Annotated in this window: 104 protein-coding genes, 7 tRNA genes and 1 riboswitch (2 of these 112 running past the window's edge); of the genes, 89 read left to right on the top strand and 22 right to left on the bottom strand. The window is 48.8% G+C overall.

Going from position 1 to position 115,343, the window contains the following annotated elements:
- The 5 genes from AC0YN4_RS16665 to AC0YN4_RS16645 all read left to right on the top strand — a co-directional run.
- Positions 1 to 1,084 carry the 3' portion of an ABC-F family ATP-binding cassette domain-containing protein gene (locus AC0YN4_RS16665; protein ID WP_475782212.1) on the top strand. The gene continues 539 nt to the left of window position 1, outside the view, so the window shows 1,084 of its 1,623 coding nt (coding positions 540-1,623); the start codon falls outside the window, past its left edge; its stop codon occupies positions 1,082 to 1,084.
- A gap of 238 nt (positions 1,085 to 1,322) precedes the next feature.
- Complete coding sequence (locus tag AC0YN4_RS16660) at positions 1,323 to 1,805, top strand: double zinc ribbon domain-containing protein (RefSeq protein ID WP_475836207.1); 483 nt, start codon at positions 1,323 to 1,325, stop codon at positions 1,803 to 1,805.
- Between the two features lie 143 nt (positions 1,806 to 1,948).
- Positions 1,949 to 2,527 (top strand): class I SAM-dependent methyltransferase, encoded by a 579-nt coding sequence (locus tag AC0YN4_RS16655; protein WP_475782210.1) that lies wholly within the window; start codon positions 1,949 to 1,951, stop codon positions 2,525 to 2,527.
- 105 nt (positions 2,528 to 2,632) lie between these two features.
- A complete protein-coding gene (locus AC0YN4_RS16650) occupies positions 2,633 to 2,869 on the top strand; it encodes a KTSC domain-containing protein (protein WP_475782209.1) in 237 nt (78 codons plus the stop codon).
- Positions 2,870 to 3,183: 314 nt separating this feature from the next.
- Positions 3,184 to 4,173: a C40 family peptidase gene (locus tag AC0YN4_RS16645; RefSeq protein ID WP_475782208.1), complete on the top strand. Its 990-nt coding sequence runs from the start codon at positions 3,184 to 3,186 to the stop codon at positions 4,171 to 4,173.
- Positions 4,174 to 4,249: 76 nt separating this feature from the next.
- On the opposite strand, the gene AC0YN4_RS16640 is transcribed toward AC0YN4_RS16645, so the two are convergent.
- Positions 4,250 to 5,365 carry an MGDG synthase family glycosyltransferase gene (locus AC0YN4_RS16640; protein WP_090984508.1) on the bottom strand — a complete coding sequence of 372 codons (1,116 nt, stop codon included), beginning with the start codon at positions 5,363 to 5,365 and terminating at the stop codon, positions 4,250 to 4,252.
- Between the two features lie 185 nt (positions 5,366 to 5,550).
- On the opposite strand from AC0YN4_RS16640, the gene kapB reads away from it, so the two are divergent.
- From kapB to AC0YN4_RS16620, 4 genes are all read left to right on the top strand, one after another.
- Entirely contained in the window at positions 5,551 to 5,943 is a 393-nt protein-coding gene (gene kapB, locus AC0YN4_RS16635; RefSeq protein WP_475782206.1) for a sporulation phosphorelay system protein KapB, read from the top strand.
- 43 nt (positions 5,944 to 5,986) lie between these two features.
- Positions 5,987 to 6,553, top strand: coding sequence for an orotate phosphoribosyltransferase (pyrE, locus tag AC0YN4_RS16630; RefSeq protein ID WP_475782205.1), 567 nt, complete (start codon positions 5,987 to 5,989; stop codon positions 6,551 to 6,553).
- A 104-nt stretch (positions 6,554 to 6,657) separates the two neighbouring features.
- Positions 6,658 to 7,242, top strand: a complete 585-nt coding sequence (locus tag AC0YN4_RS16625; RefSeq protein ID WP_475782204.1) for a TetR/AcrR family transcriptional regulator — start codon at positions 6,658 to 6,660, stop codon at positions 7,240 to 7,242.
- Between the two features lie 217 nt (positions 7,243 to 7,459).
- Complete coding sequence (locus AC0YN4_RS16620; protein ID WP_475836206.1) at positions 7,460 to 9,481, top strand: YhgE/Pip family protein; 2,022 nt, start codon at positions 7,460 to 7,462, stop codon at positions 9,479 to 9,481.
- A gap of 551 nt (positions 9,482 to 10,032) precedes the next feature.
- Here the strand turns inward: AC0YN4_RS16620 and AC0YN4_RS16615 are convergent.
- Complete coding sequence (locus AC0YN4_RS16615; RefSeq protein WP_475782202.1) at positions 10,033 to 10,236, bottom strand: hypothetical protein; 204 nt, start codon at positions 10,234 to 10,236, stop codon at positions 10,033 to 10,035.
- 242 nt (positions 10,237 to 10,478) lie between these two features.
- On the bottom strand, positions 10,479 to 11,819 hold the full coding sequence (locus AC0YN4_RS16610; protein WP_475836205.1) for an SGNH/GDSL hydrolase family protein: 1,341 nt from the start codon (positions 11,817 to 11,819) through the stop codon (positions 10,479 to 10,481).
- 321 nt (positions 11,820 to 12,140) lie between these two features.
- Here AC0YN4_RS16610 and gltB point away from each other — a divergent pair, with 321 nt between their 5' ends.
- Together gltB and AC0YN4_RS16600 are read left to right on the top strand one after the other, a co-directional pair.
- A complete protein-coding gene (gene gltB, locus AC0YN4_RS16605; protein WP_475836204.1) occupies positions 12,141 to 16,745 on the top strand; it encodes a glutamate synthase large subunit in 4,605 nt (1,534 codons plus the stop codon).
- A 197-nt stretch (positions 16,746 to 16,942) separates the two neighbouring features.
- Positions 16,943 to 19,774, top strand: coding sequence for a right-handed parallel beta-helix repeat-containing protein (locus tag AC0YN4_RS16600; RefSeq protein WP_475836203.1), 2,832 nt, complete (start codon positions 16,943 to 16,945; stop codon positions 19,772 to 19,774).
- A 541-nt stretch (positions 19,775 to 20,315) separates the two neighbouring features.
- Here the strand turns inward: AC0YN4_RS16600 and AC0YN4_RS16595 are convergent.
- On the bottom strand, positions 20,316 to 20,684 hold the full coding sequence (locus tag AC0YN4_RS16595; protein WP_475782198.1) for a helix-turn-helix domain-containing protein: 369 nt from the start codon (positions 20,682 to 20,684) through the stop codon (positions 20,316 to 20,318).
- A gap of 283 nt (positions 20,685 to 20,967) precedes the next feature.
- On the opposite strand from AC0YN4_RS16595, the gene AC0YN4_RS16590 reads away from it, so the two are divergent.
- The 27 genes from AC0YN4_RS16590 (at position 20,968) to AC0YN4_RS16460 (ending at position 47,881) form a co-directional block, all read left to right on the top strand.
- Positions 20,968 to 21,717 (top strand): YveK family protein, encoded by a 750-nt coding sequence (locus AC0YN4_RS16590; RefSeq protein ID WP_475782197.1) that lies wholly within the window; start codon positions 20,968 to 20,970, stop codon positions 21,715 to 21,717.
- Positions 21,698 to 22,387: a CpsD/CapB family tyrosine-protein kinase gene (locus tag AC0YN4_RS16585; RefSeq protein WP_475782196.1), complete on the top strand. Its 690-nt coding sequence runs from the start codon at positions 21,698 to 21,700 to the stop codon at positions 22,385 to 22,387. Before AC0YN4_RS16590 ends, AC0YN4_RS16585 begins: the two co-directional genes overlap by 20 nt.
- A gap of 265 nt (positions 22,388 to 22,652) precedes the next feature.
- Positions 22,653 to 23,543: a UTP--glucose-1-phosphate uridylyltransferase GalU gene (gene galU, locus AC0YN4_RS16580; protein ID WP_475782195.1), complete on the top strand. Its 891-nt coding sequence runs from the start codon at positions 22,653 to 22,655 to the stop codon at positions 23,541 to 23,543.
- A 14-nt stretch (positions 23,544 to 23,557) separates the two neighbouring features.
- The gene (locus AC0YN4_RS16575; protein ID WP_475782194.1) at positions 23,558 to 24,256 is read left to right on the top strand and encodes a sugar transferase; all 699 of its coding nucleotides are present in this window, start codon (positions 23,558 to 23,560) and stop codon (positions 24,254 to 24,256) included.
- Positions 24,257 to 24,275: 19 nt separating this feature from the next.
- Positions 24,276 to 25,214 carry a GDP-L-fucose synthase family protein gene (locus tag AC0YN4_RS16570; RefSeq protein ID WP_475836202.1) on the top strand — a complete coding sequence of 313 codons (939 nt, stop codon included), beginning with the start codon at positions 24,276 to 24,278 and terminating at the stop codon, positions 25,212 to 25,214.
- 24 nt (positions 25,215 to 25,238) lie between these two features.
- Complete coding sequence (gene gmd / locus AC0YN4_RS16565) at positions 25,239 to 26,234, top strand: GDP-mannose 4,6-dehydratase (RefSeq protein WP_475782192.1); 996 nt, start codon at positions 25,239 to 25,241, stop codon at positions 26,232 to 26,234.
- 83 nt (positions 26,235 to 26,317) lie between these two features.
- A complete protein-coding gene (locus AC0YN4_RS16560; RefSeq protein WP_475836201.1) occupies positions 26,318 to 27,076 on the top strand; it encodes a WecB/TagA/CpsF family glycosyltransferase in 759 nt (252 codons plus the stop codon).
- Positions 27,077 to 27,080: 4 nt separating this feature from the next.
- Positions 27,081 to 28,190 carry a glycosyltransferase family 4 protein gene (locus tag AC0YN4_RS16555; RefSeq protein ID WP_475782190.1) on the top strand — a complete coding sequence of 370 codons (1,110 nt, stop codon included), beginning with the start codon at positions 27,081 to 27,083 and terminating at the stop codon, positions 28,188 to 28,190.
- Positions 28,187 to 29,392: a glycosyltransferase gene (locus AC0YN4_RS16550; RefSeq protein ID WP_475782189.1), complete on the top strand. Its 1,206-nt coding sequence runs from the start codon at positions 28,187 to 28,189 to the stop codon at positions 29,390 to 29,392. The genes AC0YN4_RS16555 and AC0YN4_RS16550 overlap by 4 nt, the downstream gene beginning before the upstream one ends.
- Before the next feature lie 41 nt (positions 29,393 to 29,433).
- On the top strand, positions 29,434 to 30,528 hold the full coding sequence (locus AC0YN4_RS16545) for a glycosyltransferase (protein ID WP_475836200.1): 1,095 nt from the start codon (positions 29,434 to 29,436) through the stop codon (positions 30,526 to 30,528).
- Between the two features lie 2 nt (positions 30,529 to 30,530).
- Entirely contained in the window at positions 30,531 to 31,835 is a 1,305-nt protein-coding gene (locus AC0YN4_RS16540) for a hypothetical protein (protein ID WP_475782187.1), read from the top strand.
- 50 nt (positions 31,836 to 31,885) lie between these two features.
- Positions 31,886 to 33,049 (top strand): glycosyltransferase, encoded by a 1,164-nt coding sequence (locus AC0YN4_RS16535; protein ID WP_475836199.1) that lies wholly within the window; start codon positions 31,886 to 31,888, stop codon positions 33,047 to 33,049.
- An 81-nt stretch (positions 33,050 to 33,130) separates the two neighbouring features.
- Entirely contained in the window at positions 33,131 to 34,084 is a 954-nt protein-coding gene (locus AC0YN4_RS16530; protein WP_475782185.1) for an ATP-grasp fold amidoligase family protein, read from the top strand.
- A 69-nt stretch (positions 34,085 to 34,153) separates the two neighbouring features.
- Positions 34,154 to 35,647: a lipopolysaccharide biosynthesis protein gene (locus tag AC0YN4_RS16525; RefSeq protein WP_475836198.1), complete on the top strand. Its 1,494-nt coding sequence runs from the start codon at positions 34,154 to 34,156 to the stop codon at positions 35,645 to 35,647.
- 41 nt (positions 35,648 to 35,688) lie between these two features.
- Positions 35,689 to 36,807 (top strand): CapA family protein, encoded by a 1,119-nt coding sequence (locus AC0YN4_RS16520; RefSeq protein ID WP_475836197.1) that lies wholly within the window; start codon positions 35,689 to 35,691, stop codon positions 36,805 to 36,807.
- Positions 36,808 to 36,837: 30 nt separating this feature from the next.
- Positions 36,838 to 38,208: a UDP-glucose dehydrogenase family protein gene (locus AC0YN4_RS16515; RefSeq protein WP_475782182.1), complete on the top strand. Its 1,371-nt coding sequence runs from the start codon at positions 36,838 to 36,840 to the stop codon at positions 38,206 to 38,208.
- Positions 38,189 to 39,220, top strand: a complete 1,032-nt coding sequence (locus AC0YN4_RS16510) for a GDP-mannose 4,6-dehydratase (RefSeq protein ID WP_475782181.1) — start codon at positions 38,189 to 38,191, stop codon at positions 39,218 to 39,220. The genes AC0YN4_RS16515 and AC0YN4_RS16510 overlap by 20 nt, the downstream gene beginning before the upstream one ends.
- An 87-nt stretch (positions 39,221 to 39,307) precedes the next feature.
- A complete protein-coding gene (locus tag AC0YN4_RS16505; protein WP_475782470.1) occupies positions 39,308 to 40,681 on the top strand; it encodes a sugar phosphate nucleotidyltransferase in 1,374 nt (457 codons plus the stop codon).
- Between the two features lie 121 nt (positions 40,682 to 40,802).
- The gene (locus tag AC0YN4_RS16500; RefSeq protein ID WP_475836196.1) at positions 40,803 to 41,759 is read left to right on the top strand and encodes an LCP family glycopolymer transferase; all 957 of its coding nucleotides are present in this window, start codon (positions 40,803 to 40,805) and stop codon (positions 41,757 to 41,759) included.
- Positions 41,749 to 42,258, top strand: coding sequence for a VanZ family protein (locus tag AC0YN4_RS16495; protein ID WP_475836195.1), 510 nt, complete (start codon positions 41,749 to 41,751; stop codon positions 42,256 to 42,258). Before AC0YN4_RS16500 ends, AC0YN4_RS16495 begins: the two co-directional genes overlap by 11 nt.
- Positions 42,259 to 42,519, top strand: a complete 261-nt coding sequence (locus tag AC0YN4_RS16490) for a hypothetical protein (protein WP_475782178.1) — start codon at positions 42,259 to 42,261, stop codon at positions 42,517 to 42,519. It abuts the gene before it with no gap.
- A 34-nt stretch (positions 42,520 to 42,553) separates the two neighbouring features.
- A complete protein-coding gene (locus tag AC0YN4_RS16485; RefSeq protein ID WP_475836194.1) occupies positions 42,554 to 44,419 on the top strand; it encodes a stalk domain-containing protein in 1,866 nt (621 codons plus the stop codon).
- Positions 44,420 to 44,565: 146 nt separating this feature from the next.
- Positions 44,566 to 45,078 (top strand): DUF1854 domain-containing protein, encoded by a 513-nt coding sequence (locus AC0YN4_RS16480; protein ID WP_475782176.1) that lies wholly within the window; start codon positions 44,566 to 44,568, stop codon positions 45,076 to 45,078.
- Between the two features lie 24 nt (positions 45,079 to 45,102).
- The gene (locus AC0YN4_RS16475; RefSeq protein WP_475836193.1) at positions 45,103 to 45,579 is read left to right on the top strand and encodes a hypothetical protein; all 477 of its coding nucleotides are present in this window, start codon (positions 45,103 to 45,105) and stop codon (positions 45,577 to 45,579) included.
- A 234-nt stretch (positions 45,580 to 45,813) separates the two neighbouring features.
- Positions 45,814 to 46,038 carry a hypothetical protein gene (locus AC0YN4_RS16470; protein WP_475836192.1) on the top strand — a complete coding sequence of 75 codons (225 nt, stop codon included), beginning with the start codon at positions 45,814 to 45,816 and terminating at the stop codon, positions 46,036 to 46,038.
- A gap of 111 nt (positions 46,039 to 46,149) precedes the next feature.
- On the top strand, positions 46,150 to 47,088 hold the full coding sequence (locus AC0YN4_RS16465) for an ABC transporter ATP-binding protein (protein ID WP_475782173.1): 939 nt from the start codon (positions 46,150 to 46,152) through the stop codon (positions 47,086 to 47,088).
- The gene (locus tag AC0YN4_RS16460; RefSeq protein ID WP_475782172.1) at positions 47,081 to 47,881 is read left to right on the top strand and encodes an ABC transporter permease; all 801 of its coding nucleotides are present in this window, start codon (positions 47,081 to 47,083) and stop codon (positions 47,879 to 47,881) included. The genes AC0YN4_RS16465 and AC0YN4_RS16460 overlap by 8 nt, the downstream gene beginning before the upstream one ends.
- 316 nt (positions 47,882 to 48,197) lie before the next feature.
- Here the strand turns inward: AC0YN4_RS16460 and AC0YN4_RS16455 are convergent, their stop codons facing one another.
- Positions 48,198 to 48,671, bottom strand: coding sequence for a bactofilin family protein (locus AC0YN4_RS16455; protein WP_475836191.1), 474 nt, complete (start codon positions 48,669 to 48,671; stop codon positions 48,198 to 48,200).
- A 144-nt stretch (positions 48,672 to 48,815) separates the two neighbouring features.
- Here AC0YN4_RS16455 and cls point away from each other — a divergent pair, with 144 nt between their 5' ends.
- On the top strand, positions 48,816 to 50,243 hold the full coding sequence (cls, locus tag AC0YN4_RS16450; protein WP_475836190.1) for a cardiolipin synthase: 1,428 nt from the start codon (positions 48,816 to 48,818) through the stop codon (positions 50,241 to 50,243).
- Between the two features lie 5 nt (positions 50,244 to 50,248).
- Here cls and AC0YN4_RS16445 read toward each other — a convergent pair whose 3' ends face one another.
- Together AC0YN4_RS16445 and AC0YN4_RS16440 are read right to left on the bottom strand one after the other, a co-directional pair.
- Positions 50,249 to 51,481, bottom strand: coding sequence for an NAD(P)/FAD-dependent oxidoreductase (locus tag AC0YN4_RS16445; RefSeq protein WP_475836189.1), 1,233 nt, complete (start codon positions 51,479 to 51,481; stop codon positions 50,249 to 50,251).
- Between the two features lie 96 nt (positions 51,482 to 51,577).
- Positions 51,578 to 51,757 carry a hypothetical protein gene (locus tag AC0YN4_RS16440; RefSeq protein WP_475782168.1) on the bottom strand — a complete coding sequence of 60 codons (180 nt, stop codon included), beginning with the start codon at positions 51,755 to 51,757 and terminating at the stop codon, positions 51,578 to 51,580.
- A gap of 282 nt (positions 51,758 to 52,039) precedes the next feature.
- On the opposite strand from AC0YN4_RS16440, the gene AC0YN4_RS16435 reads away from it, so the two are divergent.
- Both AC0YN4_RS16435 and AC0YN4_RS16430 read left to right on the top strand, forming a co-directional pair.
- The gene (locus AC0YN4_RS16435) at positions 52,040 to 53,251 is read left to right on the top strand and encodes an asparaginase (RefSeq protein WP_475782167.1); all 1,212 of its coding nucleotides are present in this window, start codon (positions 52,040 to 52,042) and stop codon (positions 53,249 to 53,251) included.
- A gap of 465 nt (positions 53,252 to 53,716) precedes the next feature.
- Positions 53,717 to 53,881 (top strand): DUF1328 domain-containing protein, encoded by a 165-nt coding sequence (locus tag AC0YN4_RS16430; protein WP_475782166.1) that lies wholly within the window; start codon positions 53,717 to 53,719, stop codon positions 53,879 to 53,881.
- A 113-nt stretch (positions 53,882 to 53,994) separates the two neighbouring features.
- Here AC0YN4_RS16430 and AC0YN4_RS16425 read toward each other — a convergent pair whose 3' ends face one another.
- Positions 53,995 to 54,852, bottom strand: coding sequence for an AraC family transcriptional regulator (locus tag AC0YN4_RS16425; RefSeq protein WP_475782165.1), 858 nt, complete (start codon positions 54,850 to 54,852; stop codon positions 53,995 to 53,997).
- 202 nt (positions 54,853 to 55,054) lie between these two features.
- Between AC0YN4_RS16425 and AC0YN4_RS16420 the strand changes: the two genes are divergently transcribed.
- The 4 genes from AC0YN4_RS16420 (at position 55,055) to AC0YN4_RS16405 (ending at position 59,542) form a co-directional block, all read left to right on the top strand.
- On the top strand, positions 55,055 to 56,230 hold the full coding sequence (locus AC0YN4_RS16420; protein ID WP_475782164.1) for a galactokinase: 1,176 nt from the start codon (positions 55,055 to 55,057) through the stop codon (positions 56,228 to 56,230).
- Between the two features lie 43 nt (positions 56,231 to 56,273).
- Entirely contained in the window at positions 56,274 to 57,263 is a 990-nt protein-coding gene (galE, locus tag AC0YN4_RS16415) for a UDP-glucose 4-epimerase GalE (RefSeq protein ID WP_475782163.1), read from the top strand.
- A 38-nt stretch (positions 57,264 to 57,301) separates the two neighbouring features.
- Positions 57,302 to 58,900, top strand: a complete 1,599-nt coding sequence (locus AC0YN4_RS16410; RefSeq protein ID WP_475836188.1) for a UDP-glucose--hexose-1-phosphate uridylyltransferase — start codon at positions 57,302 to 57,304, stop codon at positions 58,898 to 58,900.
- Between the two features lie 183 nt (positions 58,901 to 59,083).
- Positions 59,084 to 59,542 (top strand): hypothetical protein, encoded by a 459-nt coding sequence (locus AC0YN4_RS16405; protein WP_475782161.1) that lies wholly within the window; start codon positions 59,084 to 59,086, stop codon positions 59,540 to 59,542.
- Positions 59,543 to 59,607: 65 nt separating this feature from the next.
- Here AC0YN4_RS16405 and AC0YN4_RS16400 read toward each other — a convergent pair whose 3' ends face one another.
- Positions 59,608 to 59,835 (bottom strand): DUF1128 domain-containing protein, encoded by a 228-nt coding sequence (locus AC0YN4_RS16400; protein WP_475782160.1) that lies wholly within the window; start codon positions 59,833 to 59,835, stop codon positions 59,608 to 59,610.
- Positions 59,836 to 59,939: 104 nt separating this feature from the next.
- Here AC0YN4_RS16400 and AC0YN4_RS16395 point away from each other — a divergent pair, with 104 nt between their 5' ends.
- The 15 genes from AC0YN4_RS16395 to AC0YN4_RS16325 all read left to right on the top strand — a co-directional run bounded on the left by AC0YN4_RS16395 (position 59,940) and on the right by AC0YN4_RS16325 (position 74,424).
- Complete coding sequence (locus tag AC0YN4_RS16395; protein WP_475782159.1) at positions 59,940 to 60,569, top strand: hypothetical protein; 630 nt, start codon at positions 59,940 to 59,942, stop codon at positions 60,567 to 60,569.
- Positions 60,570 to 60,660: 91 nt separating this feature from the next.
- Positions 60,661 to 61,419, top strand: a complete 759-nt coding sequence (locus AC0YN4_RS16390) for a sugar phosphate isomerase/epimerase family protein (protein ID WP_475782158.1) — start codon at positions 60,661 to 60,663, stop codon at positions 61,417 to 61,419.
- Positions 61,420 to 61,500: 81 nt separating this feature from the next.
- On the top strand, positions 61,501 to 62,649 hold the full coding sequence (locus AC0YN4_RS16385) for a Gfo/Idh/MocA family protein (RefSeq protein ID WP_475782157.1): 1,149 nt from the start codon (positions 61,501 to 61,503) through the stop codon (positions 62,647 to 62,649).
- Positions 62,650 to 62,666: 17 nt separating this feature from the next.
- Positions 62,667 to 63,251 carry a GNAT family N-acetyltransferase gene (locus AC0YN4_RS16380; RefSeq protein WP_475836187.1) on the top strand — a complete coding sequence of 195 codons (585 nt, stop codon included), beginning with the start codon at positions 62,667 to 62,669 and terminating at the stop codon, positions 63,249 to 63,251.
- Positions 63,252 to 63,347: 96 nt separating this feature from the next.
- Positions 63,348 to 63,893, top strand: a complete 546-nt coding sequence (gene yyaC, locus AC0YN4_RS16375; RefSeq protein ID WP_475836186.1) for a spore protease YyaC — start codon at positions 63,348 to 63,350, stop codon at positions 63,891 to 63,893.
- Between the two features lie 27 nt (positions 63,894 to 63,920).
- Positions 63,921 to 64,760, top strand: a complete 840-nt coding sequence (locus tag AC0YN4_RS16370; protein WP_475836185.1) for an alpha/beta fold hydrolase — start codon at positions 63,921 to 63,923, stop codon at positions 64,758 to 64,760.
- A gap of 34 nt (positions 64,761 to 64,794) precedes the next feature.
- Positions 64,795 to 65,451: a DUF6483 family protein gene (locus AC0YN4_RS16365; protein ID WP_475782153.1), complete on the top strand. Its 657-nt coding sequence runs from the start codon at positions 64,795 to 64,797 to the stop codon at positions 65,449 to 65,451.
- Between the two features lie 17 nt (positions 65,452 to 65,468).
- Positions 65,469 to 66,662, top strand: coding sequence for a class I SAM-dependent methyltransferase (locus AC0YN4_RS16360; RefSeq protein WP_475836184.1), 1,194 nt, complete (start codon positions 65,469 to 65,471; stop codon positions 66,660 to 66,662).
- A gap of 85 nt (positions 66,663 to 66,747) precedes the next feature.
- Complete coding sequence (locus AC0YN4_RS16355; protein ID WP_475836183.1) at positions 66,748 to 68,472, top strand: histidine kinase N-terminal 7TM domain-containing diguanylate cyclase; 1,725 nt, start codon at positions 66,748 to 66,750, stop codon at positions 68,470 to 68,472.
- A 12-nt stretch (positions 68,473 to 68,484) separates the two neighbouring features.
- Positions 68,485 to 69,171 (top strand): GGDEF domain-containing protein, encoded by a 687-nt coding sequence (locus tag AC0YN4_RS16350; protein ID WP_475782150.1) that lies wholly within the window; start codon positions 68,485 to 68,487, stop codon positions 69,169 to 69,171.
- A gap of 36 nt (positions 69,172 to 69,207) precedes the next feature.
- Positions 69,208 to 70,290 carry an HD-GYP domain-containing protein gene (locus AC0YN4_RS16345; protein WP_475782149.1) on the top strand — a complete coding sequence of 361 codons (1,083 nt, stop codon included), beginning with the start codon at positions 69,208 to 69,210 and terminating at the stop codon, positions 70,288 to 70,290.
- A 31-nt stretch (positions 70,291 to 70,321) separates the two neighbouring features.
- A riboswitch (cyclic di-GMP riboswitch) is annotated at positions 70,322 to 70,425 on the top strand.
- Positions 70,426 to 70,554: 129 nt separating this feature from the next.
- Positions 70,555 to 71,268, top strand: coding sequence for a PilZ domain-containing protein (locus AC0YN4_RS16340; RefSeq protein ID WP_475782148.1), 714 nt, complete (start codon positions 70,555 to 70,557; stop codon positions 71,266 to 71,268).
- A gap of 151 nt (positions 71,269 to 71,419) precedes the next feature.
- A complete protein-coding gene (locus AC0YN4_RS16335; RefSeq protein WP_475836182.1) occupies positions 71,420 to 73,516 on the top strand; it encodes an O-antigen ligase family protein in 2,097 nt (698 codons plus the stop codon).
- 160 nt (positions 73,517 to 73,676) lie between these two features.
- The gene (locus tag AC0YN4_RS16330; protein WP_475836181.1) at positions 73,677 to 73,967 is read left to right on the top strand and encodes a MazG nucleotide pyrophosphohydrolase domain-containing protein; all 291 of its coding nucleotides are present in this window, start codon (positions 73,677 to 73,679) and stop codon (positions 73,965 to 73,967) included.
- A 94-nt stretch (positions 73,968 to 74,061) separates the two neighbouring features.
- Complete coding sequence (locus AC0YN4_RS16325; protein WP_475782145.1) at positions 74,062 to 74,424, top strand: hypothetical protein; 363 nt, start codon at positions 74,062 to 74,064, stop codon at positions 74,422 to 74,424.
- A gap of 109 nt (positions 74,425 to 74,533) precedes the next feature.
- Here AC0YN4_RS16325 and AC0YN4_RS16320 read toward each other — a convergent pair whose 3' ends face one another.
- The gene (locus tag AC0YN4_RS16320) at positions 74,534 to 74,845 is read right to left on the bottom strand and encodes a dehydrogenase (RefSeq protein WP_090984627.1); all 312 of its coding nucleotides are present in this window, start codon (positions 74,843 to 74,845) and stop codon (positions 74,534 to 74,536) included.
- A gap of 103 nt (positions 74,846 to 74,948) precedes the next feature.
- Positions 74,949 to 75,395 carry a cupredoxin domain-containing protein gene (locus AC0YN4_RS16315; protein ID WP_475782144.1) on the bottom strand — a complete coding sequence of 149 codons (447 nt, stop codon included), beginning with the start codon at positions 75,393 to 75,395 and terminating at the stop codon, positions 74,949 to 74,951.
- Between the two features lie 173 nt (positions 75,396 to 75,568).
- Here AC0YN4_RS16315 and uptA point away from each other — a divergent pair, with 173 nt between their 5' ends.
- The 4 genes from uptA (at position 75,569) to AC0YN4_RS16295 (ending at position 79,782) form a co-directional block, all read left to right on the top strand.
- Positions 75,569 to 76,177 carry an undecaprenyl phosphate transporter UptA gene (gene uptA, locus AC0YN4_RS16310; RefSeq protein WP_475782143.1) on the top strand — a complete coding sequence of 203 codons (609 nt, stop codon included), beginning with the start codon at positions 75,569 to 75,571 and terminating at the stop codon, positions 76,175 to 76,177.
- A gap of 87 nt (positions 76,178 to 76,264) precedes the next feature.
- Entirely contained in the window at positions 76,265 to 76,831 is a 567-nt protein-coding gene (locus AC0YN4_RS16305) for a thioredoxin family protein (protein ID WP_475782142.1), read from the top strand.
- Position 76,832: 1 nt separating this feature from the next.
- A complete protein-coding gene (locus AC0YN4_RS16300) occupies positions 76,833 to 77,468 on the top strand; it encodes an MBL fold metallo-hydrolase (RefSeq protein ID WP_475782141.1) in 636 nt (211 codons plus the stop codon).
- A 70-nt stretch (positions 77,469 to 77,538) separates the two neighbouring features.
- Positions 77,539 to 79,782 carry a Tex family protein gene (locus AC0YN4_RS16295; RefSeq protein ID WP_475782469.1) on the top strand — a complete coding sequence of 748 codons (2,244 nt, stop codon included), beginning with the start codon at positions 77,539 to 77,541 and terminating at the stop codon, positions 79,780 to 79,782.
- Between the two features lie 101 nt (positions 79,783 to 79,883).
- Here the strand turns inward: AC0YN4_RS16295 and cmpA are convergent, their stop codons facing one another.
- Complete coding sequence (gene cmpA, locus AC0YN4_RS16290; RefSeq protein ID WP_090984639.1) at positions 79,884 to 80,018, bottom strand: cortex morphogenetic protein CmpA; 135 nt, start codon at positions 80,016 to 80,018, stop codon at positions 79,884 to 79,886.
- Positions 80,019 to 80,141: 123 nt separating this feature from the next.
- Positions 80,142 to 80,495, bottom strand: coding sequence for a hydrolase/acyltransferase (locus AC0YN4_RS16285; RefSeq protein ID WP_090984641.1), 354 nt, complete (start codon positions 80,493 to 80,495; stop codon positions 80,142 to 80,144).
- Positions 80,496 to 80,621: 126 nt separating this feature from the next.
- Between AC0YN4_RS16285 and AC0YN4_RS16280 the strand changes: the two genes are divergently transcribed.
- The 6 genes from AC0YN4_RS16280 (at position 80,622) to AC0YN4_RS16255 (ending at position 81,997) form a co-directional block, all read left to right on the top strand.
- On the top strand, positions 80,622 to 81,101 hold the full coding sequence (locus AC0YN4_RS16280; protein ID WP_475782140.1) for a SprT family protein: 480 nt from the start codon (positions 80,622 to 80,624) through the stop codon (positions 81,099 to 81,101).
- A 28-nt stretch (positions 81,102 to 81,129) separates the two neighbouring features.
- A tRNA-Asn gene (locus AC0YN4_RS16275) sits at positions 81,130 to 81,205 on the top strand.
- An 8-nt stretch (positions 81,206 to 81,213) separates the two neighbouring features.
- Positions 81,214 to 81,304: transfer RNA gene (locus AC0YN4_RS16270), tRNA-Ser, on the top strand.
- A gap of 80 nt (positions 81,305 to 81,384) precedes the next feature.
- Positions 81,385 to 81,459 (top strand) — tRNA-Glu (locus AC0YN4_RS16265).
- A gap of 36 nt (positions 81,460 to 81,495) precedes the next feature.
- Positions 81,496 to 81,577 (top strand) — tRNA-Leu (locus AC0YN4_RS16260).
- A 72-nt stretch (positions 81,578 to 81,649) separates the two neighbouring features.
- Positions 81,650 to 81,997 carry a DUF952 domain-containing protein gene (locus tag AC0YN4_RS16255; RefSeq protein ID WP_475836180.1) on the top strand — a complete coding sequence of 116 codons (348 nt, stop codon included), beginning with the start codon at positions 81,650 to 81,652 and terminating at the stop codon, positions 81,995 to 81,997.
- Positions 81,998 to 82,050: 53 nt separating this feature from the next.
- Here AC0YN4_RS16255 and AC0YN4_RS16250 read toward each other — a convergent pair whose 3' ends face one another.
- Positions 82,051 to 83,097 (bottom strand): LLM class flavin-dependent oxidoreductase, encoded by a 1,047-nt coding sequence (locus tag AC0YN4_RS16250; protein WP_475782468.1) that lies wholly within the window; start codon positions 83,095 to 83,097, stop codon positions 82,051 to 82,053.
- A 269-nt stretch (positions 83,098 to 83,366) separates the two neighbouring features.
- Between AC0YN4_RS16250 and AC0YN4_RS16245 the strand changes: the two genes are divergently transcribed.
- The 9 genes from AC0YN4_RS16245 to pyrB all read left to right on the top strand — a co-directional run bounded on the left by AC0YN4_RS16245 (position 83,367) and on the right by pyrB (position 93,127).
- Positions 83,367 to 83,441 (top strand) — tRNA-Glu (locus AC0YN4_RS16245).
- Between the two features lie 5 nt (positions 83,442 to 83,446).
- Positions 83,447 to 83,519 (top strand) — tRNA-Lys (locus tag AC0YN4_RS16240).
- A 39-nt stretch (positions 83,520 to 83,558) separates the two neighbouring features.
- A tRNA-Leu gene (locus tag AC0YN4_RS16235) sits at positions 83,559 to 83,640 on the top strand.
- A 124-nt stretch (positions 83,641 to 83,764) separates the two neighbouring features.
- A complete protein-coding gene (locus tag AC0YN4_RS16230; protein ID WP_475836179.1) occupies positions 83,765 to 84,418 on the top strand; it encodes an HAD family hydrolase in 654 nt (217 codons plus the stop codon).
- Positions 84,419 to 84,578: 160 nt separating this feature from the next.
- Complete coding sequence (locus tag AC0YN4_RS16225) at positions 84,579 to 87,950, top strand: GH36-type glycosyl hydrolase domain-containing protein (protein WP_475836178.1); 3,372 nt, start codon at positions 84,579 to 84,581, stop codon at positions 87,948 to 87,950.
- Positions 87,951 to 88,123: 173 nt separating this feature from the next.
- Positions 88,124 to 88,489, top strand: coding sequence for a hypothetical protein (locus tag AC0YN4_RS16220; protein WP_475782136.1), 366 nt, complete (start codon positions 88,124 to 88,126; stop codon positions 88,487 to 88,489).
- Between the two features lie 152 nt (positions 88,490 to 88,641).
- Positions 88,642 to 90,612, top strand: coding sequence for a glycoside hydrolase family 127 protein (locus tag AC0YN4_RS16215; RefSeq protein WP_475782135.1), 1,971 nt, complete (start codon positions 88,642 to 88,644; stop codon positions 90,610 to 90,612).
- A 159-nt stretch (positions 90,613 to 90,771) separates the two neighbouring features.
- Positions 90,772 to 92,124: a TrkH family potassium uptake protein gene (locus AC0YN4_RS16210; protein ID WP_475782134.1), complete on the top strand. Its 1,353-nt coding sequence runs from the start codon at positions 90,772 to 90,774 to the stop codon at positions 92,122 to 92,124.
- 82 nt (positions 92,125 to 92,206) lie between these two features.
- Entirely contained in the window at positions 92,207 to 93,127 is a 921-nt protein-coding gene (gene pyrB / locus AC0YN4_RS16205; RefSeq protein ID WP_475782133.1) for an aspartate carbamoyltransferase, read from the top strand.
- 70 nt (positions 93,128 to 93,197) lie between these two features.
- Here the strand turns inward: pyrB and map are convergent, their stop codons facing one another.
- The gene (map, locus tag AC0YN4_RS16200) at positions 93,198 to 93,944 is read right to left on the bottom strand and encodes a type I methionyl aminopeptidase (RefSeq protein ID WP_475782132.1); all 747 of its coding nucleotides are present in this window, start codon (positions 93,942 to 93,944) and stop codon (positions 93,198 to 93,200) included.
- Between the two features lie 153 nt (positions 93,945 to 94,097).
- Between map and AC0YN4_RS16195 the strand changes: the two genes are divergently transcribed.
- The 6 genes from AC0YN4_RS16195 to AC0YN4_RS16170 all read left to right on the top strand — a co-directional run bounded on the left by AC0YN4_RS16195 (position 94,098) and on the right by AC0YN4_RS16170 (position 103,432).
- Positions 94,098 to 96,479 (top strand): helix-turn-helix domain-containing protein, encoded by a 2,382-nt coding sequence (locus AC0YN4_RS16195; protein WP_475782131.1) that lies wholly within the window; start codon positions 94,098 to 94,100, stop codon positions 96,477 to 96,479.
- 198 nt (positions 96,480 to 96,677) lie between these two features.
- Positions 96,678 to 97,625 (top strand): ABC transporter permease subunit, encoded by a 948-nt coding sequence (locus tag AC0YN4_RS16190; RefSeq protein ID WP_475782130.1) that lies wholly within the window; start codon positions 96,678 to 96,680, stop codon positions 97,623 to 97,625.
- A 14-nt stretch (positions 97,626 to 97,639) separates the two neighbouring features.
- The gene (locus AC0YN4_RS16185) at positions 97,640 to 98,536 is read left to right on the top strand and encodes a carbohydrate ABC transporter permease (protein WP_475782129.1); all 897 of its coding nucleotides are present in this window, start codon (positions 97,640 to 97,642) and stop codon (positions 98,534 to 98,536) included.
- A gap of 105 nt (positions 98,537 to 98,641) precedes the next feature.
- Positions 98,642 to 100,216, top strand: a complete 1,575-nt coding sequence (locus tag AC0YN4_RS16180) for an ABC transporter substrate-binding protein (RefSeq protein WP_475782467.1) — start codon at positions 98,642 to 98,644, stop codon at positions 100,214 to 100,216.
- A gap of 98 nt (positions 100,217 to 100,314) precedes the next feature.
- A complete protein-coding gene (locus AC0YN4_RS16175) occupies positions 100,315 to 102,411 on the top strand; it encodes a right-handed parallel beta-helix repeat-containing protein (RefSeq protein WP_475782128.1) in 2,097 nt (698 codons plus the stop codon).
- A 313-nt stretch (positions 102,412 to 102,724) separates the two neighbouring features.
- Positions 102,725 to 103,432, top strand: coding sequence for a DUF554 domain-containing protein (locus tag AC0YN4_RS16170; RefSeq protein ID WP_475782127.1), 708 nt, complete (start codon positions 102,725 to 102,727; stop codon positions 103,430 to 103,432).
- Between the two features lie 55 nt (positions 103,433 to 103,487).
- On the opposite strand, the gene AC0YN4_RS16165 is transcribed toward AC0YN4_RS16170, so the two are convergent.
- The 4 genes from AC0YN4_RS16165 to AC0YN4_RS16150 form a co-directional block, all read right to left on the bottom strand.
- Entirely contained in the window at positions 103,488 to 103,718 is a 231-nt protein-coding gene (locus tag AC0YN4_RS16165) for a hypothetical protein (RefSeq protein ID WP_475836177.1), read from the bottom strand.
- A 19-nt stretch (positions 103,719 to 103,737) separates the two neighbouring features.
- Positions 103,738 to 104,634 (bottom strand): L-serine ammonia-lyase, iron-sulfur-dependent, subunit alpha, encoded by an 897-nt coding sequence (gene sdaAA / locus AC0YN4_RS16160; protein WP_475782126.1) that lies wholly within the window; start codon positions 104,632 to 104,634, stop codon positions 103,738 to 103,740.
- Positions 104,634 to 105,329 carry an L-serine ammonia-lyase, iron-sulfur-dependent subunit beta gene (gene sdaAB, locus AC0YN4_RS16155; RefSeq protein ID WP_475782125.1) on the bottom strand — a complete coding sequence of 232 codons (696 nt, stop codon included), beginning with the start codon at positions 105,327 to 105,329 and terminating at the stop codon, positions 104,634 to 104,636. The genes sdaAA and sdaAB overlap by 1 nt, the downstream gene beginning before the upstream one ends.
- Positions 105,330 to 105,436: 107 nt before the next feature.
- Positions 105,437 to 106,237, bottom strand: coding sequence for an AraC family transcriptional regulator (locus AC0YN4_RS16150; RefSeq protein ID WP_475782124.1), 801 nt, complete (start codon positions 106,235 to 106,237; stop codon positions 105,437 to 105,439).
- 140 nt (positions 106,238 to 106,377) lie between these two features.
- Between AC0YN4_RS16150 and AC0YN4_RS16145 the strand changes: the two genes are divergently transcribed.
- The 3 genes from AC0YN4_RS16145 to AC0YN4_RS16135 all read left to right on the top strand — a co-directional run bounded on the left by AC0YN4_RS16145 (position 106,378) and on the right by AC0YN4_RS16135 (position 111,260).
- Positions 106,378 to 107,163 (top strand): sugar phosphate isomerase/epimerase family protein, encoded by a 786-nt coding sequence (locus AC0YN4_RS16145; protein WP_475782123.1) that lies wholly within the window; start codon positions 106,378 to 106,380, stop codon positions 107,161 to 107,163.
- A gap of 28 nt (positions 107,164 to 107,191) precedes the next feature.
- The gene (locus tag AC0YN4_RS16140; protein ID WP_475782122.1) at positions 107,192 to 108,211 is read left to right on the top strand and encodes a Gfo/Idh/MocA family protein; all 1,020 of its coding nucleotides are present in this window, start codon (positions 107,192 to 107,194) and stop codon (positions 108,209 to 108,211) included.
- Between the two features lie 211 nt (positions 108,212 to 108,422).
- Complete coding sequence (locus AC0YN4_RS16135; protein ID WP_475836176.1) at positions 108,423 to 111,260, top strand: alpha-mannosidase; 2,838 nt, start codon at positions 108,423 to 108,425, stop codon at positions 111,258 to 111,260.
- Positions 111,261 to 111,634: 374 nt separating this feature from the next.
- On the opposite strand, the gene AC0YN4_RS16130 is transcribed toward AC0YN4_RS16135, so the two are convergent.
- Positions 111,635 to 112,477 (bottom strand): phytanoyl-CoA dioxygenase family protein, encoded by an 843-nt coding sequence (locus AC0YN4_RS16130; RefSeq protein ID WP_475782120.1) that lies wholly within the window; start codon positions 112,475 to 112,477, stop codon positions 111,635 to 111,637.
- 161 nt (positions 112,478 to 112,638) lie between these two features.
- Between AC0YN4_RS16130 and AC0YN4_RS16125 the strand changes: the two genes are divergently transcribed.
- The gene (locus AC0YN4_RS16125) at positions 112,639 to 113,517 is read left to right on the top strand and encodes a helix-turn-helix domain-containing protein (RefSeq protein ID WP_475782119.1); all 879 of its coding nucleotides are present in this window, start codon (positions 112,639 to 112,641) and stop codon (positions 113,515 to 113,517) included.
- 200 nt (positions 113,518 to 113,717) lie between these two features.
- Here the strand turns inward: AC0YN4_RS16125 and AC0YN4_RS16120 are convergent, their stop codons facing one another.
- Together AC0YN4_RS16120 and AC0YN4_RS16115 are read right to left on the bottom strand one after the other, a co-directional pair.
- Positions 113,718 to 114,590, bottom strand: a complete 873-nt coding sequence (locus AC0YN4_RS16120) for a CAP domain-containing protein (RefSeq protein WP_475782118.1) — start codon at positions 114,588 to 114,590, stop codon at positions 113,718 to 113,720.
- A 78-nt stretch (positions 114,591 to 114,668) separates the two neighbouring features.
- A protein-coding gene (locus AC0YN4_RS16115; RefSeq protein WP_475782117.1) for a beta-galactosidase crosses the window boundary here: on the bottom strand, positions 114,669 to 115,343 show its 3' end. It continues 1,356 nt past the right edge of the window; 675 of the gene's 2,031 nt are visible here — the last part of the coding sequence; its start codon lies beyond the right edge, outside the window; the stop codon is at positions 114,669 to 114,671.

Raw genomic sequence — 115,343 nt, 5'->3', positions numbered from 1 at the left:
TGAGCCTACCAACCATCTTGACATGCAATCCATCGGCTGGCTTGAGGATTTCCTCTCCCGCTATGAAGGCACTGTCATCGTAGTATCCCATGACCGTCACTTCTTGAACCAAGTATGTACGCACATTGCGGATATCGATTTCGGCAAAATCCAGATGTATGTCGGTAACTACGACTTCTGGTACGAGTCCAGCCAATTGGCGCTGACGCTCATGCGCGATAACAACAAGAAGAAGGAAGACAAAGTCAAGGAGCTGCAAGCGTTCATTCAACGTTTCAGCGCGAACAAATCCAAATCCAAGCAAGCGACTTCCCGTAAGAAGCTTCTTGACAAAATCACGCTTGATGACATTCGTCCATCAAGCCGTAAATATCCGTTTATCAACTTCAAGCCGGAGCGTGAGGCAGGCAAACAATTGCTGCTGACGGAAGGCTTAACGAAGGCCGTTGACGGTGTGAATCTGATCGACAACCTGACGATCTCAATCAACAAAGGCGACAAAATCGCACTTGTTGGACCGAACACGTTGCCGAAAACGATCCTATTTCAATTGCTTACAGGCGAGTTGGAGCCGGATGCAGGTACGTTCCAATGGGGGATTACAACGACACAAGCGTATTTCCCTAAAGAAAACTCAGCATATTTCGACGGTGTAGATACGAACCTGGTCGACTGGCTGCGCCAGTATTCGAAGGATCAAGATGAGAGCTTCATCCGCGGCTTCCTTGGCCGTATGCTCTTCTCCGGTGATGAGGCGCTTAAGAAAGCAAGCGTACTATCCGGGGGCGAGAAGGTTCGCTGCATGCTGTCCAAGATGATGCTGTCCAGCTCGAACGTTCTTCTTATGGATGAACCGACGAACCATTTGGATCTCGAATCCATTACGGCGCTTAACAATGGCTTGATCGACTTCGATGGCACGCTGATCTTCACATCGCATGACCATCAGTTCGTTCAAACGATTGCGAACCGCATTATCGAAATTACGCCTAACGGTATAATCGATCGTATGATGTCCTACGATGAGTACCTCGAGAGCGCTGAAGTTAAAGCGATTCGCGAGCGTATGTACCCAGCCGAATAGTCTATATCCATTACATCGCGCATATATGACGAAAGGACTGACCGAGATGCTTCTCGGCAGTCCTTTTTTGCTATGTGATGCGATATATGTTCTTGCGCACTTGTCCGGCACATAAACTATAGCAATAGCCTATTGTAGGGTTCTGTCGTTTATTAGGACTTTGGATGTGCATGACCAGTTAGGGCGGTTTATGTTAAAATGACAATAGTAGATGAATAGTTGAAGGAGTCGATCGTAAATGTCCTTTTTCGATAAAGTCAAACAAGGTGCATCGGAAGCGGCGAAGAAAGCACAGCAAACCGTTGAAATCACGAAACTGAAAGCGCAGATTTCCGGTAAAGAAAGAGAAATCGACAAAGTGTATGCAACAATCGGAGCAGCGGTTTACCGTGCGCATCAAGCGCATGACTTGGCTTCTGCCGAGCATGAAGTGTCAAATTGCTGCTTACAGGTAGATGAGCTGCATGTAGAAGTCGGTCAGCTTGAGGAGCGAATCAAGATGATCCGTTTCGAGAAAACTTGCAGCTGCGGCAAAGTCGTAGCGCTCGATACGAAGTTCTGCCCGGATTGCGGATCTGCACTGGGTGATGAACCGAAGAGTGAAACGACTGTCGGCGAAATTGTCGTCATCTGCAACACCTGCAAAACCGAGAACGAGCTGAATGCCAAGTTTTGCGTGTCCTGCGGCTCGGGCTTATCCGCTTCCGGTTCCGGATACTAGCACCTCAATCCTGTTACACAGCAGTCCCTATGCGCCTATTGGTGTACGGGGACTGTTTTTTTATTCTTGTACATGTGCCGTTACATTGCAAGGACATGCTCATAAACTAACAGAAGAGCTGTCAGGCGAAGGAGGTAGCAGAAGTGGCATACGAAACAACGGATCGAGATTTCAATGCAATGCTTCATCAGAAGCTTACGAATAGGGAGAGCTTGCTCGATATCGGGAGTGGGCCTTGTGTCCTGCTGGACACTTTTCCCTATGCACATATTGTCGCGCTTGAGATTCATCGGCCTTATCTGGTTAACCGGGCAACGAATGCCAGTCATATTATTCCCTTAAATGCGGATGCCAGGGAGATGAATAAGCTGTTTGTGCCAAAGTCGTTCTCAGCGGTGTCGTTCATCGATTCCATCGAGCATTTCACCAAGCATGATGCCCATTTGCTCCTGCAGAAGGCAGAAATGATTGCCAAGCACCATGTCATCATATATACGCCGCGAGGTTTCTTCCCGCAGCAGTATGTGGATCACTTCGGACTGAACGGGGAGAAATTCCAAACGCATCGCAGCGGCTGGGAGCCGGCAGAACTGGAGGATCTGGGTTATGAGGTCACCATTATGAAAGGCATGCATGATCAGCGAAATCCGGCTTTTGTTCACGCATTTGGCTTGGAGCATACGCCTATTGATGCACTGCTGGCCATTAAGTATTTGGGATAAATAATATTTTGTAAGGATATCGATTCACTATAGTGCTGTTATGGTTACAATTTGGATATATATAGTAATGTCCTTGCGATATCTTACACTTGGGAGGCGTTGGCTATGCTCGTACCCGTGGAATCCAAACAAATCGCATTCTGTTCGTATAATGAGGACGAGGCATCTTTATATCTGTACTACCATACAGGGGATGTGGCTATTTTCTCGTCAATCGGGAAACTTGATTATCAGTCCGTCATCGATTCTCCTAACCGTTACGATACCCTCATGCTGGTGACCAAGAAAAGCCAAAGTGAATCAGAACTTCAAGCATTTTTTCCGGAATTGGAAAGGAATTAGCAGTACATTCGTAGGGGAACGATATTGGAATTATTTACATGATTGAAGAAGGCGTGGAAGAAACTAGTGCTTTAGGCTTTCGTATAGGACTGAAGCACTTCGGAGTGAAACATAGGAAATGCTTGGGTCCGCTTGAAGACATCTCTGATAAGGAGGTGTCTTTTTTGCGTCTGTAGGTTCGTGTGGTAGGGCTATTCGACTAGTGAGCAGGATGACAAATGAGACATGTGGACGATATATGCATCTTGCGTAGAACCGTACAATTGGCATTAGGGCAAAAAGCCTACAGCATGACCAACACAAGGAGGACCAAAATGAAAAAGTTTACAGCATCACTGCTTGTTCTGATTCTGACTACTTTGCTTGTCATGCCAGCAGTGATGGGCGCCTCACCGGCTCCAGCACCTGTCGTCGGAGAAATTCAGTCCAGCGTAAGTTTCCGCAGCGCACCGTCTACATCTTCAACCGTTTACAAATACTTGAAGGCTGGCGATAACGTTGTCATCTTGGAGCGAACGAACGCGAGCTGGTACAAAGTGCAAGACGTTCTGGGCACGATCGCTTATGTCTCTTCTTCCGATAAATATATTGAAATCATCTATAACGCATCGATCGTTTCATCCGTTTCGTTCCGTAAATCCGCTTCCACAGACGGCACGCGTCTACGCTATCTGAGCAAAGGTGAATCGGTCCTGATCACAGGTCAGCCAAACAGCGCATGGTTTGCTGTAACGGATTCCAATGGTGTTAAAGGTTATGTCAGCTCAAGTGAGCAGTACATATCGCTTGGTGCAAGCTTCTCTTTGCCTAGCGGCACGAAGCCTGGTTCAGGCACAGGCGGCGGAGGCACAACTCCGAGCGCACCGCAATTGATCGAGAACACAATTGCAGCCGGCATGAAATATTGGGGAACGCCATATGAGTTCGGCTCTGATCGTGATACGACTACAACATTCGATTGCTCCGACTTCGTACGCACGGCATTCCGCGAAGGAGCAAACCTGACGCTTCCTGCTGATTCGCGCAAGCAAGGCGATTACGTGAAAGCCAAAGGCGCAACGAAATCCGACTGGCGTTCACTGAAACGCGGCGACCTGATGTTCTTCATGGAGTACAAAGGCTCGAAAGCTTCCAACTATGCAGGCGTCAACAAAGCGACTGAAACCATCACACACGTAGGCATCTACCTTGGAAATGGCCAAATCCTACATACGTATTCTACAGAATCCGGCGGCGTTCGTATTAACGACATCGCAGGCGGACAATGGGAGAACCGCTTCTTGTTTGGCGGAAGCGTGCTTTAAAGTAAACTATCGAAACCGGATTGGCCTATGGCCTATCCGGTTTTTTTGTTCCAGTAAACCGAACAGAAAAAAACCGTCACTGCAGAAACTGCAGGACGGCGCGGGAGCATTCCATCGGATTGTATTGTTGGTTGCGTTTGTTTATTAGATCAAGCCGGTGCTGTCCGGAGGTATAAGGCTCTTGAATAAGGGCGAACCATTTATCAATCGTTTCAGAAGAGATTAGCATCTCGCCAAAACCGCTCGCGACGAAGTATTCGCAGTTCACTTCTTCTTGTCCCGGAATCGGTTCGTAGAACAGCATCGGGATGCTTTTGCTCAAGCCTTCCGTACATGTCATGCCGCCGGGCTTCGTAATCAGCAGGTCAGAGACGTCCATCAGCTTGTTGATTTCTTTGGTGAATCCAAGCACCTTGATGTTTGAATGCTGGAAGCTCGGATCGGCCAGCATCCGCTCGCGTACTTTCTCGTTGTTGCCGACACAATAGATCAGCTGAATCTTATCACGCCAACGGGTCATGTAGCTGAGCAAATCATCGCTGTACATAATCCCCCAACCACCGCCCATAATAAGGACGGTTGGCAATGGTTTCAAATCAAACTGCGCCTGCAGCTCCGACTTGTCATGCGTTTGCCAGAAGTTCGGATGTACCGGAATGCCGGTAACCTCAATTCGCCCGGGTGAGATGCCGCGGTCGGTCAGCTTGGTCTTCACCTCATTGGTGGACACCAGATATTTGGTCACCTCGGAGCTTGTCCACGTGCCATGAGCATCATAATCGGTAATGAGCGTATAGAGTGGAACTTGCAGCCCAAGCCTCTTCAACCGCGAAACGACTGCATTAGGTACCGGGTGCGTGCATACGATCAGATCCGGCTTCAATTGGGCGATCACCTGCGATGTATGTGTGTAGAAAATACGATGCAGCGCCAGCTGAGCGAATCGGTTTAGTGATTTTTTATATTGTCTGCGGTAAAGCTTTCCGAGCAGTTTTGGCTGTTTAGTCACTGTTTTGCGATATGCGGATACAATCAGCGGGCCGATGACCGGATTAAGAAAATTGCCCAGCTCAATGACGCGAGTCTGAATTGTAGAATCAAGTGAACGAAGACCTACCGCAAGCGCGTAAGCCGCTTGGGTATGCCCGGAACCGAACCCTTCGGAAAGGAGCAATACTCTTTTTTTTCGCACATTATCACCTGCTTCTTCTACCGGTTCAGGAATCCCTAAGAACTCTCTATCTCATATTACGCTGTTTTCCCTTTGAAGCACAAGATTGGAATTAAGACTTGCGTATGATTGCATCCTTATTCTATGCTAAAAATTAGGCGGTTCGCCGAAGCGGCGAATACGGACAAGAATGGAGTGGTTACAAAATGCAGCAAAATCAAAAGTTTATTCCGGAACAAGGTTCTATCGTAACGTTTACCTATAAATCAGGCGACTATGCAGGGGAAGTTATGGAAACAGGCGGACCGCGCGCATTGATTAAAGTACTGGCGGTATTGAAGCACCCGGAGCAGGGGGATTTGCACAATCCCTATAATCCCGATGTACCGATGTTCCATGAACGCAGAGCGCTTAGCTACACCGAGAAAACGAATGTACCTTACGGTGATATCAGCGGACTTTACCCAGGAGAAGTGCCATCGTACAAAGAGTCGCTTACACGAGCAGTTGCTGCTGAAATCGAGGCGATCGACCGTCTGAAGCGCTGGGCGGAGCGCGGTCTTGAGCAGCTGAGGCAGTTGGAGAAAGAGTATAAGTAAGGGTATGACGAGAGCAGCTTAGGCAGCCGGAGGGGGATACGGTATGAATAGAAATGATTTGGCACAAGGGATTTATAACAGCTCGCATTTGTCGGGGAGTTTTACGCTGCGTTCCGGTCAAGTTTCGGAGACGTATTTTGACAAATATTTATTTGAAGCGAACCCTCGCTTGCTTGGTGCGATTGCCTGTGAACTGGCCTTATGTATTCCTGTTGGCATAGATGTGCTTGCCGGACTTGAGATGGGTGGTATCCCGGTTGCGACGGCTCTATCGCTGGAAACGAATATCCCCGCGGCTTTCGTACGAAAGCAGGCGAAGAATTATGGGACATGCAAGCTTGCGGAAGGCGCGGAAGTGCGCGGCCAGAACGTATGCGTTGTGGAAGATGTCGTCACAACCGGCGGACAGATCCTGCTTAGTGTTGCAGAATTGCGCGCAGCCGGCGCTATTGTGGAAGACGTCATATGTGTCATCGAACGGAATCCGGATGGGCGCAAGAAGCTCGAGGAAGCCGGACTGAAGCTGCATGCTTTGTTTACGATAGAAGAGCTTGAGGCAGCGGGCAGTAATGTGGATGCTGCGCTTTCGGGTGAAGATTGGAGCGATTGAATAGAAGAGTCGTATCACGATTATGACCGAATGACCGTATTGCGTTTCTGGTCAGTCAGTGCTATTATGACCTATATCATGTTGAAGAAGGAGGCTGCAGCGCAATGGAACAGAAGAAACCGGTCGATCGCAGAATGCAAATTGTGGAGGCGGCGGGGAAATCGTTTGCCATGTTTGGTTATAAGGCGACAACGATGGAGCTGGTTTCCAAAATCGCTGCAGTCGGCAAGGGAACGATTTATACTTTTTTTGCAACGAAGGAAGACTTGTTTAATGAAATCATCGGGCAGCTGGCTGCCGAGCTTCGGAGCTTGGCGGAGCGCACGATTGACCGAAAGCGGAATTTCTTCGATAACTTAGCAGCTGTGCTGCACGAGCTGCTGCTGTTTCGCGAGAAGCATGAGCTCATCGTGAAATTGTCGCAGGAGATTCGCGATTTGGGTACGCCTATGGCGAAAGATGGCGTGGCGAGGCTTGAACAGGCCATTTACGCTTTTATCCAGCATGAGATTGAGCTTGCAATTGAGAAGAACGAGCTGCGCGATATTGATCCGGCGCTGACTGCTTTTGTGATCTTGAAGCTGTATGTTGCAATCGGCGTCGAGTGGAACCGAAGTCACCAGCTGTCGCGTGAAGAGCTTGCGGCTTATTTTACGAGTTTGCTGCGTGAAGGTGTAGGCGTGAAGTAAGGTAAGGCAAGTCTGTAACCAGCTGAGTGGCGGAGTAGGTTGGCTGAAACGTGCAGGCAGAGGTACGGAGACGGCGGTTTGTTAAGAAAACGTGCAGGCAGAGGTACAAGGGCGTTGGCTAGTTGGAGAAGGTGGACTAGTCCTTTTTTTTGAAGTGAATTGACCGAAAAACCATATTGGTCATTTATTCATTATTTTTCATGGAGGGGAAAGCGCTATGCGAGGTTTATCATTGTTTGGCAAGGAGTTAAGCCGGATTGTCCGAAATCCCAAGCTCCTGATTCCGATTGTTGGGGTGTTGTTCATTCCGATTATGTACAGCGGGATGTTGATTGGGTCGTTTTGGGACCCGTATGGGAAGCTGAGTGAGCTGCCGGTGGCGGTCGTGAATGAGGATGCCGGCGCACAATTTGAAGGAAAACCGCTGGCTGTCGGACAGGATTTGGTGGAGGAATTGAAGGCGAATCCGGAATTTGATTGGGCTTTTGTGAGCCGCGCTGAAGCGGAGAAAGGCGTTCAGGACGGGGATTACTATTATGTCATTGAAATTCCGGCGTCCTTCTCCAAGCAAGCGACCACGCTGCTGGATGAGAAGCCGCAGCCTGCGGCTATCCGATATGTGTCCAACGATAGCGGCAATTACTTAGCAGCCAAAATCGGGCAAGCTGCCATCGAGAAGCTGCAAACCGAAATTTCGCAGCAGGTGACAAAAGCTTATGCGGAGGCGGTTTTTGCCAGCATTGGCGATGCATCCGACGGCATCGTACAAGCGAGCGAAGGTGCAGGCAAGCTGAGCGACGGCGCCTTGGATGCGGAGAACGGTGCCAAGCTGCTGCGCGATAATGTGGCGAAGCTGGCTTCCGGCACGGAGCAGCTCGCCGGAGGCGTTAAGGCGCTTGGGAGCGGCGCCGGTCAATTGGCGGCCGGCACGGCCGCAGTTCGTGACGGCTCGGCGGCGCTCGCAGCCGGGCTCGGCAAGCTCGAGGCTGCCGGCGCGCAGCTCGGCGGCGGAGCTAAGCAAGCAGCCGAGGCCGGTGCGAAGCTGGCCGATGGGCTTGCCTCGGCGGAGCAAGGCGGTGCGCAGCTCGCCGGCGCAGCCGCGAAGCTGTCGGCGGCGCTTGAAGCGTACGCCGCCGCAGCTTCGCCGGATGCAGCGCAGGATCCCGCGCTGCAGGAGCTCCTCGGCGCAGCCCGCGCGGTATCCGCGGGCGCAGCCGAGCTCTCTGGCGGCAGCGCGAAGCTTGCCGCCGGCGGCGCGCAGCTGCAGCAGGGCCAGCTGCAGCTGCAGCAAGGGCTTGCGGCGCTGCACGCGCAGCTCGCAGCCGCGCAGCAAGGCGGCGCCAAGCTAGCCGCCGGCGCCGAGAGCGCTGCGGTCGGCGCCGCGAAGCTGGCGGACGGCGCCGCCGCCGCAGGCCGCGGTGCGGCCGAGCTTGCCGGGGGCTCCGGCAAGCTGGCTAGCGGCTCCGCCGCACTTGCGAGCGGCGCGGAGCAGCTCGCAGGCGGCACGGCCGAGCTGTCGGGCAAGCTCGGCGATGCCGCGAAGCAAACCGGGGGCATCATCGGAACCGATGCCCTGTACGACATGTTCGCGAACCCTGTCCATGTCGATGAGCACAAGCTGACCGACGTGCCGAACTACGGTACGGGCTTCACTCCGTACTTCCTGTCACTCGGTCTGTTTGTAGGCGCCTTGCTCTCCACAATGGTAATCCCGATGCGCGAAACTGGACTGAAGCCGCGCTCCGGCTGGAGCTGGTTCGTCAGCAAAGTATTGCTCTTCATCGTTGTTGGTATCGTGCAAGCATTAATTGCAGATGCGATTCTGCTCTACGGAATCGGCCTCAAAGTGAACCATTTAGGCGCTTTCATAGGCATGTCGATGCTGGCAAGTGTCACTTTCATGATGATCGTACAGTTCCTTGTTACATTGCTCGATCAGCCGGGACGTTTTGTCGCCGTCATGCTGCTTATTCTACAACTGACCGGCAGTGCCGGCACGTATCCATCTGAGCTTGTCCCATCGTGGCTGCAGCAAATCAGTGCATGGCTGCCGATGACATACACAATTAGCGCCTTCCGCGAAATCGTGACAGGAAACGAGCTCATAACTGTCGGCAGCAAAGCGCTGCACACAGCAAGCTTTGCAGTCGTGTTCGCAGTACTATCCCTACTCGTCTTCCTCATGCTTCATCGTAGAACAAAACGCGATACAACAACAGAACTCGCAACAACAGTGTAGCTCCCAGCGCAACACTTACCCGCGGAATTTAGTCAGAGAATAGCATCCAGAGCTACTCTTTGACGAATCCCTGCGAAAATAACGAAAGAGTAGCTCCCAGAGCTACTCTTCGATCAGCTAACAATGGTTTTAGTTCAAGAGTAGTTCTCAGAGCAACACATCAATATATAACAGCGGAATTTTGCCAAAGAGTAGCTCCCAGAGCCACACATTGGCGGAACCCCCGCGGAATTAACGAAAGAGTAGCTCCCAGAGCTACTCTTTCGTCATATATCGGATGAATTAAGCTCAAGCAACTAAATTTGATTTCATTCAATTTAAGTCATTAGAAGTCAATGTGTTTCTAGTATTTGGAAGTGATCAATCGCAATGAGAGGTACTCGTTACCGCACATTCACTAAAATAATGTTTATTAACTCAAAGAGAGGTATCGGCTACCCTACATGAAGGAAAAAACGGCAAATTTGACATATGAGCGGTACGGGATACTCTACAAGGTTTGCAAAAAGTTCACCAGTAGACCCACATCGAGCGTGTCCCCCTTATTTTACTCAAAAGAAGCCCACTCGCTTTATCCTCAAGAAGCCCACCAGCAGGTCCACATGAAGCAACTCCATCGGTTTTAGCCACAAGAAGCCCACCAGCAGGTCTACATGGAGCAAATCCATCGGTTTTAGCCTCAAGAAGCCCACCAGGAGGTCTACATAGAGCAAATCCATCGGTTTTAGCCCCAAGAAGCCCACCAGCAAGTCCACATTAGAGCAACTCCATCGGTTTTAGCCTCAAATCGATTATAGCCCAAAGAAGCTCACCAGCAGATCCACATCGAGCCAATCCTCATGTATCTACTATAATGAAGCCCACCAACTGAGCTACTTCGAACCAATCCCCGGCAGACTCCACTCGCGCCACGCTCCTCAAACCGCCACCGGCCACAAACAACAAAAAAAGCATGAATTCACCAACCCGGGTGAATTCATGCCCTCTTTATAACATCCTAAGACTGGATAAACACAGTCGCAATCGGTTTGCGATAAACGACCTGATAACCAAGACCCTTGGACAATGCCGCGAGCGGCAGGTAGGTCACCGAGCTGCCCCCGGACTGCTGCAGGTATGCAGGTGTCTCAAGAGGAACGGTTTGACCGTTTACTTTCATCGTATCGGCGCCAATGGTGAAGGCAACGACCTTGTCCCCGGACTTAATGGTAGCCGTACGCGTTGGGCCATCCCAAGCAAGTGTTGCGTTTAATGCTTTTGTGACATCTCGCATGGGGAGGAACGTCGTGTTATTTTTCAAAACAGGCTTATTGACGCTATTCAATGCTTTCCCGTTTACGACAACACTTAGCGGCGTTCCCGCATCCAGCACTTCAGGGTCGCGATAGTCGCCCCAGATACATTTGGCAAACACTCTTCCCATCACGTCGTAACCCGATTGCTTCGGATGAATATCACCTCTGAGGATGGAGGTGTAGCTGAGCTCTTTACCGCGGAACGGCGTCGACACATCGACGGTTCGCACATCGAAGCCTTCTTGCGTCAGCTTAGCGGCAATCGCCTCGGTTTGTGTTTTCAGCTTAGCCACGCCATCGGTTAATACCGCATATTGTTCTTGTGTAATGGTTTGATTAATCGTGGAAGGCTTCGGCGCAGGGAGGTACTGGTCGGCAAACACAACCGTAGCTTTCGGGTTCAATTTGAGAATCGTGCGCAGCGATGCTTCTAATGAAGGATAATAACTAGCCAACAAGGCATCTAACCGGGTTTGCAGTGCCGAAGCACTGATTTCTTCATCATTTAAAATGTCATTGAAGATCGGTGTAAAATCATTCCCGCCGATCGTGAGCACGATCAAATTCGCTTTCTTCAGATCCTCGCCAAGCTGTACGCTCTTCGCGGCGGTTGCTTCAGCCAGTGGATAAGTCGATAAATTCGCTTGCAACTGATCTGCCGTTATACGAGTTCCCGCCGCCGCAGCTTCCAGTAGTTTTTGCAAACCGGGCGATTTCAAACCAAGAATACCGTAATTCTGCAGCTCAGCACGGCCGTGATACAGCGCCTGCTCGTACAGTCGATCGACATAGCCGTAAGGAACGGAGCTTTCCGACATGCCCAGCTCATAACCAAGTGTCAATGAATCGCCAACTCCAACAATTCGAAGCGGTTGGTTAACATCAGCCTTGGGAGCGGTGATTGCTGAAACAGCCATAATAGGCGTTGATAATGAAGCTGCAGCAGAAGCCCAAGCTCCGCTGCTTCCAACTGCACCAACTAACAAAGCAGCCGCCGTGAACGCGATTGTCCAGTTGGGCAATTTCCTGAATTTGCTATACATATTCACCACATCCTTTTGCATAATTATGCGTTTTATTTGATGGTATCAATTTTCAGTTATTTTTTTGAATTGCTGCTGTGTCGTGGTAAAGAACACTTATCACAATCATAAAAATATTAAATTGATATCGTAATGCACTGGTGTTAAAATAATATAATAACTTTTTTCAAGGGATGTATTATTGGAACGCAACCTTTTCATTAACCTGCGTGTACACCTTCATTTTAAGCGATATCGCTTTCGAAATGAAGCCGGATTCCATGAATAAGAATCCATTCCATCCGTTTATTTAAAAATTTCTCATAGAAAGGTTGCATCCAAGTGAAAGAGAACCGTTTAGGATTGCCGCCGAAGCAAGGTCTATACGATCCGCAATTTGAGAAAGACGCCTGCGGAATGGGCTTTGTGGCTAACATCAAGGGAATTAAATCACACACAATTATTCAGCAGGCGCTGACGGTGCTCGAGAACATGGAGCATCGCGGCGGTCAGGGCAGCGAGCCTAACACAGGAGACGGAGCAGGGATTCTACTACAAATCCCGCATGGCTTCTTCTCTCGTGAACTCAGAGAGCTCGGTGTCGAACTGCCTGCAAGCGGCGAATATGCCGTAGGTATGCTGTTCCTGTCGCAAGACGAGAACATTCGCGTGAAGCATGAGCGTGAGCTCGAAGCGATCATCCGTGAGGAAGGCCAGACGCTGCTTGGCTGGCGTACCGTTCCTACGAATGATGAGAAGCTGGGCCACTCGGCGAAATCGGTTAAACCGTATGTTCGTCAAGTATTCATTGGCCGCAGCGCCGAGCTTCAAGATGAGCTTGCTTTCGAACGCAAGATTTATGTCATTCGCAAGCGCGCGGAAATCGCTATTCGCTATTCCGGCGCAGAAGGCGCAGACAGCTTCTATTTCTCCAGCATGTCCAGCAAGAAAATCGTGTACAAAGGGATGCTCACTACAGAGCAGGTTCGCTCGTTCTATGTTGAGCTTAACGACGAAGCGATGGAAACAGCTATCGCGCTTGTTCACTCCCGTTTCTCCACGAACACATTCCCGAGCTGGGAGCGCGCGCATCCATACCGTTATCTTATTCATAACGGCGAGATCAACACGCTTCGCGGTAACGTGAACTGGATGCATGCTCGTCAAACGATGGTCGCTTCGGAGTTATTCGGCGACGATTTGGACAAAATCAAACCGATTATCAATCCGGACGGATCTGATACGGCGATGTTCGATAACACGCTTGAATTCCTTTACCTATCCGGTCGCTCTTTGCCGCATGCGGCGATGATGATGGTTCCGGAGCCTTGGTCCAACCACGAAGGCATGAGTGATGAGAAGAAAGCCTTCTACGAATACCACAGCTGTTTGATGGAGCCGTGGGACGGACCTGCAGCAATGGCATTCACGGATGGCACACAAATCGGAGCCATTCTTGACCGTAACGGTCTTCGTCCTGCCCGTTATTATGTAACGAAGGATGACGTTATCATTCTCGGCTCCGAAGCCGGTACAGTTCCAATCGATCCTGAGAATATCCTTTATAAAGACCGTCTTCGTCCAGGTCGTATGCTGCTTGTCGATACCAAAGAAGGCCGCATCGTATCGGATGAAGAGGTTAAAGCTCAAATCGCAGCGGAGAACCCGTACCGCGAGTGGCTTGATGAGCATCTTATCGGTCTTGATGAGCTTCCTGATGCTCCTGAGCTTCCGGAACCGGATCATGAAACCGTTGAGAATCGTCAACAAGCATTTGGTTATACGTTCGAAGATCTGCGTAAAGTGCTTGAGCCAATGGCAGGCAGCGGCGTAGAGCCGATTGCTTCCATGGGTTACGATGCACCGCTTGCGATTCTGTCCGAGCGTCCGCAGCGTTTGTTCAACTACTTTAAACAAATGTTCGCGCAAGTTACGAATCCGCCAATCGACGCGATTCGCGAAGAAATTATTACAGCTACAGGCACAACGCTGGGTCCAGAGCGCAATCTGCTCCTTGCCGAGCCTGAAAGCTGCCGTCATATTAAATTAGCTTCTCCTGTATTATCGAACGAAGAGTTCGCGAAGCTGCGCCATGTGCGCCGTCCGGGGTTCAAATCCATTACGCTGCCTACGCTGTTTAATGCAGCAGAAGGCGAAGCAGGCTTGCGTTTTGCGATTAAGCAAATGTGCGAAGCGGCTGATCGCGTAATTGGCAAAGGCCATAATATTCTTATTCTGTCTGACCGCGGTGTAGACCGTGAGAATGCGGCGATCCCGTCGCTGCTCGCTGTATCGTCACTGCATCACCATTTGATTCGCGAAGGTACGCGTACGAGAGTCAGCATTTTGCTGGAATCCGGCGAGCCGCGCGAAGTACACCATTTTGCATTGCTGCTCGGTTATGGCGTTAGCGCCGTGAATCCATACCTTGCATTCGAAACGCTCGACGATATGATTCGTCAAGGGCTGCTCAGAGGCGTAACGCACGAGAAAGCTGTGAAAAACTTCATTAAAGCAGCTACGAAAGGCGTCGTTAAGATTCTATCCAAAATGGGTATCTCCACGATCCAATCGTACCGCGGCGCACAAATTTTTGAAGCTGTCGGCTTGAAGGAAGAGCTCGTTGATGAGTACTTCACTTGGACGACTACACGTATTGGCGGTATCGGTCTCGACGTTATCGCAGAAGAGACGCTGAAGCATCATAACCGTGCTTTCGCTGAGCAAGAAGGCCGTGTGAAGGAGCTTGACTCCGGCGGCGAATATCAATGGCGTAAAGACGGCGAAGACCACTTGTTCAGTCCGCAGACGATTCATACGCTGCAAATGGCTTCCCGTTCGAATGACTATAAGCTTTACAAGAAATTCTCCGCGCTTGTTCAAGGCGAAGACAAGAAACATCTGACACTGCGTTCGTTGCTTGATTTCAACTACGATGCAGCACCGGTTTCGATTGATGAAGTTGAATCCGTTGAATCCATCGTGAAACGCTTCAAGACCGGTGCGATGTCCTATGGTTCGATCAGTAAAGAAGCGCATGAAGCACTTGCTATTGCGATGAACCGCATCGGCGGCCGATCCAATACAGGCGAAGGCGGCGAAGATCCGGCACGTTATATTCCGGATGCTAACGGCGATTCCCGCCGCAGTGCGATCAAGCAAGTGGCTTCCGGACGTTTCGGCGTAACGAGCAACTACTTGATTAATGCCGACGAAATCCAAATTAAGATGGCGCAAGGCGCGAAGCCGGGTGAAGGCGGCCAGCTTCCTGGACGTAAGGTTTATCCATGGGTTGCTGAAGTTCGTGGTTCCACACCTGGCGTAGGACTAATCTCCCCGCCTCCGCATCACGATATCTATTCCATTGAGGACTTGGCTGAGCTTATCCATGATTTGAAGAACGCCAACCCTCGTGCACGTATCAACGTGAAGCTCGTATCCGAAGCAGGCGTAGGAACAATCGCTGCCGGCGTTGCCAAAGGCCGCGCAGATGTTATCCTTGTCAGCGGCTACGATGGCGGAACAGGCGCTTCGCCGCTGGCATCGATCCGTCATGCCGGTATGCCGTGGGAGCTTGGACTTGCTGAAACGCACCAAACGCTGATGATCAACAACCTGCGTGACCGCGTAGTCGTTGAGACAGACGGCAAAATCATGAACGGCCGCGACCTTGCCATTGCAGCACTTCTTGGCGCCGAAGAATACGGCTTCTCGACTGCACCGCTTGTTGTTCTAGGCTGCATCATGATGCGTGTCTGCCAATTGGATACTTGTCCGGTTGGTGTTGCTACGCAAAACCCTGAGCTTCGTGCGAAGTTCATGGGCGACCCAAGCCATGTAGCGAACTACATGTTGTTCGTTGCACAAGAGCTGCGCGAGATTATGGCAGAGCTTGGCTTCCGTACGATTCAAGAAATGGTCGGCCGCGTAGATCGTTTGCAAACGAAGGATCTTATCGAGCACTATAAGCTCAAAGGCATCGACCTTAGACCGCTTCTGCACCAGATGGAAGTTCCGCAGGATGCGGCACGCTACTGCACGCAGGAGCAGGATCATAAACTGCATGAATCACTGGATATGCAGCAATTGCTGCCGCTCGCATTGCCTGCGATCGAAACCGGTGAGCAAGTTCGCGCAACATTGCCGATCACGAACATCAACCGCGTAGTTGGTACGATCGTAGGTAGTGAAGTGACTCGCAAGTACGGCGCGAAAGGATTGCCTGAAGATACGATTTCGTTCCACTTTGTCGGCTCTGCCGGTCAAAGCTTCGGCGCATTCGTACCGAAAGGGATCACGCTTTCCTTGGAAGGCGACTCCAATGACTATGTCGGTAAAGGACTTTCCGGCGGTAAAGTGATTGTAGCTCCATCCAAGAAAGCAACATTTAAGGCAGAAGAGAATGTCATTATCGGCAACACGGCTTTCTACGGCGCGACTAACGGTGAAGCTTATATCCGCGGTATCGCGGGCGAGCGTTTCGCAGTTCGTAACTCCGGCGTGAAGGTAGTCGTTGAAGGTGTTGGCGACCACGGCTGTGAGTATATGACAGGCGGCCGCGTCGTTATTCTCGGAGGCACAGGCCGTAACTTCGCAGCCGGTATGTCCGGCGGTGTCGCTTATGTCCTCGATGAAGCAGGCGATTTCTATAAACACTGCAACATCGAAATGGTTCTTCTGGAGCGCGTAGAGGATCCACGTGATTCCGAGGAACTGGAAGACATGATCAAGCGCCATGTGGAGTACACGGGCAGTGCGATCGGCGATCGTCTACTCTCCGATTGGGAGACGTCCAAGACGAAATTTATCAAAATTATCCCGAAAGATTACAAGCGGATGCTGGAGCAAATCGAGAAGATGGAACAAACCGGCCTTGCCGGCGACGAAGCCCTTCTTGCCGCATTTGAAGCCAACATGAAGGAGCTTGCTCGTGTAGGCGGTAACTAATTCTTCTAAGCTAAGACCGATGACGGGATATCCCGTTATCGGTCTTTTTATGCGTTTAGGCAGCACCCTCGATTAACGTGTGTAATGACGTTGTACAAGTTGGACACAAGTCCGTCAATCGCTCAGAACAGATGCTCTCATTCTCGCATATGATACGTTGATAGTTTTATTCAAATCTAATAGAGGAGGTAGATAAAATGGGAGTAACTCAAATCTATGCGGGCCCTACACTTCCGGATGAAGGATTGCAGCAATTTGATGTTTTTATGGACGGTGTCATGCCAACCTATCTGCAATCGCTTATTGCAGCGAATAAGGACGTAGATTTGTTGATGGTTGCAATGGAACAATTCTCAGATGTCTATGTAGCAGCTGGAACGCCGGGAACACCTGAGAATGCCGCTTATTTACGACTTTCAAACAATGTTGCTCCGCCAAGTGAGGACGGGGACATGCTGAAATCGGTCTATGATGTGAATAAGGACGGTATTGTTGACCAAGCGGCTAAGCTGCAGGTGGCCAGAACAATTTCATTAACGGGTGATGTGACGGGGAGTGCAGCTTTTGACGGATCTGCGAACACATCCATCCAATCGACCATCCCAATTGCGACACCAAATGCGAAGGGACTATTCAGTGCCGCAGATAAAACAAAGCTCGATGGGGTAGCTGCCGGAGCAACCAATTACACGCATCCTGCAACGCATCCTGCAACAATGATTACCGAAGATACGGGACATCGCTTCGTTACGGACACGGAAAAAGTTGCCTGGAATACCGTTAAAGGGGATATGATGCGCTCTGTTTATGATACGGATAATGACGGTGTCGTTGATCAAGCAGAGAAGCTGCAAACGGCAAGAACGATCGCAATTAACGGGGATGTAACAGGTACGACGAACTTCGACGGTTCCACTAATGTTACGATCAACGCGGCTATACCTACTGCAACACCAAACGTTAAGGGATTATTCAGTGCCGCAGATAAAACAAAGCTGGATGGAGTTGCAACCGGGGCGAACAACTATACCCATCCTGCCACTCATCCTGCAACGATGATTACCGAAGATACGGGACATCGCTTCGTTTCGGATACGGAGAAAGCAGCATGGAATACCGTGAATGGCGATATGATGCGCTCCGTTTATGATACGGATAATGACGGTATCGTCGATCAAGCAGAGAAACTGCAAACGGCAAGGACGATCGCTATAAACGGAGATGTAACAGGTACGACTACCTTTGACGGTTCCACTAATGTCACGATCAACGCGGCTATACCTACCGTTACACCAAATACGAAAGGGCTCATGCCCGCATCGGATAAATCAAAATTAGACGGCGTTGCGGTCGGAGCAAATAACTATACCCATCCGGTCACGCATCCGGCGACGATGATAACAGAAGATACCACGCACCGATTTGTTACTGATGCTGAGAAAACGGCTTGGTCCAATTCTTCATCAGATGGAGGCATGCGCGGGAATGTACTCAACTACGGAGCCAAGGGCGATGGCGCAACTGATGATACCGCTGCTTTTCAAGCGTGTTTGGACGCAAACAATTTCGCTTATATTCCGACAGGCGTGTATAAGATAAAGACAGTCTACGTGAACAGAGGCGCTACCGTTCGCGGCGAAGGCTTCAATACCGTTATCCAGCCTTATACAGGCGCTACAGGATCTTTGTTTTCCATCAAAGGCGATTATGTCACCTTCGAGAAATTTTACATTCATGGTTTAGGAGTGAATATTCACGGTTTCGCGGACTTTGACGGAGCTCGTACCGATTGGTATGAAAGGTACCATTTTAACGATCTTGTTACTTATAATATAGGTGGTAATACGTTTCATTTAACAGGGCGCGGACTCGATTATATCTTTGATACGTGTTTTATTGATAATTCAGGCGGGTATGGGCTATATGGTCGCAATTTATCGGATAGTCTGATGACCAATTGTAATATCGGCAGCTCGGGAAAAGCAGGTGTTTCAATTGACGGAGGCAATTTCCGCTTTGTTGGAACAAAAATTTATATGAATGGCCGAAACGCGCCGGGATATGCAGGCTTAGAGGCAAGCAATACGCTGGGCGTAAACTTATCGGGCTGTGAAATTCAGCAGAATGTTTATGACGGCATCTTGTTTACTAACGTTGTCGGCTCTTCTATTATGGCGACTGTACTCGACAGTAACAATAAAGTCGGTCTAACCGGCTCATATGCACAATTAAGACTAATCAATTCATCCTTTAATAAAATTGATGCGACAATGATCGATGGACGATTTACAAGTTTTGATCCTCCATATAATACCCCGGGGCTCAACGGTATTGTGCAGGATGATAAATGCTGCTACAACAAATTCGACATTAATTACTACCCATACGAGCTTGTTTACTCCAATAAAGCAAAACATGTCACAACGCCCTTCACGGCGACAGTTAACGACATTTCTTCTATATTCAAGGTAAATAATATGGACTATTTTAACTTCCCTTCTACTCCTGTCGCTGTTGGAACGAATGCCATAATTGGAACCGGTGCGAATCAGGGCAGCAGTGCAAATTTTGTCATCTCTTCCTCATCCGTGAATGGCGGTACGCAGATAAACCTTACGCAAACGGCAAACAAGACAATAGCAGCCAGTGGTGAGTATTATTTCAATAGAGTCGCGCTCTCGATGGCAGGGTTTACAGGGGCTAACAGTCCTTCGGGGAAAAGCAGGGTGTTCATTGCCTATGAGTCAAAAGTGCTCGAAACGGTTCCGGGTGGACTCAGTGTGTTTATCAACATTTCCGAATCCAGCACAGCACATCCAACGCCTGTTACAACGGGCCAAGTGCGTATCATCAATTTGAACAAGAACTCACAATGGATGCCGATTGCCGCGTATAAACCTCTAAGCTATTCAAGAGAGGCGGGCTTCGTCGTCAATCTGGAAATCAATATTAGTTGCAATCAGACTACAACGTTAGCGGCTGCTGATATCGTAGCATCCGTTCGCAACATTCAGGTTGGATTTTATTAGATAGTTGGAATAAAAAGGAAAAACGAACACTTCATTGCAGACCACTTTTCTCAAAGAGTGGTCTATTTTTTGTTTGTAAACGAATGTTAACAATTCTATCATTTGATAGTAAAATATACCGATAATCGACAAAAAAAGATTTTAAATGTGAGAAAGGTCCCACAACCTTCGACATCCTTTTTGGATGAGGTTGGATATAATTAGTGAAGACAAGTAGAACGAGATGTAGAGAGATATATAATACGGGCGAGGTTCATGTAATTGGATTAACAAGAGTTGCAGCTAAGTTCGAGTGGAAGGCGTTAGATTCATTATAAATAGAGGGAGTCGGAGCCGAGGTATGAGAAAAATTGAAGATCAAAGCAAAGAAGGGCAATCATCGAAGGAAACGATTGAGTTGGATGTACTCACTATTATGGAGCAGCTTGGAATAGATCTTTCTAGATGGCCCTCAGACTTACCTCCACTACATAGAAATAAATAAGCGGACAATAAAAACCATAGTCGATACGGACTATGGTTTTACTATGTAATGGAAGCACTATTTCATATTTCTCTCTGCTCGAACGAAAGCGACGAAACGTCGTGTTTCTTCCGGTGATAATTTCTTCCCATCAATAGCCAGCGCAAGTCTGCTTAGCAAATCTTCTTCGGAGAGTTCCAGCTGGTCAACAAATTCACGAATAGGCTCGTCCAACGTGATATGAGGGACATTCGTTCTTCCGACAAGATAGTCGACAGAAACTTTGAATAAATCGGCAAACTTAGATAGTGTTTCCGTATCCGGTTCGCGGCGGTTTTTCTCATAATGGGATAAGGCTGCGCGTGAGATTCCAAGTAATCCCGCTGTCTGTTCTTGTGTCCAACCCCGATCGTCCCTCAGTTTGGCAATACGGTCACCAATATTCATATTTCTCCTCCTAACAGGCTATAACTCCATATTAATACGAAACGCTTACAAATGCATTCATTGCTACGAAATGTCACAATGTAGCTAAAAGCATGAAAAAACTATTGACATGCTACGTTCCGTATCGTAAAGTAAATCATGAAAAGAGATACAATATGTATCACTCACAACTGGTATTATTCATTACCCAGAGAAGCACCGATTATACCTGCTGACTTTCACAATACTCCAATTTTTTCTTTATAAAGTGGTATTTCTAATTCAATTAACTGGAGGTATTTAAGTGGAACTGAAGGATTATTTGAAAATCATTCGCAAGAGGCTCCTTCTTATCTCGGCAATCGTAATGGTGACTTGCGTGTTAATCGGGGTTAAGACATACCTATACACAGATCTGGTATATCAAGCTACTGCGAAACTGATTGTGAGTCAATCCTTTGAAGTTGGCGGCACAAGAACAATAGACTGGGATGTCATTCAATCTAATATCAGGCTTATAAGCTCCTATAAAGAAATTATCAATTCGTCAGCGATCTTGAACAAAGTAGTGAGTAACTATCCGGATTTAAAAGCTTCGCCCGGCGAGCTGAGCTCCTTGTTAGAAGTTAGCGCCGCGAGTGATTCGCAGGTAATGAATATAAACGCAACAGATATTTCATATGAACGAGCAGCCCATATCGTGAATGCCGTTGCTACCGTCTTCAAGAATGAAATCCCGTCCATTATGAAGGTGGATAACGTTACCATCTTGTCAGAAGCGAATCCGAGCTCGGATGGCTCTTCGATTAATAAAAGCCCTATATTCTATATCGCCTTGAGCTTTATCGTATCTCTAATGCTGGCTATCGGCTTTGTCTTCTTACTCGATTACTTGGATGACACGATCAAGAGTGAAGATGATGTTCTCCAATCGCTCGAGCTTCCGGTACTGTCACATATTACGAAAATCAATAAATCGGATTTGAATCCCCGAAAGACGCGTGTATCCGAAAAAAAAGTAGGTGAAGGCACATATGTCACAGCAAGACAATAAACAGCGTCATCTTATTTCGGCAATTAATCCCATGTCTCCAATCTCTGAAGCGTATCGCACTTTGCGTACGAATATTCAATTCTCCGCCATTGATCAGCCTATGAAAGTGCTAATGGTTGCTTCTGCAAGTGAAGGAGAGGGCAAGACAACTACGGTCACGAATCTAGCCGTGACTTACGCACAAGAAGGGAAGAAAGTGCTTCTCATTGATACGGATCTGCGAAGACCTACGTTACATCATGTATTTCAACTAACGAATCGATCGGGGCTAACCAGTGCCATTCTGAATCAGCAGGTACTTGCGGATGTGATTAGGGAAACGAGTGTAGAAAATCTCTTTGTCCTCACTTCCGGACCTATTCCGCCTAATCCTTCTGAAATATTGGGATCACAGCGTATGCAAACACTGATTGATGAGCTGAAGGGCATGTTCGATGTCATTCTCTTTGATACGCCTCCTGTTCTTCCGGTGGCTGACAGCCTTATTGTTACATCCTATTGCGACGGAATCATCCTTGTCGTTCATGCAGGCAAGGTGAAGAAGGAGCTTCTAAAGAAAGCGAAAGCCAGCTTGGAGCATGCAAAATCCCGCATATTAGGTGTCGTTCTCAATAATAATGAACGCTCTAAGCATGACGGACAATATTACTACTATTACGGCAGAAAATAATAGTTGGCAGCAAGTGAACATTCCTTGGGTGATGTCTACTGGACCTGTATCACACGTAGGCACTCGATCATGCTGTGGGCTGGCTTGCCAGCCTTAGACGTTCATCGTCAAGGGTGTGATGTGAGGCAGGGTTTAATGCCCTCTAATACTGCGGCCATAAACGGCTAAAAAAACGAGCTATGTTTTTAATGCAAATAAAGGTATAGCTGGTTTTTTTAACAGCAGCATATTCCTTAAGAATTTAGAATAATAGGGGTGAATGATGATGAAACAGGTTCGAAAAGCGATCATTCCAGCTGCAGGTTTAGGGACGCGATTCTTACCGGCAACGAAGGCTATGCCCAAAGAGATGCTTCCGATTGTAGACAAACCTACCATACAATACATCGTGGAAGAAGCTATAGCCTCCGGGATCGAAGATATTATTATCGTAACGGGCAAAGGAAAGCGTGCAATCGAGGACCACTTCGACATTGCTTTCGAGCTGGAATCCAGCTTGATCGAGAAAGGCAAGATGGAGCTGCTCGGGGAAGTACGCAAATCATCAAGTGTCGATATTCATTATATCCGCCAGAAAGAACCCAAAGGTTTGGGACATGCGGTATGGTGTGCTCGTAAGTTTATCGGGAATGAGCCATTTGCGGTCCTCTTGGGGGACGATATCGTAGTTGCTGATGTACCTTGTACCAAACAACTGATCAATCAATATGACCTTGTACAACGATCTGTTATCGGGGTCCAAGCCATATCTATTGAATTGATGGAGCGCTACGGAGTAGTTGACCCTTTAGAGGCTATTGGCAAGCTCTATTCCGTCAATCGTTTTGTAGAGAAACCTAAATTAGGTACAGCCCCATCCAATTTAGCCATTATGGGAAGATACATTCTGACCCCTGAGATCTTTGACTTCCTAGAGAATCAAGAAGCCGGTGCAGGTGGAGAAATTCAACTGACGGATGCGATTCAGAAGTTAAACGAGTTTCAAGGCGTCTATGCCTACGACTTCGACGGCAAACGTTATGACGTTGGCGAGAAGTTAGGCTTTATTACGACCATACTGGATTTTGCGCTGCACAATAACGAGCTGCGCCTTCCATTGTTAACGGCGCTTGAGGAGATCCTTGAAAATGAACGTTTGAAGAAATATAACTTGTAGACAGGTGGGAAAGAATGAGTTTATCCACACAGCGCAATGATGGGGATGTCGTGCTCAAAGCCAAGCTTTCTACTTCAATTCAATCGAGAGAGAGAGCAAGAGGTCTTGTTCAGTACCTGATGCTAAAACGAGCTATAGATATTGTTTGTGCAGCTATCGGACTGATCTGCTTAATTCCTTTGTTCATTATCATCGCGATTATGATCAAAGTGGAGGACCCGCGAGGTCCTATTTTTTTTCACCAGGTTCGAATTGGCAAGAATGAAAAGCCGTTTCGCATGTATAAGTTCCGCTCGATGGTATCGAATGCAGAAGTCTTGCTTGACGGGCTGTTAAGTCAGAACGAAATTAACGGAGCCATGTTCAAGATGAAAGAAGACCCCCGTGTTACAAGAGTCGGGAGGTTCATCAGAAAAACCAGTATCGATGAGCTGCCACAGCTATGGAATGTCATTAAGGGCGAGATGTCCATTGTCGGTCCCAGGCCACCATTACCCAGAGAAGTAGCAGAATATACGAGTTATGACAAATTACGACTCAAAGCAATGCCCGGCTGCACCGGTTTGTGGCAGATCAGCGGAAGAAACGGGTTAAGCTTCGGTGAGATGGTGGAGTTAGATCTGGCCTACATCGAACAAAGAAGCATTTACTTTGATATCAAAATTATGTGTAAGACCGTAAAAGTAATCGTTGGCAGGAAAGATGCCTTTTAACTTGATTCGAGGTGCAAATATGGATAAAAGCTCTACGATATACGTTGCCGGCCATAGAGGTCTGGTAGGTTCGGCAATTCTAAGGGAATTAGAGAGAAGAGGGTACAAGAATCTCATTTACCGATCCAGTAAAGAGCTGGATTTAAGAAAGTTTGATCAGGTTCAGGACTTCTTCGAGAATCATCACATTGACTATGTGTTTCTCGCCGCAGCTAAAGTAGGCGGTATCGTGGCAAACAATGATTTCCCTGCGGATTTCATTCGTGATAATTTACTGATTCAAACGAATGTGATCGATTCCGCTTATCGTGCCAACGTGAAGAAACTCATGTTTCTGGGATCCACATGCATTTATCCTAAATTTGCACCGCAGCCGCTGAAGGAAGAATATCTGCTGACCGGTGAGCTAGAGCCAACGAATCAACCGTACGCCGTTGCCAAAATTGCCGGGATCAGTATGTGTCAGTCCTATAATCGTCAATATGGAACGCAATTCATCTCCGTAATGCCTACCAATATGTATGGGCCAAATGATAACTTCGATTTGAAGACTTCACATGTGTTACCTGCACTTATCCGGAAGTTTCATGAAGCTAAAGCAGCTAATGCCGAGCAAGTGGAGGTATGGGGAACGGGACAGCCAAGACGAGAGTTTCTACATTCGGATGACCTGGCAGAAGCCTGTGTTTTCCTAATGGAACATTACGCGGATAGTGAGATCGTGAATGTCGGCGTAGGCGATGATATTTCCATTCGCGAGTTGGCGGAATTAATCAAGCGCATAGTGGGATATCAAGGAGAGATTCGTTTCAATACCTCGTTGCCGGATGGAACACCAAGGAAGCTGGTTGATGTTACGAAGATCAACCGTCTAGGCTGGAAGGCTAGAATTTCCTTGGAGGATGGCATTAGCTCCGCATACATGGCATTCCAAAATGACTATTTAGTTAACCAATAAAAAAGATCAAGTGGAGGAAAACACATGCAAAAGCGTGCTCTGATTACGGGTATTACCGGTCAAGACGGATCCTATTTGGCAGAACTCTTGCTTGATAAAGGCTACGAGGTCTACGGGCTGAGAAGAAGAACCAGTACCCCCAATTACGAGAATGTGAGCCATATTAAAGATCAGATCAAATGGATTTCAGGAGACTTGACAGATCTCGCCTCCCTTATTGAGGCAGTCAAAGCATCTGATCCGGATGAAGTTTATAATCTGGCGGCCCAATCCTTTGTAGCGGCTTCTTGGCCGCAGCCTTTATTGACGGGCCAAATCACGGCATTGTCTGTCACGAATATGTTGGAGGCCGTAAGGATTATGAAGCCTACTGCGAGATTCTATCAGGCATCGAGCAGTGAAATGTATGGCAAAGTGTTGGAAACGCCTCAGAAGGAAACAACGCCATTCTATCCACGCAGCCCATATGGTGTAGCTAAGGTGTATGGGCATTGGATTACAGTCAACTATCGGGAAAGCTTCAATATGTTTGCTTGCTCCGGCATTTTATTTAATCATGAATCGCCTCGTCGCGGACAAGAGTTTGTTACACGCAAAGTAACAGATGCGGTTGCGAGAATAAAGCTGGGTCTGCAGAAAGAGCTTAGAATGGGCAATCTCGATTCTTTGCGCGATTGGGGTTTTGCAGGGGATTATGTGAAAGCGATGTGGCTGATGCTCCAACAGGATGAGCCAGAGGATTACGTGATTTCAACAGGTGAAATGCACACTGTTAAAGAGCTTCTTGAAGTGGCATTTTCCTATGTAGGATTGAATTATGAGGATTATGTTGTCATAGATCAAGAATTTGTGCGTCCTGCCGAAGTGGATTTGTTGCTCGGAGATTGCACAAAGGCGAAGGAAAAACTAGGCTGGGAATTGAAGGTTGGTTTCCATCAGCTGATTCAGATGATGGTAGATGAAGATTTGAAGCGAGTCAGAGCTGAGGATCGTTACAATCAGCTCATGCTGGCGCACTGAGTTTCTACATATAATATCAAATTCATGAGCAGAGAAGGGCATCCCCAAGATGCCCTTTTTACGGTGCAAGGAGGTATCTCGTGATGATCCGAACCGTTGATAAGTCGATGATCCCTACATGTAACATTCTAGGGGTGAATGTAGCTGCAATTAATATGAAGTGGCTGCTTGATTATTTGAATGAGAATATCGAGAAATTAGCCGGTGACTATATTTGTGTTTCCAACGTTCATACTACCGTGATCAGCTATGAAGAGCCGGAGTATCGGGCTGTTCAGAATGGCGGTATCTTGGCCATTCCAGACGGGGGTCCACTGTCTACCATTGGCAGAAAACGCGGATATGAGAACATGGCCAGGACGACCGGTCCTAGTCTTATGGAGGAAGTTTTTCAGGTTTCTGTGGAGAGAGGTTACCGCCACTTCTTCTATGGTTCTACAGAAGAAACGTTAAACAAGCTACATACCAAGCTGAACGAAAGTCATGCAGGCATTGAAATCGCCGGGATATACAGTCCGCCGTTCCGACCGATGACCGATGAAGAGGATAAAGCCATTGTAGAGATGATCAATGCCAGTAAACCTGATTTTATATGGGTTGGGCTTGGGGCACCGAAGCAGGAGAAGTGGATGGCAGCTCATCAGGGCAAGGTAAACGGTTTGATGATCGGCATTGGAGCCGGATTTGATTATTATGCAGCTAATATAGCACGGGCTCCCGAATGGATGCAGAACAATAATTTGGAATGGCTGTATAGGCTGATACAGGATCCCAAACGGTTGTTTAAGAGGTATTTTCATACGAACACGAGGTTTATATGGCTTGTTGCGAGAGGGAAATGAATCTATGGCTAAGCATCCTAAAATCTGTATGATTGTTCAACATCCCATGGTCAAAGGTGGAATCGCTGCAGTCGTAGGCGGTTATCGAGGATCTATATTGGAAAATGACTATCAAGTCAGATATGTTGAATCTTATATGGACGGGAACAAATATAGAAAGCTCTTCAAAGCCATTGCGGGGTATGTTGATTTTCTTACTGTGCTTCTGATGGAGAAACCAGAGCTTGTCCATATCCATTCTTCTTTCGGACCGAGTTTCTATCGGAAGCTGCCGTTTATCTACATGGCCGGTTGGTTTAGGGTTCCTGTTATCAATCATTGTCATGGTGCGGACTTCGATTCCTTCTATATAAACGCGAGTCCCGGGAAGAAGAAGCTGGTTCAAAAAACATATAACAAATGTACGACCGTGCTTGCCCTTTCTACGGAATGGAAAGAACGGCTTAGCACGATTGTGCAGCATGAGAAAATTGAAGTCATTGAGAATTATAGCAGTATTCATGAAGATGCCATACAAGAGAGAGCAAACCGAAGCAGCAATCATCAGATTCTCTTCTTAGGAGAAATTGGTCATCGAAAGGGCTGCTATGACATCCCGGCTATTGTGGAGCGGGTCGCACGCAAGTTTCCGAAAGTGAAATTTGTACTTGGCGGCAGCGGCGATATTGAATCGTTACGTCATGCGTTATTAGAAAGAGGCGTGGAACAGCATGTTGTCTTCCCTGGCTGGGTAAGAGGCGAAGAAAAGGATCGGCTGCTTCGTGAGAGTGATATCTTCTTGCTTCCTTCCTACAACGAAGGGATGCCAATGGCTATCTTAGATGCAATGGGCTATGGGATGCCAATTGTAAGCACCTGCGTAGGCGGCGTTCCCAAAATCGTTCATGATGGGGTAAACGGATATGTTTGTAAGCCCGGGGATGTAGAGAAGCTTAGCGATGCTTTAATTAAGATGCTCCAGAATGAAGAGCTCTGCAAACAATACGGCGATTCCAGCGTGAACATCGTGAAGCAAGGCTACTCCTTTGAAGGGCATGCAAACCGATTAACTCGTTTATATCAAAACGTATTAACCGGAAACAAAAATAATCAAGTAGGGGTTTTAAGCGAATGAAAAAGGTTCTCTTTGTAATCCCAACATTAACAACCGGCGGAGCAGAAAAGAGCTTAGTCAATCTCTTAAATCTGTTTGATTATTCAACGTACCGCGTAGACCTACTGTTATTTAAACAAGAGGGCGTATTCATTAAACAGGTGCCCAAAGAGGTTAACATTCTTCCTATCCCGAACACGTTGAAATATGCGTTTAAGGCGCTCGATGCGGATGGCATGAAACAAATCTCATCTTTGAATTCTAATATTAGAAGGTATTTAGGTGTGTTTTTGACAAGAGTCAAATATAAAAGCAACCGGAATTTGGGATCCCAGATTCGCTGGAACCTGTTATTTAAACGTGCGATTAAGGAGCTGCCCGGGGAGTATGACGTAGCCATTTCCTATATACATGGTGAAGCGATGTACTACGTCGCTGATAAAGTGCATGCCAAGAAGAAAATGATTTGGGTGCACAATGACTACAACGCTGAGGGCTTCGATAAAGAGTTGGATCGGCCGTATTTTGCGAAATTCGATAAAATCGTCTCCATCTCTGATGAGTGTGTAAATATATTCTGTGATAGCTTTCCTGATGCCGCGGCACGTACCGTTTACATCCCCAATCTCACATCATCCGCTTTAGTTAAGCAAATGGCGCTCGAGTTTCAACCGGATGAATATGTGCAGGCTAGGGGAAGTGAACCTGATAAGGTGATCCTGCTTTCCATTGGCAGGCTTGTCACTCAAAAAGGATTTGATGTGGCCATTCAAGCGGCAAAACACTTGCAGGATCAGAACATCAATTTTATCTGGTATATTATCGGCCAAGGTGAGCTAAGAGAGAAGCTGCAGAAGCAGATTATTGAAGCGAATGTTGAGCAGCGATTCATTTTATTGGGGATTAGGGAGAATCCATATCCCTACTATTACCATTGTAATATTTTCGTTCAGCCCTCTCGATATGAAGGGAAGTCAGTAGCGCTAGATGAAGCGAAAATTCTTGCGAAGCCGATTATTGTTTCTAATTATGATACCGTGAAGGATCAAATTATCGAGGATGCAGAAGGAATCATTGTACCGCTGGAGCCGGAGCAAATCGCCGCAGCCGTTATAGACTTAATAAATGATCCTCGCAAGAGTAAGCAGCTTAGTGAGTATTTAATTAGGCACGAGTATGGCAATGAAGAGCTAATCGAAATGTATTATAGGCATATCGGCTAAGCACGCTGGAAGTTGAATTTTGCTCGAAGGGGATTAGTGATATGGCTGTTAACAAGTATTTATTTGTAACGAATTCGCTTTCTTCCGGAGGCGCGGAGCGTGTGGTCTCCATATTAGCAAGCGGTATTGCTGAGAGAGGGTATGAGGTTCATTTAGTCCTTTATGAAAGGGTACAGCATGAATATCCGATCTCTGACAAAGTACATATTCATCTTCTGCCTAAAAATAAGGGAGATAGCCGAATCAAGTATTTTGCGAATAAGCTCGCAGCCATGAGACGGACGATACGTGAAGTCAACCCCAATATCATCATTCCTTTCTTACCGGATCAAGTGAACCACTTCTTTATTGCATCCCGATTTATGAAGATTCCTTTCGTCGCTACGGTTAGAAATAATCCGTTTCAATATCCGGATTCGAAACGAAAGAGAGCCGTTGGTAAGATCGTCGCTTTGTTTTCAACCGGGATAATGCTTCAAACGGAAGAACAAGCCGGCTTTTTCCCGAAATTTGCAAAGCGTAAAACGCTCGTAGTTCCGAATCCGGTTAGTAATGACTTAATCGATTGTCATTATCCGAAGCGGGACTCCATTCAGGAAATAGCTACATTCGGGAGATTAAATACCCAGAAGAACCAGGAGCTGTTAATCGAGGCTTTCGCAGTGGCTTATGAAGCCAATCCGAGCTTAAGATTGAGCTTGTATGGGGCAGGAGAAGAAGCAAACAAATTGATGGATCTGGTGAAGAGTCGAAGCATCCAGGATGTTGTAACGTTTAGAGGAAGAGTATCGAACGTCGCTGAAGCGTTGGTATCTACCGATCTGTTCGTTTTATCGTCGAACTATGAAGGGATGCCGAATGCTTTAATGGAAGCGATGGCTGTCGGATTGCCTTGTATCTCAACGGATTGCCCGACAGGCCCTAAAGACTTAATTAACAACATGTCGGATGGTATTCTGGTGAAGCGTAATAACGTCAGCGAGCTGGCAGCGGCGATTAACTATTGTGTGACGAATCCCGCTTTTTGCAATGAAGCAGGAAAAGCAGCCAAGCAAAAAATGAAAAAAGAATATCAAGTAGATATCATTATCGATAAATTTATTAGAGAAATAAACGGGATAAAAGGGTGCTCATAAAAATGAAGCCAAACGAGATGAAAGTGGATGTAATCGGCATTCTCTTTACCGGCATTATTGTGCTGATGCTCATTCAATTAATTGTTCCGGGCATTACGGGGACTTGGGTGAGAGAGGCCAATTCAAGGGCGTTTACGTATTTACATCACTATTCAAACCTTACATCCTTATGCTGCACTTTGGGAAGCTATTTACTTTATCTGTTATTGTTTATTTGCATTTGGAGTAATCAGAAGAAGGGAAAGGCTCTATTATTTATATTTATCAGCACGCTCGTATTTATTGTTTGGGGTTTTTTTGCAATGTACGAAACGAAGGTCCAAGATGTTCTTCTGGATGATGTTTCGATCAATATTATTCTTATTCCTTTATTGTATTTGCTTGGTTATGAGAAGGCCATATTCAATAGTGTAAAAAGAATGATTCCCTACATTGTTGTCCTGATGGTTGCTTTGATTTTCTGGAGCAGCTTATCTTTTGTATTCCAGTATGGGTTCTCAGCGGAAACAAGAACATCACCTAGTAAAGAAATGTTTTCAATCGTGATTAGCGCCTATTGGTGCTACGCACTGGGCATGTCCGAAGGTAAAAAGCACCGGACATTTAAGTTTGCGCTAGGTATTTGTTTATTAATTTGTGCTTTTCTTATTCAATCCAGAGGCTGGATGGTTCAATGCATCCTGCTGCTGTATACGATGTTAGCCTACAGCGCTGGTAAGAATGCTTTACTCCGGAAAATCGTTGCCGCCTTTAGTGTCGTGCTCGTCTTCCTCTTAATTATCATTCTGTTGCCTAGTGTTACGGAGGGTTTATTTAACCGGATGGGTGAAGATACGCGATCCGGTCAGTACGAGACGTTCTTCTCGCAAGTAGATGCAGCCAGTTTGTTATGGGGAAATGGACAACATGGAAGTTATACCTTTCTTGGGAATACAAACTATCGATACTTTGATAATCAATTTATCTATATCATGTTTCATTATGGCATTGCTCCGGTGCTTTGCTTATTTGGTGTGATCGGTGGCTTATTTAGAAAAATAAATAAGGATCGGTTAACGTTGGAGGAACAAGCGTATATTGTCGGATGTCGGTTTATGAGTTTTTTCTATTTGGCAGCATTGGGCGGCTTGTCCGTCTATTTTAAATTTGGATGGAATCTTAGTACATTATTCGTGCTTATTTTTATTGGTCGCGGAGTTGCATTGATGAGCGAAGCTAAGGAACGTAAGCGCAATAGCGAGCTGCGTACAAGGACTCCGGTGATTAAAGGCACGGTATATGACGGGATTGCGATTAAAAATGGTTGAAAATAATTCCTAAATAGAGAGAACAATAGGATAACTAGTGGAGGACTGCAATGAATAAACGAATCTTTCTTTTTGGTTTTCTAAACTATCCTCGCGGATCGGCAGCAGCCAATTACACCCAGTATTTAAGCTATGCATTGAAGGAGGCGAATTACGATGTTTACGTGATAAGCAATATTAATGAAGAGTTTACGCTTCAAGAGCAAGAAGGTTACATGTCCTATAAAACAATTAAGATCATTCCATTTCAAATATCTAAGAAAAGAATTTTACGCCGCTTAGAATTTGACTATGGGAAGGGGCGTATCTTAGTCAATATATTGAAGAGGCATCATTTAACGAGTGAAGATATTGTACTGCTATATTCCCCGGACCTGTACGTGCATCGAGAAGTTTTAAAGTACAAGGAGAAAATTGGATTTAAGACTGCATGTGTGGCTACAGAGTGGTTTCCTGCTGACGTATTTAAGTCAAGGCGTGAAGGGAAGGCATACAGCACTTATTTTGACCGGTTTCTTCCCCGGCATGACCTGCTGTTTCCCATCTCAAGCTATATCGAGAACCATTTGATTCAGCAGAACTGTAATACGATGCGCTTGCCGATTATGGCAGATGTGCATGAACATCCGCTGGGAACGAAGTCGTTTGATAAAATTAAATTTATTTTCCCTGGTAATGGACTCATGAAGGATGCAATTGAAGTTATCCTAAAGAGTTTTAGCCGATTGACCTCGCAACAAAAGAAACGAACTGAATTGCATTTGTGCGGAGTCAAGGAGGAGCAAATTGCAGGATTATTGACCCCGGATGAATATGAGAACCTAAGAGATATCATCGTCATCCACAAATGGATGAAGTACAAAGAGCTAATCGCATTGTATCAGGCGATGCATTTCCTGGTGCTGGCTAGGGAAGAGAATCAAATGACGCTGGCTAACTTCCCAAGTAAAGTGCCGGAAGTCATGTGTTATGGTGTAGTACCGATTGTGTCGCGTGTTGGAGATTATACGAAATATTATCTGGAGGATAATGTGAATAGTTTAATCTTTGATGGCTGCGAAATCGAAGTGTGTTACGAGAAAATAAGTCAAGCACTATTAATGACACCGGATGAAATAGCGGAGCTATCAACGAATGCAAGGGAATGCGCCGAAAATAAATTCGATTACCGCAATTGGGTTGGGAAGATTCAACATGCGCTTGTAAATATATAAATAGCAGCTTCAAAACGACTCGTCATCATCGTATGACGGGTTATTGTTGTTGGATTCTCTATCTCTTGGGAGGTCAAATGAATGAGGGTTAAAGACATAATTAAGCGCAGCCCAATCTTATATACAGCGGTAATTAAGGCAAGGGAAGCCAGGAAAAAAATTTCCAGCTTTGTCCCAGACGAACTCTATATCAAAATGCAATACAGAAAACAAATGGGTAAGAAAATCGATCTGAGCAATCCGGAGACGATTAATGAAAAGATACAATGGTTTAAGCTTCACTGGCATAATCCGATGATGACGAAGTGTGCGGATAAATATGCGGTGCGGAGTTATGTGGAGGAGAAGATAGGCAGCGAGGTATTGAATAAACTATATGGCGTCTACGAAAAGGTAGAGGACATAGATCTAGCGGCACTGCCGAGCTCCTTTGTCATCAAGGTAAATCACGGCAGCGGTCAAAACATCCTATGCAAAGATAAGAATACAATGGATTTCAATCAAGCCTTCGCAAAAATTAAAAGCTACTTAAAATCAAATCATTACTTCTACGGCAGGGAGTGGGCATACAAGGATATCAAGCCATTAATCATCATTGAAGAGTATCTGGATGATAATGGCCGTTCGCCGGCCGACTTTAAGATTTTATGCTTTCATGGTAAACCGGAAATCATTCAATTGGACATAGATCGCTTTGGCGAGCACCGAAGAAATTATTACAATGTGGACTGGACCCAAATGGATTTACGGTTTATTGTAGCTAATTCTTCAGTAGAAATTCCAAAGCCGCATAATTTGGATGAAATGTTATGTTACGCTACATCGCTGGCCAATGGATTTCCATTTGTAAGAATCGATTTCTATAACTTTGCCGGCAAAATTTATTTCGGCGAAATGACGTTTTATCCGAATAACGGCATTGGCACGTTTTACCCTGTAGAGAACAACAAAATGATAGGCGATAAACTGGTGTTACCTTACTTGCACGAGAAGCAGCCTAATTCGCTTGTTAAAGGATCTATCAAAGGAAGGTAACCCTAATCCGCCTTCAACAACCAATCATTCCGATGTTGTTGAAGGTGGATTTTTCGGAGTGGAGATATCATGAGAGATAGCGGATTGAAGAATAAAGTAGTATCCGGCGTATTTTGGGCATTCAGCGAACGCATTGTTTCGCAGGGCGTTTCATTCATTTTGTCGATCCTGTTAGCACGGCTGCTCATGCCCAGCGAGTACGGATTAATTGCTTTGGTACTTGTATTTACCAATTTGGCTAATGTTTTTGTCACAAATGGTTTGGGCGAAACATTGATTCAAAAAAAAGATGCAGATGAAACGGACTTTTCTTCTCTCTTTTATTTCAGCGTAGTATTCTCCATCGCGCTCTATACGATATTATTTTTCTCTGCCCCATCTATAGGCGCGTTTTATGACAAATCCGAATTAGTATCGGTATTGCGAGTCATTGCACTTATATTGCCTCTGTCGTCGATTATTACCATTCAACAGGCTTATGTATCGAAGAAAATGATGTTTAAAAAGATGTTTATATCGACCATTGGCGGGACGATAGCTTCCGGTTTGATCGGTATTGGAATGGCCTATCTCGGGTACGGTGTATGGTCGCTTGTAGCCCAATATTTAGTGAATGCGATCGTAAATACAATCGTGCTTTTCTTTATAGCGCCATGGAGACCGAGATTGTTATTTTCGATGGACGCTATCAAGAAGCTTGTAGGATTTGGATGGAAGCTTGTAGCCGCTAATTTTATTAATATCTTCTATTTCGAGCTAAGAAGTTTGATGATAGGCAAGCTGTATACAGTGACAGCATTGGCTTATTACAATCGAGGCAATCAGTTTCCTACACTTCTGATTAACAGCATCGATACAGCGATCGGTAAAGTGTTATTTCCGGCGATGTCAGAAGTAAATAACGATGTCACTCGCTTGAAAAATGTAACCAGGCGGTCCATGAAAATTACCGCTTATTTGATCTTTCCGCTTATGATTGGCCTCATGAGCATTGCACCCTCATTAATCGTGGTTTTATTGACTCAGAAATGGGCGGCTGCCGTTCCCTTCTTGCAGATATGCTGTATTTATTGGTTGTTTCAACCGATGCAAACGGCTAACTGGCAAGCCATTAAGGCGCTTGGAAGAAGCGACATGCTTGTGAAGCTGGAGATTATTAAGAAAATAATCGGTGTATCTCTCCTGCTGATCAGTATGAATATAAGCGTATATGCAATTGCACTATCCAATGCTGTTTTTGCATGTATCTCCATGTTCATCAATATGATGCCTAATAAAAAATTGATGAATTACTCCATGCGGGAACAATTCCGCGATTTAGCACCTTCCTTATTATTATCGCTTGTAATGGGTGGGAGCATCTATACGATCTCATGGCTGGCACTTCCGACAATCTTGATACTGTTGTTACAAATTGTTGGCGGTGCAATCATCTATGTCGGGGCGTCCCACTTATTCAACATAGATAGTTACGTCTACTTAACGAATATGTTATCGACTAAGCTACGGAGAAGAAGCACTGTGTTAAGCTCGACCCAAGGAATCGTAATTAAAAAGTGGTAAAGGATAAGTCGTTTCATTTCATAGTAAGAGGGTGAATTTACATGGAAATACTGATTGCTAGTGATCTGGTTCCGACTGGATCAAATGAAGATTTATTCGCTAAAGGAGATATTCGTGCATTGCTTGGGGAAGAGCTGTTAGAGATTTGGAACTCTTCGGATATGAGAGTGTTTAATCTAGAGGTTCCACTTACGGATCAAGAAACGCCGATTGCGAAGTCCGGCCCTAATCTTATAGCCAAGACAAGGACAATACACGGTATAAAGCAATTACAGCCTACACTAGTGACGCTAGCTAATAATCACATCTTAGACCAGGGCGTGCAAGGATTCCATAGTACAAAGCGCTTACTGGAGCAATACAGCATTCCCTTCGTGGGAGCAGCTGATAATGTCGTTGAAGCTGCTAAACCTCATATCCTACATAAAGATGGTATCTCGGTTGGCATCTATGCTTGTGCGGAGAATGAATTCACGATAGCCACTACTACATCTGCCGGGGCGAATCCATTTGATCCATTAGAAAGCCTTGATCATATCCAAGCACTCAAACAAAAGTGTGATTACGTGATTGTTCTATACCACGGCGGGAAAGAGCACTATCGATATCCATCCCCCAATGTTCAGCGAGTATGCAGGAAAATGGTGCAGAAGGGCGCAGATCTCGTCATCTGCCAGCATAGTCATTGTGTCGGAGCTTGTGAAAGCTATCTGGATTCTACAATCATCTATGGACATGGCAATTTCATATTTGATTATATGGATAGTGAGTTCTGGCAATCAAGCTTGTTAGTAAAAGTTAAAATAAACGAACGATTGGAAGTGGATTATGTACCGGTTGTCAAACAGAAGCATGTAATCCGAGCAGCTCAAGGTAGCGAAGCGGACAACATTCTGAATGGCTTTTATAGCCGATCCAAGGAAATAAGCCAAGAAGGTTTTGTAGAGCGGCGATATCGGGAATTTGCCCATACCCATACAGAAGCCTATTTAAAGGCTTTCTCCGGATTGGGCAAATGGATGTCAAGAATAGATCGAAAGCTGCTGAATGGTCGGTTATTGAGAAAAAGGTACTCTAAACCTAACTTGTTGGCGATGCAAAATTTTATAGAGTGTGAAGCTCATCGGGAGTTATTATTAGCGGGGTTAAAAACGAAATGAAATGATATGCCACAGTAGAGGGGGCTTTACATGTTTAAAATCGCAGTTGCCGGAACCGGATATGTCGGATTAGTTGCAGGCGTATGTTTTGCGGAAGTCGGACATCAAGTCACTTGTGTGGATATAGATGAGAATAAAGTAAAGGTCATGCAATCCGGAGTTTCCCCGATTTATGAGGCGGGATTAGAAGCCTTGATGCAGCGAAATTATGAAGCGGGGAGAATCAGTTATACGACGGATTACAAAGCATCCTACAGAGATGCCGATGCCATCTTTATCGGTGTAGGAACGCCGGAGCAGCCGGATGGATCTGCGAATCTTACCTACATCGCAACAGTCGCCAGGCAGATTGCGGAATCGGTGGAGAAGGACTGCTTGATTGTAGTCAAATCAACCGTTCCCGTTGGCACCAATGATAAGGTGGAGCAATTCATTCGGGATTTCTTAGTCCATGATGTGAATGTGGAAGTAGCATCCAATCCGGAATTTCTGGCACAAGGTTCGGCCGTACATGACACCTTGCACGCCGAGCGAATTATTATAGGAACGGAAAGTAAATGGGCTGAGGAACTGCTTAAGCAGATCTATCAGCCTTTTCATTTGCCTATCGTAGCTGTAAACAGAAGATCGGCAGAAATGATCAAGTACGCTTCCAATGATTTCTTAGCGCTTAAGATATCCTATATGAATGATATTGCCAATCTATGTGAGCTTGTCGGTGCGGACATCGAGGATGTTGCGAGAGGAATGAGCTACGATGAACGGATTGGAAGCAAGTTCTTAAATGCCGGAATAGGTTACGGCGGTTCATGTTTTCCTAAGGATACGAAAGCATTAGCGTACATTGCAAGGCAGCAGGGCTATGAGTTAAAGACGGTCAAGGCTGCGATTGATGTTAACAAAGAACAGAAGACGCTCTTATATAGGAAAGCCAGTAAGAGACTCATTACCTTCAATGGTCTTAAAGTAGCCGTCTTAGGCTTAACGTTTAAGCCCGGAACGGATGATTTGAGGGAAGCTGCATCGCTTGAGAATATTCCTTTATTACTGGAGCAAGGTGCGGATATATGGGCGTATGATCCTGTCGGAGCGGAGAACTTTGCTAAACAGCATCCGGCAGGCAAGAATGGAAGCGGCAGTATGACGTATGCCGCTACAATCGAGCAGGCTCTGGACGGAGCCAATGTGTGTTTTCTATTTACGGAATGGGGAGAGGTAAAGGCAGTATCTCCGGATACGTACAAGAACCTGATGAGAACTCCTCTAGTCTATGATGGAAGAAATATGTACAGTGTTGCTCGGATGCAAGAGGCAGGGGTAGAGTATCACTCCATTGGAAGAAAGTCTGCAAGAAAAGATAGGATGAAGGAGTCGAAGCACATTGAATACCAATACTCCTGATAAGAGTAAGACTTACCTAATTACCGGGGCGGCTGGGTTCATTGGTTATTATCTGGCCAGAAAACTCTTGGAACAAGGCTGTCGCGTAATTGGGATTGACAATATCAATGATTACTACGACATCAGCCTTAAATATACGCGATTAGATCTGTTACAGCCTTATAAGAGGTTTACCTTTATTAAAGGTGATATCTCGGATAAGGCTCTGATCATGTCTACTTTTGAGGAATATAAACCTCATGTAGTGGTGAATTTAGCCGCTCAAGCCGGTGTTAGGTACTCCATAGAGAACCCTGATGTTTATATTCAAAGTAATATTGTCGGCTTCCATACGATTCTTGAAGCATGCAGACATTATCCGGTAGAGCATCTCCTCTACGCCTCTTCAAGCTCCGTCTACGGCGCCAATCAGAAGGTCCCCTTCGAGGAGTCCGATCGCGTTGATCAACCTGTATCCCTCTATGCGGCTACCAAGAAGTCAAACGAATTAATGGCTCATACTTACAGTCATTTGTATCAGATACCTATTTCGGGATTACGGTTCTTTACGGTGTATGGCCCATTAGGTCGGCCTGACATGGCTTATTTTGGATTTACGCATCACTATTTTGCAGGTAAGCCGATTCAGATATTCAACAACGGCGATTACGAGAATGACTTATACCGAGATTTCACCTATGTAGATGACATTGTGGAAGGGATCGAGCGTTTGTTCAGTAACCCTCCGTCAGCGGAGGAGAATGCTCCCCATCAAGTGTATAATATCGGCAATAATAGCCCGGAGAAATTAATGACTTTCATTGGAACGCTGGAGAAATGCCTCAGCATTTCATTAGGCAAGGAAGTATTCTTCGAGAAAGTATTTGAACCGATTAAACCCGGTGATGTGCCTGCTACTTATGCATCAACGGAATTATTAGACAAAGTCATTGCGTTTAAGCCGAAGACGTCAATTGAAGCAGGACTGCAGCATTTCACGGATTGGTACTGTGAATATTATCGATTGAATTAATCCATAAATTGGGAGTGGCTTTCAAAAGCTGCTCCCATTTTTTGTTTCATGGAAATTCGTTTCATAGAGAGAATGGAGGAGTGAATGATGAAACTTATTCTGCTATCCGGTGGTTCCGGAACCAGGCTTTGGCCGCTTTCCAATGATGCTAGATCGAAGCAGTTTCTGAAAGTGCTTGAGAATGATGAGCAGCAATTGATTTCGATGGTACAGCAGTTATGGGGACAGCTGGAATCCAGCCATCTAAGTGAGCATAGTTTCATTGCAACCAGTCAAAGCCAGGTTGAAATGATGCAAAGTCAAATCGGCACAGACGTTCCGTTAATTATTGAACCTGAGCGCAGAGATACCTTTCCTGCAATCGCTCTGGCTGCCGTTTATCTCTACTCGGTTAAAGATGTTAGCTTGAGTGAGACGATTACGATCGTGCCTGTGGATCCATTGGTAGAAAATAATTTCTTTGAAACCATTAAGGAAATGGAAGAAGTGCTAAACGAATCGAAAGCCGATTTGGCCTTGATAGGTGTTAAGCCAACTTATCCATCTTCCAAATACGGATACATTATTCCTGCCGCAGCCGATGAAACCTCGGATAAAGGATATAAGCAAGTTCGTAATTTCCGCGAAAAGCCGACAGAAGCGCAGGCCGTGGAGCTTCTGGCACAGCAGGCTCTGTGGAACTGCGGCGTATTCTCGTTTAAGCTCGGTTACCTGATTTCACTTCTGGAGCAGCTGAATATGCCGATTCAATATGATGAGCTGCGTAAGCAATATCAGGTCCTTCCTAAGATTAGCTTTGACTATCAGGTTGTAGAGAAAGCCAGCAGTATTGTGGTGGTTCCCTATGAAGGGGGCTGGAAGGACCTTGGTACTTGGAATACGTTGACCGAGGAAATGAAGAATAATCAAATTGGCAGAGGGACCATAAGCGAGGATTGTAACAATACGCACTTAATCAATGAAATCGATATCCCCGTTTCCATTGTGGGCTTATCGAACATTGTTGTCGCAGCCAGTCCTGACGGAATTCTGGTTTCCAGTAAGAGCGCAAGCACTAGAATAAAAGATTATATCAACTACAATCAGAAGCCGAAATATGAAGAACGCAAATGGGGCTGGGTCAGAGTTCTTGACGACCAGATCTATGAGGATGGCCGGTGTGTAGCTACCAAGCGTGTTGGAATCCGAACAGGAGAAAACCTTAGCTACCGCATGCATACGTACCGAGAAGAAGTATGGACCATCGTGAACGGCGAAGGGGAGTTCCTGCAGAACGGTAATTATATGCATGTAAAGGCAGGCAATATCCTTCATATTCCAATGAAAACGCTCCATACATTACGAGCGGTGAAAGAGATTGAGATGATCGTGGTTCAAAGCGGCCAAAGTCAGGAAGTCAATCGAATCGTCGAGTTATATACCACATGGAAAGAAATTACGGACAGCTGTATCAAAGTGTAATGTTCGGAACAAAGGCCTTGCTTACTAACCGGTAGGCAGGCCTTTGTGCTGTACGCCTGTTAACGACCGGCATTCCTCAGCACTACGGTGCAAACTATGTGATCTATAAGGAGTCTTGAACATGAAGCTGAAGCGATTTCTGGTTTGGGCGAGTGCTGGAGCCGCTGTAATCCTTGTGATTGCAGGTGGAGTAGCTTGGTATCTATACAACTCTGTCGAGCAGGCTGCTGCGAAGATGTATGAAGATGTTAAGCCCACGAAAACAGTCTATGTTAGTAAAGATGTTGAATTGAAAAAGGTTTCACCTGAACCGGTCCAAATGAAAAATCTAGCCCCCTTCTCCGTTCTTGTCCTAGGTGTGGATGAGCGAGAGCATGATCGAGGGCGTTCCGATACGATGATTGTGCTGGCTGTTAATCCGGCGAAACATTCCATTCTGATGTTCAACATTCCTCGAGATACACGAACCGATATCATCGGTCACGGCACGGTGGACAAAATCAATCACGCCTATGCGTTTGGCGGCTTGGAGATGTCGATCCAAACGGTAGAGCATTTTCTGGATTATCCGATTGATTATTATGCCAAAGTGAATATGGAAGGTTTCGCGCGATTGATCGATTTAATAGGCGGCGTTGAGGTGGATAATCCGTTTGCTTTTGACTATGAGGGTCATTTGTTCGAGGAAGGCCACTTGATGTTAAATGGTTCGGATGCCTTGAAATACTCTCGCATGCGTTATGATGATCCGCGAGGAGATTTCGGCCGTAACTCCAGGCAACGCGAGATTCTGCAGCAAGTGATGAACAACGCGATGAACATCTCCAATGTGACTCACCTGCATTCGCTTCTTGGCGAACTGGGAAACAGCGTGAAGACGAATGTTACCTTTGATGAGATGAAACAATTCGTTACCGATTACCGGCCTAAGATTAATAAAATCGATACAGTGGAAATAAAAGGATATGGGAAGACTATGAATAAGGTTTGGTATTACTTGGTAGACGACAGCGAACGAGATCGCATTCATAATATAATCAAAGATCAACTTCAGCAGGTACTTTCGAATGAGCAATAAAGGCATGAGGTACATGATTCAATTGTTCGTCGGAGGCTGCTGGATTGTCATCATCTTCATCCTATCTTCTCAATCCTATCAGGAACAGAACATACAACCTGCCCTGCATCGAATCGTGACGGAGGATACAATCAGAGAGGTGCTGCCGGATGTAACCTTCAATTATCACCACAGACGCTATTCCTCCCATGGGGATCCTTATCTATTCATTGAATTTATAATCCGTAAAGGCGCTCATTTGTTCATGTATGGTGTTCTTGCCATTGCAGCAGCTGTCGCTACGAAAACGAAGGATAATCTCTCCGGAAGATGGCCGTTCCCTCTACTTATTGTCCTTATGATCGCTTCGCTAGATGAATTAAACCAGCGTGTATCTCCGGGTCGAACCTCGAATTCACAGGACGTCCTTGTTGATATTACTGGAGGCTGCATAGGCTTGTTTGTTTATATGGCGGGTACTTATTATGGAAGGTTTGTGAAGAGAGGAGCGCGTCAATAAATGATACCATCTTCTATTAAAATCTTAGCGTTGCTAATCGGTATGATGAACAACACGCCTACTGAAGTTTCCGTTTTTACCATTGTGGAATGCCCTCATGAGCATTGTTATGAGGCAACGAATGGATTAGAATCTCATTGTTTGTTTAGCGAAACTAATTTTATGCAAGATACACCGTTATACATAGGTGATAAAGTATATGCTATTCTTCTTCAAAATGAGGAACATAGAGTGGTTCGAATTATTAAAGCGGATCAGTAACCGAAGAATCTGAGTTTAATATAGGAGGGACAAGGTGAAGAAACGAAGTTTAAGACTGCTCCTTTGTATGGCAACGTTGCTCACGTTGATCTGGATCTGGAGTGGAAGGGGAACGAGCTTTTACGAGCATGCAGATGGGGCAGTAGGGCCAATTACGGTCAAATTGACCGAAACTTCGGAAGCTTTCAATAATCCGATCATGGGCTTCAGACCATCGCGCAACATAAACGATAGATCATTTCCGAAGCGGGAGTATGCAGATATTTATAAACATTATATCAAGTACACTGATCTGGAATACGATGCAACGGACTCTGTTCAGAAGATCATCGATTGGAGCAATAGAGCCTGGGCTGGCATTGAGAAGAAAAATATTAAGGTTGTTCCGCGAGTCGTCATCGTTTATCCGGGCGCCGGGGAATTTTGGCCGAATGGGGTCGAACATGGCGATCCCGTCAATCAATGGCTGTCAGAAGACTTGAAATCGCGACTTGTAGCGTTTATCGCAAAGATCGGGCAAGCTTGGGATAATGACCCGCGAGTAGCTTTTGTAGAGCTTGGACTATATGGAAACTGGGGAGAGCAGCATATTCATCCCAGAAAATTTGCTGACCGCTCCAATCAAATCCCACTTAGTTTCCAAATTGCGCTTGGCGATGCGTACGAGGCCGCTTTCCATAACAAGAAAGTACTCGTGCGTTATCCGGAGACGTTCAAGGATTACGAATTCGGCATTCAATGGGATTCTTTCGCGCTGCCGGAAGACGCATCCGGCGGGAATGGAGAAATTAGGCGCGATACTTGGCGGACGCAGATCAATAGCGGTGAAGTAGCCTACAATTGGGGCGATCAGTCCAAACTCGGCGGCAACCCGGATGGAACGCTGAGCAACATGACACATACGAATTATGTCATTGACTGGATTATGCGTACCCACACCTCTAGCTTGGGGTGGATTTCGGATTTCTCAGCCAACAATTCCGCTGTCGAAGCGGGGGCAAAGGCGATGCAGAAGGTGCTTGGTTATCGTTACGTGCTGAATCAGGCTACGTTTACGGGTAATGTGACGCCAGGCGGGACGATGAACGTGTTGTTCCAAGTGACCAATAATGGCTCCTCTCCGTTCTACTATAACTGGCCGGTTGAAGCGAGTCTGCTGAAGAGTGACGGAACGGTTGCCTGGAAAGGGCTGTTCCAAGCGGATATTCGAAATTGGCTGCCGGGTACAGATTGGAACAGTGCGACTCGAGCATACAATGAAGCGCCTGCTGTGAACACAGTTAACGGCATGTTTACGATTCCGAAGTCCGTGCCGAACGGAAACTATACCCTGGCACTGTCCATTCTGGATCCGGCCGGCTGGAATCCAAGCGTCCGATTCGCGAATACCAACTATTACATCGGAGGCAGGACCCCGATCGGTAAGGTTGGCATCGGCAGGAACCCTATTGATCAAAATCTCGGACCGTTCGCAAGCTTGAAATCGGATACGTCACTTGGTTATAGTCTCGAAAGTGTTGCGTATAACGGATCGGTCGGCAGTAGATTCAGTACGATCATCGTAAACGACAGAGCGCTTAGTTTTGAGGTAAAACCAACGATAATTAAAGGCGTCACGATGGTTCCTTTCCGGCAAATTTTTGAGGCGTTGGGCATGATGGTGGAATGGAACAACACGACCAAATCTGTCATTGCGTCCAAAGAGAATTTAACCATTAAGATGGCTGGCGGCAGTTATAAAGCAAGTGTGAATAACAAGGAGTTCCAGATAACGCCTGCCCCATTTGTTTCACCGGAAAGCATGTTTTATGTGAATCTGCGATTCGTCAGTGAAGCTGCCGGTGCCAAAGTGAGCTGGGATAACGATAATAAAGTAGCTACCATTAAAACTACAGATTAAGCTTGACACGATACAAAATGTATCATAAATTAAAAGAGACGATCGCGATTATATTAATTTATGGAAGAGGGCAGGCCTAGGCCTGCTCTATTTCCTGATCCCATTTTGCTAACCATTGAATAGATGCGCCGGAGGTGATCTGATTCATGAGCAATATTGTCTACATGAAACCGAAGAAAGCGGGTCCGATTCTACTCTATCGCGCAGAGGACGGCACTTTAATGGCAGAGGATAAGGAAGGACGGCAGTACCAGTGTGTGAAGCTGGTGCGTGAGCTTCCACATTCGTTTCCGGATCGTTTCATCTCCATTCGAAGCGAGCTGAACGAGGAGATCATCCTGCTGCACGAAATTGAACAATTGGATGAACGCAGCCAAAGAACAGCAAGGGAAGAGCTGAACAGGCAGAACGTAGTTCCTTCTATTAAAAGGATTACGTCGATTCATAAGCATGATACGGATTGGAATTGGCAGGTGGACACCGACTACGGCAGACTCACCATTACGATGGACAACCTGCTCGATCATGTCCATGCAATCAATTCCGGCCGCTGGATTATTACGGACATGGACGGCCGTCGTTATATGCTTTCGAATGTGGAGAGCATGGATGCGCAGAGCCAGTATTGGTGGATCAATAGCAGGGACCCTTTTTTTTGATGTCGTAGATACATTTTGTAACATATGATGAAACGAGGCGTAGCGACAATGGAGACGGAGATGAAGCCGCGGGAGCATGTCAGAATGAAGCTGATAGGCGGCGTACGGGCTGAAATGTCAATTTGTCACATTGAAGGACAAGAAGGGGATGCCAGTAAGCCAACGCCGATCCTTCTGCAAAATATGAGCCCATCGGGCTTGCAAGTTCTGAGCCATCTCCGATTGCCTGTCAACCGCAGCTATATGCTCCAAGTTGTCGTTACACTCGGAGAGTGGCAGTTCAGTCTGCTCGCACATACGGTGTGGAGGAGACTCGAAGGCAATCATTACATTTACGGCTGCGCTTTACTTCCGGATGAGGGAATCCGTAAAGGATTACTTTGTGCGTTGCTTGCCAAGCTGCAGGCTATGCGTCCGAAGCAGCAACGGATTCATGAATTGTACAAGCGAATGAACTATAGGAAAGAAGCAAGTTACGCGCGATTGGATGTCAGGGGTTAAGCAAATGGGCGATGGGGAGAGGTCGGCATTAACGCTGATTAAGATCCCGCATCGCCCGTTTATTTTTGTTTGTGTTTGAAAGCGCATACACGACAAAATTCTTGCTTTATTCATGTTCTTCCCTATTGACATGTAGCGATAATTGTCGTATTCTAACTTCGATACAATTCGTAACATAACTATCAGAATTGCTACATATAGTAGTTTGAATCCGATCAATAAGGGGCGATTGACATGACGAAGAAGGAACAGTTTCATTGTGTAGGCTGCGGAGGGACGCTGACAAGTATCGATGCGGAATTGGTGTTTTTAACCGGCTTTTATCGTGTTATCCATCCGCTCGGTTTGTGCAAAGCTTGCTTCATCCACTCGCAAGAAAATGCGCAGCAAAGAGATGCACTTGTAGCAGAATTTATCCGTTCCTATCATGCGGAACATCTGCTTGTTGCGCATTCCTAAACGGCCGAGTTAACGTAAAACTTCCAATCCCTTCCTTACTTCGTTATACTGAAGGAGATGTGAAGTTTGAATGAGTACCATTCGGCTTCCCTAAAGCAGGAGGGGATAGATGTGGATTATCGGTCCGAGCAAGACGAGCAGCAGCCGCTCGTTCGTCTTCAGCAGGTAACGAAAGTCATCGGAAGACGTACCATCATCGAGGATCTTACATTGGATTTACCTCGGTCGGAGGTATTCGGATTTCTTGGGCCTAACGGAGCCGGGAAAACGACAACGATTCGGATGATGGTAGGCTTGATGAAGCTGACCAAAGGTGACGTCCTTATTGAAGGACACAGCATCCGGACGGATTATGAGAATGCCATTCGTCATGTCGGAGCTATCGTAGAGAATCCTGAAATGTACAAATATTTGACCGGCTTTCAAAATCTGCTGCATTACTCGCGGATGGTGCCGGGAATTACGAAGCAGCGCATAGACGAGGTCGTTGAGCTTGTCGGGCTGAAGAGTCGGATTCACGATAAAGTGAAAACCTACTCGCTCGGTATGCGTCAACGGCTTGGCGTCGCGCAAGCCATTATGCATAAACCGTCGCTTCTCATATTGGACGAGCCTACGAATGGGCTGGACCCCGCCGGTATTCGCGAGCTGCGCGATTACTTAAGAAAGCTGGCCAAGGATGAAGGCATCACCGTATTCGTCTCGAGTCATTTGCTCAGTGAGATGGAGCTCATGTGCGATCGGGTTGCGATTATACAAGCCGGCAAGCTCATCGATGTTCGCAGTATTCGTCCCGGTACACCGCTCGCGGATGAGACGAATCAAGTGCTCTTCGAGGTGGATCAGCCGGATGCCGCTGTGCAGCTGATGGCTGAGCATGGTGCTTCGCGTGAGGCGGATGCGGCGCTTGTAAGGGCTGATCGGGAAACGATAGCGCGGCTCAATGCCGAACTCGTCGAAGCGGGCATTAAAGTGTACGGCATTCGCGTCCTGAACAAGTCGCTGGAAGATCAGTTCCTAGAGATGACAGGAGGTGAGCAGGTTGTTTGATTTCCTGCAGCTCGTACGTAATGAGAATATGAAGATCTACCGCCGTATTGGCACCTGGATCATGCTCGGCATTATTCTGCTGATCGTTGTCGTAGTCAGCTCGCTGTCGAAAGTGTTCTCTGAGCATGATACGATGTGGACGATTATGAACGGGATCGAACAGTTTACCTATTATCTCATTACAATCTTCACCGTCGTAGTCTCGGCGGAGTGTGTAGCCGGCGAGTTCTCGGCAGGCACGATAAAGCTGCTGCTGATTCGCCCGTGGAGTCGCTCGAAGATCTTGCTTTCCAAATACATAGCGCTGCTGTTGTTCGCACTGACGCTCTCCGTCTTGATGCTGGTGTCGTCCTATGTGCTTAACTTGATCTTGTTCGGCTATAACGACAGCGCAACAGCGAATGCGGCGCTGGGCGTGCTAAACAACTCTCATCCGCTGTCATACATGATTCAAGTGTATCTGCTGGATTACATCGGGCTTATCATGATTGTTACATTCGCTTTCATGCTCTCGACGATCTTCCGCAGCGGCGGGCTGGCCATCGGTTTATCGATGTTCATCTACTTCTTCGGGCTAATTGCAAGCGGTTTGCTCTTCAATCTCAAGTATGCCTGGGTAGAATATCTGCTGTTCCTTCACTTGGATTTGAAGCAATACCTGCAAAGCTCGGTCATCACACACAATATACATGAGCTGACCATGGGCTTCTCGCTGGCGGTACTGGCGGTCTACTATATTGTATTCGTGGGTATCACGTGGCTGATATTTAATAAACGTGATGTTGCGACATAATGGAAAGAGAGAAGGGGAATAATCGCCCTTCTCTCTTTTTGTTATTCACTCGTGACCGGAACGATCGATTTCGCTTCGCCGTGCCCCGGATTAGTTAAGAACAAAGCGCCATCAATTTCATAGGTTACTTTCTGACCTACTTGTAACTGATTCAAGTTGCTTATTTTTTTATGCCCCAACGAATCTAACGTATACCCTTCTTCAATGAATATCACAGTGTTTTTTTATATAAAAGAAAAAGAGCCGCTACCTTCACGTAAGTGATGGTTAGCGGCTCTCTATATGTTGCCAAAGGCAGAAGGTTAGCTCGCTGGCTTCAACCGGCCTGCCGGGCTTTCTCCTTCGCTTGTGCTTCCTTCACCTGCTGCGGTTGTTGTGGCTGCTGCTGTGGCGCAGGGTCGGCATTTTCCGGCAGATGCCGAGTCCGTTGCTCGACAGCGCGCTCCATGCGGCAGTTGCCGTTATAGATGCCTCCGTCTTGAATCAGCATCGTATGGGCCAGCACATTGCCAAACAATTGACCGGAAGCGGTGATGGTCAATCTTCCTTTTGCCACAATATCTCCGAATACCTTGCCTGCAATCGTTAGGTCGCGCGCGATAATGCCCGATCTCGCCACGCCGCATTCCCCGATAATGACATCGCCTTTACAATCGATATCCCCTCGGTATTCACCTTCGATCCGAATGCTGCTTTCACTAACTAACTTCCCTTCTACAGACGTGCCTAGTCCGATCAGAGTTTCGGCCGAACCAGACCGTTTGGACTCTTTGAACATCGCTGCGATCATCCTCCCTCTCGTACGGTAGGTCATATAGCTATTTATTCTTAGAAGCTTTAAAACATGCCAATTACAGATGTATACCCGCTAGGAGGGGGGTGAAAGCTAGTCTAAGAAGGAATGGCTGTTATCGCATGAAAAGGGGGGCTGGACTTGGGGTGGATACTCGCGGCACTGCTCATATTTATCTTCCAAATCGCTACAATTCTTGCACTCGAATACCGTCGTCCGGCCAAAACCGTCGCCTGGCTGCTGATCTTGTTTGTGCTGCCGATCATCGGCTTTGTGATGTATTATTTTCTCGCGCAAGCGTACAAGCGTCAGCAAGAATTTCGTATAATCAGCAGCTCCACCGAGTGGATGAGACGCAAAGCGCTGTCACAGTGCGAGCAGGTGCAGCGACCTAGCGATATGCATAGCGAAGAATTTGCCGAGCAGGAGAGACTCTATTACATGCTGCAGCGGCTGACGTTGTCGCCGATTACGAGTCGCAATGAATCGACTGTGCTGACAGATGCAGATGCTGCTTACGGTGCTATTTTTCAAGCCATTGAGGAAGCTAGGCATCATATTCATATTGAGTTTTATACGATCCGAGATGATCACGTTGGACTGCGGCTTAAGGAAGCACTTATTCGACAAGCGAAGACAGGCATTGAAGTGCGAGTCATCTATGATGGCATTGGCAGCTTGAGTTTAAGCCGCAATTACGTGAAGGAACTTGAGCAGGCCGGTGTACAGATGAGCTGCTTCTTGCCGCCGCGAATGGCATTCTTTGATAAACGGATGAATTTCCGGAATCATCGCAAAATCGTCGTCGTAGATGGACTGGTCGGATATCTCGGCGGCATTAACATCGGAGATGAGTATCTCGGCGGCAATCCGAAGCTCGGCTTCTGGCGGGATACGCATTTGCAGCTTAGAGGGGATGCGGTTTATTTTCTGCAGGAAGTGTTTATGCAGGATTGGTGGTACACTTCGAAGCAGCGGCTGGCGGATCAACTCTATATGCCTGCGCACTCATGCTCCGGCAGTGAGCAGGTTCAGATCGTAGCCAGCGGACCGAACAGCAGAGATGAAGCCATACTGGAGTGTGTGTTTGCGGCAGTATCGGTTGCGAAATCGCGTATTTATATCGAGACCCCTTATTTCATTCCGGATCCCAGTCTGTTAATGGGGCTTCGTACGGCAGCGCTAAGCGGCGTCGATGTGCGAATTATCATTCCGTATGTACCGGACACGAAGCTGGTGTTGAATGCGACGCTATCTTATGCGGAGGAAATGCTCGCGGCAGGTGTGCGGATTTATCGGTATCGAAAAGGCTTCATGCATGCCAAAGTGCTCATTGTCGATCACTTGCTGGCATCGGTTGGGACGGCGAACATGGATATGCGAAGCTTCTTCAGCAATTTCGAAATCAATGCGCTTCTGTTCGATGAGAAGGCGATCGACCGACTGGAGGCGGATTTCATGAAGGATATGGAGGATAGCGGCGAGGTCACGCTCGAGGCGTTTATGAAGCGACCGCTTCGGCAGAAGGCCGGAGAAGCTGTTGCGCGTATGCTCTCGCCGCTGTTGTAGCATCATTATACGTTTTGCAAGGATGGTCGGTTCAGAGCCACGATTGAGGCGAGCGGGTGCTCGGTTTGCATAATATGAGCATGGAGAATGCTTGCCCCCATCATGCTGTACACGGTTCCGTTGCCGCCGTAACCGAGACAATAATAGACACCGCTCCAATTCGGATCTTCTCCGATGAAAGGCAGGTTGTCACGCGAGAGTCCGAAGGTTGCATTCCATTCATGCGCAATCGGTGCATCGAAGGAAGGGTAGAAGGCTTGTACGCGAGCGAGCAGCAGCTCCGCATGTTTGCTTCTCGCGTTTTTCTCTTTCAACGGTGCAGGGGATTCTTCATCATAGCCACCGGCAATTACCCGGCCGTCGTCGGTGATGCGCATATAGAAATAAGGACGGGCGGTTTCCCATACAAAATAGTCCTTATACGGAGGCTGAAGATGAGTTTGCGGCTCGGTTACGATGACATAAGTACGGTCCAAATTTGCTTTGATAAGTTGTCCCTGCAGTTCCTCCGGTTCGTAACCAATCGCATAGATGACATGTTTGGCTCGAATGACAGCCTGCGACGCAGTGCGAAGCACATGCGTTCCGTCTGCATCCGTTTCATGGCCGACCACATCGGTATGTTCGTGAACAGCAAGCTTGTAGCGGCTCGTCGCTGCTTCGATAAGGGCATGAACGAATCGAAAAGGATTCAACTGCGCATCCCCTCGAGTCACGATTGCGCCAGGCTTGCTGAATGGGAATGCCGCTGCAATTCGTTCCGGTTCCCAGTAGCTCACATCGAAGTGATGGTGCTTTAGTGTCTCGTATTCGCGCTTCAGCTTGGGCAGATCCTGCTCGGTGCTGGCTACATATAAGCTGCTTTTTGGGCTAAATCCGACATCCGCTTGCAGCTCAGCGGCGATTGCTCCCAGCTGAACGATTGCTTCGGCGCAACCTTTATAGAAGAGAACCGCATCACGCTCGCCAATTTGGTCAATCAAATCGCACAGCATAATGTCATTGCAAAATTGCAGCAAGCCCGTGTTGGCCGTCGTGCTGCCGCCTGCGACATCCCCTCGTTCGAGCAGAATGGTCTTAATTCCCTTCTGGGCGAGCTTGTACGCGCATATTGAGCCCGACATCCCGCCTCCGATGATTGCAACTTCAGCATCCGTATCGCCGTTTAGAGTAGGGTAGGCTGCATGGTTCGTTAGTGTCTCCGGCCAATAGAGATGACCTTTATGTAGTACTTTCATCAGTATCATACCTCCAGTAGCTACTATGCCCATTTTTGGACAAGAAAAAGAGGGATCTTTCATGATCCCTCCACTTCATTAAGCTAAACAAACACGCTATTCTTGAATCGGATCAGGTATGAGACCTTCATCCTGCAGCTGGCTGTTCGTCTTCATATTTTTCATGTCATGGCCGAGTCGTTTCATGTCTTGGTAGTCTTGAACCATTGAACCGTTCTTGGCGTTCGAGACTGGCTTTGACTTGCTTCCGGCTTGCCCGCAGATTGGATTTTCCATGATCGATGGCTCCTTTGGTATACTGGATTAAGCATTGGCACCGGGTGCGCTGGCTTTAACCTTATTTTTCGATAAGGTGTATACTTGACTTCTATATAACCACAGACAGAAGAAGTTGAAACGTGAAACCGAAGAATGGGCTCTCGAATAAGCTGGTAGGGATTGAGGGAATGTAGGGAAAAGTAAGGGAATGTTCGGTAACCTATCGTATTGGCGGAAGTATAGGTGTAGAGGAAAACATATTTGGGGAGTAGGATTGGAAAAATGCCAGAGGTGAGCACGATGATACAGACAGCAACAACAGCAGCGAGTGTGCTGGGAGTTCCGCTCGTTCAGACGACACGAGGCGAGTGGGTAGAAAATGTTCACAGCGGTCACGCGGCAGTCGTGACATGGGACGGTGAACTCATCGCGCAGGTTGGGGATGCGTCTATATGGACGTATATGCGCTCTACCGCTAAACCCATTCAAGCCTTGCCCTCCGTGCTTGGCGGCGTCGTTGACACGTATGGATTGAAGGATGAGGCTATTGCGCTGATGTGCGCATCCCATCAAGGTACGCCGGCACATATTGCCGTGCTGGAACAAATGCTGGAACAAACCGGCGTTCGCGAGGAACAGCTGGTCTTTGGGCCGATGCTTCCGGCCAATCAGGAAGCTCGCGATGAGCTGCTCCGTCAGGGCGGGGCGCCACGTAAGCTGTTTCACGTATGTGCGGGCAAGCACATCGGCATGCTTGCGTTATGCAAACTGCGCGGCTGGCCGCTTGAGACGTATACGCAGCCGGAGCATCCGCTCCAGCAGGAACTGCTGCGCACAGTAGCGATGATTGCGGAGCTTGCTCCGGCGGAGATTGGCAGCGCCATCGACGGCTGCGGCCTGCCGGTGTTCGCGATGCCTATGTGGCGGCTTGCGCTTGTTTATGCGCGTTTTGCCGCTTGGGGCAGCGAACCGGCTTCGCCTGTAGCGGGAGAGCTCGGCGCCGCGGTTGCGAGCGAGTTGCAGGCCGGCGGAGGATTCGGAGCTCCGATTGTGGCAGGTGGCGGCGAAGTTGGCAGGGCCACTGTGCAAATGGCAGAAGCGGGAGTAGCAGCTGGGACGCCGGAGGAAGGGGCTGATGCGCCTGAGGTGGCTGCCATTGCAGCTGCTGCGAAGCGCATCGCCGCAGCGATGATCAGCCATCCGACCCTAGTGGAGGGACCGGACCGGCTGGCGAGCATTATGCTGGGTGACGGGAATGTCGTCGCCAAGAGCGGCGCGCAAGGCGTCTTCGTATTCGGCCTCCGCAAGGAGCGGCTCGCCGTTGTCATTAAGCTGGCCGACGGCGGAGAGTCCCCGTGGCCGGAAGCAGTTTGCGCCATCCTCGAACAGCTGAAGCTTGGCGAAGCACTCATCGCGCGTATCCGCAGCCAAATCTCACCTGAGATCCGAAACGACGCCGGTCAGCTCGTCGGTCACCGCGAATCCTGCCTTACGCTGAAGCTGAACGGATGACCGGATTACTTTCTTCGGCAAGACTAGCTCAAGGAGCAACACAATGGTGGAAACCCGTCGGATTCGGCGGAAGAGTGGCGCTAGGAGTAACATATTGGTGGGAAACCGCCAATGTGACGGGGAGTGCTAAGTTAGTTGGAGAGCGTCGAATCGAGTAACATTAGTTGGCCTCAGTGGTACCAGGTACCGCACATGCTGCATAATCGAATAAATGTGCTCGATGAGCGCTACGCTGTACCGTACATTCGGTGAAATCGCCTGAATTACTCGAATGAGCGGCACTGGATACCTCACATGGTTATAACTAACTATAAAGTAAGCAAAATCAATGGGTTACCTCAGTTCATCCGAGAGTTTGGATGATGAGGTAACCCTATTTTGCGTTTCAAGTAGGAACAGGCTGTTTAAAGCAGAGTAAGGCAAGGTGCTACACCATACAAACGAATCGAACCGAAAGGGTGAGGAATGATGTTGGGATATGCACTTATGTTTTTTATCGTTGCTTTAATCGCAGGTTTTCTTGGTTTTTTCACTCTCGCGTCGGCAGCAGCCGGCATTGCGAAAATCTTGTTCGTTGTGTTCCTGGTGCTGTTTGTGATTTCGTTTATTTTCGGCCGCAGACGCGTTTAGCACTGTGGTCCAGCGCGAAGCGCACCCGCAGCCGTAATCGCGCTAAGCGTTTCGTCCGCGGTGGCAATCGCGCCCTTGCATCAAGCGCCAATTCACGGCAAGCACGAGCCGCGCTATAACCGCCGCATCGCTTCGCGATAGGCCGTCGGCGACTGCCCGTAGAAGCGGCGGAACTGCTTCGAGAAATACAGCGCGTCCTGGAAGCCGACGGACGCCGCGATCTGCTCGATCGTCAGCTCGAGACGCTCGCGCAGCAGCAAATGCGCTTTGTCGATGCGCAGCTTCAGCAGAAACGTGACGGGGGTAATGCCCGTCTGCTGCTTGAAGATGCGCGACAAATAAGCGCGATTGTAGCCGAGCGCATCGGCCATATGCTCGATCGAGATCGGCTCGGCATACTGCGTCGACAGATAGCGGATGACGTCGCCGGTTAGCGCCTCGCTGTCTTGCCCGCGCTGCGCCGCGCCGGAATTCGTTTCGGGCAGAGCCTCGCCGAACTCCGCGAACAACAAGTGCAGGTAACCGACTGCGCGCAGATGCGCCGCCCCACCGCCAATGCGGAAGGTTCGCTGGATGCTGCGGAACAACACGCCAACGCGCGGGTTGTCTCCCGTATCGACGATCGGCATCGCCGAATCGAGACCGGCGCCGACCACCAGCTGTTCCGCGAGCCGGCCTTCAAACGCGATCCAGCGATACCGCCAAGGATCGGCTTCGCTTGATGCGTAACTGATCAGCTGCCCGGGCGGGATAAGAAAGGTCTGCCCGGCTCGCAGCTCATACTGTCCGCCGGCATAAGCGAAGGTGCCGGCGCCGGACAGGATATGATGCATCAAATAAAAATCATAGACTTTAGGCCCGATCATATGATCGGGCTTTGTCTGGCTTTCCCCAGAGAATAATACATATAAATCACCATGTTCGTTAGGAACCGGATTTGACAGAACCGTATAGGTAGGCTGCAGCGACATCGCGCTGAAACACCTCCATTTTCATGTAAATAGCTTGTAAATAGCTTACAGGTATTGTAACACAGCTTGCTCATTAATATCGTTAATAGGTCACAAAATTCCATGTGAAGTTCACATCAAGCCATTTTGTTCCGCCATCTATTCCGCTATACTAAACCTATAAAACAAACAACTAAAATCCAAGAAAGCGGTGTAGCACACAATGGCGAACATCCATGAATTGACTGAACGGTTTCTGAACACATACGGCAAGGAGTCGACAGAGCAAATAGCAGTATTCCATGCACCGGGCCGCGTCAATTTGATCGGCGAGCATACGGACTACAATGGCGGCTACGTTTTCCCGGCTGCACTGACCTTCGGAACTACACTGCTTATTCGCAAACGCGAGGATCAACAGCTTGGACTCGCTTCCACCAACTTTGATCTTCATAAACATATTCCGATTTCACCGATCGTCCATGACGAAGCGGATGACTGGATGAACTACCCGAAAGGCATCGTGAACGAGCTGGAGCAGCGCGGCATCACATTCAGCCAAGGCTTCGACCTCTTGTTCCATGGTGAAATTCCGAACGGAGCGGGCTTGTCGTCCTCAGCATCCATCGAAGTGGTAACGGCTTATGCGCTTCTCACTATGGCAGGTCATGCAACGGACACCGTCCAAATTGCACGCCTCGCACAGAAGTCCGAGAATGAATTCAATGGCGTTCAATGCGGCATCATGGATCAATTCGCAGTCGCGAACGGCAAGAAGGATCATGCGATTCTGCTGATGTGCGACACGCTTGAATACGAGCTGATTCCGTTTAAATCCGGCGATTATCAGATCGTTATCGGCAACACAAACAAACGACGCGGACTGGTGGACTCCAAGTATAATGAGCGCCGCAGCCAGTGCAATCAAGCGGTCGAGGATCTGAAAGCAGCATTCCCTGAGCTCACGCTGCTCGGCCAGCTTTCCTTGGAGCAATTCCAAGCCAACCAGCACCTCATTCAAGATGAAATCGTGCTTAAGCGTGCGAAGCATGTCGTGGAAGAAATCGACCGCGTGCTTCAATCGATGAAAGTGCTCAAAGAAAATGATCTCCAAGCATTCGGCCAATTAATGAACGCTTCTCACGATTCGCTTCGCGACCTGTACGAAGTAACAGGAGACGAATTGGATACAATGGTTGCTGCGGCCCGCACCGTTGACGGCGTACTCGGCTCACGCATGACAGGCGCAGGCTTCGGCGGCTGCACCGTATCCCTTGTTCATAAAGACAGCGTAGAGTCGTTCAAAGCTGAGGTTGGACGCATTTATACGGAAGCAACCGGGCTAGTACCTGACTTCTACGTGTGCACCATCGGCAACGGGGTCGAACAACAACAATAATCTTCACCACCATCACTACACAGATATAGAGGAGGAGAGAACTATGGCAGTTCTAGTAACAGGAGGCGCAGGCTACATCGGGTCGCACGCAGTGGCGGCATTGCATGAGCGCGGCGAGGAAATTGTAATCATCGATAATTTGCAGCAAGGTCATAAGGAAGCGGTACTTGGCGGTAAGTTGTATGTAGGGGATCTGCGTGACGGCGATTTCCTAGACACGGTATTCGGCGAGAATGCGATCGATGCTGTCATCCATTTTGCAGCAAACTCGCTTGTTGGCGAGAGCATGAAGGATCCCGGCAAGTACTATCATAACAATGTCTACGGCACACTATGCTTGCTTGAGAAAATGAACCAATACGGCGTTAAGAGAATCGTGTTCTCGTCAACCGCAGCGACCTACGGCGAACCGGAAAACATTCCGATTCACGAGGAAGATCGTACACTGCCGACCAATACGTACGGCGAAACGAAGCTTTCGATGGAGAAAATGATGAAGTGGTACGATACCGCTTATGACATGAAATATGTGTCGCTGCGTTATTTCAACGCAGCAGGCGCGCATGCAAGCGGTCGGATCGGTGAAGACCATAGCCCGGAGACACACTTAGTGCCGCTCGTGCTACAAACCGCGCTCGGCCAACGCAGTCATATCTCGATCTTCGGCGATGACTATGCAACCGAAGACGGCACTTGCGTACGCGACTACATTCACGTAAGCGATCTGGCAGACGCGCATGTACTTGCCGTAGAAAGATTACGTAAAGGCGGCGACAGCGCGATCTACAACCTGGGCAACGGAACAGGCTTCTCCGTGAAGCAGGTCATTGATATCGCTCGTCAAGTGACAGGCCGTGAAATTCCGGCTGTCATGGAAACGCGCCGCGCCGGCGACCCGGCAGTGCTTGTTGCTTCTTCGGACCGGGCACGCCAAGAGCTCGGCTGGAACCCTTCCCGCAACAAGCTGGAAGACATCATCGGCAGCGCATGGGCTTGGCATCAAGCCAATCCAAGCGGCTATAACAAAAACTAGTAAGTACGCGTGTCGCGAGAGCGAGAGGAGTAAGTCCAATGACTGACCACCACCATCAACATCAATCCCACCCGAGCACGGAAACCGTGCTCCTTCATATAGAACGGCTTGTGCAATTTGCGGTGCAGCGCGGAATGATCGAGCCTCCGCTGGATGTCTATGCATCCCGTAATGCACTGCTTGAACTATTCGGGTTTAACGAAGCGTATGAAGGCGTCGTACCGGAAGAACGGCTGGAGAGCGCCGTACCGCTGCTTGAACCTCTACTGGACTACGGTGCTTCGATCGGTTTAATTGCAGACAATACAACCACCTTCCGCGATCTGCTGGATGCTCGAATTATGGGTCTGCTAATGCCGCGTCCCTCGGAAGCGGCTGCGAAGTTTCGTCGTACATCAGAGAACGAAGGGGTAAGCAAAGCAACCGAAGAGTTCTACCGACTGAGCATCGATTCCAACTATATTCGGATGGATCGAATCGCGAAGAATCAATATTGGGAGCAGCCGACGGCATATGGCAGCTTGGAGATCACCATCAATCTCTCCAAGCCGGAGAAGGATCCGCGGGAGATTGCTTTGCTGAAGTCGCTTGCGCCTGTCAAAAGCAACTATCCCAAGTGTCTGCTATGCGCGGACAACGTAGGCTATGCCGGCCGAGCAGACCATCCGGCTCGTCAGAATCTGCGTATTGTGCCGCTTGAACTGCAAGGCGAGACGTGGTACTTCCAATACTCGCCGTATGTGTATTACAACGAGCACAGTATCGTATTCCACAGCAAGCATGTCCCGATGCGCATTTCGTCGCTCACCTTTGCAAGGCTGCTGGATTTCGTTGAAGCCGTACCGCATTACTTCATCGGCTCCAATGCAGATCTGCCGATTGTAGGCGGCTCCATCTTGAACCATGATCACTTCCAAGCCGGACGCCACGTCTTCCCCATGGAGACAGCTGCTGCCGAGCAAGTATTTGCTCATCCGCAAGGGGATGGCGTAACTTACAGCATCGTAGCTTGGCCGATGTCGGTCGTTCGTCTGAACGGAACGGACAAAGAAGCTGTGCTGCGAGCTGCAGGCAGCATGTTGGATGCTTGGCGTGCATACAGCGACGCGGAAGCGGATATCCTCGCATTTTCCGAGAAGAATGGCGAGCAGGTTCCTCACAATACGATTACGCCAATCGCCAGACTGCGTGATAACGGCGAATACGAGCTCGATCTGGTGCTGCGTAACAACCGCACAAGCGAGGAGCATCCGGACGGCATTTTCCACCCTCATCAGCATTTGCATCATATTAAGAAAGAGAATATCGGCCTCATCGAGGTCATGGGACTTGCGGTACTTCCGGGACGGCTCAATGCCGAACTGGAAGAAATCTCGCACATCCTAACCGGAGAGCAAGCGTTTGATCAAGCCTCCCTTGCCGGCGGACCGCTTGAGAAACACGCAGAGTGGATTGCATCCATCGTGGAGACGCACGGATCGTCGCATACATCGGAGCAAGCAGAGTCGCTTCTTCGCGATGAAGTCGGGCGCAAGTTCCTTGAAGTGCTTATGGATGCAGGCGTCTACAAGCGTACGGCTCAAGGCGCGGAAGCTTTTGCGCGATTCCTTCTTTCACTTGGCTTAAACCGGGTCTAAACGACAAATGCCCATCTCTTGTGACAAGAGAGGTGGGCTATTTCAATTCCCAAGTGGTGAGAAATTAATTATTTTCGAACAAATAATCATATAATTTGTAAATATTATAGAAATTGAAGAGGGATATCGGTAGTTATGGCGAAAAACATATAGAAATCGTATTTCAAGTCGGGGGGATGTTTAATGCCGCTTCCAATTATTCCTATTGATGAATTTCTGGCGTTGTCGACAGATGATCAAGTCGAGAAGCTGAAGCAGTGGAAAATGGACTATACGCTCAAGGATATTCGTGAAGCGTGGGGGTTCAAGCATTCGGCTCAGTATTACATGCTGCTGAAGAAGCTGCGCATCTACGAGCGCGTCGTGAACAAGTCAGACAAATTCTCGCCAGAGCAAATTCTAACATCCAGAACCGGCCCAGAGGCCTATACAGCAGGTGTTTATACGTACAGTGAACGATCCGTTCCAGCCGATCAATTCGGTTATGAGCTGAATGTCACACTGAGCGGCCCGGAGCTCGCAGATAAGCTGGAGCGTCTGGCCCATTTTCTCAAAGGCGAGCATAAAGCGGTTTCCATCAAGCTCTCCATCTCTGCTTCCAAGGCGGTACAAGCTGCCAATGATGAAAGCGCAGACATCTAGTTTCAACCATAATGGGAGAATAAGAAAAACCGAGCGCGTCCCGTCTCGGTTTTTCGATTTGATTTCTATTTCTCGCGAAGCTGGCCAAGCTCGGAAACGATGGCTTCCACTTCACTGATGCTGAATTTATCTTTGCTCGCGACAATATCGTAGATATCCTTCAAATCCTCATATCGCGCTAAGCTGAAATTATTCGCTTGCATGGCAGCGCCTGAGGCCATGCGCAGCTTATTCTTAATTGTATCAATCATAAACGCGACGTTGTCTTGGGTTGCTTCCGATAAGTTGTTCATTGGTTGATAGCTCCTCTCCATACAGGTCTGTGCTCGTATTGTAACATGCCTCACATCGTACATGCTACGCCTAATAAGCCGTTGTTAAAGAGTGGAGGATATGGATGAAGATACGTTTATTGCATAAACAAGTTGATTCTGAGCAATGCCCGCTATTATATGAAACGAGCTTCGAACAGGAACAAGAGCTGGATAATTGGCGGATTTGCAGCGGAGAGTGGTGGGTCGAGGACGGCTGGCTGCAGGGCAGGAATCCGCTGAATGCACCTGGCGTGCTGCTGAGCAAGCAGGATTATCCCGGCAATGTGCTGGTGGAATTCGAAGGCCGCACGGTTCTGCCGAGCACACATGATATTAACCTAATGTGGAATACAAGCTGGGATGAGGAGAAGAACATGCGTGGCGCCGCTTACGTCGCCGGACTCCAAGGCTGGTGGGAAGGTAAAATCGGCCTCGAGAAGTCTCCCGAATATAAACTGAATGCGGCTACGCCTTTGTTTGATTTTGAACCAGGCCGTATTTATCGCATTCAAGCCGGCAGTATCGACGGACATTGTTTTGTCTGTGTGGACGGCAAGCTGCTGCTTGAGCTGACCGATTACGATCCGATCGATTCGCAGCTCCACGCGAAGGTTGGCTTCGAAGCTTACGCAAGCTTCATCCAAATTCGAAATGTCCGGATTCGATCCATTGAATGGCAGCCGCTCGTTCGTTCATATCCTGCTGAATTTTGAGAGAAGAAGTCAATAAACAGCAACGAAGCCGGTTTATAATGAGTACAAGATCAAACCATGAATCATGACCAAACGGAGGCTGAATTTGACTATGACTTCACCTAAACTAGGTTTAATCGGCATTATGCATGAAGAAATGAAAGGGGATCTGTGGGGAACACTTCGCCGAATCGCGGATATTGGCTATAAAGGGATTGAGGGAGCGGAGCTGCTGCTTCCGGGCGATACAGCGGAGAATGTACGTCGGTTCCAAGATCTGGGGCTGCATGCGATCACACTGAGTGCCAGCCGTGAAACGCTGCGCGGCGAGCTGGATACGATTATTGCGAATGCAAAGGCCGTACAAACCTCCCATGTATCGGTGTGGTGGGGGCCGTGCAATTCCAAAGAAGAGCTGCTTCAAGACGCCGAGCTGTACAATGCAGCTGGTGCGAGGCTGGCTGAAGAAGGGATAAAGCTGTGCTACCACAATCATGAGCATGAATTTCTGACATCCTTTAACGGGGTGTCTGCTATGGATATTCTCGTGGAGTACACCGATCCGAAATCGGTATTTTTCGAAATGGACATTGCCTGGATTACGATGGGCAAAGCGGATCCTGTACAAGTACTGCGCCGGATGGCCGGACGCGTTCCCTCCATTCACATCAAGGATGTGTTCCGTACAAATGAGAAAGGCCACTGGACGGCAGTCGGGACGGGCGTTGTCAACATCAGCGATTCCATTCGTACGGCCAAAGAAATCGGCGTAGATTGGATGGTTGTGGAGCAGGATAATCTGCGCAATCTGACTCCGATGGAAACCATTACAGCAAGCTACTTGAATTTGAAAGAAGCAGGCTTAATCTAGAATAGCGAATAGAACGATTGCTTCGGGGAACTGGGGCAATCGTTTTCTTATGAGAATCCAACATGTGGAGGCGGCTGGGAGATGACGATTAAAGTAGGTATCGTTGGCGCTAGAGGACTTAGTACACTGCAAGGATTTCGGTGCATCGAGGATACAGAGGTAGTAGCGCTTTGTGATTTGGATGGGGAATATGTGAAAGAAGCTGCAGCGAAGAATGGGATTCCTCGGACCTACCGCGTATTCGAGGATATGCTGGAGTCGGATATTGATGTCGTTGTCGTTTCAACACCTATGCAGCTGCATGTCCCGCAAACGATTGCTGCATTGCAAGCAGGCAAGCATGTGTTAAGCGAAGTGACGGCAGGCGTAACGATGGACGAATTGTGGTGGCTGAAGGAAACCGTGGAGTCAACGAACAAGGTGTATATGATGGCAGAGAACTACTGCTACATCCCGCAAAATCAACAGATTTTGAATATGGTGAAGCAAGGGTTGTTCGGTGATGTTTATTTCGGAGAAGGCGAATATTTGCATGACATTCGGAGTTTGGCCACGCGGTTCAACCGTGAAGGCACGACTGCAGGTTCTAAGCCGACTTGGCGCAACTACTGGCAGCTTGGTAAACGAGGCGCCTATTATCCGACTCACAGTCTAGGGCCGGTTATGCAGTGGTTTCAGGGCGATCGTATTCGTTCGGTATCCTGCTTCGGAACAGGCTGGCATACGGATAAACGTTTCCGCCAAGAGGATACGTCCGTTACCATGTGCCAGATGGAAAGCGGGAAGCTGATTAAGCTGCGGATTGACTGCATTTCGAAGCGTCCGCACAATATGAGCTATTACACGCTGCAAGGGACGCAAGGCAGCTTCGAGGCACCTCGCGGATTAGGCGATACGCACAAAATTTGGCTCGAGAGCATGGGCGATCCGGAGGATCATGCAGCTTGGCGACCGCTCAGCGATTACAACGACTATTTGCCCGAGCGTTATAAGAATGTGACAGAAGAGCAGAAGGCAGCAGGTCACTGGGGCGGCGATTATTTTATCGTAGAAGACTTTGTTGAAGCGGTGAAAGGGAATCGCAAGCCAGCAATCGATGTCTATGATGCTTGCGAATGGACGGCAGTTGCGCTCTTATCGGAGTTATCCATCATGAACGGCGGACGGACGATCGACATGCCGAATTTCAAGACAAGCGCATCCTTCAAGGATCAGATCATTAAACTTTAAAAAGGAGCAATCAACCCATGAGCGAACAACAGCATTCATCTCAATTGTTTATGGTTCGAGAGGATATTTCCGCATTGCCCGCACTTACGCTTCCTGCCGGATTTGGCGTACGCAGCTTGCAGCCGGGTGATGAGCAAGCTTGGGAGCATATCATAAACGACTCCTTCGGAGGGGAGCATCCATTCGATAGAGAGATGGCTTCCGACGAGCCGTATAAGCCGGAGCGGGTATGGTTCATTACGGATGATCAGGATGTACCGATTGCAACTGCTTCCGCATGGTTCCGCCCCCAATATAGTGAAACGACCGGTTACTTGCATATGGTAGGACTCCTCCAATCGCAAGGAGGGAAGAAGCTGGGGCTTTATGTCAGCCTGGCAGCGCTGCTGCATATGGTGCAAGAAGGCTGCACGCGAGCGGTGCTGAACACGGATGATTTTCGGATCCCTGCCGTCAAAACGTACCTGAATCTCGGGTTCGTGCCTGTCTGTACAGACAGCGGACATCATGCTCGCTGGCAAGCTCTGGCGAACAAGCTGAACTGCTCCATAGACGTTATTCAGACGGATGGTACCTCGCTGATTCTAGAACCTCACTCTTAATTGGCGAGAATGCTCATCGTATTGAGAGGGTAGATTTGAAGAGGGAGCCGCATTTCGTTACAATGAAGTCAGCTATGTGCGAAGGAGTCGTTCATCATGGGAAGTCGGGCGAAAGCGCGCAGACATCGAAATGAAGACCCGGTTGCCCGGGAGCGCGCAGGCATCGACGGGACCAAAGCCATGCTGCGGGAAGCGGCAGTAATCCAGCCTGACCAATCGAAGGTTCTCTTCGTATGTATCGGAACGGATTGCTCCACAGGCGATTCGTTCGGTCCTTGGGTGGGCACGATGCTGAAGGAGGCCGGCTGGCCGAATGTGATCGGAACTTTGGAGCATCCCTGCGATGCGGATCACTATGAAAGGCTCGTTGCCGACATTCCTTCATTCATGACGGTGGTTGCTATAGATGCTTGTTTGGGTAAGAAGAATGAGGAGCCATGTTATATGATTGGGAGAGGACCGCTGTTCCCGGCACAGGCGGTCGGCAAGCGACTGCCGCCGATCGGCGATTACAGCATTGCCGGAATCGTCGCGCCGCACAGTGTGAAACCTTACTGGGTGCTGCAGCACGCTTCTTTATTCGAAGTGATGGGAATGGCCCGCACTCTCTCGGATACAATAAATGAGGTATGGACGCTATAAGAATGGATTGAGAAGGGAAGAAGCCGAATGACTAAGAAGCAGCTTTCTCTGGCTAATAACGCCTTTCAATTACCGAATGGTCAAACGATTGCTTATTATGATTCCAAACCGCAAGCCGGTGAATCGGCGGCCGATACGGCTATTGTGCTCTTGCATGGCTTCTGCGGAAGCTCTGCCTATTGGGTAGAGGTAGTGTCCGAACTTTCTGCGCATGGGCGTGTTATTGCGCCGGATCTTCGCGGGCATGGCGGAAGCTCAGCACCGGACCATTCTCCCTACGAAATGGAGCAATTCGCAGAGGATCTCTTGTTTCTGGTGCGCGAGCTCGGCATCGAGCGCATCTGTTTATTCGGGCATTCGCTCGGCGGTTATGTGTCGCTTGCGTTTGCGGAACGGTATCCTGAACTGCTGAGGTCATTTGCCCTCGTACATTCTACTGCGAAGCCAGATAGCGAGGAAGCCAAAGGAAACCGGGATAAAGCGGCGAAAGCACTGCTTGCTGATGGCATTGGTCCATTTGTAGAAGGACTGGTTCCGAAGCTGTTTGCGCCTGCTCATAAAGAAACGATGGTAGCGGCTATTGCGGATATGATCGAGATCGGGCGAGGGACTTCAGCAGCCGGAGCAGCGGCGACAGCGCTCGGAATGAAGGCGCGTCCTGATCGGACCGGCGTGCTGGAACAATTAAACGTGCCGCGTTTGCTCATTGCAGGATCTGAGGATGGAGTCATCGCCCCAGCGAATACATTTACGGTGGATGGTCCGCATGTTACGCAAGTGCTTCTTGAAGGCTCCGGTCATATGAGTATGATCGAGGATCCGGAGCGGCTGGTTGAAGAGATGGTCGCTTTTGTTAAGTCGCTTTAAGCGGCAAGCATGAAGTGGAGAGGGGATGCGACCGTTGTTTCAAAGGGATTATTTTATGCGGATGATTGAGCAGATGAGTGAAGTAGTCGGCCAAGTAATGGGGCTGAGGCAGCAGCGTAAGCAAGAGGAGGCGCTGCTTGTCATTGACGAGCTGCTCGATCGGCAGTTTCGGATGAACGGGAAGCTGATTCGTCAGCTGTCGGATGCAGATCTGGTTCGCATGATGACGACGAACGGGATCGTAGAAACCGCCAATCTGCATGCGGTGGCGCTGCTGATCAAGGAAGAAGCTGAAATTCTTACCGAGCTTGGCAGGCAGGAGCAGGGGTACCCGCTGCAGCTGAAATCCTTTCATCTCTTCATGCGGCTGGCCATTCTGGATGCGCCGGCGCTGCTGCGCACGCCTTCGGAAGAAGCGGCGGAGCTTGAGGCGAAGCTTGGTATCTACGAGCTTCCGAGAGAGACGAAACTGCTGATGTGGGAATGGCATGAAAGCGACGGACGCTATGATGAGGCTGAGAATGTGCTGCATGAGCTTGCGGAGGATGGTGCAATAGAGGCAGAGGAAGTGCTGGGGTTCTATCGCCGATTGCTGCTGCTGCCGGATGAGTCACTCCTGCAAGGCGGCTTGCCTCGCGATGAGGTGAATGAAGGATTAGAACGAATAAGGCAACAATTGATGCAAGCTTAGGAGATGAATAGTAACGGATGGGAAGCAAGGAACAATGGCAATCGGATATTGAGCAGTGGGTGGACAGCGGGCAGCTGCGGCAGGCGACCTTTAGCCAATTGCGCCGCAAGGACGGCCAAGTGCCGGCTAAGACGGTTATTCGTCCGATTGAACTCAAGGGAACGCTGCATTATCAATTTCAATATTATATCGACAATAAAGTAACGCATGAGAATGTGCCGCAAGCGGATGCGGCCGATCGAATTACAGCTTGGCTGGAGCAGCATTATCGGCAGGCGTTGTTCAAGACGAATGACGCAGATGTACAGGTTCTGTTCTCGAAGAAAGGTAAAGCAGCGATTGTCTCGAAACCAGCTACGGCTAAAGCAGATTCAGAATCGCTATCACATAATAGGCAGAAGCAGCGTGTCGTTCAAGAGGGCGAAGCAGCTCCGTTCATGGTTGAGCTGGGCATTATGACCAAGGATGGTCAAGTGATCGCGAAGAAACAGGATAAGTTTCGTCAGATCAACCGTTTCTTGGAGATGGTTACGGACGTGCTTCCTCATCTGCCGGCTGATCGCGAAATTACGATTGTGGACTTCGGCTGCGGCAAGTCCTATTTGACGTTTGCCCTCTATCATTTGCTTGCCGTGAAGCAGCAGCGAAGCATCTCGGTAGTCGGTCTTGATTTGAAGGCCGATGTCATAGCATTCTGCTCTGAGCTTGCACAGAAGCTCGGTTATGATAAATTGAAATTCCAAGTCGGAGATATTGCGCAGTATAAGGATCAATCCAAGGTGGATATGGTCGTTACGCTGCATGCTTGCGATACGGCGACTGACGCGGCTCTGGTCAAAGCGGTAGAATGGGGAGCTTCCGTCATTCTGTCCGTCCCTTGCTGCCAGCACGAGCTGTTTCGGCAAATCCGGAACGACGCCATGGCGCCTCTTCTGACGCATGGCCTTCTTAAGGAAAGGTTCTCTGCGCTTGCGACAGATGCCTTCCGCACGCAGCTCCTGGAAGTGCTGGGCTATCGCACGCAGCTGCTGGAATTTATCGACCCGGAGCATACGCCCAAAAACATGCTGATCCGAGCAGTCCGTACAGCAGGTGCTGCGGCTGATTCGGCGCGCAAATGGCAGGAGTATGTCGTCTTCCGCGACATGCTGCAAGTGAAACCTTACTTGGAACAGGCGCTTGGCGACCGATTAAAGCAGGCGCACAACTAATATTTGTTGTTCATGTCAATAAAGGTAACAACTTTATTGTCGAATAAATAAACAGTATGGTAGAATATAGTTACTTCTAAGTAGATTGTCCCAATTCTTTGATACGTTTAACAATTTGATTGTGATTTGGGTGAAGCGAATGGGACTAATGACAGGGCTGGACTTGAGCCTATTTCTTTTTTTGTTCACCATTTTCATCTATGTATTTGCATTTAATGTGATCACAACGCAGCATAAGGTCTATCTATTATTTCACTTCTTCATGATGATTTGGCCACTCGGTCAAGTCGGCATCCACACAACGGATCAACCACACCTCCAGATTATATACATTAATATTTCCTTTGTTGGTTTATCGATGCTTGGCTTCGGGTGGCTTCTATTTACGAAATTTCTGGTAAACGTCAACTACCGGCCGAGTCGCACAACGCTCGTATACATGCTGCTGCCATCCGTTCTTATCTCGATCGGCGTGTTATGGAATCCGTGGGATGCCTTCGCTACCACGGTGGATAATACGTATGATGAGAGGGTCTATGGGCCTATCTTCTGGATCATGGTAGGTGTGTTAATTTCGTATTACGTGTATACGGTACGGATCTTGCTGAAGGCGTACCGTTCACGCAAGCTGTCACAGGATCGAGTACGAATCGCCAACGCACTCACGGGCATATTTATTATGATGGCGTTTCCATTAATGGATTTAGTAGTTAACGTCATTCTTGATCCTTGGCTGCCGGTTATTCCCGGCCTTACGTCGCTTGGCATCGTGTTGTCTGATTTGTATTTCGTATTCTCCTTGAAGAAGCATCGTTCGCTCGACTTGGTTAAGATCGCGCAGCAGGATGTGATGGATACGTTGTCTGTAGGCATTATCGTGCTGGATGAGCATGACAATGTCATTGAGATGAACCGGATTGTCAGCCCGCGTCTTCAAATTGTTATCGGCGAAACGCTCCATATGGAGGAACTGCTCACTTGGTGCAATATTGACAAAGTGAATGAAGAAGAGTTTCTGCACGCGTATAGGACGGACCCTTCTCAGCGAATCCAGACCGAAATCATGATTGAACAGGATGACTCGCACAAGCAGTACTTCTCCCTGCATGTCGGGCCGATCATTGTTAATAAAGGCAGGATCGGCAAGGTCATCACGTTTCAAGAAATTTCCGAGCTTAAGTCGCTTATCTTCAAGTCGCAGGAGCAGTATGCTTCGATGCAAGAGCGCAACCGTGCACTCATCTTTATGCAGGACGAGCTGTTTCAAGCGAATCGTAAGCTGGAACAGATGGCGATTACAGACAGTCTGACAGGCTGCTTTAACCGTAGATTTCTGATGCAGCAGTTAGAGCATGAGGTACTGACGAATGTTCGTTACAAGATTCCGTTTGCGCTCCTATTGTTTGATATCGATTTGTTCAAGCTCGTAAACGATACTTACGGTCATGTGATCGGTGACGAAGTCATTCGGAGAACGGCCGATGCCGTTCGTGGCGCATTAAGAAGAACAGATATATTGGCACGCTATGGCGGGGAAGAGTTTACGGTCTATTTGCCTCATACGAATAAAGAACAAGCAGACATGCTCGCTCAGCGTATTCGTGAGGTTGTTCAGAACAACGAGATTGCCATAGGTCGCGGGCGCTCGCCGGTATCTGTAACAATCAGCATGGGAATGCTTGTGGTGGAAGAACAGTCCGAGCTTCAGATTGAGGACGTCAAAGGTTATATTAGAGACTTGTTCTCGAAGGTGGATTCCGCATTGTATAGAGCCAAAGACAATGGTCGTAATCGGGTAGTGAATTTATAAGGAGGACTGCGAATGTCGCGTAACGGACGTCTTACAGCGTGTGTGGCATCATGTGGAACAACACTAGCTGCAGCGAGTTTATGCCTACTTGCAAGTAAGACACCTACGCCTCTCGCTGTTCTAATCGGTACCGCTGCATTTGCAGCGGCAGCCCTGCCTATTGGCTATTTCTTAGGACTCAAATACGATCGATTGAAGGAAGCTTCTATTCTAGACAGTTTAACAGGATTGTATAATCGCAGGTTCATCGAGGCTAATTTCAAGAAGCTGGCGACTAAAGCAAAGCGTAATCGGAAGAAAATGACGGTCATGCTGCTCGATGTCAATGATTTCAAAGAAGTCAACGACCGTATGGGCCATAACCAAGGGGATACCGCGCTTGCGTTGATTGCAAGAACACTTACGGAATGCGCAACCTACGGTGAAATTATCGGCCGCTGGGGCGGCGATGAATTCATCCTTATTTGTCCCTATGCAGATGACAAAGGAATAGATCGAATCGTAAAGCTCATTCACGAACAGCTCTTTAGCATTTCATTGCGAACCGGATTACGATTGTCAGTTTCGGTTGGACATGCTTCGTTTCCGGAACACGGTATGGAGATTGGCCAGCTGCTGCAAACTGCGGACAAACGAATGTACGCAGAGAAATATGTCCGTAAAGCGCAGTTGACCGAACCGACAGCTTTACAAGCTTAATCCGGGAGCAAGCGGTAAAGGCGGGAATAAACACCGATGAGAAAAGTTCACATCAACTCCGTTCAGCCGGGAGAAAAGTTAGCTCGCCCTATTTTGCAGGAGAATGGGAACATATTGCTTGGCGCCGGTGTGGAGTTAAATCAACGATTTATCGACAGATTGGTTGGTTTAGGCATCGACATGCTTTTCATTGATGATCCCCTGACAGAGGGTTTGGAGCCAACTACGGCTATTCAAGACAGCACGCACAAAGCGGCATCGGATACGATTTACAAGACGATGAATACGCTTATGGATCAACAAGTTACGAAAGGGCGAACGATTGCCCCTGAGCTTGGCCGCACCTTCCGTAAGGTATTCGGCGACATTATGCAGGATCTCATTAGACGTGAAGATGTTATGGTCAGCTTGACGAACATTCACGTGGCGGACAGCTACTTGTTCCACCATTCCTTGAATGTCACGATACTTGCAGGCATTATGGGGTTAGCCAGAGGGTATAACCGAACGCAGCTCGAAGAGCTTGGCATGGGTGCGATGTTGTTCGATATCGGCATGACACGGCTGCCGAAAGAGATTTTGACGAAGACGACTGTATTGACGCCAAGCGAGCGGGCGCTCATGGAGAAGCATACCGAGGATGGCTTCAACATCATCAGAGCGCAGCATGATATTAGTTTACTCTCGGCACATTGCGCGCTGCAGCATCACGAGCGATATGATGGGACAGGTTATCCGCGCAAGCTTAAGCGGGAGGCTATTCATGAATACGCTCAAATCGTGGCGATCGCAGATGTATACGATGCGCTTACTTCTCCAAGGCCGCATCGCAAACGCTATACGCCATCGGAAGCGATCGAGTTTCTGTTCGCTGCTGGAAACACCTATTTTGATTTAGAATTGATCAAAATTTTCTGTAAGCATATATCCATTTATCCGGTTGCAACAACGGTACTGCTCAGTTCGGGGCAAATTGCCGTCGTTGCTTTGAACGACCCGCTCGCGGTTCATCGTCCAACGGTTCGGATCATCCGAGAGCCTGACGGAACAGCGCCTGCTACAGCTTATCAGATCGACCTCAAAGACCAACATAAACTAATGATCGTGAAAGAACTGTAGGTAGGTTAGCATTCTGCTGACAACTGCATATCATCGATACTGGCAAACTTATCGAAAGGTAAGGACGCAAAGTTAAAGGGTCTAAATGTCCGCTCTTCATTATGTAAGCGAACAAATGACAGCCTGACTGCCGAAATGAACACCCGAGATATCTCGCGGTTCCGGAAGCGGCTCCAGTATTACATGAGGAAGCGCTTTTTCTGTTTTATAGCGCCGTACTGTCGTTGCGGGAGCGTTTCTTCATATGTGAAGGGGGAAAAGTAAATGTCAGGCTTAAATGAACGAATCGGATCAAGTAAACCTACCTTTACCATGAAAGCACTGCTCCACAGCCGTACGATGGTCGAGAAAGAAGGTTATGTTGCCACAGGGGTGCTTGCCCATGCAGAAGGCGAAATGATGGAAATCGAACTGACGGAATTCAAGAACTTCGAGCTCGGTGAACCGGTTAGTTTAACCGTCTATTCACCGGTCGGCATTCACCGGCTGCAATCGACGATTATTGCGAAGGCGGAAGGTTCTATTGCGGTTATTTTCCCAGCTCGCTCGCTAACGGGACTTGATGAGAAACGGGAATCGCCGCGAATTGATATTGAGGCAAGAGGCACGATATCGCGTACGTATTCGCAAGAGGTTGAAGGCTCCAAAGGGAATAAAATGACGATTGAAGCTACAGACAGCTTCGATATAGAGCTTAGAAATATAAGCGACACCGGTATAGGGTTTTCCTTGATGAGCCCACCGACGCTTGCGCAAGGTGATACTCTCGAAGTGAGCTTATCACTGGGCTTTAAACTGGATTGTAAGGTTGAAATTATCCGTAAGGATAATGGAAATGAATGGAAGTTTTACGGAGCTCGCTTTCAAGAGTTAGATGAGCAGCAGCAGCGGGCGCTTCGAGCTTATTTGCTGCGTATGCAAATTGAAGCCTATTTCAAGCTTAAGCAGGAGAAATTAACGGCTAAGAAGGGCAGATAAACGCGATTTCAGCGTTGCATATATAAGAAGGCGTTTGAACGGATGATGGTGATCCGGCAGCGTCTTCTTTTTTATAGTCGGACCGTCAATTATGGTACAATTGGAAAAATAACGTAAATCAGATGGGGTTTGAGCAAAAGGGGAAGTGGTTATGCGAAGTGGACTGGCTGCGCTAGCCGTGGCAATTATACTGGCTTGTTCGGCTTATCGCAACGGGATGTTCTTTGATACGATCTTTTATCGGTGGGAATGGATCATCATGGTCGTATGTATACTCGTCATTGGTGCGGGTTCGATTGTTCATTCTCGGAAAGAGGACAGACGGTTCAGCCAGCACGTGCCTTTATCAATCTACGGCCTGCTTGCGATGGCGATGTTATACGGGATTGCCCTGTTTCATCGACCGGCATCCACGCTTGGCAGCCTCGAGGAGGCATTGCGATGGATGGCCAATGCGGCTTTTGCCATTACATTGTACAGCTGGTTCTGTACCAGCTCCGACACGGCTGTGCGGCAGCAGCGTTTGAGATGGCTTTCTGCAGCGATTCAAAGTTCAGGCGCTTTCGTAATCGCTGGTGCGATTGCGGGTTGGATGGGATGGATCACGTTCCCTGAGATCATCATGACTACCGGTGATGTAAGGCTGTCCGCTGTTGGAGCGCGCTTGTCCGGGTTCATGCAATATCCAAATTTCCTAGGCGCTGTTGCAGGAGCGTATCTCCTGTTCTACTTGCTCTTGCTAATTCGATCTAGGGCTGCTGCATTATCGTTCATAGGGGCTGCGGCAGCGGTAGTGCCGGCTGTCCTGGCACTGCTCCTGACCGAATCAAGGGGAGCGTGGCTTGTAACCGCGTTTGTATGGTTCGGCGGACTTCTGATGCTTCGAGGTAAAGAGCGCATAGCATGGCTTATCTATAGCGGCTGGGCTTTGATTGGCGGAGGGGCTGCGTATCGGGCTGTCGTTCAAGCAGGTTTGCGAAGCGGTAATGCAAGTACAGCTGCGGGCGTGGATGCCCAGTTTGCGCTGCATGGTGCGACTTCACAAGAAACCGTGCTATTGCTGATTATCTGCGTGGCTGCGCTTGCCGGATTTATAGGTTTGCAGTGGACGCTGGCAAGAGGAAGAGAGCAGCTGCTTAGCCGGATCGCATGGGGATGCTGGCTTGTAGGTTTACTTGGCATGATCATGCTGCTTCCGGCGGTCATTCAAGGACGGTTGAGCGGCGGGTACCAGACGGCCGGCGCACGGGGGTTATTCTATCAGGATGCGTGGCTGCTCATGAAAGAAGCACTGTTCTTCGGACGAGGCGGCGATACGTGGCGCATGCTGTTTACACAAGTACAGACAGCCCCTTATGTAGGAAATGAAGTACATAGCGGTTACATCGAAATTGCGCTCGATCTTGGCATTGTCGGGCTGTTGGTTTGTGCCATGGTCCTGTTCTTCCTGCTGCGGCAAGTGTGGCAATCGAATCGGATCGGCCTGCTGCCTATTAGTGTGCTGCTACTGCATGCGGCAGTGGATTTCGATATGTCCTTCGGGTATTATTGGCTCTTGCTGCTCAGCTTGGTAGTCTACTACTCCGGTGAGAGCATGGCGGAAGGAAGGCGCGCCATGCTTGCGGCGCCGCTGCTGCGATCGCTGCGGACCGCGCTGCTTGTCGCGGCCGCGGTAGGTCTAACCGCCGCTGCTGTGCTCAGCGTTCGGTTCGACCGTGCCGTGCAGTACCGCGAGGCGGCTGTGTCAGCCGCTCGCAGTGCTGCTGCGCAAACAGCCGCGCTTCGCGCGGCGCTCGAGTTGAATCCGTATTGGACGCGGATTCGACTCGAGCTTGCAGCTTTGGCACCGCCGCCGGAACGGGCGGTGCTGCTGGCGGCCGGACTGCGTTATGAGCCGCAGTCCGTGCCGCTCTTGTGGGCGCTCGGCGCAGCTGCAGCCGAGCAGAGCGATGTGCACGGCGCGGCGGCGTATTGGCGCCTCGCCTTGCACTATGATCGTTACGACCGCGAGAAGCAGACGGACGCGGTCGTCACGATGGCGCAGCTCGCGGATGGCATGCGAGCTGCTTCGCGCCTCGCGGATGCAAGGCTGGCCGCGCAGACGGCCGTTACCTTCTTCGAAGCGTATGAGGCGCAGAAGAACAACCCCGGCGTGAACGGCCGCAAGTTTGCCGTCACGGCAGCGTCCCAGGCAGCGGCGGATCAAAGCCGCCTGCTGCTCAAGCAGCTCGGCCCGGCGGCGAGCTAAGCGATCTCTATCGTCTTGCTTATTACTATTTTGCGTCTTGCTTATTACTATTTTGTGTCTTGCTTATTACTATTTTGCGCCTTGCTCATTACTATTTTCCATCTTGCTCCTTACTAATCTTCATCGTGCACAATCCCATATGTAGAAAGGAACATAGAATATGAATACAGCCGAATTTCAACAGTATGTAAAAGAATGGAGCGCGCTCCAAGGGTTCGACCAGAGCTCCATCGAGCAGAGGATGTTGTATTTAATGACCGAAGTCGGCGAGCTGGCTAAAGAAGTGCTGTCCGTCTCCTTCCATCCGGATGCGGAACGTAAAGCGAACCTGGGCCACGAGATGTATGATGTGGTTTGGAATATCTTCGATTTGGCGAATATGCTGGGTATCGATATGGAGCAAGCCTTCAAGGAGAAGATGCAGATTAATAACACGCGCACGTGGGCTTAATCTACAAAACAGGCTCATCACCCGTGAGGATTGTCCACTCTTCCTCGTCAGGCTCGGCATAAGCTGTAAGCAACCCCCGAAAGGAGTGATGCTTATGGCAATATCACGCGTAAGACCGAAATATAATATGCCAAGCTCCGGCAAAGTCATCCGCACATCTGTGCCCAAAACGTTAAATGAAACCACGTTGACAGGACCTACGTTCAGTCGACTCTCTGTTGTTTGGGTCGCTCAGAACGGCGTTCCTTTCCTTACAACCGGCTTCTTCGCTCGTTTGTTCCGGAACAACCAAGTCGTCGCCACTGCTTTCTTCGACTCGTTCGGCGTTGTTCGCTTTAACAACATCACCACATTAACGAACGTGACTTATACGATCCGCACCTTTAATTCGAACGGTGTTCTGTTTCGTACACGTACCATTCCTTCCGGTGTTCAAACCTATGCCATCATTGGCTAAGCCGGATTTATCCATCCAACCTGCCTGCAAAACTCTCATTAACGACAACAGCAGCACGGCTCTTCAGAGAGAGCTGTGCTGCTGTTTTATGTTTCAGGGCTTGCCCCCATCATCCTCCGAAGGCATCGCGGAATGCCTTACATAGCTTAGGCTGTTCCACTTCCCATAACGCGGCGATATCGGCGCTGACATTCTCGTCAAACCAATCGGACAGCAGCTTTCGGTTGCTGGCATGCTCATGAATCCACTGCGAATGGAGAAAAACCTTTTGGACATAGAGCTTCTCGGCGAGCTCCATCTTGTCCTTGGGGATGTACACGCCAAGCCGTTTCACGGTGCGGTAAAGCTCGTTCTCGCAAGCGCGTCTGATTTTGCGTGCAGAAGGGTACTCCGAGGTGTGCTTTTGGGTGGAAGGTTTCATCGTAACCGACTCCTCTCTACCCCCTATATATGCACAAATGCACATCCTGGTCACAGTCCAGAAAGTCCGTTTCTGCCCGCAGCCAGCGGCATTTTCCCCAGTCCTACTGCACCACAATATACCCCACCATTGGCCCGCCGTTCGTTAGCGATGTATGTGTCAGACATATAATCGGATAGGTCCCGCGCTGATCGGCCGTGAAATGAACCACCGTCGTTTGCCCCTTATTCACTTCTCCTTTAACGCCAAGCTCCTGGATGACAAAAGGATGCGATTTCCCGTTAATGCCCGTAATGCGCAGCTCGACATGCTCGCCTTTATTCACGACGAGGGTGCCGGGATCGAATCGGTACACCTCCAGCTCCTTACCGTCATCTGTTTTGGTTTTGAACTCTCCGGTTACAAGCTGATAGACGCGCGACTTCTGCTGCAAGGCGCTTGCCGTTCTGGAATGGTTCCATCTTAGACTCGCGGCTGCAATGACGATGATGAGAACCAATAGGGTGAATAACCAGAGCTGTTTTCTGCTGACTACAAAAATATTCGACATGTTCGCTCACCCGGCTTTCCTACAAAAGGTACAGCTAGTCTATGCGAAAGCTCGGCCATGAATGCCTGCGGTGGAGGCGAGGTAGGGAAGTATGCTAGAATACTGGAAGAGAAGCTTCGATTCCGGCTGGAATTCGATAAGCCTCAATATAGGGAATGATAGGAGTTGACAGAGTGGCCTGGTTTCATGAAATAGTTGATTCATTGCTGCAATGGATTGAGAGTTTGGGGTATTTTGGAATTCTCATCGGCCTCATGATCGAAGTTATCCCGAGTGAAATTGTTCTGGGCTATGCAGGTTACTTGGTGCACGAAGGAAAGATTTCTTTTCTCGGTGCGGTCATATTCGGTACTATAGGCGCGGTAGCACAGCAATGGATCCTCTATGCAATCGGACGCTATGCGGGCCGACCATTCTTCGAGAAGTACGGCAAATTTATCAAAATCAAACCGAAGCATATCGACATCGCCGAACAGTGGTTTCTTCGTTATGGGTCAGGCATCGTATTTACGGCACGTTTTGTTCCGGTTATGCGTCAGGTAATTTCCATTCCTGCGGGGATGGCGCGGATGTCCTTCATGAGGTTTACGGTGCTCACTGCATTGGCTTCCATTCCATGGGCCATTCTCTTCGTGTACTTGGGCCGCTCGCTAGGGGCGAATTGGCACAATATCGATGAGAAAGCGGCACCGTACGTACAGCCAGCGATCCTCATTGCGCTTGCTCTGCTGATCGTGTATGTACTGTTTAAAGTGATGAAACGTAAAGGCAAGTCTATTTAGGACGAGTCGGATCGTGGTTTGTGCGCAGGCAGAAACATTTGATACAATATAGTTTAGGAATTAGATTCCAAGAGGAGGCATTTTCTCATGGCCAAGAATGTAGCAAGCAAGTTAAATAAAGGCATTAGTCCTCAGCAATTTCTAGACTCCATGACCAAGAATAAAGAAGCGTTTCAGGATTGGGGAACCCGCTTTGAATGGGCGAGCGAGGATGATCGCGAGTTCTTCGAATCGATCAACAACCGCGACGATCTGCGCTGCTTGATCCTAATGGCTGAGTGGTGCGGCGATGTTGTTCGCAATGTACCGGTTATTTTCAAAGCGATGGAACTGACAGGCATGCCGATAGACGTCCTCGTTATGGAAGAGCATTTGGAAACAATGGATGAGTTTCTGACCATGGGCGGACGCGGAATTCCGATCGTCATTCTTGCAGACACCGGCGGCCATGTGCTTGGCCAATGGGGCCCTCGTTCTGCCTATGTGCAGGAGCCGATGACAGCTTTCAAACTGGCGAACCCGGACCGTGAAGCTGCCGATTACCAAGCGAACATCGCCCTCGCGCGTCAAGAAGTGGGCCGCCGATATGGTGAAGGTACGGCGTATCAGCAAGACATCATTAAAGAGCTGCGCACGCTGCTAGCTTCGGTCTAATATGTTCAAGATTGAGACATTTACACTGGGTCCTCTGCAAACGAACTGTTACCTTCTCACCGAGGAAACCGGTAAGCGCGCTTTCGTCATTGATCCCGGCATGGGACCAAAGCGACTCATAGAGCGAATCCGCGAGCGCGGGCTTATTATTGAAGCAATTGTCCTGACGCATGCGCATTTTGACCATATGGCAGGTGTTGACGAGCTGCGCCGTGCATTCAGCTGCCCGGTTTATCTCCATGATGCCGAAGCCGATTGGCTGACGGATGCCAAGAAGAATGGCTCTGCCCGCTGGGCGGATGTGACGGAGCCCCTCACCACGGAGCCTGCTGAATTTGGGCTGTCCGAAGGGCAGAAGCTGGTGCTGATCGGACATGCCTTCAGCATCCTGCACACGCCGGGACATTCTCCGGGCAGTGTCAGCCTGCTGTGCGGCGAGCATCTGATTAGCGGCGATGTTCTCTTCAAGCAGTCCGTCGGTCGCAGCGACTTGCCGGGCGGTAAGGAACGCGATTTGTACGATTCTATTCGTTTGAAATTATACAAGCTGGACCCTGCAGTTCGGGTATATCCGGGACATGGTCCGCAGACGACAATTGGTTATGAAATGGCAAACAACCCTTTTGTGCCGGCTTAACAGCTGGCCTTAAGGGTTCTATTCCGTTACTTGATGGAGGAATTGAAGCGTGGCTGAAACGAAACAGAAGTTGAAGGATGAAGAACTTGAGGGAGGCACCACTGGTAAGATTGATTTGTCCCCTGAAGAGAAAGCAGCCGAACAGGAGCGTATCGTCAAACGTGTCTCCGCGGAGCTGAACTTGCCGCTTGGTAAGGTGAAATCAGCGGTATCGCTGCTTGATGAGGGCAATACGATTCCATTTATTGCGAGATATCGCAAGGAAATGACAGGCGAGCTGGATGAGAATGAGCTGCGTGGCATCGAAGAGAAGCTTCAATACATGCGTAACCTGGAGAGCCGCAAGCGTGAAGTCATTCGACTGATCGAGGAGCAGGGCAAGCTGACGGAAGAGCTTCGGGGCTCCATTATTGCTTCAGTGAAGCTGCAGGAGATCGAAGATCTGTACCGCCCCTACCGCCAGAAGAGAAAAACCCGTGCGAGCGTAGCGAAGGAGCGCGGCTTGGAGCCGCTGGCGCAGTGGCTGCTGTCACAGCCGCGTCAAGCGGATCCTGCACGCGAGGCTGCACGTTACATAGACGAAGGAAAAGGCGTTCCAACAGCCGAAGACGCGCTTCAAGGCGCAATGGACATCATTGCCGAGCAGTTTGCTGATGATGCGAAGATTCGCACATGGGTGCGCCGTTATACGTTCGATCAAGGTATCATGCGCACCGAAGCAAAGGATGCCAAGCAGGAGACGGTGTACGAGATGTATTATGCGTATCAAGAGCCGCTGAAGAAGCTGCCGCCGCATCGTACGCTTGCCATCAACCGCGCAGAACGTGAAGAAGTGCTTCGGGTTACCTTAGATCTACAGTCGGATAAAATTCATGACTATATCGATCGCCAAACGATTCGTCCGCAGACAGCGCCATCTATCCGTACGATCCTGCTGCAAACGATAGAGGATGCCTATAAGCGATTAATCGCTCCTTCCATCGAGCGTGAAGTGCGCGGCGAATTGACGGAGAAAGCGGAAGAGCATGCCATCAGCATCTTCTCGACAAACCTACGCAATCTGCTGCTTCAACCGCCGGTTCGCGGCAATGTCGTGCTTGGCGTTGACCCGGCCTTCCGGACAGGCTGTAAGCTCGCTGTCATTGATGAAACGGGCAAGCTGCTTGAAGTCGCGGTATCCTATCCGACGGCGCCTCACAATAAAGTAGTCGAGGCTGAGAAGCTTATTGGCGGGCTAATCGACCAATATAATGTCGAGCTAATTGTAATCGGCAATGGTACGGCTTCACGGGAAACGGAGCAATTCATTGCGGAGCTCATAGGCAAACGCAAGAAAGCGAAGCTCCCCGGAGCAGATGCACTTAAATATATTATCGTCAATGAAGCAGGAGCGAGTGTCTACTCGGCGTCCAAGCTAGCTGCAGAGGAATTCCCGAAGCTGGATGTTGCCGAGCGTAGCGCGGTTTCGATTGCGCGTCGTTTGCAGGATCCGCTGGCTGAGCTTGTGAAGATCGAGCCCAAAGCGATCGGTGTTGGCCAGTACCAGCATGATGTCAGCCAGAAGCGGTTGGAAGAGACGCTTGGCGGCGTCGTGGAGTCTGCGGTTAACCACGTCGGCGTTGATGTGAATACGGCATCTCCATCGCTGCTATCCTACGTAGCTGGGATCAATGCGACAACGGCGAAGAACATCGTGAAGTACCGCGAAGAGAAAGGTAAGTTCAGCGATCGCAAGACACTGCAGAGCGTGCCAAGACTCGGGGCCAAAACCTACGAGCAGTGTATCGGCTTTATTCGAATTCCGGAGAGCCCCAACCCGCTTGATCGTACGCCGATTCATCCGGAATCGTATGCCGTCGTCGATAAGCTTTGTACAACGATAGGCTTGAAGCTGAATCAGTTAGGAACAGAGACGTTTAAAGCGGCCATCTCCGCGATTAACACGGAAGAAGTCGCTCTAACACTTGGCGTTGGCGTTCCGACGCTGAGAGATATCGTGGACAGCTTGCTGCGCCCGGGCAGAGATCCGCGTGAAGAGCTTCCTGCTCCGATTTTCCATACGGATGTGCTTAGCATTGAGGATCTGGCGCCGGGTATGGAGCTTCACGGTACGGTCCGCAATGTTATCGATTTCGGTGCGTTCGTTGATATCGGCATTAAGAATGACGGGCTCGTCCATATTTCGCAGCTGAGCAACAAATTCGTGAAACATCCCATGGATGTTGTCTCCGTCGGGGATACCGTTACGGTCTGGGTGCTTAGCGTCGATCTTAAGAAGGGCAGAGTCAGTCTGACGATGCGCAAACCGGATTAATCAGCACTCCACTTCACGGTACGGCAAAAAGGGTGTTATCTTCGAGCAGTCACGACACAAGCGTCACTGCAAAGAGATAGCACCCTTTTTCTACAAATCGCTTACAAGCTTGCAGAATCTTCATCAGGCCGTTGACTCGTACGGTAGAAATACCAGCAATCGTTCAATAGACGAATTTGCCTGTGGTCTTTCTTCAGAAAAGCGCGCATCAGTTGATTGCACAGCCATTGCGGCATAGCTTCGCCCTCCTTCCAGACATCACTTGTTGTACTAATAAGTGTATGGAAGTGGGCGAATGTCCGTGCAGGTCCAACTAGCGCGAATGTTCAAGATTTTGCAAAAACAGGCGAAGCGGAAGCTTAAATGTCGAGTTCTTCCTCGTACCACTGCTCTAATTGTGCCTGCAAAGCGCGAATTTCAGTGAGCAGCGAGATCAGCGGATAGGATTTCTCTTCAACGGACGAGAAGTCTTTCTCCAGCTGATTCATGTAATCAAGCCCGGAATGGATGACGATGGATTTGTCATGAAGCTCTGCATCAGCGCATTCTGCAATCGCGTACGGCAGTACCGGCACTTCGGAAGCGGTCAGCTTGTCGATTTCTTTATGCAGGCGCAAATTAAGCGCGCTTAATTGATACGCATGTGAGGCAGGCATTTCTACGAACGAAACATCTTGTCCGTTTTTCATTATGATATAACGCATTTCTGGCATGATAGCTTCTCCCCTCTATAAACCAATCATCATAGCTGATATTGATCTTTACTACTTGACAGTGTAGCGTATTCATCCTTTAAAATTCAAGTATATTGAGGTTACAAATTCAAGGGAGTACATCAAATGCAGGATAATCAGCTACAAGAATGGGTCGAACGGGTTTCTCTGCACGATTTCGGAATTCCTTTCAGGCACCAGGCAACCTTCAACGGAAGATTGAAGTCTACGGGAGGGCGCTATTTTACGAAGTCGCACAATATCGAGATCAGCCCTCATCAACTGGCCAATTATGGGGAAGAGGAAACCGAGAAAATCATCAAGCATGAGCTATGCCATTATCATTTGCATATATTGAAGCGGGGATACCAGCACCGGGATGCGGATTTCAAGCAGCTGCTCGCCAAAGTAGGCGGGACGCGATTCTGCAAATCTCTGCCTGAAGGGGTAAAACGCAAGCAGGAACCCTATCGATTTAAGCTTGTTTGTCGCAGCTGCGGGACCGAGTATTTGCGCAAAAGAAAGACCGATCCGCGCCGCTATGCATGCGGAAAATGCCGGGGGATTTTGTTGCTTTATAGGCTTGACTTCGATTCTCAGACATGATACATTATTTCTTGTCACTCATTACTATTCCCTGATAGCTCAGTTGGTAGAGCACTCGACTGTTAATCGAGTTGTCACAGGTTCGAGTCCTGTTCGGGGAGCCATTTCTTTTGGGGAGATACCCAAGTGGCTCAAGGGGACCCTCTGCTAAGGGGTTAGACTGCGCAAGCGGTGCGAGGGTTCGAATCCCTCTCTCTCCGCCATTTCCTATGAATGAACGCACTTATTTAGTGGACATTCAATTCTCCGATCTCGTTAGCAGCGAGAGGGAGCTGCAACAAAAGGCCCGTTGGTCAAGTGGTTAAGACACCTCCCTTTCACGGAGGTAACAGGGGTTCGAGTCCCCTACGGGTCACCATCTTCATTCTCGATATGGACAATTACATATCACTTCGCGGTCGTGGTGGAACGGCAGACACACCATCTTGAGGGGGTGGCGCTCACAAGGCGTGAGGGTTCAAATCCCTCCGACCGCATTCCCTAGATGAACCCTTGATTATTCAAGGGTTTTTCTTCTGTTTAGATAATGATATGAAGGAGAGTACGAGATGATTTATCATTTTATACAAAAGCAGGAATGGATTGCAGCTAGAGAACTAAATAAATATGAACCGGAGACTATCGCATCTGACGGCTTCATTCACTGCTGCACACGGGAACAAATTAATCTGCTGGCCAATATGTTGTTTCAAGATATTGATGATTTACTTCTACTTGAGATTGATGAAACGGCAGCTGAAGCCGAGCTTATATGTGAAGACTTGTATGAAATGAACCAACTATTCCCGCATCTGTATGGAGCTTTGAATCTGGATGCCGTCACGACTATATCCCATGTGCATTCTATTGCAGATGGCGAGGTCGTATTAGAACCTTATCGCATCATGGAAGAATAAAGAGCGTGCTCATTCTCGCAGAAGTCACTTGCGAGAAGAGGCACGCTCTTCTTTTATCCTTCCAGTCGAGCAAGTTCCTTGCGCACGATTGGCGCTACCTTGGTGCCAAGCAGCTCAATAGCGCGAAGTGTTTCATGATGAGGCATTGTGCCGACGTTCACATGAAGGAAGAAACGCGTCACGCCTAAGTTCTTGCGCAGTAGAATGATTTTCTCTGCGACATATTCGGGATCGCCTACATAGAGAGCGCCGCGCAGGCTGCGAGCTGCATCGAAAGTGGCGCGGCTGTAAGGCTGGGTCCAACCACGCTCGCGCCCAATGACGTTCATTTGGGCTTGGGTGGGGAGGAAGAAGGCATCAGCAGCTTGTTCCGTTGTATCGCTGACGAAGCCATGCGAATGTGTCGCGATTTGCAAGGTTGCCGGATCATGACCCGCGCGAGCTGCTGCTTCTTTGTAGAGTTTGACTAATGGAGCGAAGCTCTCAGGCATGCCGCCGATAATCGCAAACGCAATTGGCAGTCCGAGCATACCGGCTCTGACCGCGGATTCCGGATTTCCGCCGCTCGCAATCCATACCGGCAGCGGTTGCTGGACCGAGCGTGGATAGACGCCGAGATTTTGGAAGGCCGGCCGATGGCCGCCGCGCCAGCTTACTTTCTCTGAGTCGCGAATTGCGAGCAGCAGCTCCAGCTTCTCTTCAAACAATTCATCATAATCGTGTAGATCATAACCGAAGAGCGGGAAGGACTCTATAAACGAACCACGGCCGGCCATAATTTCCGCACGCCCGTTCGAAATGCCGTCTAGGGTTGAGAAGGATTGATAGACACGGACCGGATCATCAGAGGACAGAACGGTCACCGCGCTTGTGAGTCGAATGCGTTTCGTCATAGCAGCTGCAGCAGCAAGTACAATAGCTGGCGCGGAGCCGGCATAATCCGAGCGATGATGCTCCCCGACTCCATAGACATCAAGTCCTACCTGATCGGCGAGAACGATTTCTTCAACCGCATGCCGCAATCTCTCCGCATGGTTAACGGCTTTACCGGTTGTAAGATCATTGGTTGCTTCTAAGAAAGTGCTAATTCCGATTTCCATATTCGCAGTAGTGCTAGTGGTGGTCAATTTGTTTCTCCTCCTTTATTACTACTAGTGTACTCAGATCTGCGGAAGAAAAACAAGCTAATATGGAATAGTTAGTAGGTTTTTAGGGGAACGTATCGATGTGCGAAGCGCTGTATTATTATGGGTATAAATGTAAAATATAAGTTGTGAAATGAATTGAAAAAAATGCTTGCTATTGCTTTATGGTTTAGATATAATAACACTTGTCGTTTGAAAAGCTTGTCGAAAAACGATGAAGATTAGGCCCGTTGGTCAAGTGGTTAAGACACCTCCCTTTCACGGAGGTAACAGGGGTTCGAGTCCCCTACGGGTCACCATTTATGAGCCATTAGCTCAGTTGGTAGAGCACCTGACTTTTAATCAGGGTGTCGTAGGTTCGAGTCCTACATGGCTCACTTTTACCTCATTCGATATGGATAATCACATATCACTTCGCGGTCGTGGTGGAACGGCAGACACACCATCTTGAGGGGGTGGCGCTCACAAGGCGTGAGGGTTCAAATCCCTCCGACCGCATACCTCAGAAAAACCTGAAATTCCTTGATTCATAAGGGACTTCAGGTTTTTTGCCGTTTAGGCATCATCTGAATCTGATATGATGGATAGGATTCCCTTTATCTAACAAGGAGGAGTTCTCGTTATGTCCATTCAAGCGGTCTTATTTGATTTTGATGGAACGCTCGCCGACACATTGCCATTATCGTTTAGTGCCTTTAGAACCGTGTTTAAACAGCATGATCATCGAGAGGTTACAAACGATGAGCTTGTTACCATGTTCGGTCCGACAGAGGAAGGCATTATAGGTGAGAACTTCACAAATAAAGCTTCAGTCTTACAGGCTATTGAGGATTATTACACGTTATATGAGAAGGGTCATGATCATAACTTTCCTAATGAACAGGAACTGGTAGATTTACTTCATTTTCTGAAGGAGCAAGGTGTGAAAATCGGCGTCATCACCGGGAAAAGCAGACGTGCGTTTGAAATTTCATCCGAGTCGTTACAATTACAACGACTTTTTGATGTCACGATTACAGGCGATGACGTCAACAAACCGAAACCGGACCCTGAGGGTATACATAAAGCGCTGCACATATTGGCTGTAGATAAATCGAGTGCCATATTTGTCGGGGATAGTAATGCAGACATTCTCGCCGGTAAGGCAGCCGGGCTTCGTACGTATGGCGTACGTTGGTTATCTACGTATCAAAGCTCGGTTTATGATATATTACCGGATGGCGTGTTTAATCGTGTGGCACAATTTTATGAGCTGCTTGAGAACGAGGATAAATGAAGAACGAATAGAACAGGCAAAGGGGAAGTGACTTTTCGTCGTCACTTCCCCTTTTTTTGTAAATTCCATCATGCGAGAATGGTGCCGAACATGGTATTATAGAATTGGTGATACGTTTCACCAAAACAAACGAATAAAATGGAAATGAGAGTGGACTAACGTGAACAACTCAGTCGAAACGAGCAAATCCCTTTCCAGAATCTCATTAAGCGGGGGAGGCCTGCAGTTTACTTTTTTGAACAGCGGAGACTTGTATCAGGCCTCTCACGGGGATGTACTGATCAATCAAGTACTCTCCAATGCCATCGACGGATCGTTTAACAATGTGTATCTAAGACTATTCGCCGAAGATGGGACGATTGCGGAAGTTCTTCCGCTGTTAGGCGTCCAATCTCAAAGCCGCTTTGCGTATTCCGAGCATGCTGCCGTGTGGGAGGGCTCTGCGAAGGGCGTTTCCTACAAGGTCATTTTCCGGTTATCGGATCGCGGCATCTGGTTCTGGGATATTGCCTTAACCGGTGACGGCATTCAAGCGGATGTTGTATATGGACAAGATATCGGCATTGCCAATCGAGGCGCTGTTCGATCTAATGAAGCTTATGTATCGCAGTATATCGGTCATTCGGTATTTGAAGACACGAGCAAAGGCTTCGTCATTTGCTCCAGACAGAACCAACCCCAGCAAGGGAAATTCCCGTATTTGCAGCAGGGGGCGCTGACAGGCGCAATCGGCTACTCCACAGATGGATTCCAGCTGTTCGGATTGTCGTACAAAGAAACCAATGAGGCAGCAGGCCTTATGCAGGCATCATTAGCGAACCAGGTCTACCAATATGAGTTTGCTTATGCGGCACTGCAATCGGAACGGATACAACTGGATGGCTCAGCACGCGTCGTATTCTATGGCCTATATGAGGACAATCATGCCGATGCAGTTGCTGCGCTTGAATTTGGTGATGAGATTGCGGAAGCTTGGGCATGGGCAGATTCACAGTCGCCGCTGGACGCTGTTCAAGAGGTAGAGAAGGTTTCGCTTCATTCGACTGTCGGACAGCCGCTTCAGTCAGCATCACTGACCGAAGCCGAGATTGAGCAGCGTTACCCATCGCGTCAACAGGAAGAGTGGGATGGAGAGACATTGTTGTCCTTCTTTACGCCTACGCACGAGCATGTTGTCCTTAAGGACAAAGAGCTTCGCGTAGAACGTCCGCATGGCCATATTATGATGACAGGCAATAACGATCGGATGAACGAGCAGGTTCTGGCAACGACCTCATTCATGTATGGTATCTTCAATTCGCATATTGTAGTAGGCAACACGTCGTTTAACAAAATGATGTCCAATGCGCGCAACGCGCTCAATATGATGAAGACATCCGGTCAACGCATCTATGTCGAGCTCGAAGGAAGCTATCGTCTGCTGGCACTGCCATCCGCCTACGAGATTGGATTCAACTATGCCAAGTGGGTTTATAAATTGCCGGAGGATCAGATCGTCGTGTCGAGCTTTACGACTCTGGATACGCCGGAGGTGCAGCTGCAGGTCGTTTCCGAAAACGGCAAATCGTATCGTTATTTGGTAACGAACCAGGTAACGATGGATAATAACGAATACGAAGTGCCTTTCCGCATGGAGCAAGAAGGCGATGTAGTTACATTCCGCGCGGATGATCGTTCATATAGCCGCTCCGTTTATCCGGATCTATGCTACCGCATGAAGCTCGCAGGCGCTTCGATGAGCATCGGCGATGAACGACTGCTGGCGGAGCATGTCCAGCCCGGCGATGCTTCATTAGTTGTGTTAAGCGTTGCAGCAGCCGCTAATTGGAGCTTAACGATTCAGGGACTTTTGAACGGGGAAGAGCTGCCTTTTGTTACACGCAATTCAGAAGAGGAAGCAGCTCGTTACCGTGATTTCTACTATAGAGTGATGAATGGCTTTGAACTTTCCTTAGATGGAGCCGTATCTGACGAGCTGGAGAAGGTGAACACGCTCGCTTGGTGGTATACCCACAACATGCTCGTTCATTTCTCTACACCGCATGGTCTTGAACAATATGGCGGGGCTGCTTGGGGCTCGCGTGACGTCTGTCAGGGGCCGGTTGAATATTTCATGGCCACACAGAAGTATGATGTTGTTCGTACGATCCTGCAGACTGTATTCGCGCATCAATATGAGGATACAGGCAACTGGCCGCAGTGGTTTATGTATGACAAGTACATCAAGGTGCAATCAGAGGAAAGCCACGGAGACATTATTGTATGGCCGCTGAAGGTCATCGGCGATTATTTGAATGTCACCAAAGACTACAGCATTCTGGAAGAACAGATTCCGTATACGGATCGGCATACGTTTGCGTTTACGGAGCAGACGGATTCGCTGCTCGGGCATGTGCTCAAAGAAATCGATTATATTAAAGCGCATTTCCTGCATGGCACGAATTTGTCCTCCTACGGTGACGGTGATTGGGACGATACGCTGCAGCCGGCTAACGCGCAGCTCAAGAAGTATCTGGTCAGCAGCTGGACCGTATCCTTGACCTATCAAGTAATGAAGCAGTTAGCTGCTGCACTTGCTGATTACAACAAGGACTTGTCAGATGAGCTTAGTGTACTGGCTGCGGGCATTCAAGCCGACTTCAACCGATATATGCTGCCAACCGGCACAATTCCGGGCTTCTTATACATGGAGAATCCGGAACAGGTGAAGCTGATGATTCACCCGGATGAGAACGAGACAGGCATCCAGTATCGTCTGCTGCCGATGACCAGAAGTATGATCGGCCAGCTGCTCACCAAAGAGCAAGCCTATGCTCATTACGACATCATTAAGGAAAAGTTGTATTTCCCGGATGGCGTTCGCCTTATGAACAAACCGGCTGCCTATAACGGAGGCGTTAGCACGCGCTTCAAGCGTGCAGAGCAAGCGTCCAACTTCGGACGGGAAATCGGCTTGCAATATGTGCATGCGCATATCCGGTTTGTCGAAGCGATGGCCAAGCTTGGATTCAGAGATGAAGCATGGAAAGGGCTGCAGATGATTAATCCGGTTGGTTTGCGCGATGTCGTGCCAAATGCTGACATTCGTCAAAGCAACGCCTACTTCAGCAGCTCCGACGGAAAATTTGGCGACCGTTATGAGGCACAGGAGCGATTCGATGAGTTAAGACAAGGCAAGGTTCAAGTGAAGGGCGGATGGAGAGTGTACTCCAGCGGCCCTGGAATCTACATGAATCAGCTCATCTCAAACTGTCTGGGCATTCGCCAAGAAGGCGGCGATCTTGTCATTGACCCTGTGCTGCCGAAACATCTGAACGGTTTGCAGTTTGAGTTCCGTTTGCTGGATCAGCCGATCCGTTTCGTCTATCATCTGGATGGCGGCAGTGCTGAGCGCCGAGTAACCCTTAACGGAGTGGAGGCTTCATTGCAGCCGACAGCGAACCGTTACCGTCAGGGCGGCGTACGGATTAACCGTGAGACGCTTCTTAACGGATTACGAACAGATCAGAATGTAATCGAAATTTATATGTAACACACAACGCGCATCGATAGTGTATCGATGCGCTTTTTTGTATACTGGTTGGAGACAAGTTGTATTAAAATAGTACCAACATCCTAAATTTTGTGATATATATGGTATTAAGGTAGTTCATATGGAATAGTGTGGAAGACCAACCATAATAGATACGATACGAGGGATACGTAATGAAGGAAGATCTGCCCATCGGCAGCAAAATCTTTATTCAGCAGGATGCTGCATCAATAGTTATGAATGAGGCACTAATTGATTATTATCTGGATACACGCAACTTTAAAGCAATAGCGGAGCTGCAGCAGCGTAAGTCCCAGGCTTGCAGCATTTGTTGGGTTAGAGCGAAGGTTTGTGACGGCGGAGCGTATTATATCCCTGAACAGGTGATGGAGCAGATCCAGTTCAGGATTAACGAAACAGCAGCTTCCGGCACGGTTTATATTGCAGATCCGATTTATTTCATTGAGCAGATGCGAGAGCAGCTTGTAACGGAGTACCTGAATTGTGAGGGAAACTTGTACTACTATAGTACAGTCTAGTGAAGACAGCCATCGAATCGTTTCGAAGGCTGTCTTCTTTTGGTTCAATTAAATTTGATTTTGTAGAAGGTGTTAATCTATTCCATGTCGAAGAATCAGGGGAGGTTCGACCACCACATACGACATGGAGTCAGAGGAGATTAGAGTCTACAATGAGCAAATTAACACAAGTGAATTGGAAAGAAATATCACTGGGTGAAGGCTTCTGGGGCAAATGGCAGCATACCAATGCCCGCGCTACCGTAAATGCAATTTATGACCGGTTCAACGAAACAGGCCGAATTGATGCGATGCGTCTGTCCTGGAAAGAAGGCATGGACAATAAGCCGCATATTTTCTGGGACTCCGATGTTGCGAAATGGATGGAAGGCGCAGCTTATATTTTGTATTACCATCCGGATGAAGAAATTAGCAAGAAACTGGAAACGGTTATTGATTATATTGAACAGGGCCAAGATGTGGATGGTTATTTCAATTCGTATTTTTTGACATGTGAACCGGTGAATCGTTTCAAAGACCGCACTGCGCATGAGCTCTATACGGCAGGTCATATGATGGAAGCCGCAGTGGCTCACTTTTATTCCACGGGTAGTAAGCGCTTTCTGAATATCATGACACGTTTTGCCGATTGTATTGAAACCGCGTTCAAGCTGGAAGGCACTGCAAACTATTCAGCTCCGGGTCACCAGGAGATTGAGCTGGCGCTTGTTCGATTGTGGCAGGCTACCGGAGAAGATCGTTATTTGGAGCTCTCCAAACATTTTATCGATATCCGCGGTACGGAAGCGCGTGATCGCATTTTCTCCGTGAGAAACGGAACTTGGCCGGCTAGTCCGCCGCTTAACAGCCAGTTATTGTACAACGATACGTATGCGCAGGATGATGCGCCGGCGCGCCAGCTGCCAGCTGCTGCAGGTCATGCCGTGAGAGCGATGTATTTCTACTCCTCGATGGCTGATATCTCCCGAGAGTACGATGACAAGGAATTGTATGAGGCTTGCTTACGTCTATGGGACGATGCAACGCTGCGGAAGATGTACGTAACAGGCGGGGTAAGCGCAGAACGGTTCGGCGAAGCAATCGGAGCGGCTTACATGCTGCCTAACCAGAGCTCGTATGCGGAGACTTGCGCTTCGATCGCCATGGCATTCTTCGCGCAACGGATGTTCTCCATTGAGCCGGATACGCGTTATGCAGATATTATTGAGCGTCAGATGTATAACGGTGCTCTGGCTGGTCTGTCGCTTGATGGGACCGGGTTCTTCTACGATAATGCATTGCAGTCTGTGCCTGCTCATAATGATTTCTTGAAAGGCGTCCATGATACTCGGAATCTGTTCCCTAACTATCGACGTGAGCGTGTATTTGAATGCTCCTGCTGCCCGCCGAACATTCTGAGGTTCATTGCGGCAATTGGCGAGTACGTCTATGCTACGGAGCAAGATACGTTGTATATCAGCCAATATGTGCAGAGCAAAGCGAATATTAAGCTGGCTTCGGGGTCGATGCAAGTAGAGCAGGTAACGAATTATCCGTGGACCGAAACGGTAACCGTTCAAGTAGGCGGAGAGCTTGTCGAAGGTGCAGCTCTTGCATTCCGTATGCCGGGCTGGTGCACGAATCCAACGGTTGAGATTGACGGTACTGAGGTGTTTGACGGCAACACAATCACTGACGGTCTCGTATTGAAAAATGGTTATCTGCATATCCCGATGAGCTTGATTACAAAGGGGACGGTTTCGCTCCGCTTCCCAATGCCGGTCGTTGAAATTGAATCCAACCCGCTTGTGTCCGAGAGCAGCGGGAAAGTCGCACTCATGCGCGGACCTGTCGTGTACTGCTTAGAAGCTATTGACAATCCGTTTGCCATCTTCGATATGACGATTCTTCGTCAGCCAGAGTACAGCAATTCTACCAGTGACATCAATGGAGTTCCGATGGTCATGCTTCATGGCAAGGCTGCGGTACGGTCCACAGACGATTGGAATCAATTGCTGTATCGTCCAAGCGGCTCCCGTTACACGAACGTGACGTTTACGGCGGTTCCATATTTTGCATGGGCTAACCGCGAGCCGGGCGAAATGGCCGTGTGGCTTCAGAAGGAATCCAACTTATCCGGGTAAACGATCCATACTGCGTGCCAAGCTGCCCTTTCGTGGGGCAGCTTTTTTGGGTATGAATGATCCGAGTGCCAGGCAGGAAGTTGTATCCAAAAACAATGTCGATTAAACTAGAAGAGTCGCTATTATATCAGGTTTACTTAAGGAGTCATGTTCTTACTTATGCTCAGAAAATTAATCCGCAAAATGTCGCCGGCGAGGCTGATCGTTTCTGTTTATGTGTTAGGAATCCTGTTCATTACGCTGCTGCTCATGCTGCCGGTCAGCTGGAAGCCTGGCGTGCGCTTGTCATTCATTGACGCTTTATTCACCGCTGCCAGCGCAGTGAGCGTTACTGGACTTACAACGGTCAGCACTGGCGATTCCTTCAGCGTCTTCGGCGCGGCCGTTCTTATCTTTGCCTTCCAATTTGGAGGGATCGGCATCATGACGCTCGGCAGCTTCTACTGGTTCTTACTCGGGGAGAATATCGGTCTGCTGGAGCGAAAGCTCATTATGATTGATCAGAACCGGAATCAGTTGTCCGGACTCGTATCGTTGATGAGGCTTGTCTTGCTGCTCACGCTTGCGATCGAGCTGCTTGGAACTCTCCTGTTCAGCGTGTATTTCTATACGACCGGCTATTCGGATACAATATGGGGCGCTATATTCAATGGGTTGTTCCACGCCGTTTCCGCTTTTACGAATGCGGGCTTTGACTTGTTTGGGGATTCGCTCATTCGTTACTCGGACGATTACTTTGTACAAAGCGTAACGATGATATTAATAGTGCTTGGCGCAGTTGGATTTCCCGTTCTTGCCGAACTGACCGAATGGGCTAGGAAGAAACAGAAACGGTTTCGGTTTTCCTTATTCACGAAGGTTACGATGGTCACCCACGTCGTGCTTATTCTGCTCGGCTTCGTTGTGATTTGGCTCACGGAAGCGGGCCATTCGTTCGCGAATATGCCCATCCATCAGCAGCTGATGAATGCGTTGTTCACTTCCATTACGTCGCGCAGCGCAGGTCTTACAATCATCGATATGTCTTCGCTGCATCAGGCGTCACAGCTGCTCATCTCGGTATTGATGTTCATCGGGGCAAGCCCGTCAAGCGTTGGCGGAGGTATCCGAACGACGACGATTGCCGTTATTGTTATCGTGATGATCAACTTTGCCAAAGGCGAGAAGGAAATTCGGCTGTTCAACCGCTCGATTAGCAAGGATGACGTCTATAAGAGCTTTGTCTTCTTATCAATGTCCGTGCTGCTCGTCATTATAGGCATATTCGCCGTCCTCATGGCGGAAGCGCATCGTTATGATCTCTCTGCCGTGCTGTTCGAGGTCACTTCCGCATTCGGGACATGCGGGCTGTCGACGGGCATTACGGGGTCACTTCATGTTTCAGGCAAAATCACCCTCATTCTACTCATGTTCATCGGTCGAATCGGGATGTTCCTGTTCTTCTCGTTGTTCACTTCCGGGAAGAAGAAACCGGATATTAAGTACCCTGAAGAGAAGCTGATTATCGGATAACTTATCATCGGGATGGTTTGAATGTACGGGTAGGACTAGCTTATAATCGAATGGACAACGCGCGAAAAGGGGATGGCGAAGTATGAGTGGATTGTATCATGTACTCGGAGCGAAGCAATTCGATCGAGGAGAGCTGGATGAGCTGTTCGAATCCGCGAAAGGGATGGAGCTGGTAGCGAAGGAAGGCGGCAATCAGCGTTTCCCGAACAAAATAATGAGCACGCTCTTCTTCGAGGCGAGCACACGGACCCGCTTCTCCTTCGAATCGGCCATGCACCGACTGGGCGGCCGCGTAATCGGTACGGAGAATGCGAGCCAATTCTCGTCCACGATTAAAGGTGAAACACTTGAGGATACGATCCGCATCATTTCGGGTTACAGCGATCTCATCGTGATGCGCCATACGGATATCGGAGCTGCGAAGCGCGCTGCCGCGGTTTCCAATGTACCCGTCATCAATGCGGGCGATGGATCCGGCGAACATCCCACGCAGGCACTTCTTGATTTGTATACGATTCAGAAGGAATTCGGCGGGATCGACGGGCTGCATATCGCGATGATCGGCGACCTCACTTATGGTCGAACCGTGCATTCCTTGAGCTACCTGCTGGCGAATTACAAGGATGTGCATCTGTCCTTTATCTCGCCGGATAATGTACGAATTCCTTCCTATGTCAAACAGTACTTGGACGAGAAAGGCATATCCTACGAGGAAACAACGGATCTGTCCGGTATTGCCAGTACGGCGGATGTGTTCTACCAGACGCGGATTCAGAAGGAGCGGTTCCCTTCGCCGGAGGAGTACAGCAAGGCGGAAGGCAAATATATTATCGACCGCAAGCTGCTAGATGAGATGAAGGCGAATGCAATGATTCTTCATCCGCTGCCGCGTGCCGGAGAAATTCATCCGGAAGTGGACAGTGATCCGCGGGCGGCTTATTTCAGACAAGCTCAGAACGGATTGTATATTCGGATGGCGCTTGTGGAGAAATGTTTTAGTTAACTATTAAAAAAGGCTGTATCCGGCAAAGAGGCGCAGAGCGCACTTTCCGAATACAGCCTTTTATACGTCATTATTGTTTAGTAAGAACGATTGGACCTTCGTCCGTAATGGCGATGGTATGCTCATACTGAGCAGAGAGCCCGCCGTCCATCGTGCGTGCCGTCCATCCATCGGAATCGATCTTGCTTTGCCATACGCCGGTATTCAGCATCGGCTCGATGGTCATGACCATGCCGGCTTTCAGCCTGATTCCGCGACCCGCAGGTCCATAGTGAGGCACTTGCGGTTCTTCATGCATATCCTGCCCGATGCCGTGGCCGATAAACTCACGAACAACGGAGAAGCCCTCTGCTTCGGCATGCTTCTGGATCGCGTTCGATACATCGCCCATGCGGTTGCCTACAACGGCTTGCTCGATGCCTTTGTACATCGCTTCCTCGGTTACTTTGAGCAGCTTCTTCGCTTGCGCGGAAACTTTGCCTACCGCATACGACCAAGCGGAGTCAGCCAGCCAGCCATTCAAGTTGACGACCATGTCGATTGTGACGATATCTCCTTCCTTCAGCGGCGTGGCCGAAGGGAAGCCGTGACAGATGACGTCGTTGACGGAAGCGCAGGTTGCGTACGCATAGCCTTTGTAACCTTTCTGCTCCGGCTTCGCGCCGTGCTGCTCCATAAATTTCTCGGCAAATTGGTCAATTTCATTGGTTGTAATGCCGGGTTTAATGATGTTCGCGATTTCGCGGTGGCAGGCTGCGAGAATTTCGCCTGCTTTGCGCATATGCTCGATTTCATCTTTGGTTTTAATTATGATCATGTTACACCTCTTTAATGGCTAATTATAATGAAAAAATCGGCCTTCGTAAAGAAACCGACAATACGACACCGCGCTAAATTCATATAGCAGACTTATTCAACATTTGCCATAATAGGAGGTAAGCGAAGTTTCCGGCGTAAAGGGGGAGCAACAGTGAAAGGCTTCGGTATCTATAAGTCGAAGAAATATTTGCAGCGTGTTTTAATCTCCATCATGCTTTCCATGGTCGTAGTGCTCATGGCACTGTCCGTAGCGAATACGTATGTGCTGGAGGACTCCGTCAGACGCAACCAAGAGCAGTCTAACCTCAAGGTATTATCGCAAATTCAATATAATCTCACTTATATGAACGAAATCATTACGCATCTATCCAACTACGTAAATAAAGACAATCAGCTTGCCACGCTCCTGTTCGACATGAAGCTGCCTAAGATGGACTTCATTCGCGGTTATCAACGGCTGTCGAGCATTATGGACAGCGCTTCCTTCTTGCATTCCATAGCCATCTATAATCACACGCAAAATGAAATCTACGGCACTACAAGCGCCTTCCTGCTGGACGGCGGCCAAACAAAAGCCAAAATTCGCGAATGGCTCTTCGATGCTTCGAAGCCGCATCCAACCTCGCGGCTAATTCCTGTCAGCTTGGAGAAGGCAGACGGCGGAATCGATGCCTTCGCTTTTCTCGTTACGAACTCGCTGAAACCTTTCTCCAGGGCGGAATCGGCTATTATTCTTTACATTAAATCCAACTGGGTTTTCGAGAGCTTGAAGCGGATGGATGCCGTCAGCAGCGACAAAGAAGGGAATGAGATTTACATTGCCGATCAAGACGGCCACCTCTATTCCTCCGATGACGCTGTAACCGAACAGGACAAGGCTAAACGCGACCAAATCAAACAGCTGGTGCAGCGTGATAAGGAGATGAACAAGCAGCTCTCCGGTTTTGTCGTCGGGGATATCGATGGGAATAAGCAGCTCGTATCGTATATGGATGACGGAGTTCGAAATTGGACGATCATCTACGTGCAATCCTACGATTTGCTGATGAAGGATGTTCGGTCAACGCGAACGAAATCGTTTGCCATCACAGGCATCTTCCTGGTGCTGTCGATTGGCTTATCGATATGGCTGTCTTATAAGCTTTATACGCCGATTGAACGGATGCTGCGCCGCATTCGCCTGCAAGCACCGCGAGACGAACAGAATCCTTCCGCCTTTGATGGTGATGAGTTCCATCTGATGAGCGACAATTACATGCGGCTGTCAGATAAGCTGCAGGAAATCAGCTCGGAGCAAATTGTGAGCAAATATTATTTGCGCAAGCTGCTGACGGACAGCAGTCTCTTTACGCACCATGATATGCTCGAAGTGATCGAGAAGCATGGGCTTGGCATCTCGGTAAAGGATGAGCTGCTGATCTGTGTCCTGCGAATCGATGAATTTCAGGCGTTTGATCGCAATACGACGGGGGCTGCGAAGAAGCTGTATAGCTTTGCAATGGTTAACATCGCGCATGAAATCATGGCGAAGCTGTATCTCTGCGAAGTGGTTGAGGTGCGAGGCGACCATATGGTGCTGATCGTATCGAATTCTTCGTCGAGCACCTACCGAGCGGGTCAAACAAATCCTATCCCGGATTCAGCAACAACGTTCTCCGAGCAGGTCGTACCGATTGTCCGAGAAATTCAGCAAACGATTCTCCACTTCTATGGCATCTCGCTCTCATGTGGTGTAAGCGACCCGATTCCGCAATTTCCGTATATTTCGTCGGCTTATAATCAGGCTATGCAGCTCTGCAGCTATAAGATTATCCATGGTCATATGGCTACGATAATCCCCGAACAGATTAGAGAAAATTTGCTGAGCAAGCAATCCGCCATCCCGGATGTCATTGAACGTAAACTGTCAGAAGCGTTGAAGAAAGGTCAAATGTCCGAGGCGGGAAGCGAGCTGGAGAAGGCATTTACGCTGCTTGCAACATTCGGCTATGACGATATGCTGAGGGCTGTCTCCAACTTGGCATGGGTGGTGAAGAATACGGCGGCGGACATTGCCAATAACCGCGTTATCAAATTTGATGTCGATTTGGAATATGCGACTCAAATTACGCAGGAGAAAGAAACGCTGGAGGAAATGTACATTGCGCTGCTGGCGCTTTGCGCTAGGATCTGCGAAGGTCAACGTCCGGCTACGATGGAACGCAATGATATGATTCTGGAGACGATCAAGGAATTGGTGGAACAGAAATATGCAGATATCAATTTAAGTCAGCAGTCCATCGCGGCTACCGTGAAGTTATCGTCGGCCTACATCGGCAAGATGTTTAAAGACAGCACCTCGATGTCCATAACGGAATACATGAACGAAGTCCGCTTGAAGCATGCACAGCTGCTGCTGGAAACGGATGATTATACGGTCATCGAAATTATGGAGAAATGCGGATATTCCAATCCGAGCTATTTCTTCCGGTTGTTCAAAGGGAAGTTTGGAAGTACGCCAAAGGAATATCGGATGAAGAAATCCATCTCATAACGGACTTATCTTATGACCGCCGTTTCCACAAAGCCTCTCGAGGCAGTGGGAACGGCGGTTTTATTAGGTCTATAAGCCTGTAAACTGCATAAATTCGAACATTTTACACGTGTAAGATACAGCTTTTCGAAAATCGTATTCTATATTTCGCTGCCCTGGCATGGCAACATGAAGGTCAGAAGGAGGAGGTCACAAGTCATGATGGATTCGGGTCAAAGTAGCAAAGGAAACTGGCTGAGCCGAGAATGGCGGCATCTGCGCAAGAACAGAGAGCTGCTGTTGCTTTCAGTGCCAGGCATTCTTTACAAATTAGTCATTAATTATTTCCCGATGGTCGGTTTGATTCTAGCGTTTAAGTTCTTTCGGTATGATCAAGGCATCTTCGGCAGCAGATGGGTAGGATTCGACAACTTTGAATTTCTCTTCAAGTCGCAGGATGCACTTCGTATTATTCGCAACACCTTGCTGTACAACTGTACGTACATCGTGCTTGGCACGGCAACCGCGCTGCTCTTCGCCTTGCTGCTTAATGAAGTGTCAGGGCGAATGGTGAAGATTTACCAAACCGCGATGTTTCTGCCTTACTTTATATCGCTGGTGCTCGTCGGTTACATTGCTTATGCCTTCCTGGAGCACAAGAGCGGTTATTTGAACGGTATTCTGCAGAATATCGGATTGGAGCCGCATAATTGGTATTTTGAGACGATGCCATGGATCTTCATCCTGCCATTAGTATCGGTATGGAAGGGTGTCGGCTTCTCTACACTCGTCTATTACGCCGGCATTATGGGCATTAACAGCGAATATTACGAGGCGGCCAGGCTGGACGGTGCTTCCAGAGTACAAATGATGACGCGAATCACACTGCCGCTGCTGAAGCCGCTTATTATTATTTTGTTTATCTTGGGTCTCGGCAATATTTTCCGCGGAGATTTCGGATTGCACTACTTTGTACCTAATAACGTGGGGCTCAACTTTGCTACGACGGATATTATTGATACTTACGTTTATCGTGCACTTACGAAGCTTGGTGACATTAACTCAGGCGCAGCTGTCGGATTCCTGCAGTCTGTGGTCGGCTTGGTGACCATTGTATCAGCGAACTATCTGGTGCGTAGAGTCGATAAGGACAGCGCTTTATTCTAGGAGGAATTGTGAACATGTCGAATGCGAATGCGAAGTCCTTGCAGCAACCTAATTGGTTCATCAATGTATTTTTCATTATCGTCAGCGCGCTTATTGTACTTCCGTTTCTGCTTGTTGTCGCAGTATCGATTACCTCTGAGAGTAGTCTCGTTCAGAATGGTTATCGCTTCATTCCGAGTGAATTTAGTTTTGAGGCATTCCGCATTGTGCTGAAGGAACCGACCATTATGCTCCGGGGCTATGGCGTCACGATTACGATTACGGTGATCGGTACGGTGATTGCGCTGCTGCTTACCGCGCTGACCGCGTACCCGATCTCTCGTCGAGATTTTCGATATAACCGCCCGCTCACGTTCTATGTGTTCTTTACCTTGTTGTTCAATGGTGGATTGATTCCGTTCTATATGCTGATGACACAGTACTTGCATCTCAAGAACTCGCTTGGTGCGCTCATTATTCCGCTGCTGCTCAGTCCCTACAATATTCTCATTATGAAGGGCTTCCTGGACAAGATCTCGCTTGAAATCATTGAATCCGCGAAAGTAGACGGCTCCAGTGAGACACGGATATTTATCCAAATCATACTTCCCTTATCGACACCTGCACTTGCAACGCTTGGACTGTTCATTTCTTTCGCCTATTGGAATGATTGGTTCACATCCTTGCTTTTTATTGATAACGATAAGTTTGTCCCTCTCCAACTGCTGCTTGTTCGGATTTTGTCGCAGATCGAGTTTCTTGCCAATTCACCGCTGGCAGAAGCGGCCAGCAAGCTGCAATTCGCTAATTTCCCGACATTATCGGTTCGAATGGCGATGGCGATTATGGCAGGTGGGCCAATGCTCATAGTCTTCCCTTTCTTCCAGAAGTTCTTTGTTAAGGGCATCACGGTTGGTTCCTTGAAAGGGTAACGGAATTCCATGAGAGGTGGTGAGGAGGAAAGGAATTACAAAGTTGTTATTGCTTAAATACAAGGTATGGGGTTAACTAAAAACGGAGGTGTCTTTCAAGTGAAAATGAAATCATCGTCTACTGTTCTTAAATGGTGTTTACTCCTTCTATGCTTCAGCATCATCGCAGCTTGTTCCAGCAATAACAATGGGAACAACAAGAATGCGAGCGAGAACACGGCCGCAACGGATACTACCAATACAACGACGGAACCGGCTGCGAATAATACGGCAGAAGAGCCTGTCAAAGAGGAGCTTCCTGAAGTAAAATTAACGTTCTACTATCCAAGTAACCCGCCAGGACCGGATCAACAAGCCGTTAATGACGAAATCAATAAATATTTGAAAGAGAAAATTAACGCAACGGTTGATTTGAAGCCGCTTTCTTTCGACGAATACGATCCGAAGCTCAATACGATCATGGCTGCAGGCGAAGAATTCGATGTCGCATGGGGCTCTAAATACTGGCTGCTCAGCTATCAAGCAAACATTGATAAAGGCGCACTGCTTGAGCTTACTGACGACATGATCAGCAAATACGCACCTGAAGCACGCGCCAACATTCCGGATAAATTCTGGCCGGATATGAAAGCCAATGACGGCAAAGTATACGGCTTCCCGGTTTACCAAGTTGCAGCTAAGACGAAGAGCTTGGTCATTCAGAAGCGTTTTGCCGACAAATACAACCTTGATGTCAGCACGATTCATACGTATAAAGATATTGAACCGTTCTTGAAAGCGGTCAAAGAAGGCGAGCCTGATATTATTCCGTTCGGTATGGGCATGAATTCATGGGGCTTCTACACTAGTCCGGACTGGGTTGGTACCGATGGATTGGCCGTTTCGTATAAGAAAGACGACCCGAACTATTCCATTCTGACGGGTGAAGAGCAAATCAATGCGAAAAAAGAATATTATGAAACGATGCACAGATGGTATAAAGCAGGCTACATCAACGAGGATGCCCCAATTCTCAAAAACTTCGGAGACCTGGAGAAGAAAGGCAATGTCGCAGTCGGTATTGAATTTACTACGAAGCCCGGCGGCGAGATCGATGAAATGAATAACAACGGCGGCAATGAAGTTATCTATGCTCCGATTTCCGACAGCTACTTCACGGGTATCGCAAGCGCCATGCAGGTCGTTAGCAAAACGTCCAAAAATCCGGAACGCGCTTTAATGTTCATTAACCTGTTAAACACAGACAAATTCTTGTACAACTTGATCTGCTACGGTATCGAAGGCAAGCATTATACGAAGAAAGATGGCGACTATATCGAGCCTATCAAAGATTCCGGTTATGCACCGAATGTAGACTGGGTGTTCGGTAACCAGTTCAATGCATACCTGAAAGCACCACAAACCGCAGATGTATGGCAAAAAACAATCGATCTGAACAACAGCGCAATGGTTGCAGCATCGTATGGCTTCTCCGTTAACCAAGATCCGATCAAGTCGGAGCTTGCGAACACCAATGCGGTTAACAATGAATTCGCGCAAGCACTGGAAACCGGTGCCGTTGATCCTGCTGATATCATGCCGAAATACATCGAGAAACTGAAAGCGGCAGGTCAAGAGAAGATTGACCAAGAGATCCAGAAGCAGTGGGATGAGTTCCTTGTGAAGCAAGGCCTGAAATAATAATAAGCGTTATTGGTAAGAGGTAACGAAGCCAAAGAGGCAGGGGGAGCAGTACGGTACCTCTGCCTCTTTTTACATGGAACGGGAGGTCTATTCAGATGGAATTGTTTGTTTCGGTTAAGGATGGCGATGATGCTAACACGGGGACATCTGCTGAGGCGGCTGTTCGAACACTTGAACGCGCTAGGGAACTGGTACGGATGAAGCTGGCAGAAGGGGATAAACAGGACATTACCGTTTGGCTTAGCGGAGGGCGGTACGAATTGACGGAACCGCTGCGTTTGGATGAGCGAGATTCCGCTCCTGAAGGTTACTCGGTGACATATCGCAGTGCTGCACAGGATGAAGAGGGTGTCACGATTAGTGGCGGAAGCGCGATTACAGGTTGGGAGCCTTATGATGACAATATCTTTCGCGTCCGGCTGGATGCAGGAAGTGCAATTCATACGCTCTATGAGAACGGTGAGCGCGCATGGACCGCGAGGAGCCCGAAACAAGGTTACCATGTCGTTGCCGGTAAAGGAGTCGGTGATTCGAGAACCGGGTTTCGATTTCATAAGGATGATGTTCCGAGATTCGAGCATGGGCCGGGTGCAGAAGGTGCGCAAGGTGTCCAGGTCCATATATGGCCTGGGGAAGGCGAGTGGAATTGGTTCACGGAAACGAAAACGATCGACCGTATTAGTTGGGAGGAAGGGGTAGTTTCGTTCAAAGAACCTGCGCCATGGGGGATCGACCTAGGCTCGCGGTATAGAGTTCAAGGGGCGTTGTCTCTCTTGACGGAGCCGGGGGAATTTTATTTCGATGCGTCTGGCGGCGAACTATACTACTATCCAAGGCAGCTGCCAATCGAGGATCAAGTGATTGTTGCTCCTGCTATGAAGCGGGTGATTGAGCTGGCGGGCAGTTCGCCTGACAACCCGGTGATGGGTATTGTGCTTGAAGGCTTGACGGTGGAGTGCTCCGATTATGCGCAGGAATATCGAATGCCGGAAAGCAACTGCGAGCACGAAGAGAGCAGACATGGACTCGTTTATCTCGAGAATGCCTGCGGTATTTCCGTTCGAGGCTGCCGGCTCTGGAACAGTGGATTCAGCGGCATCGTACTGAATGGAGCCTGTCTGGGGAATGAAATCTCGGACAATCTGATCGAGCATACCGGCTACAACGGAATTTATGTGATCGGTATCGCTCCGGGAGAAGGCGACTATGCCAGCGCCGAGCAGGCTGATGTGAGCAAAGGGAATCTCATTTCGAATAATTTGATCCGGCACGGCGGCGAGCTCGTTGGTCACAGCTCCGGTATTCAGCTCTATCAAAGCGGAAGCAATGAAGTGTCACATAACGAAATTCACGGCATGCCGAGATATGGCATTTCGCTGAAAGGCTTAAGACAAGGCGCCATGGAGTCATCCTATTACGGGACGGAGGTTACGTGGGAGAATCATTGGGATTTCACGCATACGCGGAACAACCTGATTACTCGCAATAACATTTGGGATGTGATGAAGGACAGCCAAGATGGCGGGATGCTGGAGTCTTGGGGAGCGGGGACCGGCAACCGGATTATTGCCAATCGGTTTCATCACAGCGGCATTTATTTCTCCTTCGGCTTCTGTATTTATTTGGACGATGCATCGGATTACTATCATGTTTCACATAATGTGATCCATGATTTGTACAGCGCGGGCAGCGGTGTGCTGTGGTTTGTTGTTTTCTCCAAAGGTATCGGCAACCGGATTGAGAACAATCTGCTTGTGGACAACGATGCTCGGGCTGCTTTCGGCACGCAAGAGATGGCCGGTGAGGCGAATCGAGAGATAACGATCTTGCGTAACCTTGCAGTGAGATCGGGGGATCAGCTGTATCATTTCGTCAATTGGAAGGATGATCGACTGCTGGAGGCGGACTTCAATCTCTATGACAATGAGACGAAGGAGCCGACAGTGAGCGGAATCTACGGGGATGACAAACGAGGCCTCGTACCTATTCCATGGGAAGCTTGGCGCAATATGGTGGATGGCAAATTTGATGCGCACACCTTGAACTCGGATGCGATGCTAATCACAGAAGGGGAAGGCGGCAATGTACAATTTACGCTGGATCCGGCATCACCTGCATTTGGTCTTGGCTGGGAAGAGATCGATATGAGCAGCATGGGCTTAAAGCAGAACTTTCCGTTTCCGCGGGGTTGAAAAAAATAGCAGTTTACTTCAGCACGGCGGCGGCGGTGTGTTTGAACTCACACTGTCCACAAAAGCACAGAGTACCAGGTAATCGACGACGCCATGACCCTCTTGAATGCCCTGCTTCTCATAGGACTTCCATAGTGGATGCCGATACTTTGTGAGATACGGACCTGTTCCGGATTTCACGAATGGAGAATGGGTCGTCCGAGGCGCAGGGGCCAGAAGCAAATATTCGCTGGATGAGGTGTGTGATGAGTTCTATCACGAGTAGAGTCTATGTTACGATAGACGGGAAGTGACAATAAAGGGGTAGAACAAGGTGGTATTGACGGGGGCAGTCGTAAACGCAGCTGCAATAATTGGGGGAGGCACACTTGGCATCGTGCTTCCTCATGTCAAAGAAGAGATGAGAAAAACGGTTATGGCCGGAATGGGGATGCTTGTACTTGTCCTCGGTATCGGCATGGCGCTCAAGTCCAATAACTTTGTACTCGTTGCCTTCAGCTTAGCGATTGGCGGGATCTTTGGCGAGCTGCTTGCCATTGAGCATAAGCTGCAATTACTAGGTGAGCGTTTGCAGAAACTAGTATCGCAAGCCAAGCCAAGCAGCGTTGCGGAAGGGTTTGTCACGACGACACTCATATTTTGCATCGGGGCTATGGCGGTGCTTGGGTCGCTGGAGAGCGGCTTGCATAACAACCATGACATCTTATTTACCAAATCTATTTTGGACGGATTTCTAGCGCTGCTCTTTGCTTCGACTTTAGGCGTTGGGGTACTTTTCTCTTCGGTGCCGATCCTGTTGTATGAAGGAGCACTTGCGCTGTTTGCTTCCATTATTACTACTTGGATCGGTCAGACGATGCTGGACGATATTATCGTGGAGATAACGTCCATCGGCGGGGTTTTGATTATGGGCATCGGCATTAATATCTTGAACGTGATGCGGATCAAGGTCGCGAATTTGCTGCCTTCTATTCTAATTGGCGCTTGTCTTGTGCCGATTCTAAAGTGGCTGGGCATTTGAACCAAAAATCGGGTCGGGCTCCGCTCCGGTTGCCGAGAGTCGAGAAATCCGACTCTCACGGCGGAACCGCGCTGAAATGCTGCCTCAAATGCAACATTTCACTCTCGGGATGGCCGAATTCCACCAAATGCTGCAGCAAATGCAACAATTCAAGGGGAATGGGTAGCAAAAAGAGCTCTTTGGGAGATTTTGTTGCATAAAGCGCAACATTCTCTCCCAGAGAGCTCTTTTTATATAGAAATGTTGTAAAATTGGCAACATTTCTTTCGCGTACATCCGGGCTCATGATAGTGCAATCGCGGTTGTTACTGCTGCTGCGGCGGGTTTTTCTTATTCTTAAGGTCGCTCATAATTTTGCGCCCTGTTGGCGTTTGGGCCAGGCCGCCGCCGGCTGTTTCGCGGTGGATCTCCGGCATGGCTGAGCCGACTTCTAGCATTACTTGTATGACTTCGTCGGATGGAATGACGCTGCGAACACCGGCAAGCGCCATATCCGCGGCAGCCAGCGCCGTAACGGCGCCGAAGCCGTTGCGAACGATGCATGGAATTTCTACGAGTCCGCCGACAGGGTCGCAGATTAACCCAAGCGTATTCTTCAGCGCGAGGCCTACGGCATGAATCGCTTGTGCTGGCGTACCGCCTCGCAGCTCCACGAGTGCGCCGGCCGCCATGCCGATGGCGGAGCCGACCTCCGCCTGGCATCCGCCTTCGGCGCCGGAGACGAAGGAATTGTTGGCGATGACATAGCCAATGGCGCCGGCGGCGAATAAAGCATAGACCAGTTCTTCGTCTGCCAAGCCAAACCGCTCCTGGGTGCTGACGAAGACGCCGGGGATGATGCCGCAGGAGCCCGCCGTTGGCGTTGCGATGATGCGGCCCATGGAGGCGTTAACCTCAGACACCGCAAGCGCATACGCCATCGCATCGCTGGCCGATCCGCCGAGGCTTGGCTCGAGCTCTTGTCTCTTCGCCAGCACGCGCTGCGCATCAAGACCGGTTAACCCGCTGCGCGATGTGGTATTCTCGTGCAGACCGCGGCGGACCGCTTCTTTCATGACGCCGTAATAGGCGGTCATCTTGGCGAATTCGTCCGCTGGCGACTTTCCTGACTCCGCGCTTTGTTCCTCCAGCATCAACCGCCCAATCGAAAGCCCACGCTGCGCGCACAGCTCGCCAAGCTCTGATAACGTCCGAAAATTCATTACGCACCAGTCCCCTCTGATTGACTAAGATCAACGGTATAAATGGCTTGCACATGGTTGATTTCTTTGATTGCCTCAAGCAGCGGAGCGGGCAGGGCAGCATCCAGCTCAAGCACAGTCAGTGCATCACCGCTTCGACCTTTACGATCGACGGACATATGACCGATGTTGACGCTTTCCGATTTCAGCAAGGAAGTCAGGTCGGCAATCACGCCGGGACGGTCAGCATGCCGGATGACAAGCGTGGGGTAGTTGCCGGTAAGCTTAACGGCAAATTCATTTAATTCGACGATTTCGATATTACCGCCTCCGATGGAGGTTCCGATCAAGGATAGCTGCTGCGGGACAGGCTGATCCACGGATAAGACGAGTTTTACTGTATTGGGATGGGAGAAGAGTCCTTTGCCTTGTTCGAAAGAAATAGCAAGGCCTCGATCACTCGCGATATCGAGCGCTTGCGGGATGCGATAATCATCTGTGGCGAAGCCAAGCAATCCGCTGACAATCGCAATATCCGTACCATGTCCTTGATAGGTAGCGGCGAAGGAGCCGTAGAAAATAATTTCCGCTTGATCCGGCACGCCGCCCAGAAGCTGACTGGCAACAAGCCCGATTCGGACTGCGCCGGCGGTATGAGAGCTGGAAGGTCCCACCATGGAGGGGCCGATAATGGAGAATACGTCTTTGAATCGCATGCGGCAGCAGACCTCCGATTAGAATGTGGCGACAAATTAGGCCGTAAACATATGCTATTGTTTCCAAGAGCAGCAAAGAGAACTCATTTCCAAGTTGTTCGTAATGGCTAGCTCAGCCGATAGGCTGCGGGGGACACGCCGTACTTCTGACGGAAGACGCGATAGAAGTAAGAATAACTGCCGAAACCGCAAGTTATCGCAATCTGCTCCAAGGTCATGGTGCTGTATTTGATGCGGTCAATGGCCATGGATAATCGGACATTTTGGGTATACTGAATGATGGTCATGCCATAGCATTCCTTGAACAGATGGACGGTACGCGATACGCTGAGCCGTGCACATTCGGCCACCTCGGCAATCGTGAACGACCGTGCGGCATTCTCGTCGATGAAGTTTTTCATGCGCGTGGCGACAAATGATTTCCCTTGAAACACCGACTGTGTTGTGATCGCACGGTCAATGCAGAGGCATAACGAGCGCAGTAAATAATCGGCCAGCTCGCGATCCTCTGCTTCAAAGCGCCGTTTCTCTAAGATAAGTGCCTGCCAGACCGACAGCCAGCGTTCATCCGGAACAACCTTTACGCGCTGAGGGCGATCCTTGCGGCTCCACCACTCGTCGAGCCAGCTCCCGCGACAGATGACGTAATAATCGCCGCTTGAGATCTCGGTTTGCGCATCCTCTTCTTCCTGAGAGTGACTTGGCGCGATGTTCAGCTGATAGTAGTCACCAGGCTTAAAGAGCAGCAGATCACCGGCTTCAATTCGCTGCATCCGACCGTCGACGAGCGCCTCACAGCTGCCGTCCACTTGCAAACGAAACACATAGGCGCGCAATCCGTCCCGATTGGTAATCTGAAATGGCTGTGAATGATAGGAGTAATTGCAGCTCATAATTTCGGTATTCAAAGGTCTCTCTCCATTTTACAGCAAAATTGTACATGTCACTGTTATATAATACATCTACGAACGCCTTGATATCCACTATAATGGTTGTCAGATTGGTCAACTAACCGGGCTTGACGCCGATCAGGCGTTCATCCGTCATTATGAAAGGAAGATCACAAGTGAAAATCGGATTACAATTGTTTACACTGCGTGACGATACAGCTAAAGATTTCAGAGGCACGCTTCGCCAAGTAGCGGCAATGGGCTATGAAGGCGTTGAATTTGCAGGCTACGGAGATATCCCGGCTGAAGAAATGCGCGACCTTCTGCAAGAGCTTGGCCTTGAAGCATTCGGCAGCCATGTTGGCTTGCAGCAGCTTGAAGAGAGCTTGGACGAACAAATCCAATACCTCAAAACAGTTGGCGCACGTTATGTGATCTGCCCATGGTTATCCCCTGAGCAATTGGCTGGCGGAGAAGCGTTCTGGCGCGAGCTGATCGCGAAATTCGCAACTTTCGGCGCTCGTCTGCGCGAAGAAGGTCTGCAATTCTGCTACCACAACCATGACTTTGAATTTGCCGCTCAAATCGACGGCGAATACATTTTCGATGCGATGTACACGAAAGTAGATGCTGATCTGCTTAAAGTGGAAATGGACATCGGTTGGGTGCAATATTCCAATCAAGATCCGCTGGCTTATATCGCCAAATATGCCGGCCGTCTGCCGCTGCTTCACTTGAAAGACTTCCGCAAAGAAACATCGGTCAACCATATCGACACAGTCGAGCTGGGTAAAGGTGATCTTGCGCTGAACGATATTATCGACGCGGCTAACAAAGCAGGCGTTGAATGGCTTGTTGTTGAGCAGGACAGCTGCGCAAACCCGCCGCTTGAATCCGTACAAACAAGCATGGAATGGCTGAAAGCAAACGGCCATAAAGCATAATTATTGATCAAAGGGAGAGTTACTTCACATGAAGAAAATTAAAGTAGCCGTTGTAGGCTGCGGTGCGATCGCTCAGCGCCGTCATATTCCGGAATACGCTGCTAACCCGAACGTAGAGTTCGTAGCATTCGTAGATCCAGTTATCGAACGTGCAGAAGAACTTGCAGAGAAATACAATGCGAAAGCATTCATAAGCTACGAAGCTATGCTTAGCGAAATGAAACCAGAGGCTGTCAGCGTTTGCACGCCGAACTATCTGCATGCTCCGGTTACAATTGCTGCTGCAAACGCAGGCGCTCACGTGCTTGTTGAGAAGCCAATGGCATCCACGGACGAAGAAGCGGCTGCCATGATCGAAGCAGCCAGCAAGAACGGCGTATATCTGATGGTTGGTCACAACCAACGCCTAATGCCTCCACACGTGAAAGCGAAGCAGCTTCTTCAAAGCGGCGCGCTTGGCCGCGTATTGACATTCCGCACTTCCTTCGGCCATCCCGGTCCTGAAGGCTGGAGCGTAGACGGCAAAGGCAGCTGGTTCTTCCGTAAAGAAGAAGCAATCATGGGCGCAATGGGCGACCTTGGCGTGCACAAATCCGATTTGATCCGTTACCTGCTTGACGATGAAGTTGCGCAGGTAACAGGCTACATCGGTACGCTTGATAAAGAAGGTACAGATGTTGACGATAACGCGACGTGCTTGCTTCGTATGAAGAGCGGCGCAATCGGCACGCTTGTAGCAAGTTGGACGTACTACAAAGGCGAAGACAACTCCACTGTACTCTGGTGCGAGAACGGCGTTATGAAGATCGGTACAGATCCGAAGGATCAAATTATCGTTGAGCTTCGTAACGGCACAGTGGAACGCTACAACGTCGGTGCAATCAGCACAAACGATAAGCAAGAAACGAGCGGCGTTGTAGATGCGTTCATCGAATCGCTTCTGACTAACACCAAACCAAGCATCTCCGGCGAAGAAGGCCGCAAATCGCTTGCAGTGATCTTGGCTGCATTCGAATCCCAAGCGACAGGCCGCGTAATCTCTCTTTAATACACACTACCAACACGATGACCCGCAGGCAGCACACTTGACCATTCAATGTGACTGCTTACGGGTCATTTTTCGTCCTCAACACGCTAAGATTACCTCATCATAGTTTAATAATGCCTTATTGCAGGCGTGGGCTTGTAACGCTATGCTAACCTTGTGCCGTTTGTGCTGATTTTCTTCAAATCCGATTCAGAGAGGAAAGGAATTGAATATGAACGAAACGAGAATTAGACGACTTATCGGACCGGAGCCGCAATCCTATTGGGATGACCTGGAATTCAGCGGCCGTAATGAATGGAATGATCGCATTCTCTCGCAGCTGGTATTCGCTCAGGAGCTGTCGAAGGTGAAGGGACTAAAGTATGATGCGGTGATCGCAAGCACGCTTGATTACATAGAACAGCGCATCGCGGAGGATGGCGCCATCGTAAAACAAGCTGCACTTGAGGCGGAACGAATGCTGCAAAGCTTAGCTGCTGATGCGAAAAGTTACGATGTCATTGCAGTGTCCCACGCGCATATCGATATGAACTGGATGTGGGGCTGGGATGAGACGGTTTCCGTCACCATCGATACGTTCCGCACGATGCTTAATCTGATGGAGGAGTATCCGGAGTTTACGTTCTCTCAATCCCAAGCCTCGATTTATCGAATCGTAGAGCAATATGCTCCATCGATGCTGGAGGAGATCAAACGCCGAGTGAAGGAAGGCCGCTGGGAAATTACGGCGTCGCACTGGGTGGAAGCGGATAAGAACATGCCAAGCGGCGAGAGCTTAGCACGGCATATCCTCTATACGAAACGCTACCTTAGCCGCTTATTTGATATTGCGCCGGATAGCTTGAATTTGGATTTTGAGCCGGACACGTTCGGGCATAGCCTACAGGTACCGGAAATACTGGCCAATGGCGGTGTGAACTATTACTACCATTGCCGCGGTGCTGAGGGAGACCCGCTTACCCGCTGGGAAGGGCCTTCCGGTAAATCGGTCATCGTCTACCGTGAACTAACCTGGTATAACGATTTTGTCCGTCCTGTATTCACGTCTTATGTACCGGACATTTGTCGCAGGACAGGCTTGAATTCTTATCTGTATGTATATGGAGTAGGCGATCATGGCGGCGGGCCGACCAGACGTGACTTGAATCGTTTGCGAGCGATGCAGGAATGGCCGATTTGCCCCACGATACGGTTCGGCGGTTATGCCGATTATTTCAAAGAAGCGGAGCGTGTCGGGGATCAATTGCCTGTTGTGAAAGGCGAGTTGAATGTCGTCTTTACAGGCTGCTACACGTCTCAGACCCGGATCAAGAATGCGAATCGTGTTTCAGAGGCTGCTCTTAACGAGGCGGAATTGTTCAGCTCGGTAGCTGCAGCAGCACATGGAGCAGTTTACCCGGGTGACACTTTCGAGGAAGCATGGCGTGGTGTATTGTTTAATCAGTTTCATGATATCCTGCCAGGCTCCGGCGTTATCGAAACTCGCGAGCATGCGCTGGGGTTGTTTCAGAACACGATGGCGATTGCCGGAACGAACCGGAAGCTTGCGCTTGAGCGAATCGCAGCCGATATTGATACATCGGAGATTGAGATTGGCCATTCGGCCACGAACACGGCGCAAGGAGCTGGTGTCGGCTTCGGGACCCGTGATTTCAAGATTACGCAGGTAGAGCGCGGAGCCGGAAGCAATCGTATCGTGCATCTCTTTAATTCTTCGCTGCAAGCGAGGGAGGAAACCGTCGAAATCCTGCTCTGGGATTGGAAGAGCCCGATTAAGGCGATTGTCGTGAAGACCGCTGCGGGCGAGACCGTGCCAAGCCAGGTTCTGGATAGCGGCCGGAATGCCTATTGGTCGCATGATTACTTGCGATTGCTTGCGCGCGTGAAGGTGCCGGCGTGCGGCTATTGCACCTTGATCGTAGCTGAAGGGGAAGGTTACTCCTCCCAAATCGTCATTGGTGATCCGCGGGTTGACCGGGATGAAGATTATTTGCTCGAAAATGAATTTGTGCGGGCTGTTTTTAATCCAACAGACGCTTCTGTAATTTCCCTCAATGACAAGAGATCCGGCGAGGAGCTGATAGATTCAGCCAGACCGGCCGCGATATTCCGACTAATTCAGGAGGATCCGAGCAAAGGGATGGCGGCATGGTGGGTGGGCCGTTTTATGCAAATCGACAGCCTCCATGAGCGGGTAATCATGAAGAAGACGGTTTCGGGGGAATTGCGGCAAACAATCAGCTATGAAATGCAGTTCAAGACTTCGTCATCGCTTCACGTGACGGTTTCACTGGATGCAGGCAGCACAAGCCTTGATTTCCATGTGGAATGCAATTGGCAGGAAGCGGGTAGCAGAGAGGTTGGCATTCCGCAGCTGCAGTTCCATCTCCCAATTGGCTATACGAGTGAAGCCTACAAATATGATGTTCCGTTCGGGACAATTGTACGGGAAGCCAGAGATATGGAATTGCCGGGCAACAGCTTTGTGCAGGCATTGCGTGCTGATGATCCGCATAAGCCCACGTTGTTCATCGTGACGAACAACAAATACGGTTTCCGGGGAACGGATAATTCGATGTCCGTTTCGCTCATACGCGGTTCGTATGAACCGGATCCCTATCCGGAGCTTGGCAACCATCATCGGATTAAGCTTTCCGTTTGTCTGGCGGAAGCATCGGCGTCAAGCCGCGATATCATCGAGCAGGCGTACCGGGTTAACCACAAGGTGAATGTGCTGTCAGGCTCGAAGCGGTCGGGCTCGAAGCCGGCGGATGCGGGGTATATCGAGCAGTTGGATGACGCGGTTGCCGTATCGGCAATCAAAGTTCCGGAAGGAAACAGCGGGGCCAGCTGGATTATTCGGATGTACGAAGCGGATGGGAAGCGCGCGAACGCCTCATTCAAGCTGTTCCAAGGCGCAGTAAGAGCATACGCGGTCGATGTGAACGAGAACCTGATTCCGGGCGATCGTACTGTGACGCTTGCGGGCGATACATTAAACGTTGAAGTAGCGCCGTATTCGCTTGCTGCTGTACGCATTGATTTCTAAACGAACTCATATGAAAAGGCTAGCTCCCGTCGGGGGCCAGCTTCAGGCTGCCTGAGAAAGTCAGGCAGCCATTTTTTTTGGATCAAATTGTAACGGTTGTCAGCGAGCCTATTTCTAGGAAAAATCGATGTTTTAAACGCTTACGGTTGTGACAGAGGTTATATAGATCAGAATGGTTAATTTCGACTAGAAAATGGTCATTTAAGCTCTGTGGCAACCGTTAGCGAAAAAAACAGCGCTTTTTATGCAAAATAGCTACTGTCACAACCGTTACAAGTTTGAATGTTGTGGTTAGGAGACGGGATAAGCGGCTGGTTCCGCTGCAGTTAAAGGCTAGCCCGAGCATCACGTCGATGCAGGGCTAGCCTTTTCATTTACTTCTTATAAACAAGCGGGTTGAGCGGGGAAACAGCGGGTTCCCCTGCTTTAACACCTGGGAACCATGACTTTAAATCGTTTTCGCGTGCACTGCTGTCCGGTTGTGCCATCGTGTTGACGCCGTCAGCGACATAGATGATCGTCATGACTTCGCGCATGGAATCGGTTGGATTGCCCGGCGCAGAATGCAGCGTCCATCCTGCGTGGAATGTTGCATCACCTGCGGACATAGCGCCGTAGTTCGTCTTCGCAAGGCCTTTGCCTTCAATATAGGAGCCAAGCGTCTTATGTGATTCGTCGGAGATGAATTGACGGCTCATGTAGCCGGACGTATGTGATCCATCCACGAAAGTCATCGAGCCGACTTCCTCGGAAATCGGAACAAGCGGCATCCAGAGCGTAATTGTGTTTGGCGTTTCAAGCGGCCAGTACACTTGGTCTTGGTGCCACGGCGTATGACCGCCGCCCGGTTCTTTAAACAATGCTTGATCGTGATAGATCCGAACGCCATCCACACCCATAAGCTCGGCTGCGATTTTGGCGAAACGACGCGCCATGACGAAACGTTTGATACCTTCATTCATTTCCCATAGGTTTCCGATTTGGATAAAAGCTTTACCGTACGTATCCCGCTCTTCAACCGGTTTCGTATGGTTATTGTGCTGACGCACGGTTTGCTCGATAAGCGGTTCATAGAAGCTCATTTCATCAGGAGTTACAATGCCCTTCAGGAGGATATGCCCGTTCTTCTGATAGGAATCGGTTTGTTCTGCTGTCAACGTATAATCGCTGTCAAGCTGCGGAAGCTCGGCGAGGTTGGATGGATTTGTGGTCGTCATTATGATCTAATCTCCTTAGTACTGCTAAGATGCTTTTATTATAAAGCACAGCTCCTGCTGCTGACTTTGTTCCGGTCTCTCAATTCTTTTGTCAAAAACAACTGCGACTCGTATATAATAAAAGCAACTCATACCCGATTGCGTCCAAGGAGCTTATCCAAATGTACTTATCTGAATTGATGGAGAAACAGCCGATTGTTCCCTATATTCGAGAGAGCGATTATGCCGTCAGGAAGCCGTGGTTATCCGCGGAACGGAGATTGCTTGATTATTTGCTCGTTTATTTTCAAGAAGGAGAGTGCGTGTTTCAAGTAGATGGTGTCCCCTATGAGTTTCGAAGAGGCGACTTTTGTCTGATTCAACCGAATGTCTTGAATGTGCTGGAGGGGAAAACGAATACGATTACGCCGTTTGCCCATATGGACTTCTTCTACGATTCGCTCAGGGAGGACCGATTTCCGACCCGCAGCGGCCAGATTGATCTGGAGCCGTACAGCCATCTCATTCAGCCGCGGCTGAACGACTTTCATGGCGTTACAATCCCGGTCAGGCTGCAGCCGAAGCATCCGATCGCGCTGCGGGACAAGTTTCTCGCGATGGTGGAGTGCTGGCAGCATCGCGATCCGCTTATGCAGCTTCGGGCACAGTCCATGGGAACAGAAGTGATCCTAACCATTCTGGAGGATCACACCGATCTGAAGCAAACGGAGAAGGCAGCGCCGCAGCGGATGAATTGGATTACTTCCTTCTTATCCTTGAATTTGGCCGAGCCGCTCACGGTCAGTGAAATGGCAGCGAGAGCGAACCTTTCCCCTTCGCGTTTCAGCGCGAAATTCAAGGAGCAGCTCGGCGTTTCGCCGCATCGGTACTTGCTCCAATTGCGCATTCACCATGCGCAGGAGCTGTTGACCGGATCGGACAATACCATTGAAGAGATTGCCGCGTACTGCGGCTTTGCCGATGTGCATCATTTTACGAAAGCGTTCAAGAAAGAGGTTGGAGAAGCGCCGGGCCATTACCGCAGCAAACGTTGCACATAATCTGACCCAGAACCCACCTCGAGCCCACATCGAACCCACCATCATTGCAATCAGTTTCTTAACCTGACCCGAGCAAACTAACTTCATGCCTCGCAACCACAGTGCGCCGCCGCATCACTTATTATCGTTTTATATAAACAAAAGCTGTCTCCAAAGTGTCGCATGACACAAGTTGGGACAGCTTTTGATTTGGCAATTGCTTAAGGTTTGATAAATTGCTGCGTCCAATACGGACTCATGCTTCCGCCCGGAGCATAGCCGACGCCCAGTTGGGTGAAGTTAGCACTGAGGATGTTGGCACGGTGACCCGGGCTGTTCATCCAAGCAGTCATAACCGCTTGTACGCCTTGCTGACCAGCTGCAATGTTCTCGCCGGCATAGGAGTAGTTGATGCCGAACTGTTTCATCATATCGAACGGACTGCCGTAGGTTGGAGAATTGTGATCAAAGTAACCTTTGTCACGCATATCATTCGATTTGGCTTGTGCAACCTTGGACAGCGATGCATTCAGCGACAGCGGCTGAAGGCCGGCTTTCGACCGTTCTGCATTAACCAGCTGCAGGATTTGCTGCGAGATGGAGGAGCTGTCCGCTGCGTTGGATCCGCCGGCATTGCCGGTGTTGCCAGCATTACCGGTGTTTCCTGTATTGCCAGTATTACCTGTATTTCCGGTATTACCTGTATTGCCAGTGTTTCCGGTATTCCCGGTCCACTTATTGCCGCCGGGGTAGGTAACATTCGGATAGCCAGTGCCCGGATTCGCGGCGCCGCCGCCACCCGGATTCCAAGTACCGCCATAATAAAGCTGATACCACGGTATATTGCCTAACTGCGTATTCTGGGCTCTCAGCGTGCCTGGCTGGGTTGTCCGCAGCATGCGATGACCTGTGTTCAGCGGCAGAAGATCATCATTGGATTTGATGCTCAAACGCTGCTGGTTGAGGTCGTGTCTGCTTGCCGAGTGGTAGGTGTTGTTTGGAGTGACGTTGCGATCCGACACCCCATTGTAGATAAGAGCGCCAAGACCAAAAGCTAATACAATTCCGAATAATGTACCGAAAAACCTTCTCATTTGAGTAACCAGCTCCTTTCACACCAACTAATATGTTCAGCGGGGAAAGGAGCTATTCGATCTCAGAGCTAGGCAATATCAAGCAAATTGCTCAAGGATGAGGACATCGCGGCCATTAATGACAGCTTGCCCAGCGAATGTGTTTCCGGTAATAAGGTCGGTGCCTGACTCTGTTCCGAGCTCGATCGTGACGGATTTTGCATTGTGGTTCAGGACGAATAAATAAGCGCGATTATCGATCACTCTGCGCGTAACTTCAACGCCCGGCTGCTTGCCCGGCAATGGAGCAATACCATGCTGTTTGCACAATACATCAGCGAAACCCTGCAGGAATTGTTCATCCGGGCTGGAAGCGACATACCAAGCTTCGCCGCTGCCATACTTATTGCGAGTTAGGACAGGCATGCCGGCATAGAAATCCTCGCCATATTCGGCGATGACTTCTGCGCCTTCGCTGTGGATAAGATCACAAAGCAAATTGCAGCGATAAGTGCCTTCAAGCGTACCTAAAGTATCTTTCATTACGACTGAGTTGGTGCCGTTAGGGAGCAGGGCGTCGATTTCCTCGGCCCAGATGCCAAGGAGCGGGCGCAGCTCTCCCGGATATCCGCCTAACGTTACAATATCGTTCTCGTTCACGATCCCGCTGAAGAAGGTCGTTACGAAGGTTCCGCCGTCCCGGACAAAATCTTCGATTCGCGAAGCCATACCCGGCTTGACCATGTACATAACCGGAGCGATAACGATGTCATA

Source organism: Paenibacillus sp. J22R3 (assembly GCF_056269305.1).
Note: the sequence above shows the minus strand (reverse complement) of the source record. Positions and strands in the feature narration are given on the sequence as shown.

What these genes read in the sequence shown, in the direction of transcription:
- AC0YN4_RS16300 (WP_475782141.1), top strand. Translation starts at nt 76,833, where the DNA reads ATGTTCAAGATTGAGACATTTACACTGGGTCCTCTGCAAACGAACTGT.
- AC0YN4_RS16175 (WP_475782128.1), top strand. Translation starts at nt 100,315, where the DNA reads ATGGAATTGTTTGTTTCGGTTAAGGATGGCGATGATGCTAACACGGGG.
- AC0YN4_RS16410 (WP_475836188.1), top strand. Translation starts at nt 57,302, where the DNA reads ATGACTGACCACCACCATCAACATCAATCCCACCCGAGCACGGAAACC.
- AC0YN4_RS16405 (WP_475782161.1), top strand. Translation starts at nt 59,084, where the DNA reads ATGCCGCTTCCAATTATTCCTATTGATGAATTTCTGGCGTTGTCGACA.
- AC0YN4_RS16145 (WP_475782123.1), top strand. Translation starts at nt 106,378, where the DNA reads ATGAAAGGAAGATCACAAGTGAAAATCGGATTACAATTGTTTACACTG.
- AC0YN4_RS16285 (WP_090984641.1), bottom strand. Translation starts at nt 80,495, where the DNA reads ATGCCAGAAATGCGTTATATCATAATGAAAAACGGACAAGATGTTTCG.
- AC0YN4_RS16330 (WP_475836181.1), top strand. Translation starts at nt 73,677, where the DNA reads ATGAATACAGCCGAATTTCAACAGTATGTAAAAGAATGGAGCGCGCTC.
- pyrB (WP_475782133.1), top strand. Translation starts at nt 92,207, where the DNA reads ATGAGTGGATTGTATCATGTACTCGGAGCGAAGCAATTCGATCGAGGA.
- AC0YN4_RS16120 (WP_475782118.1), bottom strand. Translation starts at nt 114,590, where the DNA reads ATGAGAAGGTTTTTCGGTACATTATTCGGAATTGTATTAGCTTTTGGT.
- AC0YN4_RS16500 (WP_475836196.1), top strand. Translation starts at nt 40,803, where the DNA reads ATGAAGCTGAAGCGATTTCTGGTTTGGGCGAGTGCTGGAGCCGCTGTA.
- AC0YN4_RS16445 (WP_475836189.1), bottom strand. Translation starts at nt 51,481, where the DNA reads ATGAAAGTACTACATAAAGGTCATCTCTATTGGCCGGAGACACTAACG.
- AC0YN4_RS16340 (WP_475782148.1), top strand. Translation starts at nt 70,555, where the DNA reads ATGTCAGGCTTAAATGAACGAATCGGATCAAGTAAACCTACCTTTACC.
- AC0YN4_RS16595 (WP_475782198.1), bottom strand. Translation starts at nt 20,684, where the DNA reads ATGAATATTGGTGACCGTATTGCCAAACTGAGGGACGATCGGGGTTGG.
- AC0YN4_RS16320 (WP_090984627.1), bottom strand. Translation starts at nt 74,845, where the DNA reads ATGAAACCTTCCACCCAAAAGCACACCTCGGAGTACCCTTCTGCACGC.
- AC0YN4_RS16345 (WP_475782149.1), top strand. Translation starts at nt 69,208, where the DNA reads ATGAGAAAAGTTCACATCAACTCCGTTCAGCCGGGAGAAAAGTTAGCT.
- gmd (WP_475782192.1), top strand. Translation starts at nt 25,239, where the DNA reads ATGCAAAAGCGTGCTCTGATTACGGGTATTACCGGTCAAGACGGATCC.
- yyaC (WP_475836186.1), top strand. Translation starts at nt 63,348, where the DNA reads ATGGGAAGTCGGGCGAAAGCGCGCAGACATCGAAATGAAGACCCGGTT.
- AC0YN4_RS16435 (WP_475782167.1), top strand. Translation starts at nt 52,040, where the DNA reads ATGATACAGACAGCAACAACAGCAGCGAGTGTGCTGGGAGTTCCGCTC.
- AC0YN4_RS16165 (WP_475836177.1), bottom strand. Translation starts at nt 103,718, where the DNA reads ATGAGCCCGGATGTACGCGAAAGAAATGTTGCCAATTTTACAACATTT.
- AC0YN4_RS16140 (WP_475782122.1), top strand. Translation starts at nt 107,192, where the DNA reads ATGAAGAAAATTAAAGTAGCCGTTGTAGGCTGCGGTGCGATCGCTCAG.
- AC0YN4_RS16660 (WP_475836207.1), top strand. Translation starts at nt 1,323, where the DNA reads ATGTCCTTTTTCGATAAAGTCAAACAAGGTGCATCGGAAGCGGCGAAG.
- kapB (WP_475782206.1), top strand. Translation starts at nt 5,551, where the DNA reads ATGCAGCAAAATCAAAAGTTTATTCCGGAACAAGGTTCTATCGTAACG.
- AC0YN4_RS16395 (WP_475782159.1), top strand. Translation starts at nt 59,940, where the DNA reads ATGAAGATACGTTTATTGCATAAACAAGTTGATTCTGAGCAATGCCCG.
- AC0YN4_RS16535 (WP_475836199.1), top strand. Translation starts at nt 31,886, where the DNA reads ATGAATAAACGAATCTTTCTTTTTGGTTTTCTAAACTATCCTCGCGGA.
- AC0YN4_RS16390 (WP_475782158.1), top strand. Translation starts at nt 60,661, where the DNA reads ATGACTTCACCTAAACTAGGTTTAATCGGCATTATGCATGAAGAAATG.
- galU (WP_475782195.1), top strand. Translation starts at nt 22,653, where the DNA reads ATGAAACAGGTTCGAAAAGCGATCATTCCAGCTGCAGGTTTAGGGACG.
- AC0YN4_RS16625 (WP_475782204.1), top strand. Translation starts at nt 6,658, where the DNA reads ATGGAACAGAAGAAACCGGTCGATCGCAGAATGCAAATTGTGGAGGCG.
- AC0YN4_RS16280 (WP_475782140.1), top strand. Translation starts at nt 80,622, where the DNA reads ATGCAGGATAATCAGCTACAAGAATGGGTCGAACGGGTTTCTCTGCAC.
- AC0YN4_RS16480 (WP_475782176.1), top strand. Translation starts at nt 44,566, where the DNA reads ATGAGCAATATTGTCTACATGAAACCGAAGAAAGCGGGTCCGATTCTA.
- AC0YN4_RS16520 (WP_475836197.1), top strand. Translation starts at nt 35,689, where the DNA reads ATGGAAATACTGATTGCTAGTGATCTGGTTCCGACTGGATCAAATGAA.
- AC0YN4_RS16385 (WP_475782157.1), top strand. Translation starts at nt 61,501, where the DNA reads ATGACGATTAAAGTAGGTATCGTTGGCGCTAGAGGACTTAGTACACTG.
- galE (WP_475782163.1), top strand. Translation starts at nt 56,274, where the DNA reads ATGGCAGTTCTAGTAACAGGAGGCGCAGGCTACATCGGGTCGCACGCA.
- AC0YN4_RS16455 (WP_475836191.1), bottom strand. Translation starts at nt 48,671, where the DNA reads ATGATCGCAGCGATGTTCAAAGAGTCCAAACGGTCTGGTTCGGCCGAA.
- AC0YN4_RS16440 (WP_475782168.1), bottom strand. Translation starts at nt 51,757, where the DNA reads ATGGAAAATCCAATCTGCGGGCAAGCCGGAAGCAAGTCAAAGCCAGTC.
- AC0YN4_RS16475 (WP_475836193.1), top strand. Translation starts at nt 45,103, where the DNA reads ATGATGAAACGAGGCGTAGCGACAATGGAGACGGAGATGAAGCCGCGG.
- AC0YN4_RS16470 (WP_475836192.1), top strand. Translation starts at nt 45,814, where the DNA reads ATGACGAAGAAGGAACAGTTTCATTGTGTAGGCTGCGGAGGGACGCTG.
- AC0YN4_RS16585 (WP_475782196.1), top strand. Translation starts at nt 21,698, where the DNA reads ATGTCACAGCAAGACAATAAACAGCGTCATCTTATTTCGGCAATTAAT.
- AC0YN4_RS16220 (WP_475782136.1), top strand. Translation starts at nt 88,124, where the DNA reads ATGAAGGAAGATCTGCCCATCGGCAGCAAAATCTTTATTCAGCAGGAT.
- sdaAB (WP_475782125.1), bottom strand. Translation starts at nt 105,329, where the DNA reads ATGCGATTCAAAGACGTATTCTCCATTATCGGCCCCTCCATGGTGGGA.
- AC0YN4_RS16130 (WP_475782120.1), bottom strand. Translation starts at nt 112,477, where the DNA reads ATGACGACCACAAATCCATCCAACCTCGCCGAGCTTCCGCAGCTTGAC.
- AC0YN4_RS16600 (WP_475836203.1), top strand. Translation starts at nt 16,943, where the DNA reads ATGGGAGTAACTCAAATCTATGCGGGCCCTACACTTCCGGATGAAGGA.
- AC0YN4_RS16425 (WP_475782165.1), bottom strand. Translation starts at nt 54,852, where the DNA reads ATGTCGCTGCAGCCTACCTATACGGTTCTGTCAAATCCGGTTCCTAAC.
- AC0YN4_RS16380 (WP_475836187.1), top strand. Translation starts at nt 62,667, where the DNA reads ATGAGCGAACAACAGCATTCATCTCAATTGTTTATGGTTCGAGAGGAT.
- AC0YN4_RS16190 (WP_475782130.1), top strand. Translation starts at nt 96,678, where the DNA reads ATGATGGATTCGGGTCAAAGTAGCAAAGGAAACTGGCTGAGCCGAGAA.
- AC0YN4_RS16350 (WP_475782150.1), top strand. Translation starts at nt 68,485, where the DNA reads ATGTCGCGTAACGGACGTCTTACAGCGTGTGTGGCATCATGTGGAACA.
- AC0YN4_RS16185 (WP_475782129.1), top strand. Translation starts at nt 97,640, where the DNA reads ATGTCGAATGCGAATGCGAAGTCCTTGCAGCAACCTAATTGGTTCATC.
- AC0YN4_RS16215 (WP_475782135.1), top strand. Translation starts at nt 88,642, where the DNA reads ATGAGCAAATTAACACAAGTGAATTGGAAAGAAATATCACTGGGTGAA.
- AC0YN4_RS16555 (WP_475782190.1), top strand. Translation starts at nt 27,081, where the DNA reads ATGGCTAAGCATCCTAAAATCTGTATGATTGTTCAACATCCCATGGTC.
- AC0YN4_RS16610 (WP_475836205.1), bottom strand. Translation starts at nt 11,819, where the DNA reads ATGTATAGCAAATTCAGGAAATTGCCCAACTGGACAATCGCGTTCACG.
- AC0YN4_RS16525 (WP_475836198.1), top strand. Translation starts at nt 34,154, where the DNA reads ATGAGAGATAGCGGATTGAAGAATAAAGTAGTATCCGGCGTATTTTGG.
- AC0YN4_RS16255 (WP_475836180.1), top strand. Translation starts at nt 81,650, where the DNA reads ATGATTTATCATTTTATACAAAAGCAGGAATGGATTGCAGCTAGAGAA.
- sdaAA (WP_475782126.1), bottom strand. Translation starts at nt 104,634, where the DNA reads ATGAATTTTCGGACGTTATCAGAGCTTGGCGAGCTGTGCGCGCAGCGT.
- pyrE (WP_475782205.1), top strand. Translation starts at nt 5,987, where the DNA reads ATGAATAGAAATGATTTGGCACAAGGGATTTATAACAGCTCGCATTTG.
- AC0YN4_RS16210 (WP_475782134.1), top strand. Translation starts at nt 90,772, where the DNA reads ATGCTCAGAAAATTAATCCGCAAAATGTCGCCGGCGAGGCTGATCGTT.
- AC0YN4_RS16495 (WP_475836195.1), top strand. Translation starts at nt 41,749, where the DNA reads ATGAGCAATAAAGGCATGAGGTACATGATTCAATTGTTCGTCGGAGGC.
- AC0YN4_RS16575 (WP_475782194.1), top strand. Translation starts at nt 23,558, where the DNA reads ATGAGTTTATCCACACAGCGCAATGATGGGGATGTCGTGCTCAAAGCC.
- AC0YN4_RS16305 (WP_475782142.1), top strand. Translation starts at nt 76,265, where the DNA reads ATGGCCAAGAATGTAGCAAGCAAGTTAAATAAAGGCATTAGTCCTCAG.
- AC0YN4_RS16125 (WP_475782119.1), top strand. Translation starts at nt 112,639, where the DNA reads ATGTACTTATCTGAATTGATGGAGAAACAGCCGATTGTTCCCTATATT.
- AC0YN4_RS16490 (WP_475782178.1), top strand. Translation starts at nt 42,259, where the DNA reads ATGATACCATCTTCTATTAAAATCTTAGCGTTGCTAATCGGTATGATG.
- AC0YN4_RS16570 (WP_475836202.1), top strand. Translation starts at nt 24,276, where the DNA reads ATGGATAAAAGCTCTACGATATACGTTGCCGGCCATAGAGGTCTGGTA.
- AC0YN4_RS16420 (WP_475782164.1), top strand. Translation starts at nt 55,055, where the DNA reads ATGGCGAACATCCATGAATTGACTGAACGGTTTCTGAACACATACGGC.
- AC0YN4_RS16230 (WP_475836179.1), top strand. Translation starts at nt 83,765, where the DNA reads ATGTCCATTCAAGCGGTCTTATTTGATTTTGATGGAACGCTCGCCGAC.
- AC0YN4_RS16560 (WP_475836201.1), top strand. Translation starts at nt 26,318, where the DNA reads ATGATCCGAACCGTTGATAAGTCGATGATCCCTACATGTAACATTCTA.
- AC0YN4_RS16400 (WP_475782160.1), bottom strand. Translation starts at nt 59,835, where the DNA reads ATGAACAACTTATCGGAAGCAACCCAAGACAACGTCGCGTTTATGATT.
- AC0YN4_RS16650 (WP_475782209.1), top strand. Translation starts at nt 2,633, where the DNA reads ATGCTCGTACCCGTGGAATCCAAACAAATCGCATTCTGTTCGTATAAT.
- cmpA (WP_090984639.1), bottom strand. Translation starts at nt 80,018, where the DNA reads ATGCCGCAATGGCTGTGCAATCAACTGATGCGCGCTTTTCTGAAGAAA.
- AC0YN4_RS16180 (WP_475782467.1), top strand. Translation starts at nt 98,642, where the DNA reads ATGAAATCATCGTCTACTGTTCTTAAATGGTGTTTACTCCTTCTATGC.
- AC0YN4_RS16530 (WP_475782185.1), top strand. Translation starts at nt 33,131, where the DNA reads ATGAGGGTTAAAGACATAATTAAGCGCAGCCCAATCTTATATACAGCG.
- AC0YN4_RS16430 (WP_475782166.1), top strand. Translation starts at nt 53,717, where the DNA reads ATGATGTTGGGATATGCACTTATGTTTTTTATCGTTGCTTTAATCGCA.
- AC0YN4_RS16515 (WP_475782182.1), top strand. Translation starts at nt 36,838, where the DNA reads ATGTTTAAAATCGCAGTTGCCGGAACCGGATATGTCGGATTAGTTGCA.
- AC0YN4_RS16250 (WP_475782468.1), bottom strand. Translation starts at nt 83,097, where the DNA reads ATGGAAATCGGAATTAGCACTTTCTTAGAAGCAACCAATGATCTTACA.
- AC0YN4_RS16545 (WP_475836200.1), top strand. Translation starts at nt 29,434, where the DNA reads ATGGCTGTTAACAAGTATTTATTTGTAACGAATTCGCTTTCTTCCGGA.
- AC0YN4_RS16135 (WP_475836176.1), top strand. Translation starts at nt 108,423, where the DNA reads ATGAACGAAACGAGAATTAGACGACTTATCGGACCGGAGCCGCAATCC.
- AC0YN4_RS16335 (WP_475836182.1), top strand. Translation starts at nt 71,420, where the DNA reads ATGCGAAGTGGACTGGCTGCGCTAGCCGTGGCAATTATACTGGCTTGT.
- AC0YN4_RS16645 (WP_475782208.1), top strand. Translation starts at nt 3,184, where the DNA reads ATGAAAAAGTTTACAGCATCACTGCTTGTTCTGATTCTGACTACTTTG.
- AC0YN4_RS16550 (WP_475782189.1), top strand. Translation starts at nt 28,187, where the DNA reads ATGAAAAAGGTTCTCTTTGTAATCCCAACATTAACAACCGGCGGAGCA.
- AC0YN4_RS16360 (WP_475836184.1), top strand. Translation starts at nt 65,469, where the DNA reads ATGGGAAGCAAGGAACAATGGCAATCGGATATTGAGCAGTGGGTGGAC.
- AC0YN4_RS16540 (WP_475782187.1), top strand. Translation starts at nt 30,531, where the DNA reads ATGAAGCCAAACGAGATGAAAGTGGATGTAATCGGCATTCTCTTTACC.
- AC0YN4_RS16370 (WP_475836185.1), top strand. Translation starts at nt 63,921, where the DNA reads ATGACTAAGAAGCAGCTTTCTCTGGCTAATAACGCCTTTCAATTACCG.
- AC0YN4_RS16325 (WP_475782145.1), top strand. Translation starts at nt 74,062, where the DNA reads ATGGCAATATCACGCGTAAGACCGAAATATAATATGCCAAGCTCCGGC.
- AC0YN4_RS16315 (WP_475782144.1), bottom strand. Translation starts at nt 75,395, where the DNA reads ATGTCGAATATTTTTGTAGTCAGCAGAAAACAGCTCTGGTTATTCACC.
- AC0YN4_RS16620 (WP_475836206.1), top strand. Translation starts at nt 7,460, where the DNA reads ATGCGAGGTTTATCATTGTTTGGCAAGGAGTTAAGCCGGATTGTCCGA.
- AC0YN4_RS16505 (WP_475782470.1), top strand. Translation starts at nt 39,308, where the DNA reads ATGAAACTTATTCTGCTATCCGGTGGTTCCGGAACCAGGCTTTGGCCG.
- map (WP_475782132.1), bottom strand. Translation starts at nt 93,944, where the DNA reads ATGATCATAATTAAAACCAAAGATGAAATCGAGCATATGCGCAAAGCA.